General features: G+C 72.1%; 89 protein-coding genes and 2 pseudogenes (1 of these 91 running past the window's edge). 41 read left to right on the plus strand and 50 right to left on the minus strand.

Going from position 1 to position 104819, the window contains the following annotated elements; all coding sequences use genetic code 11:
* Window positions 1–146: the beginning of an acyl-CoA dehydrogenase family protein gene (locus ACFYX4_RS27380; protein ID WP_389338777.1), read on the minus strand. The gene continues 1489 nt to the left of window position 1, outside the view; only the first 146 of its 1635 coding nucleotides appear in the window; the start codon lies at window positions 144–146; its stop codon lies beyond the left edge, outside the window.
* A 129-nt stretch (window positions 147–275) separates the two neighbouring features.
* Here ACFYX4_RS27380 and ACFYX4_RS27385 point away from each other — a divergent pair, with 129 nt between their 5' ends.
* Window positions 276–1457 carry a YihY/virulence factor BrkB family protein gene (locus tag ACFYX4_RS27385; RefSeq protein WP_389338780.1) on the plus strand — a complete coding sequence of 394 codons (1182 nt, stop codon included), beginning with the start codon at window positions 276–278 and terminating at the stop codon, window positions 1455–1457.
* Between the two features lie 87 nt (window positions 1458–1544).
* On the opposite strand, the gene ACFYX4_RS27390 is transcribed toward ACFYX4_RS27385, so the two are convergent.
* A complete protein-coding gene (locus ACFYX4_RS27390) occupies window positions 1545–2408 on the minus strand; it encodes an NAD(P)H-binding protein (RefSeq protein WP_389338783.1) in 864 nt (287 codons plus the stop codon).
* A gap of 80 nt (window positions 2409–2488) precedes the next feature.
* Here ACFYX4_RS27390 and ACFYX4_RS27395 point away from each other — a divergent pair, with 80 nt between their 5' ends.
* Together ACFYX4_RS27395 and ACFYX4_RS27400 are read left to right on the plus strand one after the other, a co-directional pair.
* Window positions 2489–3424: an AraC family transcriptional regulator gene (locus tag ACFYX4_RS27395; protein WP_389338787.1), complete on the plus strand. Its 936-nt coding sequence runs from the start codon at window positions 2489–2491 to the stop codon at window positions 3422–3424.
* 23 nt (window positions 3425–3447) lie between these two features.
* Window positions 3448–4122: a helix-turn-helix domain-containing protein gene (locus ACFYX4_RS27400; RefSeq protein WP_389338790.1), complete on the plus strand. Its 675-nt coding sequence runs from the start codon at window positions 3448–3450 to the stop codon at window positions 4120–4122.
* Here the strand turns inward: ACFYX4_RS27400 and ACFYX4_RS27405 are convergent.
* Window positions 4108–4557 (minus strand): VOC family protein, encoded by a 450-nt coding sequence (locus tag ACFYX4_RS27405; protein ID WP_389338793.1) that lies wholly within the window; start codon window positions 4555–4557, stop codon window positions 4108–4110. The genes ACFYX4_RS27400 and ACFYX4_RS27405 overlap by 15 nt on opposite strands.
* Window positions 4558–4635: 78 nt before the next feature.
* Between ACFYX4_RS27405 and ACFYX4_RS27410 the strand changes: the two genes are divergently transcribed.
* Window positions 4636–5325 carry a hypothetical protein gene (locus ACFYX4_RS27410; protein WP_389338796.1) on the plus strand — a complete coding sequence of 230 codons (690 nt, stop codon included), beginning with the start codon at window positions 4636–4638 and terminating at the stop codon, window positions 5323–5325.
* 199 nt (window positions 5326–5524) lie between these two features.
* A complete protein-coding gene (locus ACFYX4_RS27415; protein ID WP_389338798.1) occupies window positions 5525–6424 on the plus strand; it encodes an oxaloacetate decarboxylase in 900 nt (299 codons plus the stop codon).
* 30 nt (window positions 6425–6454) lie between these two features.
* On the opposite strand, the gene ACFYX4_RS27420 is transcribed toward ACFYX4_RS27415, so the two are convergent.
* Window positions 6455–7498 carry a LacI family DNA-binding transcriptional regulator gene (locus ACFYX4_RS27420; protein WP_389338801.1) on the minus strand — a complete coding sequence of 348 codons (1044 nt, stop codon included), beginning with the start codon at window positions 7496–7498 and terminating at the stop codon, window positions 6455–6457.
* Between the two features lie 750 nt (window positions 7499–8248).
* On the opposite strand from ACFYX4_RS27420, the gene ACFYX4_RS27425 reads away from it, so the two are divergent.
* Entirely contained in the window at window positions 8249–8704 is a 456-nt protein-coding gene (locus ACFYX4_RS27425; protein WP_389338804.1) for a peptidoglycan-binding protein, read from the plus strand.
* Window positions 8705–8805: 101 nt separating this feature from the next.
* Here ACFYX4_RS27425 and ACFYX4_RS27430 read toward each other — a convergent pair whose 3' ends face one another.
* On the minus strand, window positions 8806–11394 hold the full coding sequence (locus ACFYX4_RS27430; RefSeq protein WP_389338807.1) for a hypothetical protein: 2589 nt from the start codon (window positions 11392–11394) through the stop codon (window positions 8806–8808).
* 178 nt (window positions 11395–11572) lie between these two features.
* Here ACFYX4_RS27430 and ACFYX4_RS27435 point away from each other — a divergent pair, with 178 nt between their 5' ends.
* The 3 genes from ACFYX4_RS27435 (at window position 11573) to ACFYX4_RS27445 (ending at window position 17498) form a co-directional block, all read left to right on the plus strand.
* Complete coding sequence (locus ACFYX4_RS27435; RefSeq protein ID WP_389338810.1) at window positions 11573–16000, plus strand: CHAT domain-containing protein; 4428 nt, start codon at window positions 11573–11575, stop codon at window positions 15998–16000.
* Between the two features lie 120 nt (window positions 16001–16120).
* The gene (locus ACFYX4_RS27440) at window positions 16121–16516 is read left to right on the plus strand and encodes a hypothetical protein (protein ID WP_389338813.1); all 396 of its coding nucleotides are present in this window, start codon (window positions 16121–16123) and stop codon (window positions 16514–16516) included.
* A gap of 7 nt (window positions 16517–16523) precedes the next feature.
* Window positions 16524–17498: a hypothetical protein gene (locus ACFYX4_RS27445; RefSeq protein WP_389338816.1), complete on the plus strand. Its 975-nt coding sequence runs from the start codon at window positions 16524–16526 to the stop codon at window positions 17496–17498.
* 36 nt (window positions 17499–17534) lie between these two features.
* On the opposite strand, the gene ACFYX4_RS27450 is transcribed toward ACFYX4_RS27445, so the two are convergent.
* On the minus strand, window positions 17535–18566 hold the full coding sequence (locus tag ACFYX4_RS27450; RefSeq protein WP_389338819.1) for a hydroxyacid dehydrogenase: 1032 nt from the start codon (window positions 18564–18566) through the stop codon (window positions 17535–17537).
* Between the two features lie 346 nt (window positions 18567–18912).
* On the opposite strand from ACFYX4_RS27450, the gene ACFYX4_RS27455 reads away from it, so the two are divergent.
* Complete coding sequence (locus ACFYX4_RS27455; protein WP_389338822.1) at window positions 18913–20733, plus strand: carboxylesterase/lipase family protein; 1821 nt, start codon at window positions 18913–18915, stop codon at window positions 20731–20733.
* Between the two features lie 176 nt (window positions 20734–20909).
* On the opposite strand, the gene mmuM is transcribed toward ACFYX4_RS27455, so the two are convergent.
* Window positions 20910–21848, minus strand: coding sequence for a homocysteine S-methyltransferase (gene mmuM / locus ACFYX4_RS27460; RefSeq protein ID WP_389338825.1), 939 nt, complete (start codon window positions 21846–21848; stop codon window positions 20910–20912).
* Window positions 21849–22235: 387 nt separating this feature from the next.
* Complete coding sequence (locus ACFYX4_RS27465) at window positions 22236–24341, minus strand: autotransporter (RefSeq protein ID WP_389338828.1); 2106 nt, start codon at window positions 24339–24341, stop codon at window positions 22236–22238.
* 209 nt (window positions 24342–24550) lie between these two features.
* Here ACFYX4_RS27465 and ACFYX4_RS27470 point away from each other — a divergent pair, with 209 nt between their 5' ends.
* Both ACFYX4_RS27470 and ACFYX4_RS27475 read left to right on the plus strand, forming a co-directional pair.
* Window positions 24551–25678, plus strand: a complete 1128-nt coding sequence (locus tag ACFYX4_RS27470; RefSeq protein ID WP_389338831.1) for a family 43 glycosylhydrolase — start codon at window positions 24551–24553, stop codon at window positions 25676–25678.
* Between the two features lies 1 nt (window position 25679).
* On the plus strand, window positions 25680–27092 hold the full coding sequence (locus ACFYX4_RS27475) for an RICIN domain-containing protein (RefSeq protein WP_389338834.1): 1413 nt from the start codon (window positions 25680–25682) through the stop codon (window positions 27090–27092).
* 15 nt (window positions 27093–27107) lie between these two features.
* Here the strand turns inward: ACFYX4_RS27475 and ACFYX4_RS27480 are convergent, their stop codons facing one another.
* Window positions 27108–28796: a rhamnogalacturonan lyase B N-terminal domain-containing protein gene (locus ACFYX4_RS27480; RefSeq protein WP_389338837.1), complete on the minus strand. Its 1689-nt coding sequence runs from the start codon at window positions 28794–28796 to the stop codon at window positions 27108–27110.
* Between the two features lie 192 nt (window positions 28797–28988).
* On the opposite strand from ACFYX4_RS27480, the gene ACFYX4_RS27485 reads away from it, so the two are divergent.
* The 3 genes from ACFYX4_RS27485 to ACFYX4_RS27495 all read left to right on the plus strand — a co-directional run bounded on the left by ACFYX4_RS27485 (window position 28989) and on the right by ACFYX4_RS27495 (window position 32406).
* Entirely contained in the window at window positions 28989–30047 is a 1059-nt protein-coding gene (locus tag ACFYX4_RS27485) for a rhamnogalacturonan acetylesterase (RefSeq protein WP_389338840.1), read from the plus strand.
* Window positions 30048–30239: 192 nt separating this feature from the next.
* Complete coding sequence (locus ACFYX4_RS27490) at window positions 30240–31976, plus strand: DUF2264 domain-containing protein (RefSeq protein ID WP_389338843.1); 1737 nt, start codon at window positions 30240–30242, stop codon at window positions 31974–31976.
* 58 nt (window positions 31977–32034) lie between these two features.
* Window positions 32035–32406, plus strand: a complete 372-nt coding sequence (locus tag ACFYX4_RS27495) for a VOC family protein (protein WP_389338846.1) — start codon at window positions 32035–32037, stop codon at window positions 32404–32406.
* A gap of 14 nt (window positions 32407–32420) precedes the next feature.
* Here the strand turns inward: ACFYX4_RS27495 and ACFYX4_RS27500 are convergent, their stop codons facing one another.
* Window positions 32421–32993, minus strand: a complete 573-nt coding sequence (locus tag ACFYX4_RS27500; RefSeq protein WP_389338849.1) for a TetR-like C-terminal domain-containing protein — start codon at window positions 32991–32993, stop codon at window positions 32421–32423.
* A gap of 169 nt (window positions 32994–33162) precedes the next feature.
* Here ACFYX4_RS27500 and ACFYX4_RS27505 point away from each other — a divergent pair, with 169 nt between their 5' ends.
* The gene (locus ACFYX4_RS27505) at window positions 33163–34131 is read left to right on the plus strand and encodes a hypothetical protein (RefSeq protein WP_389338852.1); all 969 of its coding nucleotides are present in this window, start codon (window positions 33163–33165) and stop codon (window positions 34129–34131) included.
* A 549-nt stretch (window positions 34132–34680) separates the two neighbouring features.
* Here the strand turns inward: ACFYX4_RS27505 and ACFYX4_RS27510 are convergent.
* Window positions 34681–36045 (minus strand): jacalin-like lectin, encoded by a 1365-nt coding sequence (locus ACFYX4_RS27510; protein WP_389338855.1) that lies wholly within the window; start codon window positions 36043–36045, stop codon window positions 34681–34683.
* Between the two features lie 285 nt (window positions 36046–36330).
* On the opposite strand from ACFYX4_RS27510, the gene ACFYX4_RS27515 reads away from it, so the two are divergent.
* On the plus strand, window positions 36331–37494 hold the full coding sequence (locus tag ACFYX4_RS27515; protein ID WP_389338858.1) for a hypothetical protein: 1164 nt from the start codon (window positions 36331–36333) through the stop codon (window positions 37492–37494).
* Window positions 37495–37836: 342 nt separating this feature from the next.
* Here ACFYX4_RS27515 and ACFYX4_RS27520 read toward each other — a convergent pair whose 3' ends face one another.
* The 9 genes from ACFYX4_RS27520 to ACFYX4_RS27560 form a co-directional block, all read right to left on the minus strand.
* On the minus strand, window positions 37837–38637 hold the full coding sequence (locus ACFYX4_RS27520; RefSeq protein WP_389338861.1) for an ABC transporter permease: 801 nt from the start codon (window positions 38635–38637) through the stop codon (window positions 37837–37839).
* 4 nt (window positions 38638–38641) lie between these two features.
* Window positions 38642–39445, minus strand: coding sequence for an ABC transporter permease (locus ACFYX4_RS27525; protein WP_389338864.1), 804 nt, complete (start codon window positions 39443–39445; stop codon window positions 38642–38644).
* Window positions 39445–40440: an ATP-binding cassette domain-containing protein gene (locus ACFYX4_RS27530; RefSeq protein WP_389338867.1), complete on the minus strand. Its 996-nt coding sequence runs from the start codon at window positions 40438–40440 to the stop codon at window positions 39445–39447. The genes ACFYX4_RS27525 and ACFYX4_RS27530 overlap by 1 nt, the downstream gene beginning before the upstream one ends.
* Window positions 40441–40559: 119 nt before the next feature.
* Window positions 40560–43424, minus strand: a complete 2865-nt coding sequence (locus tag ACFYX4_RS27535; RefSeq protein WP_389338870.1) for a glycoside hydrolase family 2 TIM barrel-domain containing protein — start codon at window positions 43422–43424, stop codon at window positions 40560–40562.
* Window positions 43425–43448: 24 nt separating this feature from the next.
* Complete coding sequence (locus ACFYX4_RS27540; RefSeq protein ID WP_389339011.1) at window positions 43449–44324, minus strand: carbohydrate ABC transporter permease; 876 nt, start codon at window positions 44322–44324, stop codon at window positions 43449–43451.
* Between the two features lie 17 nt (window positions 44325–44341).
* Window positions 44342–45307 (minus strand): carbohydrate ABC transporter permease, encoded by a 966-nt coding sequence (locus ACFYX4_RS27545; RefSeq protein WP_389338873.1) that lies wholly within the window; start codon window positions 45305–45307, stop codon window positions 44342–44344.
* A 20-nt stretch (window positions 45308–45327) separates the two neighbouring features.
* A complete protein-coding gene (locus ACFYX4_RS27550) occupies window positions 45328–46590 on the minus strand; it encodes an ABC transporter substrate-binding protein (protein WP_389338876.1) in 1263 nt (420 codons plus the stop codon).
* 170 nt (window positions 46591–46760) lie between these two features.
* Window positions 46761–47993: an ROK family protein gene (locus ACFYX4_RS27555; RefSeq protein WP_389338879.1), complete on the minus strand. Its 1233-nt coding sequence runs from the start codon at window positions 47991–47993 to the stop codon at window positions 46761–46763.
* A 230-nt stretch (window positions 47994–48223) separates the two neighbouring features.
* Complete coding sequence (locus tag ACFYX4_RS27560) at window positions 48224–49468, minus strand: FAD-binding protein (protein ID WP_389338882.1); 1245 nt, start codon at window positions 49466–49468, stop codon at window positions 48224–48226.
* A gap of 133 nt (window positions 49469–49601) precedes the next feature.
* On the opposite strand from ACFYX4_RS27560, the gene ACFYX4_RS27565 reads away from it, so the two are divergent.
* Window positions 49602–50945 (plus strand): radical SAM protein, encoded by a 1344-nt coding sequence (locus ACFYX4_RS27565; protein WP_389338885.1) that lies wholly within the window; start codon window positions 49602–49604, stop codon window positions 50943–50945.
* A 213-nt stretch (window positions 50946–51158) separates the two neighbouring features.
* The gene (locus tag ACFYX4_RS27570) at window positions 51159–52658 is read left to right on the plus strand and encodes a cellulose binding domain-containing protein (RefSeq protein ID WP_389338888.1); all 1500 of its coding nucleotides are present in this window, start codon (window positions 51159–51161) and stop codon (window positions 52656–52658) included.
* Between the two features lie 20 nt (window positions 52659–52678).
* Here ACFYX4_RS27570 and ACFYX4_RS27575 read toward each other — a convergent pair whose 3' ends face one another.
* The 6 genes from ACFYX4_RS27575 to ACFYX4_RS27600 all read right to left on the minus strand — a co-directional run bounded on the left by ACFYX4_RS27575 (window position 52679) and on the right by ACFYX4_RS27600 (window position 58421).
* Window positions 52679–54346, minus strand: coding sequence for an alkaline phosphatase D family protein (locus ACFYX4_RS27575; protein ID WP_389338891.1), 1668 nt, complete (start codon window positions 54344–54346; stop codon window positions 52679–52681).
* A gap of 244 nt (window positions 54347–54590) precedes the next feature.
* Window positions 54591–55520 carry an anti-sigma factor RsbA family regulatory protein gene (locus ACFYX4_RS27580; RefSeq protein ID WP_389338894.1) on the minus strand — a complete coding sequence of 310 codons (930 nt, stop codon included), beginning with the start codon at window positions 55518–55520 and terminating at the stop codon, window positions 54591–54593.
* Window positions 55517–55852, minus strand: a complete 336-nt coding sequence (locus ACFYX4_RS27585) for an STAS domain-containing protein (RefSeq protein WP_389339013.1) — start codon at window positions 55850–55852, stop codon at window positions 55517–55519. Before ACFYX4_RS27585 ends, ACFYX4_RS27580 begins: the two co-directional genes overlap by 4 nt.
* Window positions 55853–56006: 154 nt before the next feature.
* On the minus strand, window positions 56007–56372 hold the full coding sequence (locus tag ACFYX4_RS27590) for an STAS domain-containing protein (protein WP_389338897.1): 366 nt from the start codon (window positions 56370–56372) through the stop codon (window positions 56007–56009).
* 172 nt (window positions 56373–56544) lie between these two features.
* Window positions 56545–56967: a hypothetical protein gene (locus tag ACFYX4_RS27595; RefSeq protein ID WP_389339015.1), complete on the minus strand. Its 423-nt coding sequence runs from the start codon at window positions 56965–56967 to the stop codon at window positions 56545–56547.
* A 293-nt stretch (window positions 56968–57260) separates the two neighbouring features.
* The gene (locus tag ACFYX4_RS27600; RefSeq protein ID WP_389338900.1) at window positions 57261–58421 is read right to left on the minus strand and encodes an NAD-dependent formate dehydrogenase; all 1161 of its coding nucleotides are present in this window, start codon (window positions 58419–58421) and stop codon (window positions 57261–57263) included.
* A 177-nt stretch (window positions 58422–58598) separates the two neighbouring features.
* Here ACFYX4_RS27600 and ACFYX4_RS27605 point away from each other — a divergent pair, with 177 nt between their 5' ends.
* From ACFYX4_RS27605 to ACFYX4_RS27630, 6 genes are all read left to right on the plus strand, one after another.
* Complete coding sequence (locus ACFYX4_RS27605; protein WP_389338903.1) at window positions 58599–58877, plus strand: FmdB family zinc ribbon protein; 279 nt, start codon at window positions 58599–58601, stop codon at window positions 58875–58877.
* A 44-nt stretch (window positions 58878–58921) separates the two neighbouring features.
* A complete protein-coding gene (locus ACFYX4_RS27610) occupies window positions 58922–59569 on the plus strand; it encodes an AmiS/UreI family transporter (RefSeq protein WP_389338906.1) in 648 nt (215 codons plus the stop codon).
* Between the two features lie 24 nt (window positions 59570–59593).
* Window positions 59594–60844 (plus strand): formamidase, encoded by a 1251-nt coding sequence (gene fmdA, locus ACFYX4_RS27615; protein ID WP_389338909.1) that lies wholly within the window; start codon window positions 59594–59596, stop codon window positions 60842–60844.
* Window positions 60845–61139: 295 nt separating this feature from the next.
* Window positions 61140–62258, plus strand: a complete 1119-nt coding sequence (rsgA, locus tag ACFYX4_RS27620; RefSeq protein ID WP_389338912.1) for a ribosome small subunit-dependent GTPase A — start codon at window positions 61140–61142, stop codon at window positions 62256–62258.
* 76 nt (window positions 62259–62334) lie between these two features.
* Window positions 62335–63828 carry a bifunctional transcriptional activator/DNA repair enzyme AdaA gene (locus tag ACFYX4_RS27625; protein WP_389338915.1) on the plus strand — a complete coding sequence of 498 codons (1494 nt, stop codon included), beginning with the start codon at window positions 62335–62337 and terminating at the stop codon, window positions 63826–63828.
* Window positions 63815–64336: a methylated-DNA--[protein]-cysteine S-methyltransferase gene (locus ACFYX4_RS27630; RefSeq protein ID WP_389338918.1), complete on the plus strand. Its 522-nt coding sequence runs from the start codon at window positions 63815–63817 to the stop codon at window positions 64334–64336. The genes ACFYX4_RS27625 and ACFYX4_RS27630 overlap by 14 nt, the downstream gene beginning before the upstream one ends.
* Here the strand turns inward: ACFYX4_RS27630 and ACFYX4_RS27635 are convergent.
* The gene (locus ACFYX4_RS27635) at window positions 64299–64781 is read right to left on the minus strand and encodes a DUF456 domain-containing protein (protein ID WP_389338921.1); all 483 of its coding nucleotides are present in this window, start codon (window positions 64779–64781) and stop codon (window positions 64299–64301) included. The genes ACFYX4_RS27630 and ACFYX4_RS27635 overlap by 38 nt on opposite strands.
* 154 nt (window positions 64782–64935) lie before the next feature.
* Here ACFYX4_RS27635 and ACFYX4_RS27640 point away from each other — a divergent pair, with 154 nt between their 5' ends.
* Together ACFYX4_RS27640 and ACFYX4_RS27645 are read left to right on the plus strand one after the other, a co-directional pair.
* Window positions 64936–66567, plus strand: coding sequence for a protein phosphatase 2C domain-containing protein (locus tag ACFYX4_RS27640; protein WP_389338924.1), 1632 nt, complete (start codon window positions 64936–64938; stop codon window positions 66565–66567).
* Between the two features lie 87 nt (window positions 66568–66654).
* Complete coding sequence (locus ACFYX4_RS27645) at window positions 66655–68397, plus strand: pyruvate dehydrogenase (RefSeq protein WP_389338927.1); 1743 nt, start codon at window positions 66655–66657, stop codon at window positions 68395–68397.
* Between the two features lie 10 nt (window positions 68398–68407).
* Here the strand turns inward: ACFYX4_RS27645 and ACFYX4_RS27650 are convergent, their stop codons facing one another.
* The gene (locus ACFYX4_RS27650) at window positions 68408–69769 is read right to left on the minus strand and encodes a helix-turn-helix domain-containing protein (RefSeq protein ID WP_389338930.1); all 1362 of its coding nucleotides are present in this window, start codon (window positions 69767–69769) and stop codon (window positions 68408–68410) included.
* A gap of 215 nt (window positions 69770–69984) precedes the next feature.
* Between ACFYX4_RS27650 and ACFYX4_RS27655 the strand changes: the two genes are divergently transcribed.
* Window positions 69985–70614 (plus strand): hypothetical protein, encoded by a 630-nt coding sequence (locus tag ACFYX4_RS27655; RefSeq protein WP_389338933.1) that lies wholly within the window; start codon window positions 69985–69987, stop codon window positions 70612–70614.
* 151 nt (window positions 70615–70765) lie between these two features.
* Here ACFYX4_RS27655 and ACFYX4_RS27660 read toward each other — a convergent pair whose 3' ends face one another.
* Window positions 70766–70921 (minus strand): hypothetical protein, encoded by a 156-nt coding sequence (locus ACFYX4_RS27660; RefSeq protein ID WP_389338936.1) that lies wholly within the window; start codon window positions 70919–70921, stop codon window positions 70766–70768.
* Between the two features lie 692 nt (window positions 70922–71613).
* On the opposite strand from ACFYX4_RS27660, the gene ACFYX4_RS27665 reads away from it, so the two are divergent.
* A complete protein-coding gene (locus tag ACFYX4_RS27665) occupies window positions 71614–72105 on the plus strand; it encodes an ATP-binding protein (RefSeq protein WP_389338939.1) in 492 nt (163 codons plus the stop codon).
* Between the two features lie 124 nt (window positions 72106–72229).
* Here the strand turns inward: ACFYX4_RS27665 and ACFYX4_RS27670 are convergent, their stop codons facing one another.
* Window positions 72230–73279, minus strand: coding sequence for a DUF2637 domain-containing protein (locus ACFYX4_RS27670; RefSeq protein ID WP_389338941.1), 1050 nt, complete (start codon window positions 73277–73279; stop codon window positions 72230–72232).
* Window positions 73280–73578: 299 nt separating this feature from the next.
* The gene (locus tag ACFYX4_RS27675; protein ID WP_389338943.1) at window positions 73579–74436 is read right to left on the minus strand and encodes a (2Fe-2S)-binding protein; all 858 of its coding nucleotides are present in this window, start codon (window positions 74434–74436) and stop codon (window positions 73579–73581) included.
* Window positions 74437–74693: 257 nt separating this feature from the next.
* Here ACFYX4_RS27675 and ACFYX4_RS27680 point away from each other — a divergent pair, with 257 nt between their 5' ends.
* Window positions 74694–75434, plus strand: a complete 741-nt coding sequence (locus tag ACFYX4_RS27680; protein WP_389339017.1) for a GntR family transcriptional regulator — start codon at window positions 74694–74696, stop codon at window positions 75432–75434.
* Window positions 75435–75791: 357 nt separating this feature from the next.
* Here ACFYX4_RS27680 and ACFYX4_RS27685 read toward each other — a convergent pair whose 3' ends face one another.
* From ACFYX4_RS27685 to ACFYX4_RS27695, 3 genes and pseudogenes are all read right to left on the minus strand, one after another.
* Window positions 75792–76565 (minus strand): hypothetical protein, encoded by a 774-nt coding sequence (locus ACFYX4_RS27685; RefSeq protein ID WP_389338945.1) that lies wholly within the window; start codon window positions 76563–76565, stop codon window positions 75792–75794.
* Between the two features lie 149 nt (window positions 76566–76714).
* On the minus strand, window positions 76715–78337 hold the full coding sequence (locus ACFYX4_RS27690; protein ID WP_389339019.1) for a PucR family transcriptional regulator: 1623 nt from the start codon (window positions 78335–78337) through the stop codon (window positions 76715–76717).
* A gap of 387 nt (window positions 78338–78724) precedes the next feature.
* Window positions 78725–79075, minus strand: a pseudogene (locus ACFYX4_RS27695) (PucR family transcriptional regulator ligand-binding domain-containing protein); the annotation flags it as partial.
* Window positions 79076–79407: 332 nt separating this feature from the next.
* Here ACFYX4_RS27695 and ACFYX4_RS27700 point away from each other — a divergent pair.
* The 4 genes from ACFYX4_RS27700 (at window position 79408) to ACFYX4_RS27715 (ending at window position 84560) form a co-directional block, all read left to right on the plus strand.
* Entirely contained in the window at window positions 79408–80307 is a 900-nt protein-coding gene (locus tag ACFYX4_RS27700) for an FAD binding domain-containing protein (RefSeq protein WP_389338947.1), read from the plus strand.
* The gene (locus ACFYX4_RS27705; RefSeq protein WP_389338949.1) at window positions 80307–80855 is read left to right on the plus strand and encodes a (2Fe-2S)-binding protein; all 549 of its coding nucleotides are present in this window, start codon (window positions 80307–80309) and stop codon (window positions 80853–80855) included. The genes ACFYX4_RS27700 and ACFYX4_RS27705 overlap by 1 nt, the downstream gene beginning before the upstream one ends.
* 2 nt (window positions 80856–80857) lie before the next feature.
* Complete coding sequence (locus tag ACFYX4_RS27710) at window positions 80858–83242, plus strand: xanthine dehydrogenase family protein molybdopterin-binding subunit (RefSeq protein ID WP_389338951.1); 2385 nt, start codon at window positions 80858–80860, stop codon at window positions 83240–83242.
* Window positions 83243–83348: 106 nt separating this feature from the next.
* Complete coding sequence (locus ACFYX4_RS27715) at window positions 83349–84560, plus strand: XdhC family protein (RefSeq protein WP_389338953.1); 1212 nt, start codon at window positions 83349–83351, stop codon at window positions 84558–84560.
* On the opposite strand, the gene ACFYX4_RS27720 is transcribed toward ACFYX4_RS27715, so the two are convergent.
* From ACFYX4_RS27720 to ACFYX4_RS27730, 3 genes are all read right to left on the minus strand, one after another.
* Window positions 84512–85828 (minus strand): lanthionine synthetase LanC family protein, encoded by a 1317-nt coding sequence (locus tag ACFYX4_RS27720; RefSeq protein WP_389338955.1) that lies wholly within the window; start codon window positions 85826–85828, stop codon window positions 84512–84514. The genes ACFYX4_RS27715 and ACFYX4_RS27720 overlap by 49 nt on opposite strands.
* Window positions 85829–85873: 45 nt before the next feature.
* Window positions 85874–86320, minus strand: a complete 447-nt coding sequence (locus ACFYX4_RS27725) for an SRPBCC family protein (protein ID WP_389338957.1) — start codon at window positions 86318–86320, stop codon at window positions 85874–85876.
* Window positions 86321–86456: 136 nt separating this feature from the next.
* A complete protein-coding gene (locus ACFYX4_RS27730) occupies window positions 86457–87245 on the minus strand; it encodes a polysaccharide deacetylase family protein (protein ID WP_389338959.1) in 789 nt (262 codons plus the stop codon).
* Between the two features lie 89 nt (window positions 87246–87334).
* Here ACFYX4_RS27730 and ACFYX4_RS27735 point away from each other — a divergent pair, with 89 nt between their 5' ends.
* On the plus strand, window positions 87335–88333 hold the full coding sequence (locus ACFYX4_RS27735; RefSeq protein ID WP_389338961.1) for a glycosyltransferase family 2 protein: 999 nt from the start codon (window positions 87335–87337) through the stop codon (window positions 88331–88333).
* 386 nt (window positions 88334–88719) lie between these two features.
* Here ACFYX4_RS27735 and ACFYX4_RS27740 read toward each other — a convergent pair whose 3' ends face one another.
* The 3 genes from ACFYX4_RS27740 to ACFYX4_RS27750 all read right to left on the minus strand — a co-directional run bounded on the left by ACFYX4_RS27740 (window position 88720) and on the right by ACFYX4_RS27750 (window position 92109).
* Window positions 88720–90204, minus strand: a complete 1485-nt coding sequence (locus ACFYX4_RS27740) for an MFS transporter (RefSeq protein ID WP_389338963.1) — start codon at window positions 90202–90204, stop codon at window positions 88720–88722.
* A 104-nt stretch (window positions 90205–90308) separates the two neighbouring features.
* Window positions 90309–90794 (minus strand): MarR family winged helix-turn-helix transcriptional regulator, encoded by a 486-nt coding sequence (locus ACFYX4_RS27745; RefSeq protein WP_389338965.1) that lies wholly within the window; start codon window positions 90792–90794, stop codon window positions 90309–90311.
* 685 nt (window positions 90795–91479) lie between these two features.
* Window positions 91480–92109 carry a hypothetical protein gene (locus tag ACFYX4_RS27750; RefSeq protein WP_389338967.1) on the minus strand — a complete coding sequence of 210 codons (630 nt, stop codon included), beginning with the start codon at window positions 92107–92109 and terminating at the stop codon, window positions 91480–91482.
* 287 nt (window positions 92110–92396) lie between these two features.
* Between ACFYX4_RS27750 and ACFYX4_RS27755 the strand changes: the two genes are divergently transcribed.
* On the plus strand, window positions 92397–92522 hold the full coding sequence (locus tag ACFYX4_RS27755; protein ID WP_389338969.1) for a hypothetical protein: 126 nt from the start codon (window positions 92397–92399) through the stop codon (window positions 92520–92522).
* A gap of 49 nt (window positions 92523–92571) precedes the next feature.
* Window positions 92572–92826 (plus strand): annotated as a pseudogene (locus ACFYX4_RS27760) (transposase); the annotation flags it as partial.
* Here the strand turns inward: ACFYX4_RS27760 and ACFYX4_RS27765 are convergent.
* Complete coding sequence (locus ACFYX4_RS27765) at window positions 92821–93177, minus strand: hypothetical protein (protein ID WP_389338971.1); 357 nt, start codon at window positions 93175–93177, stop codon at window positions 92821–92823. The pseudogene ACFYX4_RS27760 and the gene ACFYX4_RS27765 overlap by 6 nt on opposite strands.
* A gap of 174 nt (window positions 93178–93351) precedes the next feature.
* Here ACFYX4_RS27765 and ACFYX4_RS27770 point away from each other — a divergent pair, with 174 nt between their 5' ends.
* Entirely contained in the window at window positions 93352–93930 is a 579-nt protein-coding gene (locus ACFYX4_RS27770) for an HAD-IIIA family hydrolase (RefSeq protein WP_389338973.1), read from the plus strand.
* Window positions 93931–93987: 57 nt separating this feature from the next.
* Here the strand turns inward: ACFYX4_RS27770 and ACFYX4_RS27775 are convergent, their stop codons facing one another.
* Complete coding sequence (locus tag ACFYX4_RS27775; protein ID WP_389338975.1) at window positions 93988–94290, minus strand: DUF3040 domain-containing protein; 303 nt, start codon at window positions 94288–94290, stop codon at window positions 93988–93990.
* A 167-nt stretch (window positions 94291–94457) separates the two neighbouring features.
* Here ACFYX4_RS27775 and ACFYX4_RS27780 point away from each other — a divergent pair, with 167 nt between their 5' ends.
* Together ACFYX4_RS27780 and ACFYX4_RS27785 are read left to right on the plus strand one after the other, a co-directional pair.
* Window positions 94458–95624, plus strand: a complete 1167-nt coding sequence (locus ACFYX4_RS27780; RefSeq protein WP_389338977.1) for a nitrous oxide reductase family maturation protein NosD — start codon at window positions 94458–94460, stop codon at window positions 95622–95624.
* 116 nt (window positions 95625–95740) lie between these two features.
* The gene (locus ACFYX4_RS27785; RefSeq protein WP_389338979.1) at window positions 95741–96769 is read left to right on the plus strand and encodes a methyltransferase; all 1029 of its coding nucleotides are present in this window, start codon (window positions 95741–95743) and stop codon (window positions 96767–96769) included.
* Window positions 96770–96879: 110 nt separating this feature from the next.
* Here ACFYX4_RS27785 and ACFYX4_RS27790 read toward each other — a convergent pair whose 3' ends face one another.
* The 8 genes from ACFYX4_RS27790 to ACFYX4_RS27825 all read right to left on the minus strand — a co-directional run bounded on the left by ACFYX4_RS27790 (window position 96880) and on the right by ACFYX4_RS27825 (window position 104079).
* On the minus strand, window positions 96880–97212 hold the full coding sequence (locus tag ACFYX4_RS27790) for a TcmI family type II polyketide cyclase (RefSeq protein ID WP_389338981.1): 333 nt from the start codon (window positions 97210–97212) through the stop codon (window positions 96880–96882).
* Between the two features lie 20 nt (window positions 97213–97232).
* Window positions 97233–97712, minus strand: a complete 480-nt coding sequence (locus ACFYX4_RS27795) for an SRPBCC family protein (protein WP_389338983.1) — start codon at window positions 97710–97712, stop codon at window positions 97233–97235.
* Between the two features lies 1 nt (window position 97713).
* Complete coding sequence (locus tag ACFYX4_RS27800) at window positions 97714–97971, minus strand: acyl carrier protein (RefSeq protein WP_389338985.1); 258 nt, start codon at window positions 97969–97971, stop codon at window positions 97714–97716.
* Window positions 97968–99254: a beta-ketoacyl synthase N-terminal-like domain-containing protein gene (locus ACFYX4_RS27805; protein WP_389338987.1), complete on the minus strand. Its 1287-nt coding sequence runs from the start codon at window positions 99252–99254 to the stop codon at window positions 97968–97970. Before ACFYX4_RS27805 ends, ACFYX4_RS27800 begins: the two co-directional genes overlap by 4 nt.
* Entirely contained in the window at window positions 99251–100519 is a 1269-nt protein-coding gene (locus ACFYX4_RS27810) for a beta-ketoacyl-[acyl-carrier-protein] synthase family protein (protein WP_389338989.1), read from the minus strand. The genes ACFYX4_RS27805 and ACFYX4_RS27810 overlap by 4 nt, the downstream gene beginning before the upstream one ends.
* Window positions 100516–100971, minus strand: a complete 456-nt coding sequence (locus ACFYX4_RS27815; protein WP_389338991.1) for a cupin domain-containing protein — start codon at window positions 100969–100971, stop codon at window positions 100516–100518. Before ACFYX4_RS27815 ends, ACFYX4_RS27810 begins: the two co-directional genes overlap by 4 nt.
* Before the next feature lie 91 nt (window positions 100972–101062).
* Window positions 101063–102220 (minus strand): SchA/CurD-like domain-containing protein, encoded by a 1158-nt coding sequence (locus ACFYX4_RS27820; RefSeq protein WP_389338993.1) that lies wholly within the window; start codon window positions 102218–102220, stop codon window positions 101063–101065.
* 200 nt (window positions 102221–102420) lie between these two features.
* The gene (locus tag ACFYX4_RS27825; protein WP_389338995.1) at window positions 102421–104079 is read right to left on the minus strand and encodes an FAD-dependent oxidoreductase; all 1659 of its coding nucleotides are present in this window, start codon (window positions 104077–104079) and stop codon (window positions 102421–102423) included.
* Window positions 104080–104433: 354 nt separating this feature from the next.
* On the opposite strand from ACFYX4_RS27825, the gene ACFYX4_RS27830 reads away from it, so the two are divergent.
* A complete protein-coding gene (locus ACFYX4_RS27830) occupies window positions 104434–104652 on the plus strand; it encodes a hypothetical protein (RefSeq protein ID WP_389338997.1) in 219 nt (72 codons plus the stop codon).
* Window positions 104653–104819 lie beyond the last annotated feature (167 nt).

A 104819-nucleotide genomic window follows, 5' to 3' on the forward strand; every position in this document is an offset into this window, starting at 1 on the left:
GCCGACAGCTCGCCGCGCGCCTCGTCGAGCAGCTCCGGATCGAGGTGGCGCTCCACGGCCGCCGCCAGTGCCTGATCGGCGCCGTAGACGTCGTACCCCAGCAGGGGCGGGGGCTGGTTGGTCACGGTGTGCGTGCTGCCTGCCATACCGCGAACGTACCCCCGGGTACGCAGGTCATGACCACCGGACACGCTCGGCCTCACGGGGCCCGCCGCGGGCGCGACCGGGGCCCACCGGAGGTGAGTACCGTCTCGTACGGCGGATACCTTTATGGCGTGCAGCCAGCCAGTCAGCCACCCGAGCACTCCGAGCACCCCGAGGCCCTCGCCGGGCGTCTCCACCGAGCGCGTGCCCTCTACCGCAACGTCTCCAAGCGCAGGACCGCCTGGCTGCTCCTGAAGGACACCGTCAACTCCTGCATCGAGTACCGCATCCTCGGTCTCGCCGCGGAAGCCGCCTTCTTCACCCTGCTGTCCGTGCCGCCGCTGCTGCTCAGCCTCATCGGCCTCCTCGGCTACGTCGACGACTGGACCGGCACCGACACCATCAGCAGCCTGGAGGCCAACCTCCTCGACGCCTCGCGCACGGTCCTGTCGGACAAGGGCGTCGCCGAGATCGCCCAGCCCATCCTCGACGACGTGATGAAGGGCGGCCGTCCCGACGTCATCTCGATAGGCTTCCTGTTCGCCGTGTGGTCCGGCTCGCGCGCGGTGAACGTCTTCATCGACACGATCACCGTCATGTACGGCCTCGACGGCGTGCGCGGCATCGTCAAGACCCGGCTGGTGGCGTTCCTGCTGTTCATCGCCGCCCTGCTGATCGGCTCCGTCGCGCTGCCGCTGATGGTGGCCGGGCCCGACGCCGTCGTGCGGATCGTGCCCTGGTCGACGACGGTGGTCCAGGTCCTCTACTGGCCTGTCGTGATCGTCCTGTCGATCGCCTTCCTCACCACGCTCTACCACGTGTCCGTGCCCGTGCGCTCGCCGTGGATCGAGGACGTGCCCGGCGCGCTGGTGGCCCTCGCGATGTGGGTCTTCGGCAGCTTCCTGCTCCGCATCTACCTCCAGAACACCATCGAGGGCGCCACCATCTACGGCTCCCTCGCCGCCGCCGTGGCCGTGCTGCTGTGGATCGGTGTCTCCGCGTTCGCGGTCCTCGTCGGGGCCGCCGTCAACGCCGCGATCGACCGCGTCTGGCCGGCCGCCGCCACCGCCGCCGCCCGCGCGGCCAACGAGCGCCTCCGCGAGGAGGAGGCCGCCGAGTACGTCGCCCGCCTGGCCGCGGCCCGCCAGCACGAGGACGACCCCGACGACCCGGACATCCCCTCCGAGTTCCCCGAACGCTGGTCCCGCTTCCTCCCCCCGGAAGACGTGACAGGCCGCCTCCGCACCCACGCGAAGACCTCCCCCAAACCCCCGTCCCTGAACGGCGAGGAACCCCCACCCCCAGAGAAGTAACCCCAGCGACGCACCCCGGCTGAGGCCCACCCCCAAGGGGCGCGGGGAACTGCGCGCCCAGCCCCCCACAACCCGCACATGTAGAACTCAGCTCCAAGCCCCCACCCCAGCCGCCCCCTTGACGAACTCCGAGAAGTCCCGCGGCTCACGCCCAAGCACCTCCCGCACCCCGTCGGAGACCCTCGCGTTGTGGCCGTCGAGCAGCTCCTCGAACAGCTCCACCAAAAAGTCCGCCTCCTCCGCCGGCACCCCGAACCCCACCAGCCGCTCCCGGTACTCCCGCACGGGCACGGCCCGGTACGTCAGCGGACGCCCGGCCGCCGCCCCGACCTCCGCCACCGCCTCGCCCCAGGTCAGCAGCCGTGGCCCGGTCACGTCGATGTCCTGCCCCACGTACCGCCCGCCCGACGTCAGCGCGGCCACCACCACGTCCGCGATGTCCCGCACGTCGACGAACGGCTCCCGCACCTCCTCCCCGGCGGGGAACACCAGCTCCCCGGCGAGCCGCAGCTCCTCCACCAGCGGCCCCTCGCTGAAGTTCTGCGCGAACCACGCCGCCTGCACGACGGTCCAGTCTGCCCCGGACGCCCGCAGCGCGTCCTCCGTCGGCCGCGCCCGCTCCTCCCCCCGCGCCGACAGCAGCACCAGCCGCCGTACGCCGAGCCCGACCGCCTCCCGCGCGAGCGCGCCGACCGCCTCGGCGGCCTCCGGGGCGCCGACGTCCGTCGGGTACGCCAGGTAGGCCGCGTCCGCGCCGCGCAGCGTGTCCGCCCACGTCGACGGGGACCCCCAGTCGAAGCCCGTCGCCCGCGAGGCGGCCCGCACCGTGAGCCCGGCGGCCTCCGCGGCCCGCGCCACCCGCCTGCCCGTACGACCGGTCGCACCGGTCACCACCACCGTCATGTCCCGCACCGAGTCCCGCACCGTGTCCTGCGCCGTGTTCCGTGTCATGGCTCAAGTCAACTGCCGCCCGCCGCCCGCGCCCATCGCTGAACGGCTCATTCCCATAAGCGCGCGTCTACGCTGACGCCATGGACGCTCTCGCAGGCCTGCTGGAGGGCCCACGCGCGCGTGGCGCCTTCATGATCCGTGCGTGTTTCGACCCGCCGTGGGCGGTGCGGGTGGAGGACCGGGCCCCGCTGACGGTGATGCTCATGGTCCGGGGCGACGGCTGGGTCATGCCCGACGAGGGCGAGCCGATCCGGCTGACCGCCGGCGACCTCGCCATCGCGCGCGGCCCCGGCGCGTACACCTGCGCCGACGACCCCGCCACCGCCCCGCAGGCCCTGGTCCTGCCGGGCGGCGAGTGTGCCTACCCCGACGGCCGGTCCCTCAACGGCTCCATGGACCTCGGCGTCCGCGCCTGGGGCGACCGTCTCGACGGATCCACGGTGGTGCTGATCGGCACGTACACCATGGAGGGCGAGATCAACGGCCGTCTGCTGGACGCGCTGCCGCCGCTGCTGTCCCTCACCGACGACGTGTGGCAGTGCCCGCTCACCCCGCTGCTCATGGAGGAGATCGCCCGCGACGAGCCGGGCCAGGAGGTCGTCCTCGACCGCATGCTGGACCTGCTGGTCATCGCCGCGCTGCGGGCGTGGTTCTCCCGCCCGGAGGCGGCGGCCCCCGCCTGGTACCGGGCGATGGCCGACCCGGTGGTGGGCCGCGTCCTGCGCCTCGCCCAGGACGACCCGGCCCACCCCTGGACGGTGGCGTCGCTCGCCGCGAAGGCCGGCGTCTCCCGGGCCGGCCTGGCCCGCCGCTTCACCGAGCTCGTCGGCGAACCCCCGATGACGTACCTCACCGGCTGGCGCCTCGCCCTCGCCGCCGACCTGCTGCGCGACACCGACGACACGATCGCCGCGATCGCCCGCCAGGTCGGCTACGGCAGCGCGTTCGCCCTGTCCAGCGCCTTCAAACGCGTCTACGGCCGCAGCCCTCAGGACCACCGGACACGGGCGGCGTAACACCCCCGGCGTAACCTGGCCACGTGTACCAGGAACGCCCCTCGCGGCTGGCCGGCGCGGTGGTGTGGACGAACGCCCCGGTGGGCGCCGACGCGCGGCCGGTGCTGCCGGACGGCTGTATGGACCTGCTGTGGAACGAGGGCAGGCTGCTGGTCGCCGGTCCCGACACCCGGGCCTACCTGCCCGACGGCCCGTCCGCGTCCTGGGCCGGTCTGCGCTTCTTCCCCGGTGCCGCGCCCGCCCTCCTCGGCGTGCCGGCCCACGAACTGCGCGACCGGCGCGTGGAGTTGGCCGAGCTGTGGCCGCGCGCCGAGGTACGACGGCTGCGCGCCCGCATCGAGGCGGCCCCGCACCCGGCGACGGCACTGGAGGACCTCGCGCTGGAACGGACCGCCCCGCCCGACCACGAACTGCGCCGCCTCGTCACCGCCCTCGCCGAGGGCCGCCCGGTGGCCGCCACCGCCGACGAACTCGGACTGACGGCACGCCAGTTGCACCGCCGCTCGCTGAACGCCTTCGGCTACGGCCCGAAGACCCTGGCCCGGATCCTGCGCCTCCAGCGCGCCCTCTCCTTGGCCCGACGGGGTGTGCCGTATGCGGACACGGCGACCCGCGCCGGCTACGCCGACCAGTCCCACTTCGCCCGCGACGTCAGGGAGTTGAGCGGGATGACGCTGACGGACCTACTGCTGCGCTAGCGGCGCGAACAGGTCGACGCCGTTGCCGTCAGGGTCGTGCACGACGGCGTACCGCTGCCCCCATACCGCGTCCCACGGCTTCAACTCGCCCTCGTACCCTGCGCCCACCAGCTCCTCGTACACCGCGTCGACCTCGCCCGGCCCGTCGCACCGCAGGGTGAGGGAGTGCCGACCGCCCCCGGCGGGGGCCTGCCACTCGGGGTGGAAGGACCGGACGACGTCCTCGGTGTCGAGCAACAGCCGCAGCCCGCCGGGAAGTTCGGCCTCGACATGCGGCTCACGCTCGGAGCCCTCGGGGAAGGCGAACCCGAGCCGGCGGTAGAAGGCGACGGAGGCGGCCATGTCGGAGACGACCAGGCCGATGGCATCAAATCGTGGAGTCATGCGCCCACCGTAGGCGGCGTCCGACGACCCGGTCTTGAAGGAAACGGACATCAGCGGCCGCCCGAGGGGTGCGCGCCCCACCACCGGAAAGCCGTCGTTCCTGGAACACCTGTGCGGCAGGATGACCGAATGAGCCGAACCGGACGCCTCGCCCTGCCCGCCGTGCTGCTGCTCCCGCTCCTCCTCACAGCCTGCGGCACCGAGGACGCGGGCACCGCGGGCGCTACGAGCACCGCAGGCGCCGCGGCCACCGCCGATCCCGCCGATCCCGCCGATCCCGCCGAACTCAACTCCCGGGCGCAGGCGTTGGGCATCGCCCCCGAGGCGGTGTACGCCGTCGAGGCCCCCGGCTACACCCTCGCCCAGCAGTCCGTCGGCGTGATCGGCGACGACGGCTTCTCCGCGACGTACGTCTCCCCGAAGGACGGCACCCAGCTCCAACTCATGGTCGACCGCGCCGCGATGACGGCGGACGACTGCGCGAACCAGGCACCCGCCGGGTCGCCGAGCGGACCGTCCGGCACCTCCGCTCCCTGCGTCCGCGACGGCGAGGCCTGGTACCGCAGCACCGGCGGGCGCACCGAATACACCGTGGCGAGGCAGGAGTTCGTCATCCGCGTCGGCGGCACGGGCGTCCCCCGGGACGTCCTCCGCGAGGCCGCCCACGGCGTCCACCGCCCCTCCGCCGACGAACTCGACGCCCTCCTCCCGCCCGCCCCCGAGGGATCCGGACCGGCGGCGACCACCCCGGTGGAGAGGGGAGACCTGCCGTCGGAGGGTGACGGAGCACCGCGCAACGACGTCGGCGTGGGCGGCTGAGACGCACAACGCGGGCGGCTGAGCCGCCGTACCGGCCGGGCGGCCCGGGGTGACGTTTCTGCGGTGAACCGGTTCCGCCATCGGGGTGAGCGAGCACCGCTCGACCACGGCGCGCCCCCGCGCCCCGGCGATCCTGCTGTCCCATCGGCAGGCCGGCAGGCACGGCAGGCATGGCAGGCACGGCAGGAGGAGCCGGACGTTGACTTACGGGACCAAGCTGCGCGAGCGGATCGCCGGACCGGGCACGACCCCGCTGATCGGCGTGTACGACATGTACTCGGCGTCGATCGCGGCGCAGCACTACGACGCGCTGTTCGTCTCCGGCTTCGGCTTCGCGGCCTCCCACTACGGGCTGCCCGACATCGGTTTCATCGCCTGGCCGGACATGATGGCGTTCGTCCAGCGGCTGCGGGGCGCGTTCCCCGGTCACCATCTGCTGGTCGACATCGACGACGGCTACGTCGATCCGGAGGTCGCCTGCCATGTGGTGGAGGGCCTGGAGCGCGCGGGGGCGTCCGGCGTGATCCTGGAGGACCAGAAGCGGCCGCGCCGCTGCGGGCACGCCGACGGCAAGCAGGTGCTGCCGCTGCCGGAGTACCTCGCGAAACTGGAGCTGGTCCTCGCCACTCGCCGTGACCTGGTCGTCGTCGCCCGCACGGACGCCACCGAGGAGGCCGACATCCTGCACCGCGCCGAGGCCCTCGCGGCCACGGACGCCGACGTCGTCCTGGTCGACGGGGTGCGCAGCGTGGAGTGGATCGGCCGCATCCGGGGCGTGGTCGGCGACAAGCCCCTCCTCTTCAACCAGATCGCCGGCGGCAAGTCCCCGCGCCTCTCCCTCGGCGAACTCACCGACCTCGGCGTCGACGTCGCGATCTACAGCACCCCCTGCCTGTTCGCCGCCCACGAGGCGATGCACTCCGCCCTCACCGAACTGAAGCGTGCCGACGGCCGCCTCCCCGAGGTGGACGACACCGTGGGCGTCGGCGTCCGCACGGCCACCCGGCTGCTGGAGGGCAACATCGCGCGGCTGCGCTCGACTTCGGCCCCGGCGCGGGAACGGGCGCGCGAGCGGGAGTGGACGCTGACCCAGCCGTGAACGCCCGATCCGGGCCCGGGGCAGGGGAGTTCAGTCCCGGGGAGCCCCGGTGCTCGCCCGTTCCACCAACCGCGTCGACAGCTCCGTCCGCGTCCCCTCCGGGCGGTCGCCGTCCATCATCCGCACCAGGAGCCGTAGCGCCGTCGCCGCCATCTCCGCGAGCGGCTGGCGGACGGTGGTCAGGGCCGGGGCGGTCCAGCGCGACTCGGGCAGGTCGTCGAAACCGACCACGCTGACGTCGTCCGGGACCTTCAACTCCCGTTCCGCCAGCGCCTCGTAGACGCCGAGGGCCTGACGGTCGGAGCAGGTGAAGACGGCCGTAGGCGGCGCGGGCAGATCGAGGAGGTCGCGCATGTGGCGGCGGGCGATGGACTCGTCGAAACCGCCGTGGCGGATGTACTCGGGGCGGTGGACCAGGCCCGCCGACGCCAGGGCCGAACGGTAGCCCGCGATCCGGGCGTTGCTGCACATCCGGCGGCGCGGCCCGGCGATCACCGCGATCCGCTCATGACCGAGGGCCAGCAGATGTTCGGTCGCCGTCACACCGCCCTGCCAGTTGGCCGCGCCCACCGACACCACCCCCGGCGGCGGCTCGACCACCGGATCGATCACGACGAACGGTATCCGGTGCTGCTCCAGCCAGGCGTACTGGGACTGCGTCAACTCGGCCAGATAGAAAAGGACTCCGGCCGAGCCCCGGACGGTGAGCTTGTCCAGCCAGCCGCGCTGCGGACGGCCCGCCCTGGTGCGGGCCGGCGCGGCCGAGACGACCACGTCCAGACCCGCTTCGTGCGCCGCCTCCTCCACCCCGTGCAGCACCGCGCCCGACGAGGAACTGTCCAGCGAGTGCACGACGAGGTCGACCAGCCGGGGCGGTTTCGTCGCGTCGAAGCGCGGTCTGCGCACATAGCCGAGCCGGTCCAGCGCCTCCATGACCCGGCGCCGGGTCTCGGGAGCCACGTCCTCACGGCCGTTGACCACCTTGGAGGCGGTCGGCACGGACACGCCCGCCTCGCGTGCCACGACCGCCAGGGTCGGTCCGGCCGTCACGCTCGCACTGCCCGTGCGGACCATCGGGAACCACCTCTCCGGCCCGCCCGAGGCCAGCGAAAGTTCGACCACCGCCCTTTCGGGAGCCGATCCTGACCCGACGGCTCGCAGAAAGCGCTTGCTATCCTAGGTGCGCCCCAGCGCGGCGGGAAGACGGCGGGAAGACACGGGCAGACGACGGGGAAACGGCGGGAAGACGCCGGTCGGTCCGTTGTGACGGGTCGAGGCCCCTATGTTCGCCGGTGCTCGCCGGTGCTCGTCTGTGTTCGCCCCGCACCCCCGCCGTGTTCCGCCTGTGTTCTCCCTGTGTCCCCCGATGGCGTGATTCGTGCGCTCGGAGAGCCTCGCGCGGCGGGTGCGTCGACCGAGGTGGATCTCCGGGACGGCGGAAACCCCAGGTGAAGGCCGTCGGCCTCCCGCTTCGACCGACCGGCGTCCCAATGGCCAGTTATGACGGCGCACTCGGCATGGCAGAGGGGGTAGCTTCAGCCGCGTACCGGTCCGACGCGGGCGGGGGACTCCGAGGCGCGGTCGCCGAGGGTCCGCCCACGCCCCCGACCACGGTCGTCTCCGCGCGCCGCGCACTGATCGCCGCGCGCCGGGCGGGAGGCGAGCGGTGCGTCGAGTGCTGTGCGTCAGATGCCGCGCATCGAGTTCTCCGCGCATCGAGTTCTCCGCGCCACGACGGCGACCGCGGGAACCCGCGTCGACGCGATCGAGGACCAGCGCGTCAGCAACGTCAAGCGCCACCCTACGAATCGAAGAGGGAAACGCATGCGAGTTCTGACCAGGACCATCGTCAGTCTCACCGCCGCAGCCGGCATCGCCGCCGGCAGCCTCACCGGGGCGAGCGCGAGCTTCGCGGCGTCCACGCCGGCCGCGCAGCCCGCGGTGACCTCCCAGGCCGCCGCTCCGCTCGCGGTGGTCAACCTCGGCCTGAACGCCACCCAGGCGGGGTACGTCCAGTGCTGGCTCAAGGCCAACTGGGGCTACACCGGCCTCATCGACGGCGAACTCGGCACCAACAGCTGGAAGGCGTTCCAGCGCAACCTCCGGGCGCACTGGGGCTACACCGGCGCCATCGACGGCATCGTCGGCGGCGGCACGGTGAGCGCACTCCAGCGCCTGCTGCGCAACTGGGGCTACACCGGCGCGATCGACGGCATCGCCGGCTCGGGCACCCAGGCCGCGTTCAAGAACTTCGCCAACGCGTGCGCCGGTTGGTGCTGAGCCCGGCCCCTACCCGACGGCGCGGACGTGCCTCCCGCGCCGTCGGTGCCGTCCGCGCCGGTGAGGACAGCGCACCATGCTGCTGCGCCGTGTTCCGGGCTCTAGGAGTCCGTGAAGAGCGATGAGATCGGCGCGGGTGGCACTCCGGGAAACTCTGCGATGAGAGTGTCGAACTCGCTCCAAAGGCGCGCCAGCACGGGTTTGTCGCCGGCGAGTCCGGTCACATCCAGCGAGGACCGCTCCAGGAGCCGTAGCCTTCCCGCAGCCGTCCGGTAACGCTCGACGAATGTGCCCTCTCCAGCCTCTGCGAGGTCGCGCAGGGCGGCTTCCCCGATCCGGGGTGAACAAGCGATGAACAGCGAGCGCGCCACGTCGAAGTCGGACGCGGCCGAACCGCACAGTTGCTGTGACAAGTGGTCCCGGACCTCCCCGGCCTTCTGCGCCTTGCGGTGCGACCGGTGCGCTGTCGCCTCGCCGGCCGGCAACCAGATACGTGCCAGACGTGCAGCGGTGTCCAGTGCGGCGCGTGCCGCCTCCGCGGTCTCCTCCTCGTCGCCGCGGGCGCATGCCCACATCGCCCAGTCGCACGCCGCGGCGAACCGGGACTGGAGATCACCTCTGTCGGGGTGCGCGCAGATGGTGCGGTAGAGGCCGCTGGTTCGTTCGGCCTCTCCGGCAAGAGTCAGCGCCATGGCCAGGGTCCGTAGTTGAGCGGGAATGGCGGGCCATCTCGACTCGGGCTGGGCCACCGCGAACTCGGCCAGTTCGACGGCGCGGGCGAGGTCACCGGCGTCGCCGAGGCGTCGGAAACGGCACATGAGCGCGTGGGCCAGCTCGTTCACCGTCGACTTGTGCAGCGGATTGTCCACCGGCAGGGCGGACAGGGCGTGTTCACCCGCGTCGATCGACGTGTCGTTGTCCGACGCCTCGCCCAGAAGGGCGTACCTCCTCGCGAGCAGGACCGAGCGCAACGCGGGGAAGTACGCGTACAGCGGGGAGTCCTTCGGAGTCATCGCTTCGGCTGCGTCGACGGCTGCGGTCGCCGTCATGAGATTGGCGGAGTCCGGTTCTTCCTCCGCGAACGCGGTCCGCGCCAGGGCGAGGTTGTGCAGTCGCTCCCACCGCACCGGAGAATCTCCGGGCGTTGCCTGGACGGACTCCTCGATGAGTGCGATGGAGCGGTGCAGGTCTTCCCGTTCTTCCAATCGCTCATAACGGCTGAGGTAGGCGACCCCGAGATTGTTGAGGGCGAAAGGCCGCTGCTCCCCGTCGGGCGGCCCCTCTCTGAGGACGCGCTCGTGCGAGCGAATGGCGCCGTCGAGGTCGCTGGTGCGTCCGATGACCTCGTAGCGCAGACGCAGGTAACTTCCGAGGTTGGTCAGCACGCTGCAGTGCTCCTCCGACGCCAGGGACGACGGCCTGACCGCTTCGAGGGCGCGAATGGCCCTGTCGAGGTCGCGGACGTTGGGAGTGTGCAGCGTCCTTGCGCGCAGCGCCGCGCCCAGCTTGTTCACCCGCAGCAGGCGCTCATGCGGGTCCACGTCCGGCACCCGGGTCGATTCCTCGTGCAGTTCGATGGCACGGTCCAGGTCGGTACGGTTGCCCCAGTGCTGGAATCTGTCGAAGTATGCGTCGGCGAGAGGCACGAGCAATGCCAGGCGCCTGTGCGAAGAAACGTCGTGGACGGTCCCGTTGATGATCTCGATCAGCCGGTCCAGCGACTGCGGCTGCTGGGTCAGCTGACGTAGCGCGTTCAACAGTGCGGCATGGTCTTTCAGATCTCTGATCGATGCGGTGGTCGCACGGGTGGGCCGCCGGATCACGTCTGTCACCGCGGAGGCTGCCTCTTCAAGGTGCTCGACGCGCCGTGTCACTCCGTATCGGCGGACGAGGGCGAGGAGATGCATGCGTCGGGCCTGACGACGTTCACTCAAGGGGCGTTCGAGGGTGTCCATGAGGGTCAACAGGTCCCGATGGGCCTCGACCAGGGCGGCCAGTTCGTCCTCCCCGCAGTCCGCCGCCGTGCATCGGCGTTCGGCCTGGTCCGCCTCGGACACGGCCCGCACGAGTTCGCCGGGCAGGCCGTTGGTGCTCGACACCTTCCAGCCGAGCAGTTCGCCGAAGGCGTCGTCCAGGCCTATGTCGCGGCAGCGGGAGAGCAGTTCATCAGCCGCGTTCACCGCCTTGAGCGTGTCGGGGCTGTCCTCGTGCCTTTTCCGGAGATGCGACAGGACGATCTCGGTATCGTTCTCCAGCAGTTCGGGGTGATGCCGGAGAAGGGCCCGGGCGTGATGCCAGCTCGGGGCGCTCATCAACTTGAAGAGAATAGCCGCCAGTCGGTCGTGCTGGGACGGTGTCATCAGCAGGGGGGCGCCGCAGCAACTGCTGTAGGCGGAGCCGCGGCCGCACCAGCACGGGTCATCGGGCCGGGGAGGCCACTTGACGGACGGGTCGCCGCTCTCGGTGACGTATCGGGAGAAGTGGTCTCTGTTCCAGGGGTCGTTGACGGCACCGGCCTCGCACCAGCGCAGGTAGGCATCGAGGCCGACTCGCATGACGGCGACGTTCTTGGCGAGCGCGGTCAGTTCTCTCAGGAATCCGTCATGGCGTCTGCAATAGTCGGTGAAATCCTGTCCCCGCCATTCGGCGGCGAACTGGGGCCACAGATCGCGGGCCCGTTCGAATTCCACTTCCGGCAGCCACCAGATCGTGAGCTGCGAAACTCGTGGCACAGTGGGATCTCTCGCCTCAGACACCCACAATCCCCCTCTGTCGGTGAAACAGACGCCGAGTCAGGATTCTTTCAGGCATGCTGAGGAGTGTCACCGTTTTCACGGTGTTCGCCCCCGGCCATCCCAGGAGCGGTAGATGGAACTGCCACCAGGCCAGCCCGCCCCGGGTGAGAGCAGCGTCCTGCGTGTGGAGATCGTCCCCTGGCCCGGCGGCAGCGAGGATCCGCACGACTTGCCGGAGATCGTGCCGGTGGGGGTCATGATCCTGTTCACTCCGCCCGGTGTCGCCGAGCAGCGCACCGCACACCTCACCACGCTGGCGGATCTGATGGAGTTGCTGCGAGAGGACTCCGGCGGTCCCGCTCGGGAGATGGCCCGGGAGGTGATCTGTGACGCGGTCGCCGACGCGGCGCTTGCCCGGCAGTCGTCCCGGACAAGGATCGCCGTGCGGCTGCTCGTCGCCGAAATCCTCGCAGTGGACGCCGCTGAACCGGAGCGGGCGCTCAGCGTCGCCCGTACGGCCCTGGAGGAGGCCCGCGCCACAGAGCCGCCGGGAAGCGCCGCGGGGGCCGAGGCGGCCTTGAGACTGGGGCGTCTGCTGATCCATCTCGGTGCGGACGACGAGCACCGCGACGCAGGTCTGCGCCTGCTGGAGGAGTCCGCCGGCGTGCCCGGTTCCCGGTTCCGGGGCGACGCGCTCGCAGCCATCTCGACAGGCCTGGTCCAGCGGTTCGTTCACAGCAAGGACCTCAGCCACCTTCAGCGCGCCATCACCGCCGCACGGTCCGCGGTCGACGAGGCATCGCCCAATTCTCCGGATGAGCGTGGGCGCGAAACCGATCTCGGTGCCATGCTGACGGCACGTTTCCAGGCATCGCAGGACGGAGACGACCTGCGAGAGGCCGTGAAGGTGCTCAGCGGGGCGGTCGACGCCAGTCCCGAAGACGATCCACAACTGGCGTCGCGGCGTCACCTCTTGCTGGAGACGCTGCGGATGAGCATCCACCGACGGCCGAGCCGCAGCGATCTGGATCTCCTGATCGCGACCCTGGGGGCCACGGCGCAGGGCGACGAAACCGGCCCGGAAATGCGCAGGGAGCTACTGCGTGAACTCGCTCACGTCCTTGACCTGCGCTGGCAGCACTACCAGCGACTGCCCGATCTCCGCCACAGCACGGACGTCCTCACCGAACTGCTCGACGAGACAGCGGATGACGACCCCATGCGCCCGGAGTTGCTGGCCGCACTCGCGATGGCCGTGTTCCGGCAGGCCGAGACAGGGGGAGACGCCTCCAGCATCGACCGGAGCCTGACACTGATCAACGAGGCCCTTGCCCTGCCGCCACCGGAGCCACAGCAGACGGTCGTCTACCAGAGGCATCTCGCGGTGATCCTGCGGGCGCGCGCGGCACGCGACCGCCGGCCGGAGGACCTGGAGCAGGCCATCACCTTGCTGGAGAACTGCGTGGCCACAGCCCACGCCGACGGCTTCGGAGGGGTGAGCCAACCGCTGGGGAGCCTGGGCTTGGCCCTGTTGGCGCGGTACGAGCTGGGGGGCGCGGCCACCAGCGATCCGAACCAGGCCGACGAACAAAGCCGGACAGGCGATCTGGACCGGGCCATCGAGGCTCTCGCCTCGGCGGCCGCCGCCCCCGACGACAACGCATACGGCCGCGTGACCGCCCTGAAGAACCTCCTCCACGCGGTCGGGATCCGCTACACCGCGTCCGGACGCCCCGACGACCTCGCCTGGCTGAGCGACCTCGGGCGGCAGTTGCGCAAGGCCACCGAAGACGACGCGTCCATCACGGGTGTCTCGACGACGCGGCATCTCGCCGTGACCCTGGAGGACCGACTGGACGCCATCGCTGATCCTTCGACGCTGGACGAGGCTGTCGCCGTGCTGGAAAGGGAGTTCAGCCAGGCCGAACCCGGTTCCGCCCACGCCTACGAGACCGGAGTGAACCTGGCTCTGAATCTGTGGAGGAGCTATGTGGCCAGGGGCGGCGCAGAGGCCCTGAGGAGGGCGATCGCCCTCCTGGAAGACGCCGTCGCCCATCTGCCGCCCGGCTCCCGGGATCGGGCGGAGGCGTTGGGGATGCTGGGCATGTGCCTTCGTGACCGCTACATCCACGACGGTGTCTCCGCGGATCTCGACCAGGCGGTCTCCTGTCACAACGAAGCCCTTCCCAGCTATGACCCGGGCGAGGAGAAATACGCCGAGATCGCGGGCAACCTCGCCCTGGCCCTGTGGGATCGCTACGGGCGCACGGGAAACCTGCACGACCTGGACCGGTCCATCGCCCTGCTCGACACGGTCCTCGACAGCCCTCCGCAGGCGACGGTGCGTCTGACGGGCGTCCTCAACACCCTCGGCATCGCGCTGCGCGACCGATACCACAGCACACGTGACCCAAGAGACCTGCACAGGGCTGTCGAGGTCCATGAGCGCGCCTCGGACCTGCCGGCCGCCGCTCGCCTCACCTCCGGCGGCGTCCTGAACAACTACGGCGCGGCGCTCATGGACCGCTACCGCACCACCCACGACCTCACAGACCTCTTGCGTGCCGTCGACGTCTTCGAGCAGTCCCTGGACGTCGCCCATCCGGAGAGTCCCAACCGGCCGCGATTCCTGGTCAATCTGGCCGGAGGGCTGCAAGCCCGCTACGACCGCCTGCGGGATGTGAAGGACCTGGACCGGGCGATCGAGCTGACCGGCAACGCGCTCGCCGAGGCGCCGCCGGGATGGGTGAACATGTCGACCTCCCTGATGTCCCTGGCAACCCTGCTGCACATGCGATATCGGCAGTTGGGGCGACGGCACGACCGGCGGGCGGCCTTGGAGGCGTATCGAAAGGGCTGCCGTTCGGGGCTCAACGCCCAGGCCGGCGCCACCCTGCGCTCGGCGCGTTCCTGGCTGGAGTGGGTCTTCCAGGAAGGAGCCTGGGACGACGCCGCGGAAGCAGCCGGTGTGGCCGGCGAGGCGATGATCAGACTCTTCGAATCCCAGTACGGCCGGACCCACAAAGAGCGCTGGCTCAGAACTGCCCGGGGTATACCCTCCCTGAGCGCGTATGTGCTGGCCGCCAAGGAGGAGCAGCAGAAGGCCGTCGTCGCCCTGGAGAGCGGCCGCGCGCTCCAGATGAGCGAGGTCCTGGAGCGCGACCGGGCACAACTCGACGACCTGATCGGCGAGGGCCATGTCCGACTGGTGGAGAGATACCGGCGTGCCAACGACGCCTGGGCGGATCAGCTCCGCAGCGGGGAGTCCCGCGACACCATCGACCCTGATACGGCGTCCTTCGCACCGGAGCACGCACTCGAGCAGTCCCGCCGCGAACTCGACGAAGCGATCACCATGATCCGCGCCGTCCGGCCGGGCTTTCTCCGGCCTTCGACCTTCGCCGACGTGGTCACCGCCGCTCGCACCGCACCGCTTGTCTACCTCGCGACGACGAATGCCGGCGGAGTGGCGCTGCTGGTGCGAGCCGACGGCACGACAGAGACCGTCTGGCTGCCGGACCTCACGGAAAGGGATGTCACCCGCAGGGTGAGCGACCTGCGCCGGGCCCACGACGGTTGCAGCCGTGATCCGGCGGTATGGCGGGGCACGCTGGACGCCGTCTGCTCATGGCTGTGGGATCACGTCATGGCCGCCGTGCTGGACCGGCTCGGTCCGGCAGCGCGCGCCATCCTCATTCCCGCCGGAACCTTGGGTCTGCTTCCCCTGCACGCCGCTTGGACGGCCGACGCCTCACGTCCGACGGGGCGCAGGTACGCCGTCGACGACTGCTCACTGGCGTACGCGCCCAACGCGCGCAGCGTCAAGGCGGCCCAGGACATCGCCGACCGGGCGGTGACCGAGTCGCTGCTCACCGTGGAGGACCCGCGGCCCAGCAAGCAAACTCCCTTGCCCTTCACTGTCCCGGAGGTCGCCGCTGCCCGCGCCTGTTTCCCCACGGCCAAGGGCTTCAGCCGGGAGGCCGCGACCGTCGCCGACGTCACAGCGGCCCTTCCCGCCTTCCGAGTTCACCACTTCGCCTGCCACGGCATCGCGAATCTGAGCGAGCCCCTGAAAAGCGCCCTGATTCTGGCCGACGACGAGCCACTGACCCTTGAGGCCCTCCTGCGTCTGCGCCTCCTCGGCGAGGATTCCGAGGGAGTGCGGCTGGTGGTGCTCTCCAGCTGTGAGAGCCTCATCCCCGGACTCGAGCTGCCCGATGAGGTGGTCAGTCTTCCGACGGGGCTGCTCCAGTCCGGGGCGGCCGGCGTCATGGCGACCCAGTGGGCCGTGACCGGGCTGGCGACCTCCCTTCTCATGGGGCGGTTCCACCGGGAGCGCAGGGTCGACCCCGCCGTCTCCCCCGCGACCGCCCTGCGCTCGGCGCAGCAGTGGCTGCGGGACACGACGAACGGCGAGAAGCTCGCCGATCTGCGGGCTGACGACGTCCTGCCGCGCGAGGCCGTTCGCCCATGGAGGAGGGAGCTGCTCCGAAAGCCGCCGCACGAGAGGTCGTTCGCGCACCTCAGCGAGTGGGCCGCTTTCTCCCATGTCGGTGTGTGACGGCACCGCGATCATGGTCACGACCGGCATCGGCTCCCACGCATCGTCCCGCGTCCTGGGACCGGAACAGTTTCTGCTCCGCCATCAATACCGGCCCGCCGGGGCGGGCAGACTGAGGTGGTGGACATCGAACTGTTCCTCATAGCCGCGCGGCGACTCCATGACGAAGTGGGTGCCACAGACGTGCGGGAGCCCCTGGCACGGCTGATCCGAGAGGTGGAGGAGGCCGGGTCGCCGGAGGACCGCGAGGATGCCGTCGACCGGATCTACGAGTTACTCGCTCTCGACGAGCCGACGCGGAAACGCTTCGACGAACTGCTCCCCAAGGTGAAGGAGGAGCGCCGTGCCGGTGGCTACGGCGACCTCGCCGGGGATCCGGAACCGGTCAACGACCGCTACGCCTGCCCCAACGGGGACTACGCCTGGCCGATCCTTGACGTCGCCGACCCCACGCCGCCCCTGTCGACGTGTCCGTATGACGGCGAGACGTTGACCTTCCGCGCGGCCGGGGAGTGAATCGGCGGTGCTGGAGGACTTCTGGAAGGGACTCGGGGGCAAGTTCGCGGAACGGTGGCTGACCGCTCTCTTCTCCCCGGCTTTCGCCTTCTGGGCGGGGGGATTCCTCGCCTGGCTGTACGGGCAGGGGTGGTCGACGGTCGAGCGGCTGGGCTGGCTCGGTGCACTGCGGCAGTGGACGGCCGACGCGCGCGGCCTGCCTTTCCTGGCCCAAGCGCTGCTGGTGGTCGGCCTGTTGATAGTGCTGACGCTGTCGGGTCTGCTCCTTCAGCACCTGTCCCGGCCGACGCTACGTCTGCTGGAAGGGTACTGGCCTCCTCGTGCGACCAGCGTGCGGGAGTGGTCCAGGCGGCGCCTCAGCGACCGAGCCGACGGGGCAGCCACCCGGCTGCGCGTCCTGCTCGCCGTCCCGCCCGACACACGAAGCGCCGTCGAAACCGCGGAACTCGGCCGTCTCCGCGGCAGCTACCAGCAGGTTCCCCCACGGCCCGCGCAACGGATGCCCACCCGCCTGGGCAACGTGCTTCGTGCCGCCGAGCTGCGCCCGGGCTCCCGGTACGGGCTGGACGCCGTGACGTGTTGGCCCAGATTGTGGCTGCTGCTGCCGAAGGACTCCCGCCAGGAGGTGGCGGCCGCCCGGACAGGACTGTACCTGTCGGTACAGAGCTGGTTGTGCGCGCTCGTCTTCACGGTGTTCGTGGTCTGGGCGTGGTGGGCACCGGTCGTCGGGCTCGCGGTGGCCTGGGTGACGTACTACACGCGCATGCTGGCGGCGGCCCGTACCTACGGGACCCTGATCGAGGCGTGCTTCGACGTCCACCGAGGGCTGCTGTACTCGGCGTTGAACTGGCCCCGCCCCGCCAACCCTCGCGCGGAGTACGCCGCGGGGCAGCGCATCAGCGCATATCTCAGCACCGGCTCGCGGCAGACGAGCCCGACCTTCATCGATCCGCCGCCCACCATGACCGTCCTGCCCTCGTGACCGCGACTTCGCGGGAGCTTCGGGACAACAAGGCCCTCACGCCACCCGGGTCAGGTCGGCGCGGTGGACCTGGTGGGTCAGGGGCCGGCCGGATGCCAGCCGTTCCAGTTCCTCGACGACGGTACGGCCGAGGCGCTCCAGTTCGTTGCCGAGGGAGCCGGCGATGTGCGGGGTGAGGAAGACGTTGGGGAGACGGTAGAGGGGGGAGTCGGCGGGCAGCGGCTCGGGTTCGGTGACGTCGAGGATCGCGTGCAGCCGGCCGGAGACCAACTCGTCGGTGAGAGCGGCGTGATCGACGAGCGCGCCCCGTGAGGTGTTGATCAGCACACCGCCGTCGCGCACCAGCGTGAGCCGCTCGCGGTCGAGCAGGTGACGGGTCTCGGGAATGTCCGGCGCGTGCAGGCTGACGATGTCGCTGTGCCGCAGCAGATCCTCCAAGGAGAGCGGCCTGGCGCCGAGTTCGGCTGCCTCGGCGGCGTCGACGTAGGGATCGTGCAGCAACACCTCGAAGTCGTAGGGCCGCAGGAGTTCGAGGAGACAACGGCCCACGCGGGAGGCTCCGATGACGCCGACGCGCCGCCCCACGTTGCCGGTTGCGGCGGTCTCGGCGTGGGTGGGGTGGGTGTGGGTGCGGCGGAAGCGCTCGCGGTGCGCGAAGGCGTCCTTGCCGGCCAGCAGGATCATCGCGAGGGTGTACTCCGCGACGGGAACGGCGTTGGCGGTCACCGCGCTGGAGACGGTCACGCCGTGGTCCCACAGGGCGTCGCCCACCAACGAGCGCACGGAGCCGGCGGCGTGCAGGACGGTGCGCAGCCGGGGCGCGGCGGCGAGCGCCTCCGAGCCGAGGTGAGGGCAGCCCCAGCCGGTGATCAGGACCTCCGCGTCGGCCAGCGCGGCGGCCGTGTCCGCCGCGGCGGGGCCGGTGAGGTCGCGGAAGTCCTGCACGACGAGCGCCGGATCGAGTGCGGCGGCCCGGCGCAGCCGCGCCTGGAGCGGCGCGGGGAACAGGAGGGGGAGGTGCACCGGATCCATGGCGAACACGGCCCTGGGCAGCTGGGCGCTGGGCATGAGTCTCCTGAGGTGCGTGCGTGGGAAACGTTTTCTGCAAGCGCGTTCTACGGTAGGACCGGCCTGGAGTGGGGTCAATCGCCTGGAGTGGGGTCAACCGGCCGGGGTCGACGTGGTCAGGTCGACGTGGTCAGCTCGACGTGGTCAGGTCGACGTCGTCACGGCGGGTCGTCGAAGCGGTTTCGGCACCCTGACGTCCCCCGAACAGCCCTGTCAGGGGCGCGTGCGCCGGAATACCGCGCGCCGCTGTGGTGCTCTGGTGTTACCGGTGCACGAGCGCGGCGGCGGCGCGGTGCCGCAGTGCCGCAGTGCCGCGGGACTTGGGGCCTGGAGGGCTGGTGGGCAGATGACGGCAGGCCGGACGAACGCCGTGGCCGAGGACCGGCCCGCCCCCGTGGTCGGCACCCCCTACGGAGCGGTCCGGGGCCGCCACGAGGACGGCATCGCGGTCTTCAGGGGCATCCCCTACGCGGCGCCCCCCTTCGGACCCCGACGGTTCCGGCCTCCCGAGCCGCCCGAACCCTGGGGCGGCGTGCGGGACGCGGGCGACTTCGGGCCGACGGCGCCGAAACCGCTGTACTCCGAGGCCTTCGCGCAGTACCTGTCCGACCCGGTGGTGCCCGGCGACGGCTGCCTCAACCTCAACGTCTGGACCCCCGGGCCCGACCCGGACAGCCGGCTGCCGGTCCTGGTGTGGCTGCACGGCGGCGGGCTGACCAGGGGCACCTCGGCGGTACCGGTCTACGACGGACGGAACTTCGCACGGGACGGCGTCGTGTTCGTCTCGGTCAACTACCGCCTGGGCGTGGAAGGTTACGGCCTGTTCCCCGACGTCCCGGCCAACCCCGGCCTGCGCGACCAGCTCGCCGCCCTGCGCTGGGTCCACGAGTCGATCGAGGCGTTCGGCGGCGATCCCGCGCGGATCACCCTGGCCGGTCAGTCGGCCGGGGCGATCAGCATCGGCGCGCTGATCGCCGCCCCGCAGGCGCGGGGGCTGTTCCGGCGGGCCGTCCTCCAGAGCGGGCCGCCGGAAGCGCTCCCGCGGGACAAGGTGCGGCGCATGGTCCGCCGGATGGCGAACCGGCTGCGCGTCCCCGCCACGGCCGAGGCCTTCGCCGCCGTCGACCGCGACGTCCTGCTGCGCACCCAGGCCGAGGTCGGCAGGCTGAGCAGCCCCGTCCTCGGCGGGCCCGCCTTCGGCGTCGTCGTCGACGGCGACCTCGTCCCGCGCGACCCGCTCCAGGCCCTCGTCGACGGCGACGCCGCCCCCGACGCCGACCTGCTCCTGGGCTGGACGAGCGACGAGTACCGGCTCTGGCTGGTCCCCGGCGGCCTGCTGGAGCGCATCGACCGGCTCGGCGCCGTCGGGCTGGCCGGGGCGATGGCACGCTGCCACTGCGGCCACGAGGTGCCGCGCGGCTACCGGGCGCTGCACCCCGAGGCCGGCACCGCCGAGATCGTCGGGCAGATGATCACCGACCATCTGCTGCGCCGGCCGCTCCAGCGCCTGGCCGAGGCCCGCCCCGGCTCGTCGTACGTGTACGAGTTCGCCTGGCCGTCGGGGCGGCCCGGGCTCGGCGCCTGCCACGCGCTGGAACTGGGCTTCGTCTTCGACACCGGGGACGTGCCCGACGCCGCGAAGCTCGCCGGCGAGCACGCCCCGCGCGAGCTGACCGACGTCATGCACGGGGCGTGGGTGCGGTTCGCGGCGACGGGCGACCCCGGCTGGGAGGCGTGGGGCCCGACGCACCCGGTGCGCGTGTTCGGCGACCCGGGCGCGGACGCCGCCGACGGCGTCGCGTACACCGCCCTCGGCCCGCGCGACCGGGAGCTGGCCCTGTGGGAGAGGGAGGGAACCGACGACACCGAGGGCACGGCGCTCGACGGGAACGCAGCGGTGGTCGGGGGAGCTGCGATTTTTGACGGGGGCGGCGGGGGCGGCGGAGACGGCGGTGGGGCTGGTGAGGCCGGAGGCGTCGAGGGGGTTCCGGCCTCCGGTGGAGCGTCTGCCTCCGGCGGGGCACCTTCCTCCGGCGGAGCGGCTGTCCCGGTCCGGGCCCCGGTCGATGCCCCGCCGGACGGGCTGACCGCACGGCTCCCGCGCACCGCCGAACTCCGCTCGGCGGTCCGCCGCCTGCGCCGCGCGGGCGGGCCGCGACGCCGCTGACGACTGCCGCGCCAAGTAGCCCCGGCATTCTGCGAGTTCGCACGTCGGCACCGGCGGCGGCCCCCATTTGTCTCGCCCGACCCCCACCCGCGACCGGCCCGTTGTCGGCGCCGGGTGCGCGTCGAGCCCCGCCTCGTGCAGGGAGGTGAGGGAGGTGAGGGCGATGAGAGCCCCGGCTAGGCCGACGCCAGCGTCCGCGCGATCGACGTGATCGCCTCCGGCCCGACCCGGCAGCAGCCGCCGATCAGCCGGGCGCCCGACTCCCGCCAGCCGCGCACCTGTTCGGGGGCGAAGCTGGAGCGGCCGTTCCAGGCGCGGGCCTCGGCGTCCCAGGCCTCGCCGCTGTTGGGATAGACGACGACCGGCTTGCCCGTCACCCGCGCCGCCGTCGCCACGGCGCCTTCGACGTCCTCGGGGGCGCAGCAGTTCACACCGACCGCGATCACCTCGTCGACGTCGGCGGCGAGCGCGAACGCCTCCTCCAACGGCTGCCCGGCCCGCGTGCGGTCGCCCGCGACGCTGTACGACAGCCAGGTCGGCACCCCCAGCCCGCGCACCGCCCGCAGCAGCGCCTCGGCCTCCTCGGCGTCGGGCACGGTCTCCAGCGCCAGTACGTCGGGCGCGGCGGCCGCCAGCACCTCGACGCGGGGCCGGTGGAAACGTTCCAGCTCCTCGACCGTGAGCCCGTAGCGGCCGCGGTACTCGGAGCCGTCCGCGAGCATCGCCCCGTACGGGCCGACCGACGCGGCCACCCACAGCGGGTGCGCGACACCCTTCTTCTGAGCCTGCCGGGCCGCGTCCCGGGCCAGCTCCACGCTCAGCGCGAGCAGCCGGGCCGCCTCCGCGCGGTCGATCCCGCGCTTCGCGAAGCCCTCGAAGGTGGCCTGGTAGCTGGAGGTGATCGCCACGTTCGCGCCCGCCTCGAAGTAGGCGAGGTGCGCCTCGGTGATCGCCTCGGGCCGCTCGGCGAGCAGCCGCGCCGACCACAGCTCGTCGCTCAGGTCGTGCCCGGCGGACTCCAGCTGGTTGGACATACCGCCGTCGAGGACGACGGCACCGGAGACGAGGGCCTCCGCGAGGGGCTGGGCGGACGGGGAAGGGGTGTCGCTGGTCATGCCCCGACGCTAGTCGACACCCACCGCCGACGTCCGGATACGTCCACTCCGTGAACGCCCCGTCCGCCATACGGAACGCCGACACTGCGGGCCAGTCCGGCGGACGCCACACCGCCGCACCGCCGTCCGATGCCACCGCTCCTGCCCGGTCCGCGCCGCCGGACTGCCCGGCCCCAGGCGGCTGCCCCGCCCCAGGCGCGCCGCCCCGCCTGTCCGAGGGGGCCACCCCGGACCACCGACGCTGCCGCCCCAGTCCGTCCCACGCCGCCGCCCCGCCCGCCCAGCGCGCCGCATCACCCAGCCGACCGCGCTCCATCCGTGCCCAGCCGGGGCCACCGCCTCACCCCGCCCCACCTCCACACCGCCCGCCCCACCCCCGCACCCTGCCTACCCCGCGTGCCGGCCCCCGCCCCCGCGCCGCCCGCTCCTCCTCCCTCTCAGTGTTGCCGGGAGTGCGAGGCCTCCCAGGAGGCCCGCGGCCAGTAGGTACGGCCACCAGCTCAGGCCGTCGTTGTCGGCGGCGGTCGTGGTGTGGGTTTCGGCGGGTGCCGTCGTGGCGGGGGCGGTGGGGGCGGTGGGCTTCGTCGAGGGGGTGGTGGCCGTGAGGACGACGTCGTTTCCGTCGCCGCCTCGGTAGCTGATCCGGTAGACGGTGTCGGCGAGTTTCACCTCGGCGCCCTCCCGCAGACCCTCGAAGGTGCCGTTCACCGTGGACTTTCCGGTGTGGTCGAGCACGGTGATCTTCCGGGCCGGGGTGAGGGCGGCGCCGCCCCGGGAGAGTTCGAGGGCGCCTGCCAGTCGGACCGTCCCGCTCACCTTCAACGGCGTTGCGGAGAGGACGAGTTGGCCCTGCGCTTCTTGCGTGTAGTCGCCGTTCACTGTGACTCCGCCTACGACCACCCCCTCGTTCCTCACACCGCCCCGGACGACCCCCTTACCGCTGAGCGTGCTCGTCACCCGGAGTGCGGAGCCCCCGGCGTCCAGGATCGCGTCCGCCGAACTCAGCTCGACGGCACGGCTGTTGGCGAGCGTCGCCCCGTCCCTCAGTGCCAGGGTTCCCTTCCGGACCGTCGTCGTTCCGGTGTACGTCACCGCCGAGCCGGTGAGCGTCGTCGTCGCGGTCCCCGACTGCACGAGCGAGCCGGTGCCGCCGAGCCGGGACAGGGAGATCGCCGTCCTGGTGTTGCGCACGACGAGCGTCCCGTCGTTCACGACGCGCCGCCGCTCCGTCCCGGTGAGCAGCGATCCGTCGCCGCCGGCCCGGCCGGAACCCAGGCGCAGCACCGCGTCCTTCTCCACGGTGGTGGAACCGTCGTAGTACTGTGCGGCGGCGAAGGTCACGTCGTTGCCCTCGGTCCCGGCGATGACGACGTCCCCGGCACCGGGCGCGGACAGCGTGTCGTGGTACCTGCCGCCGCCGATCGGTGCGCCGAGCGTCACCGGGCCGTTGTAGTCGAAGGTGAGCCGCGAACGCTGCCGGGCCGCCAGCAGGTTGATGTACACGGTCTCGGCGGTGCCCGGCATGAAGATCCTGGCGGTCGTGCCGTCGCCCCACCGCACGTCGGCGCCCTTGATGTTGGTGCCGCGCTTGTTGACGTTCTTGCGCGCGGGCGTCCAGTTCAGAGCCGGGTCGCTGAGCGAGGGGTCGGTGTCGCCGCCCCGGTCCGACCAGCTGTACTGCCCGGTCAGGACGACCTTTCCGCCGGGCCGGGACTGCACGTTGATGTCGCTGCCGTACTCGCGCTGGTAGAAGTCCATGCCCATGGTCACGGTCTGGCCGAGCGGGGTGTCCACCGTGAAGGTGCCCTGGTTGAGGATCTTGCGCACGTCGGGCAGCGACGTCGCGTACTCCGGGCGTCCGGCGTTGAGGCCCGTGCCGTTGTCGATCACGCCGGAGAAGGTGTGGGCACCCGACAAGTCCCAGGTGCCCCAGAGGAATCGAGGCTGGGTGATGAGTCCGGAGCCGCTGATGGTGCCGAGGTTGTAGGCGCTCCGGAGGGCGAGCCGCAGGGTGCCGTCCACACGGACGTTGTCCTGGTTGAGCCGGAACGCCGGTGTGCCGTAAGGGAAATGGCCGATGAGCCCGGTGGTCCCGCCGTCGCCGTACTGGAGGGTCGCGCCGCGCTCCACGATGACGGCGGGCGGGTCGGGGCGGGTCACCGTGACGTAGGGATGATTGCCGCCGAGCGTCCGCACGGTCTGCCGTCGGCGGGACTCCGGCAGCGTGAAGTCGCTGTCCTTGGTCAGGATCAGGGTCCCGCCGCCCCGTACGGTGAGGGTGCCCTCGCCGCTCAGGACGCCGTCGTACCGCGTCGTGCCGGGCGGCACGGTGACCGCCGTGTCGCCGCTGAGCGTCACGTCCCGGCCGGCGAGCACGTCCGCCGTGACGTCCCGGGGGCCGTCGGCCGCCGCCGGGGGAGCGACGGCGAGCAGGGCGGCGACCGCCGCGAGAGCGCCGGCGGCCGCTGTTGTCTTGTGGGTATGGCTGCGCACGTCGTCGGAGACGGACGGTGCGCTCCGCCGATAACAGAAATCCGCTCGCGAGACCGAGTCGCGCACGACCCGTTGACCGCGCCGTAACCCGCCCTTACCTTTTCGACGTTCGGATGACAGATCTTGTGCGAAATGCCGAACGTTTCTGTGTCTTTTTGTGTCCCCCCACTGGCCCTCCAACTGGCAGGGCCTACAGAGAGGCAGACCGCATGAGCCGCGAAGAAGCCTTCCCCGAACCCGCAGGACAGCCCGCCCGGCAGCCCGCGGGGACCGAACCGCCCAGCCGACGACTGCTGTTGAAGAGCACCCTGGCCGCGGGCGCCCTCACCGGACTCTCCGCCCCCATCGCCCACGCGGCGACCTCACCGGACTGCCCGCGCGCCGCCGACCCCTACGTCAACCCGCTCGTCCGCAACCGCGCCGACCCCCACATCCACCGGCACACCGACGGCTTCTACTACTTCACCGCCACCGCGCCCGAGTACGACCGGATCGTCCTGCGCAGGTCCCGCACCCTGCGGGGGATCGGATCGGCCGCCGAATCCGTCGTCTGGCGCAAGCACGCGAGCGGGGTCATGGGCGCGCACATCTGGGCGCCGGAGATCCACCACATCGACGGGAAGTGGTACATCTACTTCGCCTCCGCGCCCGCCGAGGACATCTGGGCGATCCGGATCTGGGTCCTGGAGAACAGCCACCCGAACCCGCTCAGGGGCGTCTGGGTCGAGCGCGGACAGCTGAAGACCGCCTGGGAGACCTTCTCCCTCGACGCCACCACCTTCACCCACCAGGGATCCCGCTACCTCTCCTGGGCGCAGCACGAGCCCGGCATGGGCAACAACACCGCGATCTGGCTGTCGAGGATGGCCGACCCGGTCACCCTGACGGGGCCTCAGGTTCGGCTCAGCACACCGGAGTACGACTGGGAGTGCGTCGGCTTCAAGGTCAACGAGGGGCCGTCGGTCATCCATCGCAACGGCCGGCTGTTCATGTCGTACTCGGCGAGCGCGACCGACTCCCACTACTGCATGGGCCTGTTGACGATCGACGAGAACGCGGACCTCATGAACCCGGCGAACTGGTCGAAGTCCCCGACGCCGGTCTTCACCAGCAACGACACCACCCGCCAGTACGGTCCCGGGCACAACAGCTTCACCGTCGCCGAGGACGGCCGCACCGACGTCCTCGTGTACCACGCCCGCCAGTACAAGGAGATCGTCGGCGACCCGCTGAACGATCCCAACCGGCACACCCGCGTCCAGCGCCTGGGCTGGAAGGCCGACGGCAGCCCCGACTTCGGCGTCCCCGTCGCCGACACCGTGAAGGAAGGTGCGTGAGATGAGACGCGTCCGCGCGGTTTTGCTCGCCCTCTGCCTGGCGATCGCCCTCGCCCTCGCCGCGGCCGGGCCGGCCCAGGCCGCGCCCCAGACGATCGCCAACGGCATCCAGTTCAAGGACACTTCGGGCAACCCCGTGCACGCCCACGGCGGCGGCGTCCTCAAGGTCGGGAACTACTACTACTGGTTCGGCGAGCACCGCAACGCCGACAACACCTTCCGGTACGTGGACGCCTACCGCTCCACCGACCTGAAGAACTGGGAGTTCCGCAACCACGTCCTGACCCAGGCGAGCGACCCCGAGCTGGCCACCGCCAACATCGAGCGGCCCAAGGTCGTGTACAACGCGGCCACCGGCAAGTTCGTCATGTGGATGCACAAGGAGAACGGCGCCGACTACAGCGAGGCCCGTGCCGCCGTCGCCGTCTCCGACACCGTCGACGGGAACTACGACTGGCAGGGCAGCTTCCGTCCGCTCGGCCAGCACATGTCCCGTGACATCACCGTCTTCGTCGACACCGACGGAGCCGGCTACATGATCTCCGCCGCCCGCGAGAACTACGACCTCCAGATCTACCGGCTCACCGCCGACTACACCGGCATCGCGAGCCTGGTCGCCGACCCCTGGCACGGCGGCCACCGCGAGGCGCCGGCGCTGTTCAAGCGGGGCGGCGTCTACTTCATGCTGACCTCGGGCGCGACCGGCTGGAACCCCAACCAGCAGCAGTACGCCACCGCCACCAGCATCGCCGGCCCGTGGACCGCCATGGCGAACGTCGGCGACTCGACGACGTACGGCTCGCAGACCGCGTACGTGCTGCCGGTGCAGGGCTCCTCCGGCACCTCGTACCTGTACCTGGGCGACCGCTGGGGCAACTCCTTCGGCGGGACCGTCAACGACTCCCGATACGTCTGGCTGCCGCTGGCCTTCCCGACCTCGAACACGATGTCCCTGTCCTGGTCGCCGGAGGTCACCGTCGACACGGCCTCGGGCTCCGTCACCGGCACGAGCGCCACGTACAACACGCTGATCGCCCGGCACAGCGGCAAGTGCGCGGACGTCACCAGCCAGTCCCTCTGGCAGGGCGCGCAGCTCAAGCAGTGGGACTGCAACGGCGGCGGCAACCAGAGGTACTGGTTCAAAGCCGTCGGCAGCGGCTACTACCAACTCGCCGTCAGGAACAGCTCGCTGTGCGTGCAGGAGAACGCGAGCACGGTCACCCAGGAGAACTGCGACTCCTCGGCCGCCGGCCAGCAGTGGTCGCTGACCACGACCGGCGGATACGTCAACGTCAAGTCCCGCGCCACGGGCGAGTGCCTCGACGTGAACGGCGCGTCCACCGCCAACTCCGCCGCCCTCATCACGTACACGTGCAACGGCGGTACGAACCAGCAGTGGACACGCGGCACCTGACGGTCACTCAGCGCGTCAGCCCAGCAGGTCGATCGCGTCGATCGCGGTCCCCGCGCTGAGGAAACCGGTCGTCCCCGACCCGCTCACCACGTCGATCTTCAGCACGTTGTACCGGCTGGTGTCCCTGAGCCAGGCGCTCGCCGGCACGCTGTAGGTGAACGTGTGGTTGTTGCCCCGGTAGGACCCGTTGGTCAGCGACCGCGTGTTCGGCTGGGTGGGCGGGGAGGGGACGGCCGACGTCCAGACGTCGTTGACGACGACCTGCGGACGGCCGTTGGCGTAGGCCGTCGTCACGCCGATGCGCAGGGTGTGCGCGGCGGCGGCCTGCGCGGCGGTGAGCCGGAAGTACACCAGCAGACCGCTGTTGACGTCCTTCCAGAGATAGCAGGGGAACCCGGAGGTCTCGCTGCCGCTGCCGACGACGACGTTGCCGGTCCAGGCGGCGGCCCGCACGTCCGACGGGTGCGCGTACGTCATCAGGTCGGCGTTCTTGAACCCGCTCGGCGTGCCCGTCCAGTCGTTGATCCGCCAGATCGCGCCCGCGTTGGACGGATCGTTGGACGACGGGATCGCGATCGTGTTGAGCGTGGTCGTCGCCCCCGCGGACACGGTCACCTGCGCGCTGTGGACGGCCAGTTCGCTCTTGTAGACCGTCAGCGTGTACGTCCCCGGCAGCACCCCGCCGATCGAGAAGTACCCGTCGGAGGCCCGCGCCGGACCCCAGTACTGCGCCGTCGAGTTGGCGAGCCCGACCGTGTACGGATGCGCCGTGCCGCGCCCGGTGATGCCGACGCCGGCCACCCGGCCCCGGCCGCCGGCGCCGACGTACCCGGGGATGCCGAGCGCGTCCGCCCACGAGGTGGTGAGCGTGCCGGGGAACAGCGCCGAGGAGGGGGCTCCGCCGTCCGTGAAGGCGATGACGTAGGGCCCCTGGAGGCCGAAGCGCTGCGCCTCCGTCTGGTTCTGGCCGTAGTAGAGGATCTCGTACAGGCCGCCGCCGTCCGCGCTCTGGTGGCGCAGGAGGGAGCGGTAGAAGGGGCCGCCGGAGGCCTTCTCGTGGTTGCTGCGCACGACCCACAGGCCGACGGAGCCGGTCGACCAGCCGACGTAGTCGTAGTCGATCACGCGCAGTCTCGAGTAGTGCTTGGAGCGGGTCTGGCCGTCGGACTTCGCGAAGACGTCCGAGGCCTCGATCGTGCTGCTCGTGTAAGTGTAGGAATCCGGCTCGTCGTTGAGGAACAGGCCCTTCTTCACCCGGACGATGTACCGGGTCGCGGAGACGGAGGCGTCGGCCTTGTCGGTCCACAGGTAGACGTTGTTCTCGCCGCTGCGGGCCGCGTAGTAGTGCCTCAGCGTGCCGTACGCGACGGAGATCAGGATCGTCGTCCCGGACTGCTTGACGGTGACGGTGGAGGCGCCGAGTCCGGACTCCACGTGCGAGTTCATGCCGCCGTAGCCCTGGTACTCGACGCCCCGATAGACCAGGGAGGTCAGGTCGCCGTTGGACTTGCTGACCTTGAAGACCAGTTGGGCGCCGGTGTCGACGACGTAGTGCGTGCCGTCGTCGGTGTAGCCGAAGGCCGCGGCGGCAGCGGGGACGGCGAGCGGGCCGGCGAGGGCGGCCGACGCGGCGGCGGTGACGCCGACGGTGCCGAGCACGAAGGCGCGGCGTCGGACCGGTCGTCGATCCTGGGATCCGGACATGGGGGTGCCTCCTTCGGGAGGTGTGGGGGTGCGGGTGTGGTGGGCAGAGTGACAGTTGAATCGATTTCGCGAAAGGGCTTTCGCCGACACGGAGTTGGCAATCGTGTGAAATGAGCCGGGGATCTAGAAAGCGCTTGCGGGAGGCGGTACGGTCCAGCCGCCAGGCCCTGTTGCCGTGACGGAGGAGCCGCAGTGAGACGTTTCACCCCAGCCGTGCTGGCGGCGCTGACCCTGACCACCGCGCTGACGGCCGTGCCCGCCGCAGAGGCGGCGCAGTCCGCCCCCGGCCGCCCCCCGGTCCTCGGCATCGCCGACTGCGCCGACGGCACCTGCCATTTCGACGTCCCGGCCGGCATGTACGACGTGACGGTCCTCCTCGGCGGCGACGCGGCGTCGAGCACCGCGATCAGCGGCGAGACCTGGCGCGCCCTGCTCCCGGAGACCGCCGTCCCGGCGGGCCGGCAGATCGCGCGCAGCTTCACGGTGAACGTCCGCACCCCCGAAGGAGAGCCGACCGGCCCCGCCGGAACCCCCGGCCTCGACCTCGTGCTCGGCGGCTCCGCCCCCGCCCTCGCCGGCATCAGGGTCACGCCCGCCCGGCACACCCGGCAGATCTTCCTGATCGGCGACTCCACCGTCTGCGACCAGCCCGGCGAACCGTACGCCGGCTGGGGCCAACAGCTCCCGCAGTACCTGCGCAAGGGCGTCTCGGTCGCCAACTACGCCGATTCCGGGGAGAGTACGGTCACCTACCTGGGGAACCCGCAGCTGTGGGCCACCGTGCAGCCGCAGATCCGCCGCGGTGACCTGGTACTGATCCAGCTCGCCCACAACGACAAGACCACCGACGAGGCGACGTACCGGGCGAACCTGGAGACGCTGGTGGCGGGCGTCCGGGCCGAGGGCGGCAAGCCGGTCCTCGTCACCCCGATCGTGCGCCGCTGGTTCAACGCCGACGGCACGCTGAACAACGGCACGGCCTTGCTGGTCAACGGCCTCGGCGTGGACCACCCGGCCGTGATCCGCGCGGTCGCCGCCGAGCGGGGCGTCCCGCTGATCGACCTCACGGCGAAGACCAAGGCGCTGGTGGAGTCGCTGGGCGTGGAGGGCTCCAAGGTGCTGTACCTGTACAACGAGAAGCGGGACAACACGCACACGTCCGTGCACGGCGCCACGGTCTACGCGGGCCTGGTCCGCGACGGACTCGCCGCCCTGCATCTGGTGCCGAAGGGCGCCGTGCGGGTGCAATGAGCCCCTGGGGGCGCCCCGACCGGAACCGGGGCGCCCTCAGGCCCTGCCTCCGCCGCCCCTGCCCATGCTCCTGCCCCTGCCAGTGCTCCGCCGTCGTCCCGTTCCTGTCGCGAACTGGGCGTCCACGCAACGCCGTTGTCCCGCCGCCGTCCCGCCGATGTCCCGCCGTGCTCCCCGAGGAAGCGACCGCCGATGCACCTCCCTCCGCCCGACCGCGCCCTCAGCCCCCGCACCGGCTACACCCGCGTCCACTGGGAGGCGGCGGCCGACGCCCTCCTCGCCGCGGTGGAGCCGTACGCCACCGAGGACCGCGCGCTCTACCACTTCCCCGGCGACCGGGAGAGCTGGTCGGGCCGTCTCTCCGACGGCCTGGAGGGGTACGCCCGCACCCTCCTCCTCGCCGCCTTCCGCCGCGACGAGACGGCCCTGGAGCGCTACGCCGACGGCCTCGCGGCCGGTGTGTCCGGCGTGTGGCCCCGCATCACGGACCGCAGCCAGCCGCTCGTCGAGGCGGCGTCGATCGCCCTCGCCCTGCGGCTCACCAGACAGTCCCTGTGGGACCGGCTGGACGACGGCGTACGGCAGCGGGCCGCGGCCTGGCTGGGCGAGGCGCTGACCGCCGAACCCTGGGCGTGCAACTGGGAGTTGTTCCCCGTCACCGTGGGCGGCTTCCTCCAGTCGGTCGGCCATGAGCCGGACGCCTCCCGCAGGGCGGTCGACCGGGGTCTCGAACGGATCGAGCAGTGGTACGTCGGCGACGGCTGGTACACCGACGGCGTCGGCCGCGGCTTCGACTACTACAACGGCTGGGCCATGCACCTCTATCCGGTGCTGCACGCCTGGCTCGCGGACGACACCCGGCTGCTCGACCTGTACGGGGGCCGCCTGTCGAGGCATCTCACCGACTACGCCCGCCTGTTCGGCGGCGACGGCGCCCCCCTGCACCAGGGCCGCTCGCTCACCTACCGCTTCGCGACCACGGCCCCCCTCTGGCTGGGCGCCCTGACCGGCCGCACCCCGCTGGCCCCCGGCGAGACCCGACGGCTGGCCTCGGGCGCGCTGAAGTACTTCCTGGACCGGGGCGCGGTCGATGCCCGCGGACTGCTCACCCTCGGCTGGCACGGCCCCGACTCCGCCGTACTGCAAGGCTATTCGGGACCGGCGTCCCCGTACTGGGCGAGCAAGGGCTTCATCGGCCTGCTCCTCCCCCCGGAGCACGAGGTGTGGACGGCGGTTGAGGAACCGGGGCCGACGGAGCGCGGGGACGCGGTCACCTCCGTCCACCCGCCCAACTGGCTGTTGCAGACGACCGGTTCGGACGGACTGGTGCGGCTGCACAACCACGGCAGTGAGGACGTGCGGTACGACCCGCACTACACGCGGTTCGCCTACTCGACCGTGACGCGCCCCCGGACCGGCACGCCCCCGGACAACTCCGTTCTCGTCGGCGGTGACGCACACCGCGAGGGCATCGTCCCGCTGGGCGTGGGGGAGGGGTGGGCGGCCTCCCGGCACGCGGTGGACTCCGGGGCCGAGGTCACCAGCCTGGTCGTGGCGGACGGCGCGGTGGAGGTGCGCGCCCATCTGGTGGCGGGCGCGGCCTCCGGCACGGAGGTGCGGATCACGGGGTGGGCGCCGGAGGGGGGACCGCGGGCCGAACTGCTTCCCGCGCACGGTCTGTCGGGCACGTCCTCGCTGTCCGGGACGACGGACGACGGTCCCGCGACCCTCTTCGTCGCCCTGGCCCGCCTCACCGCCGAGGCCGATCCCCCGCCCCTGACGGACCTGGTGTCCGTCTCCGTGTCGGCGGAGGGGCTGAACTCCCATGAACTGACCGTCCGTTGGTTGACGGGAACGGTGGCCCGGTTCCGGTTCACCGCTTCGGCGGAACGGTCCGCGACACCCTCCTGGTCGGTGGCGCCGCACTGAGCCTCGCCGCTCCGATACCTCGTTGCCCGGGGTGATCACGTGCACGAGAATCCCCGGCATGACATCGAGAATCCGGCATGTGACGATCGACAGTTCCGACGCCTACGCCCTCGCGAGTTTCTGGTCCGAGGTCTTCGGCGAGCCTCTCGCCGCGGACGACAATCCGGGGGACCCGGAGGCGTTGATCGAGGGGGCGGGGCTGCTCTTCGTCACCGTCCCGGAGAAGAAGACGGTCAAGAACCGCGTCCATCTCGACCTCCAGCCGCAGGACCGCACCCGCGACGAGGAGGTCGACCGACTGCTCGCCCTGGGCGCCACCCTGGTCGACGACCACCGCAAGCCCGACGGCACCGGCTGGGCGCTCCTCGCCGACCCGGAGGGCAACGAGTTCTGCGTGGAGCGCAGCGCGGCGGAGCGAGCGGCTAGCTGACGGACGGGGCGGCCTCAGCTCTCGCGCGGCCAGTGGGTCAGGGCGATGTGCAGCGCGTCGATCGCCTTGTCCCACGACCGCCGCACGTCCCGGGGCGCGCCGAAGCCGCCGCCCGCCTCCAGGGCGCAGTACCCGTGGAAGGTGCTGCGCAGCAGGCGCACGGCGTCGGTGAGGTCGGGCTCCTCCAGGCCGTAGGCGCGGAGCACCCCGTAGGTGATCTCGGCGGTGCGGCGGAAGGCGGGGGCGTCTGCGACGAGGTCCTGGTCGACGGGGATCTGGGTGGCCGCGTACCGCCCCGGATGCCGTAGCGCGTACTCCCGGTAGGCCTCCGCGAACGCGGCAAGCGCGTCCTTGCCGGCCCGCCCGGCGACGGCCGCGGCGATCCGGTCGATCATCTCGCCCCCGGCGAGCAGCGCGACCCGGGTCCGCAGGTCCTGGAGACTGCGGACGTGCGAGTACAGGCTCGCGTCCTTCACCCCGAAGCGGCGGGCCAGCGCGGAGACGGTGACCTGGTCGAAGCCGACTTCGTCGGCGAGGTCGGCGGCGGCCGCGACCAGACGGTCGGGCGTGAGGCCGGCTCGGGGCATGGTGGCCTCGCTTGTCCCGGGTCCTTGAGAGCTAGGGGTAACCCTGAGGAGTGTAGGCCCCTGGTGATCGCGCGACCGGGCATGTGATCATGTTGGCTTCCTGTGTGAGAACGATGTGAGCGTCTTGTGCGCAATAGGGAAGGCACGCGTGGCTGGCAGATCCCCTGAAATGCCCGACGGTTGGCGGACCGGACCCGCTTGGCGGGAGACGGACGGTCGGGCCGGCCGGCGCAGGCCCGCGTGGTCGGCGCTCGGGGTGGCCGCGGCGATCGGTGTGCTCGTCGTGGCGGTGAAGCCCTCGCTGCTGCCCGGTGACCCCCTCGGTTCGGCAGGGGCGGAGGCCGCCGCCGCGTCGCCGCTGCCCGCCGAGACCGCCGCGCCGACCGACGCGCCCGAGAAGACGGACGCGCAAACGCCCACCCTGGACCGGCCGTTCGCCGGCTCACCTGCCCTGCGCTGGGCCGACGGCGAAGCCGGCATCGTCCCGCCCGCCGCGAAGGCCGTCGGCTCGGTGTCCCAGGAGCGGGTCGGCAAGGCACTGGAGTTGACCAAGAAGCTGCTGGTCGGCGCGAACCTCGACCCGGCGACGCTGCGCGGTGACCGGCCCAAGGCCGCGCTGTCGCTCCTCGACCCCAAGCAGCCGGAGCTCCTCGACCACCTCGACGCAGGCCTGCGCTCCCCGGGCGAGAAGAACGACCCCGTGACGCTGTTCACCCGCTTCGACCCCGACGAGATCCGGGTGGTGGGCGACGTCGTCAAGACGCGCGGGCACATGACCGTCAAGAAGGGCAAGCACGCCGGCGTCGCCGTGCACGCCGACTACACCTTCGTCTACCCGGTCGCCCGCGCCGACGGCTCCCTGGAGGTCACCCGCACGATCGTGCGCCGCGTCCTCGACGTCGAACTCGCCGACCCCACGCAGTACCAGGTGACCGCCGGCCGGCTGCTGCTCCTCCAGTACGACCAGGAGATCGCCAACTCCACCTGCGAGGTCTACGACGGTTTCCTGCACCCGGAGTTCGCGACCGGCGAGCCCACGGGGCCGGCGCAGACGGGTCCCACCGTGGACCCGTACGACCGCAGCAAGGGCATCCGGGAGAACGCCTCCGCGAGCTGCGGGACGGTCTCCCGTGTCTGAACGCGCCTTTCCGCGGCCCTTGTCGCTCTGGGCCGCGGCGGCCCTGACCGTCCTGAGCGTGACCGGCTGCGCGGCCGGCGGCGAGGGGGAGGGTTCGCCGGCGGAGGGGAAGCGGCCGTCCGCGAGTCCGGCGTCCGCGTCTCCGTCCGTGTCCCCGTCCGTCTCCGCATCGTTTTCGGCGTCCCCGTCGCCGAGCGCGACCCCGACTCCCTCCGCGACGGCGACCCGCACGGCCGCGCCGACGCCGTCGAAGACCGCCAAGGCTCGGAAGCCGCGGGGATCGTCGTCAGGGGAGGGAGACGGCTCGGGCAAGTCGTCCGGCTCCCGTGGCGGCGGAACGGGGAGCCGGAGCAACGGCGGTGGCGGCAAGGGCGGGTCGGGCGGATCAGGCGGTTCGGATGGATCCGGTGGGTCCGGTGGGTCCGGTGGGTCCGGTGGGTCCGCGTCGATCCCGCAGAACCCCAACCGAGGCCCGAACCCTCCGCCCGCCCCTCCCCGCCCGTCCCCCGTGCCCGAGTGGACGCCGCATTCGCGGTAGCCGGCCCGGTCTCAGCCGATGGGCGCGTACACCACGCCCAGCTTGTCCACCTCGTCACCCGCGCGGCCGGTGAAGCCGACGATCTGCCAGCCGGCCGGCGCGGTGAAGGTCTTCGTGTCCGAGGTCGCGGTGCCGGCCGACAGCGTGCGGGCCTTGTCGGTCGTGAAGGAGGCCGAGAAGATCCGCGTACGACCGTTCCGCTGACCCTGCGTCAGCTCGACGGACGTGAGGTGCTCGCCCGCCGCGAGGGTGAGGGAGGTCGCCGTGCCGCCGGTGCCGCCGTGGGTCAGGGTGACGCCGCCGTCGTGGGTCAGCGAGACGCCGTCGAGACGGGAGCCGCCGCGCAGGGTCAGCGTGCGGGGGGCGGGGGCGGCCGGCAGGTCGTCCGCGTCGTTGAACGCGGTGCCGTGCGGGCCGCCGAAGAAGTCGCTCGCCTTGAGGGCCGAGTTGAGGGTGTAGGAGAAGTCGACGGTGTGCGGGAAGTGGTCCGACAGGTTGGCGCCGGCGGAGTCCAGGAACGACGCCCACTCGTTGTTGTAGCGCGTCGCCGAGAGCGAGAGCAGCTTGCTGCCCCGGTAGAAGACCTTGTCCACCACCTCGCAGCCGTTGGGTGGCGCGGTCGTGGGGCACACCAGTGCGTCCGCGCCCTGGGCCGGCGGCGCCCCGCCCTTCGCGTGCTGCACCCAGGCGTCCGTCAGACCGTTCTCGGCGACGAGGGTGCGGATGTTGTCGCCGGTGCGGGTGTAGCGCGTGTTGGTGTCACCCATCACGATCACCGCGTTGCCGGACGAGTTCGCCTGGATGAAGTCCGACAGCTGCTCGACGTTGGCGCGCCGGGCCGCCAGGGCGTCGTCGGTCGCGTCGGCGTTGGTGTGGACGTTGTACAGGTCCAGGTGGACGCCCTCGGCGAGCCGCACGCGGGCGAGCGTGAAGCCCTTGGGCGTCAGGCAGTTGGTGCCCGTGCAGGCCGTCCAGCGCACGCGCTCGAAGTCCTCGAAGGGATAGTCCGACAGCGTGTTGAGGCCGTCACCGAAGCCCGCGCCGCCGCTGGTCGCCGTGCGGTACGGGTGGTTGTCGCCCGCGTACAGCGCCGCGTGGTAGTTGAAGTCCTCCTGGACGTTGACGATGTCGTACGCCGCCAACCGCGGTGAGATCAGCGGGGTGTTGGTGGCGGGGTTGCCCGAACTGAGGCCCTCCGGGAGGCCGGCGACGTTGTACGTCAGGACGTTGAACGTGCCGGTGGCGGCGGAGGCGCTCACGGCGGCGGACGCGGCGGGTGCGGTGGAGGCGGAGGCGGGCGTCGCGCCGTTTCCGGTGGCGGTGAGGCCGGTGACGGCCACGGCGGCGGCCGCGAGGGCGCCGAGGAGTCTTCTCATGGTGGGGGAGTCTCCAGGGGGACGAGGGGCTGGGGGCCCGGAAGGTGAACCCCTCTCACGTTCGATGGCCAACAGTGTGATGGGTGAGAACGGTTGAGGAAACAGTGAGGGACGAGGTACATCCACTCGTCCGGCCGTAGCGCGCGCCGTGCCATCGGGGGAGTCGTGCGCCTCCTTTCGTATGGACTTCCGGGTACCGCACGGCGGCTGCGGGGCTGGGCGCGGCGCAGGTGCTAGGTCTGTCGCGTCCGTACGGGAAGACGCATGACGAGGAAGAGGAAGCGCATGAAGAGGTGTTTCGTGCTCGCCGGACCGGCCGCCCTGGTGGCGGGCCTCGGCGTGGCCGCGGCGGCCACGCCGGCCGTGGCGCAGAAGGTCGAGGTACGGGTCGCGTGCGGGGACGCCGGCGGTCTCATCGCCGCCGTGGAGGAGGCCAACGCGAACCCGCGGGGCGGTGTGATCACCCTGGGGAAGCGGTGCACCTACCGTTTCGAGGACGACCACGAGAACTCGGGGAACGCCCTGCCGGTCATCACCGGGAGCGTCACGATCGTCGGCCAGGACTCGGCCCTGGTCCGCTCCTCGCACCACGCGGCCTCGCGCTTCCGGCTGCTCTCGGTCGACGCCCGGGGCGGGCTCGCGCTGCGGGACGTGACGGTGGAGGGCGGGCTCATCGACGGTGACGGCGGCGGGATCAGGAACCAGGGCACGCTGCACCTGGAGCAGAGCACGGTCGCCGGGAACTACGCCACCGGCAGGGGCGGCGGCATTTCCAACGAGGGCGGGCGCGCCACCCTCGTCGACAGTCACGTCCTGACGAACGTGGTCAGCAAGCCCCCGCGGTTCACCGCAGACGGCGGCGGCCTCAACAACACCGCGACGGGCACCCTCACGCTCAGGAACTCCACGGTCGTCGGCAACGCCGCCGACGAGGACGGCGGGGGCATCCTCAACGAGGGCCGGCTGATCGTCGAGGGCAGCCGCATCGCGCACAACGAGGCCCGCGAGGACGACGGCGGCGGCGTCAACACGTACGGGCACGTCACGATCGAGGACAGCGAGATCGTCGAGAACTGGTCCGCGATGGAGGGCGGAGGCCTCGCCAACAGCGAGGACGGCACGGTGGAGATCCGCCGCACGTCCTTCGTCTCCAACCAGGCGGGCCGCGACGCCGGCGCCCTCAACAACGAGGGCACCACGCTGCTGACGGACAGCCGCATCCTGACGAATCGCGCCGGCCGCGACGGCGGCGGCCTCAACAACGAACAGGAACCGAACACGGACACGGCCCGCCTGACCCTGGACAACACGACGGTGACGAACAACGGCGCCACCGGCAAGGGCGGCGGCATCAACAACTTCCCCGCCGCCGAAGTAACCCTCAAATCCGGCGAAGTAACGGAGAACGAACCGAGCAACTGCGCGGGCGATGTCCCCGGGTGCGTCTAGGACCTGCCCGGCCCATCAGGCTCGCTCCTCTCGGGAATCCCGCCTGAACTGCGGGTTTAAGGCCTGCCGGAAAGGCGTCGCGGCCCGGTCCCGGGCACGCCACTCTGGCATGCACACACCGCGCGAGGGTCATCGTGGCGCGGTGCGCGGGCGACACCGTGGTCTGGACGCCCAGCGACGTCCATCCGGGACGGGACGGCGACGGCGGGGGAGCCGGCAGCGGGGAGCCGGCGTCGTACCGCCCCGTCCCGGGTGGACCGTGCGGCACCCGGGACGCGGCGGGACGCCACGGGATGCCACGGGATGCCACGGGCCGCGCAGCTCACCCCCGCCTCACCCGCCTCAGCCGTTCACCCCCGAGTAGTGCCGCAGGCTCCACCGCCACAGCAGCCGCGCGCCCAGGTACGCCAGTACCCCCAGCAGTGGGGACGCCGCCGCCAGCCAGTGCGGTACGCCGGTGTCGTGGCCGTGGCCGGTCAGCACCGCGGCCGGGAAGTAGGCGACGAACGCGAGCGGGAGGCCGAAGGTCAGGAAGCCGCCGACGGCCCTCGGGAGCACGTTGAGCGGGTAGCTGCCGAAGGTGCCGAGGAGTTCCTCCAGCCAGCGGCCCCAGTAGTCGGCGGCCGGGAAGCGGAGGGAGGCGCAGGCCACCACCGTGAACAGGGCGGCCTCCAGCAGCATCCCGCCGAGCACGGCGGCGATCAGGTACGAGATCCGGCCCGCCGTCCAGTCCAGGTCGCTGCGGCTGAGCGCGCCCGCCATCAGACCGGCCGCCACCGTCAGGTCGCCGATCGCGTTGGTCGGGAAGTACGCGAGCTGGATCTGCCGGTGCACGGGCATCGGGCGCACCAGGCAGGTGTCGATGATCCCCTCCTGGATGTGCCGGCCCAGTCCGTGCATCCGGCCGAGGAACAGCACGAACAGCCCGTGCGCGAGCATGCGCGTCGCCGGGATCAGCAGGACGTCCGAGCTGTCCCAGCCGCCCATCCCGGTGAACCTCGACAGCAGCACCGTCGCGAACACGATCACCGAGACCTGCCAGACCGCGCCGATCGCGATCATCATCAGGAACTCGGAGCGATACTCCAACTGGGCACGGAAGTTGAGACGCGTGACCCGCCACATGATCCGGACGCCGTTCATGGGCTCAGCCTCCCTGGGAGATCACGCGACGGGCGGCCCGGTGCCACAGGAACCGGGTGAACAGGCCGAGCAGCACGACCCAGGCCGCCTGGATCGCCAACTGGAGCGGTGCTTCCGAGAGTTGGATGCGGCCCACGTACAGCGACAGCGGCACGCTCAGCGTGGCCTGGAACGGCAGGAACGTGCTCAGCGTGATGAACCAGTCCGGGAAGAACCACAGCGGCGCGTACACCCCGGACAGCAGGTTCTGCGCGAAGATCAGGATCATCATCGCCGCGCTGTTGCGCAACGTCCAGAAGCACAGCTGGTCCAGAGCGAGCATCACGTAGTACAGCACCCACTGCCCGAGCAGCAGGCTCAGCGCGAACACCCCCGCGACCGCGGCCGACTCCGGCGGGCGCACCACGCCGGCCGCGAGACAGACCACGTATCCGCCGAGCGCCCAGGCGAACCCGTACACCTGCTCGCCCAGCGCGCGCAGGGCGTAGTAGCGCTGCGGGGGCAGCGGACGCAGGTACCAGTAGACGATGGTGCCGAAGTGCATGTGCTGGATCACCGTGTCCCGGCCCGCGAACTGGTCCAACTCCCGCAGCCGGGAGGCCAGTACGGCGAGGACGGCATAGGTGACCGCCTGGTCGCGGTCGAGGCCGGCGGTGGTGCCGGTCTGCGCGTACAGGCCGCGCCACAGGGACGCCACCAGCACCACCTGCACGGTCAGCCGCAGCAGCGCGGCCGTCATCCGGGGCGGTGTGTACAGCTCGCCGAGCGGGGTGACGCGCGCCGCGCGCCAGGCGTTCAGGACGGCCATCACGCGTCCCCGGCCTGCACGTACGCCGCCCGCATGACGTCCTCCAGGTCGGCCTCGTCGAGCGCGATGTCCGTCACCTCGTACCGTTCGATGACCGCTTTCAGGGCCTGGTGGACGGTGGGGGCGTCGGCGCCCTCGGGGCCGAAGACCACGCGCGCGCCCTCCCGCCGCAGCACCGCGACGCCCGGCAGCGGCACGACGTCGGTGTGCGGGTCGGCGAGGGTGGCCCGCACCTGCCAGGTGGAGCCGAACTCGCGGCGGATCTCGTCCAGGGAGCCGTCCAGGACGAGCCGGCCGTGGTTGATCAGCACCACCCGCTCGGCGAGCCGCTCGACCTCCGTCATGTCGTGCGTGGTCAGCAGGACCGTCCGGCCGCGTTCCTCGACCTGGTGCCGCAGGAACTCGCGGACCTGCTCCTTGACCACGACGTCCATGCCGATGGTCGGCTCGTCGAGGAAGACCACGGGCGGGTCGTGCAGCAGCGAGGCGGCGAGGTCGCAGCGGACCCGCTGCCCGAGGGACAGATGGCGCACCCGGGTGTCCCAGAACGACGACAGGTCGAGCAGCTTGTCGAACTCCCGCAGCCGCACGGCGTGTTCGGCCTTGGGCACCTCGTAGATGTCCCGCAGGATCGCGAACGACTCGCGCACCGGGAGGTCCCACCACAGCTGGGTGCGCTGCCCGAACACCGCGCCGATGTTACGGGCGTTGCGCTCCCGCTCCAGATAGGGCACGACGCCGGCGACGCGTGCCTCGCCGGAGGTGGGGGTGAGGATGCCGGTGAGCATCTTGATGGTGGTGGACTTGCCGGCGCCGTTCGGGCCGAGCAGCGCGAGGAGTTCGCCCGCGCCCACGTCGAAGGTGATGTCGCAGACGGCGTGCTTGGCGACCCGCTGCGGATCGACCAGGGAACGCAGCGCGCCGGTGAAGCCGGGACGACGGACGGTGGTGTGGAAGGTGCGGGACAGGCCTCGCACCTCGATGGTGCCGCTCACTCGGTCAACCTCCAGTGAAGCGCGGCCGGCCGGCTGGGGAGCCGGCCGGCCGCGGGAGACGTCATCACCGTGTCGGAATGTCGATCAGTCGGTCAATCGATTGATCGGTTGCGGGCCGATCACTCGGCCTGTGAGAACACGAACGAGAACTCGGCGGACCCGGCGTTCAGGAAGTACTGCGGCAGCGGGCCGGGCCCGCAGGACTGCGAGCCGATGCCGTGCTGGCCGTGGTCGAGGTTGACCCACACCGTGCCGCCCGGCACCAGGTCGGTGCGGTGCCGCGCGGCGTCCAGCTGCTCGGTGGTCCAGCGCCTGGCGGTGAACCAGAACTCCGGGTCGCCCTCGATCCGCAGCCCGCCGATCTCCGCCCAGCGGACGTCGGCACGCGCGCCGTTCTCCTGGGGCCGTACGTACGGCGTCTGAAGGCCGTCCACGGTCGACTGCCAGCGGCCGAGCATCGACGCCGCCCGGGTGTCGGGATACGCCTCGCCGGGGCCGCCGCCGAACCAGGTCACGCGGTCCGCTTCGGAGAGGCCGAAGCGGACGCCGAGCCGGGGCAGCGGCACCGTCCAGTCGCCCTCGGGGGTCACCGAGACGGTCAGCCCCAGACGGTTCCCGTCGGACGTCCACCGGTACACGGTCGCCAGGCCCACCTCCCAGGCGGCCGGCGCGACCCGGGTGCGTACCGTCAGCGCGTCCTCGCCGAGCTCGACGGCGTCGACGCGGTGCCGCATCCGGTGCAGGCCCAGCTTGCGCCACAGCGCGCCGTGCCGGATGTCCGACTGCCAGGCCGCGCCCTCGTCGTTGTCGGTGGGCGCCCGCCACACGTCCAGGCGCAGGCCCTCGACGGACACCCCGCCGATCGTCCTGAGCGCACCGGTACGGGCGTCGAAGGCGGCCGGGCCGAGGGTGATCAGCCGCTCGCCGACGACAGGGCCGTCGGTGGGGGCGACCCGGGGGGCCGGACGGGTGGCCACCGGGAGCTGCCCCCAGGCCACCTGGTGGTCCTTCGGCCCCCACGGGGTGTCGGCCGCCAGCAGCGCCCGCACGGTCCACTGCGTCTCGGCGCCTCGCGCGTCCGCGGGCGGCTCCGGCAGCTTGACGTCGGCCGACTCACCGGGGGCGAGCGAGGGCACGTTCAGGACACCCGACTCGACCGTCTCGCCGTCCACTTGGTAGGACCACTCGAAGGCCAGCGCCGACAGGTCCGCGAAGTCCTGCTTGTTGGTCACCCGCACGGTGCCGTCCGTGCCATCGCCGTCGATCGCGACCGGCTCGATCACCTTCTTGAACTCGACCAGCCCGGGGGAGGGGGTCCGGTCCGGGAAGAGCAGGCCGTCGCAGACGAAGTTACCGTCGTGCAGCTCCTCGCCGAAGTCGCCGCCGTACGCGTAGCCGTAGCGGTCGTCCTTGACGCCGTGGTCGATCCACTCCCAGATGAAGCCGCCCTGGAGCCGCTCGTGCGACTCGAACAGCCGCTGGTAGTCGGCGAGTCCGCCCGGACCGTTGCCCATGGCGTGGCCGTACTCGCAGAGGATGAAGGGGAGTTCGCGCCGCTTGTGGGTGCCGCCGTCGAGGTCGCGGCCGATGCGCTCGACCTCCTCGTGGGAGGCGTACATGCGCGAATAGACGTCCGTGTCACGGCAGTCGATGTCGCCCTCGTAGTGCACGAGGCGGGAGGCGTCGCGGCCGTGGATCCACTCGGCCATCGCGGTCAGGCCGCGTCCGGTGCCGGCCTCGTTGCCGAGGGACCAGATCACCACCGAGGGATGGTTCTTGTCCCGCTCGACCATGCGGGCGGCGCGGTCCAGCAGGGCCGGGGTCCAGCGGTCGTCGTCGACGGGGTTGTCCCGCCACTCCTGCTCGACGAAGCCGTGGGTCTCCAGGTCGCACTCGTCGATCACCCACAGCCCGTACTCGTCGCACAGGTCGAGGAAGGCCGGGTGCGGCGGATAGTGGGAGGTGCGGACGGCGTTGACGTTGTGCCGCTTCATCAGCAGCACGTCCTCGCGCATCGTCTCCAGGTCGAGCGCGCGGCCCTTCTCCGGGTGCCACTCGTGCCGGTTGACGCCCTTGAAGAGGACCGCCCGGCCGTTGACCTTGATCAGGCCGTCCTCCAGGACGACCGTGCGGAAACCGATGCGCAGCGGGACGCGCTCCCCGTCCGTGACCAGCTCGCCGTCGTACAGCCGGGGCGTCTCGGCCGTCCACGGCCGCACCGCCGCCGTCGCGGTCTCGCCGGTCGCGACATCGATGTCCAGGGCGGGCACGATCACCCGTCCGTCGACGTCGGAGTCGACGCGCAGGGCCCCCTCGCCCGTGACATGGTCGTAGGAGGCGTGCACGAAGAAGTCGAGCGCGCCGCCCGTCGGCCGGTGCAGCAGCGTCACGTCACGGAAGATGCCGGGCAGCCACCACTGGTCCTGGTCCTCCAGGTAGGAGCCCGCCGACCACTGGTGGACGCGGACCGCCAGCACGTTGCCGGCGGCCTTCAGCAGATGGCCCACCGCGAACTCGTGCGGCAGCCGCGAGCCCTTGAACTCGCCGATCTCCGTGCCGTTCAGCCAGACGCGGGCGCAGGACTCCACGCCGTCGAACCGCAGGACGGCGCCGCCCTCCGCCAGGGCGGGCCAGTCCTCGGGCAGGTCGAAGACGCGCAGATGGTCGCCGGTCGGGTTCTCGGTCGGGACGTGCGGCGGGTCGACCGGGAAGGGGTAGAGATGGTTGGTGTAGATGGGGGAGCCCTGGCCCTGGAGGACCCAGTGCCCGGGGACCGTGACCTCGGCCCAGTCCCCGGCGTCGTACCCCTCAGCGGCGAACGAGTCGTCCTCGGCGTCGGCGGTCTCCGACAGACGGAAACGCCAACTGCCGTTCAGTGAAAGGGATGTCGCGTCGGACTCGTACCGGGCGCGGGGCGCGAGGGCCCCGCTGCCCGGTGAGACGTCCTCGACGTAGTCGACGGCGGTGGCAGTGCGAAAAGACATCGGTCTCCCGGAGTTGAGAAGGCGTCAGCCCTTGATGCCCGTCTGGGCGATCCCCTGCACCAGCCAGCGCTGGAGGAAGAGGAACACGAACAGCAGGGGCAGGATGGAAATCGCGGTGGCCATGAAGATCAGGTGGTAGTTGACGGTCTGGTTGGTGGCGTACGACGACAGCGCGACCTGGACCGTCCATGCGCTGGGGTCCTGGCCGATGACCATGGGCCACAGGAAGGCGTTCCAGCCCGCGATGAAGGTGATCGTCGCCATCGCCGCGAAGAAGTTCAGCGAGTTGGGCACGACGACACGCCAGTACGCACCCCAGTAGCCGAGCCCGTCCACCCGCGCCGCCTCCTCCAGCTCCTTCGGGAAGCCCAGGAAGTACTGCCGGAACAGGAAGCAGGTGAAGCCGCTGAACAGGCCCGGGATGATGAGTCCGCGGTAGGTGTCCACCCAGCCGAGCGACGAGACGAGCACGAAGCTCGGCACGAAGGTGACGGCGGTGGGGACCATGAGGGTGGCCAGGACGGCGTAGAAGACCTTGTTGGCGTGCCTGTACGGGATGCGGGCGATGCCGTAGCCGGCCAGCGAGCAGACCAGGAGGATCCCCGCGGTGTGCAGGACGGCGACGACCAGGGAGTTCCACATCGACCGGGCGAAGTCGACCGTGGTGTCGTCGAACGGCTCGGTGATGTTGCCCCACTGGATCTCCGTGGGGAACCACTTCCACTCCTCGCCCGTGATCTCCGGGTCCGTCATGAAGGCGTTGCGGACGATCAGATAGAACGGGATCAGGAAGAGGAGGGCGGCGACGCCGGTCGCGATGTACAGACCGGTGCTGCTCATGACGCCGCCGCGGCGCCTGGCCCGCACCGGCTTGCGGACGTCGGGTGCCGTGGTGGTCACGTCGGGTGCTGTGGTGGTCACTGGGACTCCTCCCCCCTTCCGAAGCCCATGAGCTTGCCCTGGAACAGGGTCACGAGGCAGATGAGCGCGGTCAGGAGAAGCGCGCCCGCGCTGCCCGCGCCGTAGTTCTGGTTCTCTCCCAGGGCCATCTTGTACAGCTCGACCAGCGGCGGCATGCCCCAGGTGGCCTTGCCGAGCAGGATGAAGAACTCGTCGAAGGCCTGGTAGGCGGCGATGAGCAGCAGCAGGATCACCGCGGTGGACGTCGCGCGCAACTGGGGCAGCGTGATGTGGCGGAAGGTCTGCCAGCCCGGCTTGGCGCCGTCGAGGGCCGCCGCCTCGTACAGCTCGCGCGGGATGTTCTGGAGCGCGGCCAGGAAGAGGATCATGTAGAAGCCGGCTTGCAGCCACAGCCGGACGGTCACGATGACCAGCCAGTACCAGGGCGGATCGGGGTTGTCGAGCCAGGCGATGTTCTCGATCCCGAACCAGCCGAGGAACGTGTTGGCCATGCCGAAGCGGACGCCGTTGAAGATGGACATCTTCCAGATCAGCGCGGCGGCCGCGTAGCTGACGGCGGTCGGCAGGAAGAACACCGACCGGAAGAACGCCCGCATGAAACGCAGCCGGTTCACCAGCAGCGCCAGGCCGAGCGACAGCGCCCAGGTGGTGGGCACGATGAAGGCGGCGAAGACGGTGAACGTGACCAGGGAGTTCCTGAAGTCGGTGTCCGACAGGATCTGCCGGTAGTTCTCGAAGCCGACGAACTCGCTCGGCGTGACGGTGAACCGTGCCTCGAAGAAGCTGAGATACAGGCTCCAGCCGATGGGCACGAAGACGAAGATCACCAGGCCGATGAGGAACGGCCCGGTGAAGAGCCAGAAGTTGAAGGTGGTGTTCGCCCTCAGGCCCCGCCTCGGCCGGTCCTTGGAGACCTTGGCCGGGGCGGGCCGGGCGACCCCGCTCTTGATGGTGGTCGACATGTCGCGATCCGTCCGGCGGTCTATCCGAAGAGCTTCTTGAGCTCGGCGTCGACCTTCTTCTCGGCGGCGGCGAGCTGGGCCTTGGGGTCACCGTCCTTGCGGACGCTGTTCGCCACCACGTCGTTGATCGCGGCGATCATCGCCTGGGTCCAGCCGATGTTGTCGAAGTGCCCGAACTCGTTGAACAGCTTGACGCCCTCGGCCGGCAGACCGGTCTTGAGCTTGGTCGCGGACTGGGCGATGGAGGTGCGCGGCGGGATGTGGAAGCCGTAGGAGGTGGCGAAGTCCTCCTGATACTGCTTCTGTTCGATCCACAGCCACTTGACGTACTCCTTGGCCGCCTCGACGTTCTTGCCCTTGGCGTTGACGAACATCGACCAGCCGCCGTTGTAGACCGACTGCTTGCCGGCGGACCCGACCTTGGGGAACGGGAAGACGCCGATGTCGTCGCCGAGCGCCTTCTGCATGGCCGGCATGGCCCACATGCCGCACCACTGGATCGCCGTCAGGCCCTGGACGAAGGCCGACGGGTCCCACCAGTCGGTGGGGGCGCCGAGCAGCAGGTTGCCGCTGGTGAACAGCGAGCGCAGCTGCTTCAGGCCGTCGGCGACGGCGTCGGTGTTGAAGGCGGGCTTGTTGTCCGCGGTGAGGGTGTCGGCTCCGGCCGACCAGATCAGCGGACTCTGCACCGGGGTGATGTCGTTGCCGAGGTAGGCGCCCTTGACCTTGCTGGTCTTCAGCTTGGCGGCGGCCTCGATCAGCTCCTCCAGAGTCGTCGGCACCTGGACGTTCGCCTTCTCGAACAGCGAGGGCCGGTAGAAGAAGAACTGCGGGTCGTCGATCATCCGGACGCCGTATATCTTCCCGTCGACCGTGTGCGAGGTGATGTCGGCCTGGTTGAAGTCGGACTTGACCGGCTCGATGATGTCGGTCAGGTCCGCCACCTGCCCGCTCTTGACGAGCTGGATCTGCGGGTGGAACTCGAAGACGTCCGGCGCGTTCTCGGTGAGCAGCGCGGGGAACAGCTTCTGGTCGAAGTTGTTGCCGGTGATCCACTGCGTCGTCACGTTGGCCTTGTCGTACGCCTTGGCGTACTTCTTGACGGCCTGCTCGACGCCGGCCTCGCCGTACGCGTGGAAGTACTGCACCAGGTTGGTGCCCGAACCCCCGCTGCTGCGACCGGTGTTGCCGCCGCAGGCGGCCAGGCTGCCGGCGGCTGCCATGCCCGCCGCGGCGCGGAAGATCGAACGGCGGGACCAGTTGCTGTTGCTCATTGCCGACATGCTGACGTCCTTGTCTCGAGTACGGCTGCGGCTCACACGGCTTCAGCGCCAGATGGCTCGAATGGCGTTGCGGTGCGGGACGTTAACCTTCGGCTAAGGCTTCGGCAAGGGGTTGGACGAAGTCTGCACGAAGCGTTGTGCGACGTTCGGGATACCGGACGCGGGGGGTGCTAACTCACGGCGGAATCAGGTCTGGTGGGGTGCCGTCTGCGCTGGCCGACGGCCTGGAGAGCCCCTTCGAGGGCGAAGGTGGCCGCGCCGAGGCAGACCGGGTCGGTGGGGATCGGGGAGAGGACGATCTCGGTCGAGGCCAGCGGCCGGCGCAGCGCGTGCCGGGAGACGGCCTCACGGACCTCGTGCAGGAGCGGTTCGCCGAGGCGCACCGCGACCCAGCTGCTCAGCACGACGACTTCGGGGTTGAGCAGGTTGACCAGGTCGGCGATGCCCGCCGCCAGGTAACGGGCGGTGTCGCGGACCACCTTGACGGCCACCGGGTCGTGCGCGGCGACCGCGCGGGCCAGGGCGGCGATGGTCGCCGTCTGGTCCTCGGGGTGCAACAGGGCGCTGTCGGGGCTGAGTTCACGCAGGTTCTGCATGATGCCGGGCGCGCCGACGTACGTCTCCACGCAGCCGTGGTTGCCGCAGTGGCACAGCCGTCCGTCGAGCACGAGCGTGGTGTGCCCCCACTCGCCGGCGCTGTTGCTGACCCCGCGGTGCAGTCCGCCGCCCAGGACGAGCCCGGCGCCGACCCCGGTGCCCAGGTTGACGACGACGGCGTCCCCGTGCCCGCGCGCCGCCCCGAACCACAGTTCCGCCACCGCGCAGGCGCGCAGCGGATTGTCCAGGTAGAGCGGGTAGGCGATGTGCTCGGAGAGCAGGTCGAGCAGCGGCACGTCGTGCCAGTCCCAGTTGGGGGCGTACTCGGAGATGCCGGTGGCCCGGTCGACCTGTCCCGGCACGCTCACGCCGACGCCGAGGACGCGGGCCGCCTCGACCCCGGCCTGGGCGACCACCGAGCCGGCCGCCGCGGCGACATGGCCGACGACCTGCTCCGGCCGGCTCTCGCCGGGGCGCATGTCCTCCTCGGCGCGGGCCAGCACGTTCAGCGCCAGGTCGAACAGCTCGACATGGACGTACGTCTCCGCGATGTCCACGCCGATCAACGCGCCCCCCGACGCGTTGACGGCGACGAGGCCCCGGGGGCGACCGCCCGCGGAGTCCTCGAACCCGACCTCCGTGATCATGCGCAGGTCGAGCAGTTCGCCGACGAGGGTGGCGACGGTGGCGAGGCTCAGGCCGGTGGCGGCGGCCAGCTCCTGCCGGGAGGTGGGGGAACGGGCGATGATCTGGCGCAGTACCTCGTAGCGGTTCGCGGTACGGATGTCACGTGACGTGCGCTTCACCGGCTGGGGCCCTCCATCCCTTCCGTGCGGGACTCGAGTGCGGGACGTGAGCACGGGACTTCCGTGCGGGACGTGAGCACGGGACTTCCGTGCGGGACGTGAGCACGGGACCTCCGTGCGGGACCGGCGTCGCGACGGCACCGGCGCGGCGTCAGGCTATGGCGTGGCGGAGAGTTCGACAAGGGGTTAGGAAAGGGGGTGTACAAAGTCCGCCGAGGGTGTGGCCGGTGTCAGCCGGTGAGGACGTCCCGGACGAAGGCGTTGGTGAACGTGCCGGCCGGGTCCAGCTCCCGCACGAGCCGCGCGAAGTCGCCGAGCCGCGGGTACCCGCCGCCCACCTCGGCGGGCGGCGTCGCGAAGACCTTCCCCCAGTGCGGTCGCGGCGAGAACGGCTCCAGTGCCGCCTCCAGCGCGCGGACCGCGGGCAGCACGGCCTCGGCGTCGTCGGTCCAGGTGAAGTGCACGGCGACCGAGTCGCGGCCGTACGCCGGGCTCAGCCACTGCTCGTCGGCGGCGACGGTGCGCACCTCGCAGGTCTGGAGCACGGGGGCGACCGTCCCGCGGATCGCGTCGACGGCGCGCAGGACGCCGAGCGCGTCCTCGCGGGGCAGCAGGTACTCGCTCTGCAACTCGTTGCCGCTGCTCGGCGTGAACTCCGCCCGGAAGTGCGGCAGTCGCTCGTGCCAGGGGCCCGGCGCCCCGAACTGCTCGGTGCAGTTGACCGCCGGCATCCCCGGCACCGGGTGCAGCGCCCGCGTCGCCGGCGCGGCCCAGGGGAACGCCACCATCGGCTGGTCCGTGCGCCGTTTCAGCCATACCTGCCGGAAGCCGGGCGAGCGCCAGTCGGTGAACAGGCTCACGCTGTAGGCGGCCCCCGCGACCGCCTCGAAGTCCAGCCCCTCCAGCGGCAGTTCGGTGAACAGATGTTGCTCGACCTCGAAGGCCGGCTCCAGGTCGAGGGTGAGCGCGGTGACGACGCCGAGCGCGCCCAGCGAGGTGACGGCCCCGCCGAACCGCTCCTCCCCGCGCCCGACGACGACGAGCGACCCGTCCGCGGTGACGATCTCCACCTCGCGCACGGCGGCGGCGAGCGATCCGTTGCGCACCCCCGACCCGTGCGTGCCGGTGGCGACCGAACCGGCCACGGAGATGTGCGGCAGCGAGGCCATGTTGGGCAGCGCGAGCCCGTGCGCGTGCACCCGCCGCGCCAACTCGGCGTAGCGCACCCCGCCCCCGACCCGCACCGTCCGGGCGCTCGTGTCCACGTCGATCTCGACAGGCAGCTCGCCCAGCGACAGCAACACCCCGTCCGCGCCCGGCTCGGCGATCCGGTTGAAGGAGTGCCCGCTGCCCAGCACCCGCACCCGCGAGCTCCCGGCGACCAACGACCGCACGGCCCCCACGGAACGGGGCCGGCGCACCTCCCCGGCGACGAAGGCGATGTTGCCCGCCCAGTTGGTCACGGTCTCGGTCATGCGGTCGCCTTTCCGAGGGGGTTTCCCTGGTGAAACCTACCCTGCCGGCTGACACGAGGCCCCCCCGCCCCCACCCCCGCGCCGCCGGGGGCATACCGTGAGGAGTCGTACGCCTGAGCCGGGAGGAGAGACGATGGGCAGCCGTACCGCGCTGGTCGAGGATCTGATGGAGCGGTTTCCGCATGTTCCGCGGGAGGCCGTCTTCAAGGAGGACCTGCTGCGCGGGGGAGTGGCCTTCGACCCCTCCGCGCTCAGCGACAACGAGTCGGGCGAGGTGAAGCCGAAGTCGTACTTCATCTTCTCCTTCGACCACGGCACCCTGCCCGAGCTGGGCGAGGCCGCGCTCAGGCGTCCGCCGGAGGAGATCATCCTCACCGGCGGCCCCTACGACCTGCGGCGCACGGTGGTCTCCGTGCGGGTGAACCCGTCGTCGCCCTACCGGGTCGCCGCCGACGAGGAGGGGCTGCTCGGCCTGTACCTCGACGGCAGCCGCATCGCCGACGTCGGGGTGCCGCCGATGCCGGAGTACTACCGGCACACCCTGTCCAACGGGAAGTCCGTGATGGAGGTGGCCCCGACGATCCAGTGGGGCTACCTCATCTACCTGACCGTCTTCCGGGTCTGCCAGTACTTCGGCGCGAAGGAGGAGTGCCAGTACTGCGACATCAACCACAACTGGCGCCAGCACAAGGCGGCCGGCCGGCCGTACACGGGCGTCAAGGACGTGGACGAGGTCCTGGAGGCGCTGGAGATCATCGACCGGTACGACACCGCCAAGGCGTCCACCGCCTACACCCTCACCGGCGGCGCCATCACCAAGACGGTCGGCGGCCGGGACGAAGCCGACTTCTACGGCCGGTACGCCAAGGCGATCGAGGAGCACTTCCCGGGCCGCTGGATCGGCAAGGTCGTCGCCCAGGCGCTGCCCCGCGACGACGTGCAGCGCTTCAAGGACTACGGGGTGCAGATCTACCACCCCAACTACGAGGTGTGGGACCGCCGGCTGTTCGAGCTGTACTGCCCGGGCAAGGAGCGCTACGTCGGCCGCGACGAGTGGCACAAGCGGATCCTCGACTCGGCGGAGGTCTTCGGCGCGCGCAACGTCATCCCCAACTTCGTGGCGGGCGTGGAGATGGCCGAGCCGTTCGGCTTCACCACCGTCGACGAGGCGATCGCGTCGACCACCGAGGGCCTGCGCTTCTTCATGTCGCAAGGGATCACGCCCCGCTTCACCACCTGGTGCCCCGAGCCGACCACCCCGCTCGGCAAGGCCAACCCGCAGGGCGCGCCGCTGGAGTACCACATCCGGCTGCTGGAGGCCTACCGGGCCACGATGGACGAGTTCGGGCTCTCCTCGCCCCCCGGCTACGGCCCGCCCGGACCCGGCCGCGCGGTGTTCTCCGTCAGCTCCTTCATGGACAGCCTGCCCGAGCACGGCGCCCCGGTCGCCGAGGAGCCGGGGAAAGCCGTTCGGTGAATTCGGCACGGCTTTGAGTCGCAGGGCGGCCCGCGTCCGTACAAGGGGGTACGGGAAACCGGAACCGCGGGCATGCCCGCCCTGTGCTGACATCTGAACAGGGCGCTTGTCAGTTGTGCAGGTGACGTGAAAAGCTCTGCCCCTGCCGCGAGGTTCCCCCCAACTCCATTGCCGTCATGGTGAGTTGACCTCGCTTGTGGATGCAGGAGACTCATGCCCGACCTGCCGACCCCGAGGGACGCCGCCGAGGCCGCGCTCTTCTCGGAGTGCTGGGACGCCGTCCTGTCCTACGCCGACCTGTGCACGTCCGGGTCGACCGCGGCCAACCAACTGGCCCGCGAGGCGTTCGCGCTCGGCATACGCGAGGCCCGCGCCGCCGAGGACGACCCCCGGCACTCCGCCGGCCGCCGCTCCTCCCGGCTGCCCCGGATCCCGCTGCTGCTGACCGCCGTACGCACGACGGCCGCCGCCTGGGAAGCCGAGGGACAGGGCCATAAACTCGACCCCGACCTGCGCCTGTGGCTGAACTCCGACAAGGCCGCCCGCTACGTCGGACCGCCTCTGCTGCGCCCCGTCGCCCTGCGCGGGCTGCGCGACATGCAGGAGGCCGACGCGGCCCTGCTGTGGCTGGCGGAGGTCGAGGCGCTGCCGCTGCGCGCCGTGGCCCGTCGTCAGGGCCTGGACCCGATGGCCGCGATGGAGGAGCTCAACCAGGTCCGCGGCCTGTTCCGGGACCGCTGCCACCGCAACCACCTCGACGTGCCGATGGACGCGGAGTGCCGCAGCTACGTCCGGCTCCTGGACGCCGTCACCCGCTCGCCCGCCGCCGACACCCCCGACGACCTCTCCCGGCACCTCGCCACCTGCGTGGAGTGCGCGGAGGCCGCCGCCTGTCTGCGACTGCACGGCGGCGGCCTGCCCGCCGCCCTCGCCGGCGGGGTCATCGGCTGGGGCGGCCTCGCCTACCTGGAGCGCCGCCGCCGCGCCGCCGAGGTGCGGATGGGCGCAGGCCGCCCGCCCGCCGTCGACGCGGACGGCGAGCCGTTGGACGCCGCCGCGGGCCGGGCGCGCGCACTGCGCAACGGGCTCCTCGTGGCCGCCGTCCTCGTCTCGGGGCTGGCGCTCGCCGTGTCGCTGATGCCGTTCGGCGGCAGCGACGACTCCGCGCACGGCCCGGCCGACGGCACCCCGGTGGCCGGCCCCGGCATCCCCGCCCTGCCGACCGACCTGCCCGCCTCCTCGTCGAACCCGCCCACGGCCGGCTCCTCCGCGTCCGGCTCCGGCTCGCCGAAGCCCTCCGGCAGCGGCTCGCCCAGCGCGACGGAGAAGCCCGACCCCGAACCCCAGGGCACCAGCTCCGCCACCGCGGGCCCCGGCGCCGGCGAGAGCCCCGGGGCGGCGGCCTGCGAGGTCCGCTACGAGCTGGTCAATCAGTGGCCCGACGGTTTCCAGGCCACCGTCACCGTCACCACCGTCGACGCCGTCGACTCCTGGAGCGTCGGCTGGACCTTCCCCGACGGCCAGAAGGTCGACCAGATGTGGGACGCGAGCTTCTCGCAGAACGGCTCCCGCCTCACCGTGGCCTCCGCCGACTACAACAAGAAGGTCGCGGCCGGCGGCAGCCTCACGTTCGGCTTCCTGGGCTCCTGGCAGGCCAAGAACGCGCCCCCGCGCGACTTCACCCTGAACGGCGGGAGCTGCACCGCCTCCTGACCCCCCCGGCGCTCGTGCCCTCACACGGGCACGAGCCCCGGACTGCCCGCCTCCGTCACGAAGGACGCCGCCGTCGAGAGCGGCGCGCCGGGCGTCGTCACCGCCGGGACGGTCTTGAAGTCGGCGCGCGCCGCCTCCCGGCCCAGCTCCACCCGGACATAGCCGCGCCGCCCGTCGTAGAACCGGAGATGAGGGTTGGCCGTCAGATACGTCTGCCAGTTCGCGGGCCTCTGCGCGCCGTCCCGGCCGCTCGCGATCGACGTGGCGACGATCTCGGCGCCCAGGTTCCTCGACCCCGGATCGTCGAAGTCGTCCTTGATGTCGAAGGCGTAGCCGACGTGCACGTCACCCGTGAGGACGATCAGGTTCTCCACACCGGCCGCCTGCGCCCCGTCCAGGACCCGCCGCCGGGAGGCCCGGTAGCCGTCCCAGGCGTCCATCGACATCAGCGCCTGCGCGTTCAGGTCCAGCTTGCGCTGGGAGAAGCACACCTGCTGCGGCATCACGTTCCACAGGGCGTCCGAGGCCCGCCAGCCGTCCAGCAGCCACCGCTCCTGCGCCGCGCCGGTCATGGTGCGCGCCGGATCGTCCGACTCGGGGCCGGGAACCTGCTTGCCGTCGCCGTAGGCCTGGTCCGAGCGGTACTGCCGGGTGTCGAGCACGTCGAACTGGGCGAGCGCGCCCCAGTGCAGCCGCCGGTACATCCGCATGTCGGGCCCGCTGGGCAACTGGGCGGCGCGCAGCGGCTGGTGCTCCCAGTACGCGCGGTAGGCGGCGGCACGGCGCAGCAGGAAGTCCTCCGGCGGGCTGCCGTTCTCGTCGATCGCGCCCGCGTAGTTGTTCTCGGTCTCGTGGTCGTCCCAGGCGACCACGAAGGGGTGGGCCGCGTGGGCGGCCCGCAGATCGGGGTCGCTCTTGTAGAGGGCGTACCGCAGCCGGTACTCGGCCAGGGTGATCGTCTCCCGGTTGAACACCTCGGGCAGCACCCGGTCCGTGTACCGGCGGGCCCCGCCGACGGAGTCCACCGCGTACTCGTACAGGTAGTCCCCGAGATGGAAGACCAGGTCCACGTCGTCCTCGGCGACATGGCGGTGCGCCGTGTAGTAGCCGTCGTGGTACGCCTGGCAGGACACCGCGGCCAGGGCCAGCCCGGTCACGGCGGAACCCGGTGCGGGCGCGGTGCGGGTGCGGCCCGTCTCACTGATCCAGGAGCCCGTCCTGAACCGGTAGTAGTACGTGCGGCCGGGCTGGAGCCCGGCGATGTCGACGTGCAGGGTGTGGTTGTACTCGGGCCACGCCGTGGCGGCGCCGGTGCGCACGACCGAGGCGAACCGCTCGTCCTCGGCCACCTCCCACTCGACGGCCACGGACTGCCCGGCCAGACCCCCGCCCGGCTCGTACGGGACGGGCGCCAGACGCGTCCACAGGACGACGGAGTCGGGGAGCGGGTCGCCGGAGGCGACGCCGAGGGTGAAGGGGTCCTCGGTGATGCGCGCCGCGTCGAGTTCCCGGGCCGCCGCCACGCCGGTGGCGGGCACCTGCGTGGCGAACGCCAGCGCCGTCGCGGCGGCGCCCAGGGTGAGGAAGCGACGGCGGCTGGCGAAGTGTCGTGCGGCGGCGCGCAGTTCGGGGTCGTGTGCGGCGAAGGGCGGTGCGGGCAGCGGTCGGTGACGGCCTGTCTGACGCAAGGGGCTCGGGCTCCCGGTGGGCTCAGGGGCGTCTGCGGCCGCCAGGGGCCGGAGCCTGCGGACGGCAGGCAGGACGATGCTAAGCACATGAAGTGGGTAATTCCCGGTAGGCGTGACGTACCGTCAGAAGCACACGGTCACAAGCCGCTTGCGGTGCGCGCCGCGCACGGCGCACCGCTTCGGGCGGGCGGGCGGACGCGCGCCCGCCCGCCGGGACTTCGCAGACCGGGACGGAACCGGGACCTCAGAGATCCAGATAGAAGCGGACGGCCATGCCCTCGTCCGAGGTGTGCACGCGCACCAGGTCCGCCACATAGTGCACCAGCATCAGGCCTCTGCCGCCGATCTGCCCGCGCTTCGGGGGCCTGCGGCCGGCCAGCGGGTCGATCAGCCTGCCCCGGTCGCGGACCTCGCAGACGACCTGACCCGCCTCCGCCCAGATCCGCAGGATGCCCGTCCCGCCGCCGTGCACGACGCTGTTCGTCGTCAGCTCCGCGACCGCCAGCTCCGCGTCCTGGAGCCGCTGCCCGGCCAGGCCCAGCCGGGCGGCCTCCTCGACGGCGAAGTGGCGGACGTCCGGGAGTTCCTGCGCGCCGTAGGAGAAGGACGCGGCGTCCGCGGCCGGGACCAGCGCCTCGTTGTAGCGGTCGACGACGGCCCGCCAGTCGTAGGCCCCGCTGACGTCCTCCCGGCCTCCGGCGATCACCGTCGGATGGGTGATACGCGCGTCGGCCAGCACGTTCGCGTCCAGCCGGACCTCGTCGTACGGGCAGAGGATCGTCACGGGACGGCCCAAGAAGGCCGCGTTGATCAACGCCTCGTGCTGGGCGCACGCCGGGTACTCCACCGCGCTGCGCCCGGCCCAGATCGGCTCGCCGATGATCCGCACCCGCTCCTGCGGATGGGCGTCGGCGAAGCCCTTGAGCACGCGCGGGATGATGCGTCCGGGATTGCGGCCGGCCTCGGTCATGTCCAGGAACAGCACGTCCCGGGCGTCCGCGCCCAGTCCGCCCCGGATCAGCCCCAGGTTGGGCCCCGGCACCGCCACGGCGACGGGCTCGCCGGCGCTCAGGCCCTCCCGTACGAAGGACACCGTCCGCTCCGCGTACTCCTGTTCGGTGCGGTAGAACAGCGCGGGGTGCGCGAACATCTCGTCCACGGCCACCGAGGTCATCGCGGTGCCACCTCGATCCCGCGCAGATTCGGCCAGAACATGTCCAGCACCCGCGGCAGCTGCGGAGGCGGACGCTCGATCACGACCCGCCCGCCCGGCAGACTCATCGCGGTACGAGCGAGCGCGGACACCCCGGCCACGTCGACGAAGCCCACCCCCGACAGCTCCACGTAGGACACGTCCGTGTGCCGCCGGGCCAGCTCGGCCAGGGCGCCCTCCCAGGACGGACGGGTGGCGACGCCGATCTCGCCGCTGACGCATATCCCGGGACGACCGGACAACGGGCTCACCTCCAGCACGGCCCCGCCGTGCACCGGTGCGGGTACCCCCATGTCGTGTGCGGCATCCACACTCGCTCTCCTCAGCAGTCCGCCATGACCACCCGATCGGGTGGTCATGGCACGGACGAGTGATGGCCTTCCGGCCAGGCAGCCTACCGCGCCCGGTCGTCCGTTCGACGGTTTCCCTCGCCGGGGACCCGCCCTCTCAGCCGGCCAAGGCCTCCTCGACGGAGGGGTAGCAGGCGATGACGCCGTCCAGGCCGACGAGCTGGAGCACCCGCAGCACCGGCCCCTGGCGCACCGCCAGCCGCAGCCAGCCGTCGCCGGCCTCGGCCGTCTGATGGGCGGTGACCAGGACGTTGACCCCGGTGGAGTCCATGAAGGTCACCTCGCTCAGATCCACGACGATCCGCCCGCCGTTCCCGCCGTCGACGGCCTCCAGGGCCTGCCGGAAAGGGCCGCCGGTGTCGTGGTCGATCTCACCGCGCGGGCTGACGACGTCGACGCCGTCCACGGTGCTACGGGCCACGGACAGCCGCTGCGGAGCGTCCGGTCCCTGGGTGTCTGCCACGCGTTCCCCCCAAGGCGTCGATCGGGGCCGCCCACGGCCCACAGGTGTGCTGCCGAGAGATCTTACGGCGGGAACGCCGCCCGGGGTGTCGAGCGGCCACTGAATCGATGGCGCCCGATCACCCTCCGCCCCGGGCTGACGTCCGCTCAGCGGCCGGCCGGGAGCAGACGCGTCAGAGCGGCCCGCCGATCTCGCAGGCCTGGCACGGCGGCCGTCCGCAGGTGCACTGCGTGATGGCGTCGAGGACCTCGCGGTCGTGGTAGAGGCACTCGTCCTTGCACGTGTGGCGCGGGATGAAGCCCGCCACGATCTCGCCGGGCCACGGCTCGTGGCCGTCCCGGCAGCGGACGAACCGATCGGGGTCGGTGGAGTGCAGATCGTGCATGCTCGACCGTGCCTCCTCCTCCAACTCGCGCACTCGCTCCACCAGAGCCCTGAGCTCGGCGGCGATGCCGGAGTACCGGTCGGCGCCGGTCCTCACGTGCGCGGCCCGCAGCGCCATCGCCGCGTTGCCCAGAAACCTGCCGGCATCCTGAAGGTCGGTCACGTGGTGCATCTGAATGCCGGTCACGCCCCGGACCCACACCGCATCCATGCTCACTGATCCACCTTTCCGGCGTACGCCTGGTCTTCTTGCGGGAGATTACGCGCGGCGCCGGTATATCCGCACAATGAGAAAACAATCTATTTGCGGACGCTAAAGGTTTCACCCGCGTCCGTCCAGTGAATTGTGCGTGAATCGGCTCACAGCCGGGGTGGTGGATCTTCTGTGGAATCTTCAGGTGATCGCCTGTCCGCCGGACGCCATATCCACCGGACGCCGTATCCGCCGGATGTCATGTCCGCCCGATGTCATGTTCGACTTGTCGTTTCCGCCCGTGTCGGTCATCAGGCGACCGTGTAGGAGCTCGCTCCTGTCCCGGCCAGCCCACCGCCTTCGACGATCAGGTACTCCGGGCGGATGGGGCGCCCGTCGAGCCAGCACTCCAGGATCTCCCGCGTACCGGCCGCGTAGCGTGCCTGCGCGGAGAGGGTCGACCCGGACACGTGCGGCGTCATCGCCTCGTACGGCATGGTGCGCCAGGGATGGTCGGGCGGTGGCGGCTGCGGGTACCAGACGTCACCGGCGTAACCGGCCAGTCGGCCGCTGTCGAGGGCCCGCACCACGGCGTCCCGGTCGACGATGAGCGCCCGTGCGGTGTTGACGATGTACGAACCGCGCCTCATGGCCCCGATCAGCTCGTCGTCGAAGAGGTTCCTCGTCTGTGGATGCAGCGGAGTGTGGATCGACAGCACATCGACGGAGGACGCCAGCGAACGGGCGTCGGGATGCCAGGTCAGCTCCAGATCCTCCTCGACCTCCCCAGGCAGCCGGTGCACGTCGCAGTAGTGCAGCGTGACGTCGAAGGGCTTGAGACGGCGCAGCACCGCCTGGCCGATACGGCCGGAGCCGAGGACGCCGACGTCCATGCCTTCGAGGTCGTAGGCGCGCGAGACGCTGTCGGCGATGTTCCAGCCCTTCTTGGCGGTCACCCACTCGTGAGCCTGCATGTAGTTGTGCACCAGGGTGAGGATCTGCATCACCGCGTGCTCCGACACGCCGATGCTGTTGCTGAAGGTCACCTCGGCCACGGTCATGCCATGGGAGATGGCGCTCGGCAGGTCGACGTGGTCCGAACCGATCCCGGCGGTGATCGCGAGTCTGAGCCGGCCGGCCGCGGCGATGCGCTCGGAGGTCAGATAGGCGGGCCAGAACGGCTGCGAGATGACCACGTCGGTGTCGGGAAGCTCGCGGTCCAGGGCGGAATCCGCCCCTTCCTTGTCGCTGGTGACGACGAACGTGTGGCCCCGGTCCTCCAGGAACCGGCGCAGTCCCAGCTCTCCGGAGACGCAGCCGAGGAGGTGCCCCGGGGTGAAATCGATGGCCTGCGGGGTCGGCGCGGTCTGACCGCCCGGATAGCCGGTGATGGTGGGAATCTCGTCGCGGGCGTAGTCGGGAGGATAACCGCCCACGGGATCCGGATAGAGCACCGCAAGAATTTTCGCCATGGCCGTCCTCCACCTTGAATCCTAGTCGTGCGGGTGTCGGCGCTGCAATCCGTCCGTACTTGACACGGGGATTCACCGGACGTCTCCTTGAAGGTAGGAAATGCGCTGTGGTGTGCGCTGTTCGCCGGCGCACCGCACGCGGGTCTGCCGGCTTCCACCGTCATGCGGAGGCTGCTGATGGCAACCTATGAATATCTATGCGGCCGATGTGGGCCCTTCGACGTGAAATTGGCGATCGGGACCGCGCCCACTGCTTACGGCTGCCCTGTGTGCGCGGGCGCCGCGAGGCGCGTGTACTCCTCACCCGGCCTCACGCTGACCTCGCACGCGGTCGCCGCCCTCCATGACCAGGAGGAGCAGGCACGTGAGGCCCCGGCAGTCGTCTCCGAAGTGCCGTCACGCACAAGGGCGCCACGGCGCCCGCACCCCGCGCTCTCGCGGTTGCCACGTCCCTGAGGGCGACCACGGGGCGTCCACGCGGACAGAGGAGGTGCGTCCCCGTGGGAAACGTGGGACTGCTGTTCGTCGGCGCAGTGCTCTTCATCAACGGAATGCTGTTGCTCGGGAAGGTCGACGCCAAGGCGGCAGCGGTGTTCAACCTTTTCGTGGGCGCACTCCAGGTGCTGACGCCGACTTATCTCATCTTCGCCGCCGCCGGCGATTCCAGAGAGATCCTGGCGGTATCTGGCATCTATCTGTTCGGCTTCACCTACCTCTATGTAGGAATCGGCCTCCTCGCCGGTCTCGACACCACCGGCGTCGGCTATTACTCGCTGTTCGTCGCGGTTGCGGCCCTGGGGTACTCGTTCGTCAATTTCCGGCTCTTCAAGGACTACCCGTTCGGGGTCATCTGGCTCTACTGGGCACTCCTGTGGTTCCTGTTCTTCCTGTTGCTCGGTCTCAAGATGGACAGCCTCAGAATCTATACAGGCTGGGTCACAGCGATCCAGGGCTGGGTCACCGGCGCGATTCCCGCGGCACTGCTGCTCTCCGGCTACTGGGTGAGCCCCACCGAAACCGCCATCGCACTGGCGGTGTTCGGCGTGGTGGTGTTCGGCGCGCTGTGGCCGCTCACCCGGAATTCGCGGCAACCCGCCCCCGCCGCTTCAGCCGCCCAGGCGGCCGGAAGCGTGAGCGCGCACTCGTGACGGGACAAGAAACCAGGAGCTGTCATGCCAGAAATCATCTTCAAGGTGGACCACGGTAAGTCGATGCGTGAGCAGGACGTGCCCGGACACAACAGGTGGCACCCGGACGTCCCCACCGTCGCGATGGTGAAGCCGGGAGCGGAGTTCCGCATGGAATGCCGTGACTGGACCGACTGCCAGATCGGCGACAACGACACCGCCGACGACGTGCGCGACATCGATCTGACCATTCCTCACATGCTGAGCGGTCCGATAGGCGTGGAGGGCGCCGAACCCGGCGATCTGCTCGTCGTCGACATACTCGACCTCGGCCCCGTGCCGCAGCAGACCGGGGACGCGGCGGGCCAGGGCTGGGGCTACACCGGTATCTTCGCCAAGGCCAACGGCGGCGGTTTCCTCACCGACTACTTCCCGGACGCCTACAAGGCGATATGGGACTTCCACGGACAGCGGGCGGCCTCCCGCCACCTTCCCGGGATCAGCTTCACCGGCATCACCCACCCCGGGCTGTTCGGAACCGCCCCCTCCGCCGAGATGCTCGCCCGCTGGAACGCCCGAGAGCAGGCGCTGATCGACACCGACCCGAACCGGGTCCCGCCACTGGCGGTACCGCCGGACAGCACCAACGCACTCGCGGGCACGGCCACCGGAGACCTCGCCACGCGCATCGCCGCGGAAGGCGCGCGCACGGTGCCCGCGCGCGAGAACGGAGGCAACCACGACATCAAGAACTTCACGCGTGGTTCGCGGGTCTTCTACCCCGTACACGTCAAGGACGCCAAGCTCTCCGGAGGGGACCTGCACTTCAGCCAGGGCGACGGAGAGATCACCTTCTGCGGCGCCATCGAGATGGGGGGCTTCATCGACTTCCACGTCGACCTGATCAAGGGCGGCATGGAGACGTACGGCGTCTCCACCAACCCCGTGTTCATACCGGGCAACGTGGAGCCGAGGTACACGGAGTTCCTCACCTTCATCGGGATCTCCGTCGACCACGACACGGACACGAACTACTACCTCGACGCGACACTGGCCTACCGCCGGGCCTGCCTCAACGCCGTCGAGTACTTCAAGAAGTTCGGCTACAGCGGAGAGCAGGCCTACCTGCTGCTCGGCTCCTCCCCCATAGAGGGACGTATCAGCGGCATCGTCGACATCCCCAACGCCTGCTGCTCGCTGTACGTACCCACCGCCATGTTCGACTTCGAGGTCCGCCCCAGCGCCGCCGGACCGGTGAAGGCCGACCGAGGGCGGTGCGCGGTGGCCACCGCCTGACCGGACCCGGCCGCGGGCGCCGTACGGAGGGACCCCGACGGTTAATCGCTGGCGACGTGCCCAGGGACGGGGCTACGGTTTCCTCGTTCCCGGGCACGGTCGTGTTCCGTCGCCGGGGAACGGTGTCGGTTCGTCGAGCGAGCAGGAGGTGAGGACATTGATGACTGTCACGGTGACGGGCGCTGCCCGCATTCAGGAGTTCATCATCGTTTCCACCCCTGTGGTCTCCGGCTGACACCCACAGATCTTCCGCGCGCCGAGCGCGCCGCCGGGGCCACCCTGTGAAGGGTTCCCCTTGTTCAACGCTTCGCTCAACACGTCTTCTGCTGCTGATGCTCAGCATGCTCTCGCCCCCTACGGGTGGGACGACGGCTGGGCCGTCGAATTCGCCCCGTACGCCGAGCAGGGTCTGCTGCCCGGCCGGGTCGTCCGGGTCGACCGCGGGCAGTGCGACGTCGTCACCGGCGACGGCGTGATCCGCGCGGACACCGCCTTCGTCACCCCGCACGACCCCCTGCGGGTCGTCTGCACCGGCGACTGGGTCGCCGTCGACCCCGGCGGCAGCCCCCGCTACGCACGCGCGTACCTGCCGCGCCGTACCGCCTTCGTACGGTCCACCTCCTCCAAGCGGTCGGAGGGGCAGATCCTCGCGGCCAACGTCGACCACGCGGTCGTCGCCCTGTCGCTGGCGGTCGAACTGGACCTCGGGCGGGTCGAACGGTTCCTGGCGCTGGCCTGGGAGTCCGGCGCCCAGCCCGTCGTCGTGCTCTCCAAGGCCGATCTGGTGCCCGACGCGGACGTGCTGGCGCACCTCGTCGAGGACGTCGTGCGCACCGCGCCCGGCGTGCCCGTGCTGACCGTCAGCGCGCGGAAGGGGGAGGGCGTGGAGGAGCTCGCCGCGCTCCTCGGCCGGGGCACCACCGCGCTGCTCGGCGCCTCCGGCGCGGGCAAGTCCACCCTCGCCAACGCGCTGGCCGGCGAGGACGTCATGGACGTGCGGGCCACGCGCGACATGGACGGCAAGGGCCGGCACACCACGACCACCCGCAATCTGCTGCCGCTGCCCGACGGCGGCGTGCTGATCGACACCCCGGGGCTGCGCGGCGTCGGGCTGTGGGACGCCGGGCACGGGGTCGGCCGGGTCTTCTCCGAGATCGAGGAGCTCGCCCCGCGCTGCCGGTTCCAGGACTGCGCCCACGAGGCCGAGCCCGGGTGCGCGGTGCTGGCCGCCGTCGACAGCGGCGAACTGGCGGTCCGGCGGCTGGACAGCTACCGCAAGCTGGTCCGGGAGAACCGGTGGATCGTCGCCAAGTCCGACGCCCGGTTCCGGGCCGGGCTCCGCAAGGACTACCAGCGCAAGCAGGCGACGGGCCGGGCGGCGGCGCGGGCGAAGCGGGGGGAGTGGGAGGGGTGAGCAGGGGTGAGCAGGGGTGAGCGTCATGTCCGATTCCCGCTAGCGGTCCGCGCGTCACGGGCGAAGACTGTGACCCGTGACGTACGAGGACACCCGCGATACCCGCGACACTCGCGAGGCGGAGACGCGCGACCCGGACACCCCTGATTCGGACACCCGGGACTCGGGCACCCGGGACTCGGACACCCGGTACGAGGCCGTCCGCAGTCGGGACGCCCGTTTCGACGGCGCGTTCTTCTTCGCCGTCGAGACGACCGGCATCTACTGCCGGCCCAGCTGCCCCGCCGTCACGCCGAAGCGGCGCAACGTGCGGTTCTTCGCGACGGCCGCCGCCGCGCAGGGCTCGGGCTTCCGGGCCTGCCGGCGGTGCCGGCCGGACGCCGGTCCCGGCTCGCCCGACTGGAACGTCCGCGCCGACGTCGTGGGCCGCGCCATGCGGCTGATCGGCGACGGGGTCGTCGACCGGGAGGGCGTCGCCGGGCTCGCCGCCCGCCTCGGCTACAGCGCCCGGCAGGTGCAGCGGCAGCTCACCGCCGAACTCGGGGCGGGCCCCGTCGCGCTCGCGCGGGCGCAACGGGCGCACACCGCGCGCGTGCTGCTCCAGACGACCGGCCTGCCGGTCACCGAGGTCGCCTTCGCGGCCGGGTTCGCGAGCGTGCGGCAGTTCAACGACACCGTCCGCGCCGTGTACGCGGCGACGCCGACCGGGCTGCGGAGCGCCGCGCCCCGCACGGGCCGTACGGCCGCCCCGGGCGCGGGCATCCCGCTGCGGCTCGCCCACCGGGGCCCCTACCACGCGCGTGCCGTGTTCGACCTGCTCGCCCGGGAGGCCGTCGCCGGGACCGAGGAGGTGAGCGGCCCGGCGGGCGCACGGACGTACCGCCGGACGCTCCGCCTCCCGTACGGCACCGGCATCGCCGCCGTCGAGGAGCGGACCGGGTCCGCGCCCGGCGACGCCGTCCACCCCGGCGGCTGGCTCGACGCGCGGCTGCGTCTGACCGACCCGCGCGACCTGACCACCGCCGTGCAGCGGCTGCGGCGGCTGTTCGACCTCGACGCCGACCCGTACGCCGTCGACGAGCGGCTCGGCGCGGACCCCCGGCTCGCCCCGTTCGTCGCCGCCCGCCCCGGACTGCGCGCGCCGGGGGCGGCCGACCCGGAGGAGTACGCGCTGCGGGCGCTGCTGGGCCGGGCGGCGACGGAACGCCTGGTCCGCGCGCACGGCAAGACCCTGGACGCGCCCAGCGGCCCCCTCACCCACCTCTTCCCCGAACCGGCGGCCCTGGCGGACGCCCCCGGCCTCGCGGGAACGCCCGCGGGGACCCTCGCCGCCGCGCTCGCCGACGACGCCGTACGGCTGGACGCGGGCGTCGACCGCGACGACGCCCAGGAGGCGCTGCTCGCCCTGCCCGGCCTCGACGGCGCGGCCGTCGCGCGGATCCGGGCCCGCGCCCTCGGCGACCCCGACGTCGCGCCGCCCGGCGTCGCCGTCCCCGACACCTGGCGTCCCTGGCGGACGTACGCCCTGCACCACCTGCGAATCGCGGAGGACCACCGTGTACTGGACTAGCGTCGACAGCCCACTCGGGCCCCTGCTGCTCACCGCCGGGCCGGACGGGGTGCTGACCTCGGTGTCCGTGCCGGGGCAGAAGGGCGGGCGGAGCGTCCTCGACGGGTGGCGGCGCGACGACGGCCCGTTCCGCGCGGCCGAGGAGCAGCTCGCCGCCTACTTCGCCGGGGATCTGACGGAGTTCCGGCTGGAGACACGGGCCGAGGGCACCGCGTTCCGCGAGCGGGTGTGGGCCGCCCTCGACTCCGTGCCCTACGGCTCCACGACGACGTACGGCGAGATCGCCGCCCGCGTCGGGGCGCCCCGGGCCGCGGTCCGCGCCGTCGGCGGGGCCATCGGCGCCAATCCGCTGCTGGTCGTGCGCCCCTGCCACCGCGTCATCGGCGCGAACGGCTCCCTGACCGGTTACGCGGGCGGCCTGGAACGCAAGGTGCGGCTGCTGACGCTGGAGGGGTCGCTGACGCCGTGGCCTAGCCCCACACCACCGCCCCCATCCACGCGCCCATGATCAGCAGGCAGGTGAACAGTTCGGTGAGGATGCTGGTGCCGCCCGCGCGCATCACCGTGCGCAGGGACGCCCGCGCCGCGTCGGAGCGGCCGAGACGGAGGCGTTCGGCGAGGTAGACGCCGCCGACGAAGCCCAGGATCGCGCCGAGGACGGGCACGAGGAAGAAACCGAGGAACGCGCCGGAGCCCGCGTACAGCGCCATGTGGCGGGTGGCGTCGCTCACGCGCAGCCGGCGCGGGGGCAGGGCCCAGCGCACCACCTGGGACAGGAACAGCACGATCGTCGAGCCCACCAGCACCGCCCAGGCGACCGGCTCCGGGTCCTTCAGCGCCCACCACAGGACCGCGGCCCACACCAGCCACGAACCCGGCACACCCGGCAGCAGCACTCCGCACAGGCCGAGCAGGATGACCAGCCCGACCAGCAGGAGTTCCCACGCCTCCATCTGCCCAGCGTGCCGGACTCCGGTGCAGCCCGCAGGCCAGGGCGGGGCCGCGTCCGTGCGTGTGCGGCACGAGGGCAAGGGCGTGGGGCCCGGCCGTGACGGATTTTCCTGATGCCCCGTTTTCATCCGGCCCGTGCGGTGGACAATCAGGGGCATGAGCCAGCAAGGGGGAAGGCCCACCGGTCACGAGGACGACTGGTGGGGGGAGTTGTACGACGACACCACCGACGACACCGGCCCCGCGCCCGCCGCCGACTCACTGGAGGACCGCTTCGCCTCGGCGGCGGAGACGGTGCGCTCCGAGGGCGCGGGGGAGGGGGAGGCCGACGCCTCTCCCGCGCCCGCCGCCTCGTCGCCGTCCGGGCCGCTGCCGCCGGGCTTCGACGAGCGGCGAGCCCAGGGCGGCGCGCCCGCCGGCCGCACGCCATCGCAACGCCCGCGCGCCACCGCACCACCGCCCCCGGAACACCAGGACCCACGCACCCCACCCCCACCCGACGGCCCCGCCCCACCCGCCCCCGCCACGGCCCCGCCCGCTCCCGCCACGGCCCCGCCCGCTCCCGCCACGGCCCCGCCCGCCTCCGCCACGGCCCCGCCCGCTCCCGCCACGGCCCCACCCGCCTCCGCACCGCCCCCGCGCATCCCACCGGTCCCGACCGGCCCGCCTGCCGCCGCCATCCCCGCACCCGCACCCGCCCCTGCCCCTGCCCCTGCCCCCGTCCCACCCCACACCGCACCCCCGCTCGTCCCGCCCCCGCCGTCGGAGCCGCCCGGGGCCGTCGGAGCTCCGCCGCTCACCCCCCGGCCCGCCCCCACCCCCTACGTCGGCTCCCGGGCGCCCACCTACGACGCCGAGCCGACCGCGTTGCCCGTCGCCGAGGCGGATGCGCTCGAGGGGCTGGTGCCGGACACGGTGCTGGACGGGGCCCGGTACGGGGCCTGCACGCTGCGGGCCGCGTCCGTGCGGGGGGACTCCGCGCGGTACCGGGGTGAGCCGCGCCGCGACGCGCTGCTCACCGCCCGGTTCGGCAGCGGCGAGCACGCCCTCGTCCTCGTCGCGATGGCGACCGGCGCGCGGGCGACGGCGGGGGCGCACCTGGCCGCCGCCGAGGTGTGCCGCTGGATCGGGCGCGCCGTGGGACGCAGTCACGTAAGACTCACGGAGGACATCAGGGCCGCTCGCCGCGGCGACCTCAAGTCGGGCCTGCACCGTCTCACCGACCGCAGCCTCGGCCGGCTCCGCGCCAGCGCCGCCGAACAGGGCCTACGACCTGAGGAGTACGCGGCCGGCCTGCGCTGCCTCCTCCTGCCCGCCGACCCCGAGTGCCGTACCCGGGTCTTCTTCGGGGTCGGCCCCGGAGGACTGTTCCGGCTGCGGGACGGAAGGTGGCAGGACATCGAGCCGCAGCCCGGCGAGCTGACCGGCGAGGCCGTCGTCGGCTTCGGGTCCCCGCCGGCCGAGACGCCCGAGGGCGACCGCCTGACCATGGACCTGGGGATCACGGGCCCGCAGGACCCACGGGACCCGTACGACCCCGAGGCGGAGCCGGCGGCGTACGAGCCCTTCCGGTTCCGAGCCTCCGTAGCCCGCCCGGGTGACACCCTGCTGATGTGCACCGCCGGTCTGGCCGAACCCCTCCGCGGCGAACCCGGACTCCCCGCCCACCTCACCGAACGCTGGTCCGAGCCCGCCCCGCCCGGCCTCGCCGCCTTCCTCGCCGACACCCAGATCCGGGTCAAGGGGTACGCGGACGACCGTACGGCCGCCGCCGTTTGGGAGGCATGACGGCGCTCGCTGTGACTTCATGGAACCCGCGGGGATCCGAGACCGATGTACACCGATGCACGGGGACCGAAGGGGCATGAGAGCGTCATGGCCAAACAGAACGTTGCCGAGCAGTTCGTCGACATCCTCGTCCGCGCCGGAGTCAGACGCCTCTACGGCGTCGTCGGCGACAGCCTGAACCCCGTGGTGGACGCGGTCCGCCGCAACGCCGCCATCGACTGGGTGCACGTGCGGCACGAGGAGACCGCCGCCTTCGCCGCGGGCGCCGAAGCCCAGATCACCGGAAAACTCGCGGCCTGCGCCGGCTCCTGCGGTCCCGGGAACCTGCACCTCATCAACGGCCTCTACGACGCCCACCGCTCCATGGCGCCCGTCCTCGCCCTCGCCTCCCAGATCCCCTCCAGCGAGATCGGCCTGGGCTACTTCCAGGAGACCCACCCCGACCGCCTCTTCCAGGAGTGCAGCCACTACAGCGAGCTGATCTCCAGCCCCAAGCAGATGCCGAGGCTCCTCCAGACGGCCATCCAGAACGCCGTCGGACGCAGCGGCGTCAGCGTCGTCTCGCTGCCCGGCGACATCGCCGCCGAACCCGCCCCCGACAAGCCCCTGGAGACCGCCCTCGTCACCACCCGGCCCACCGTCCGCCCCGGCGACGCCGAGATCGACCAGCTGGTCCGCATGATCGACGCCGCCGACAAGGTCACCTTGTTCTGCGGCAGCGGCACCGCCGGCGCGCACGCCGAGGTCATGGAGTTCGCCGCGAAAGTCAAGTCCCCGGTGGGACACGCCCTGCGCGGCAAGGAGTGGATCCAGTACGACAACCCGTACGACGTGGGTATGAGCGGTCTCCTCGGCTACGGCGCCGCCTACGAGGCCACTCACGAGTGCGATCTGCTGATCCTCCTCGGCACCGACTTCCCGTACAACGCCTTCCTCCCCGACGACGTGCAGATCGCGCAGGTCGACGTACGCCCCGAACGCCTCGGCCGCCGCTCGAAGCTGGACCTCGCCGTCTGGGGCGACACCCGGGAGACGCTGCGCTGTCTCATCCCGCGCGTGCAGGAGAAGACGAACCGGCGCTTCCTCGACAAGATGCTGAAGAAGCACGCCGACGCGCTCGAAGGCGTCGTGAAGGCGTACACCCGCAAGGTGGAGAAGCACGTCCCGATCCACCCCGAGTACGTGGCGTCCGTCCTGGACGAAATGGCCGACGAGGACGCCGTGTTCACCGTCGACACCGGGATGTGCAACGTCTGGGCCGCCCGCTACATCACGCCCAACGGCCGCCGCCGGGTCATCGGTTCGTTCTCCCACGGCTCCATGGCGAACGCGCTGCCCATGGCGATCGGCGCTCAATTCACCGACCGGGAACGGCAGGTCGTGTCGATGTCGGGCGACGGCGGGTTCTCCATGCTCATGGGCGACTTCCTCACCCTCGTCCAGTACGACCTGCCGGTGAAGGTCGTCCTCTTCAACAACTCCTCGCTCGGCATGGTGGAGTTGGAGATGCTGGTCGCCGGACTGCCCTCGCACGGCACCGCCAACAAGAACCCCGACTTCGCCGCCGTCGCCCGCGCCTGCGGCGCCTACGGGGTGCGCGTGGAGAAGCCGAAGGACCTCGCCGGGGCCCTGAAGTCGGCGTTCAAGCACAAGGGACCGGCCCTCGTCGACGTCGTCACCGACCCCAACGCGCTGTCCATCCCGCCGAAGATCAGCGCCGAGATGGTGACCGGGTTCGCGCTGTCCGCGTCGAAGATCGTGCTGGACGGCGGCGTCGGCCGCATGCTTCAGATGGCCCGCTCCAACCTGCGCAACATGCCTCGTCCGTAAGGGACTTGGTCTAGCTGTAGGGGCTCCAGTGGCGGGCGGAGGTGTCGTACGTGTAGCGCGGCAGGCCCGTGATGCTCCTGGTGCGGAACGGGCGGCCGTGGTCGTCGACGCGGACCGTGCCGGTGCGGCCCTGGGACGACCAGTCGAGTTCCAGGTACCAGGAGCAGTCGCAGGCCGCCGTCCGCGCGGTGACCAGCAGGACCTCCGGGTCGTCGGCGGACACCCGGTAGGGCATGCGGACCGCCGGGATCGGCGTGCCCGCGTCGTTGCCGGGGACCGCGCGGGCGATCGGACGGTCCTTGTCGAGGTCGACGGCGAAGGAGCGGGGGGTGAGCGAGCTGCCGCAGCCCTGGTCCATGGAGTAGGCGTTGCCGGGCGCGGGGTCGGCGCGGCCGACCACCCGGACGCGCAGCGCCGTCAGGACGACGGCCGTGGAGCCGCGACCCTGCACCGCGATCTCCACGTTGGTCTCCCGCCCGTGCACCGCGCCCTGCGCCGCCGCCCACACGCCCGCGTCCTGCGCGGCCGGGGGCGGCGGAACCCGCGCGGGCGGCTCGGACACGACGTAGTCGTGACCGCAACCGAGCGCCCAGACCTGGGAGTCGACGGTCCAGGTGAGGGGGACGGGGGCGGTGGGGGCGGTGGGGCCGGCGGTGGTCGTGCTGGGACCCGCGCCCGCGCCGGTGCTCGGGCCGGTGCCTGTGCCGCCGCCCGTGGCCGCGGATTTGCCCTCGATGGTGGGGGCGGCCGAGGTGGCGCCCGGTGAGGGGGAGACGGACGGCGCGGGGGCGGGGCGCGCGCCCGCCGGGGCAGTCGTCCGGTTGGGCGGTGCGGCGGCTGAGGGGCGGCGCGCGGCGTCGGAGGACGGGGGATCGCCGGCGGGGAGCGCGGAGAGCGCGCCGACGGTGGCGAGGACCGCGCAGGCGACGGAGGCGAGAAGGGCGGGGCGACGACGGCGGTACCAGGGGCGGCCGGGGGACGACGGGAGGGGAGCGGATTCGCCGCCGACGGCGACGGGTGCGCCGAGGGTGTCCGGGGCTTCCCGTAATACCCGTAGTACCGGTGTGCCCTCGCCGTCCGACTCCGCTGCCTCCCCGGAGGGGGCGGCGCGCGGCCGTTGCCGTGCCTCCACCGCCAGGAGCCAGCGCCGGTGCAGTTCCAGGCGTTCCTGCGGCGACGCCCCGCAGAACTCGGCCAGCCGTTCGACGGGCGCGAAGTCCTGCGGTACGGCGTCCCCGGCGCAGTAGCGGTGCAGCGTGGAGGTGTTCATGCCGAGGCGGCGCGCCAGGGAGCCGTAGCTCCGCTGTGTGCGCGCCTTCAGCTCCGTCAGCAGTGCCGCGAAACCCTCGACGTCGTCCTGTGCTGCCGACACCCTGCCCCCGTCCGTCCGAACCGCATCCCAGGCACTCATATACCTGCACGTCAGACGGCCTGGGATGGTTCCATGCCCGCCGAACGGACCTCGGAGCTTGCCGTCGGCCCCGCCGGCCGCCGATGCTCGTGTCGTCGCCGCCGGACAGGGCCGAACGACCATCCGCCGCCCGGCGACGCCTTCCACACCCATGCATCGACTCACGGGGGACACCCATGCCCGAGCCCACCCGAGCGGGAACGCTCACCGCTCTCACCGCACTCGCCGCCGCCGGTCTCGCTCTCGGCACCGTGCTCGCCGTCCCGGCGGCCGCGGCCCCGAAAGCGCCCGGCTTCCTCTCGGCGGCGGAGCTGCCGCCGCACCCCTCGTCGTCCTGGACGGCCGGCAAGGTCACCCGTGGGGTGCCGGAGGACGTGGAGTTCGACAGCTGCCTGGGCAAGGCGCTGCCGGGCCACGCCGCCTCCTGGCACCGTGACTTCCGGACCGACCTGGACACGGGCGCCCGGCAGATCACCGTCGTCCTGAAGGACACCGCCGCCGCCAAGGGGCTGGCCTCGCGGGTCGGCAAGGACATCCGGTCCTGCGCCAAGTCGATCGAGCAGGCCGACCCGGAGACCGACGCCACTCTCAAGGACTACGGGACGCTGCCCGTCGAGGAGGGCGCGCACATCTACGGCCTGCACACCGAGACCTCCTGGGGCGCGAACGACATCCGCCTCCTCTCCGTGGGCCGTGACGGCAGGACCGTGACGGTCGTGAGCTGGGGGCAGCTGGGCGACTTCGGCGACGCGCCGGTGAAGGCCTTCAAGAAGACGACCGCCAAGGCCGTCCACAAGCTCCACTGACCCGACGACCACCACCGGAAAGACGGGGCCGCCGCCCCTCCCGCCACGGGGGTCGGGAGGGCGGCGGCCCCGCGTCGTTCGCCTGCGCGCGGCGCGGACCGCCGTTCCCGGGACGGGCGACCGCCGTTCCCGGGGTGGGCGACCGCCGGATTCAGGCCAACTTCGTGAGCCGCGGGGCGGGAGGCCGGTGCGCGGTGCCGCCGGGCGCGCTCGGGCGGGGGGCGGCGGGCGTCTCGGGCAGCGGCACGCGCGCGCCCCGGGCGAGGACCGCCGGTGTCGAGCCGACGTCCAGCGGGAAGCGCCCCACCCCTGCTTCCGCGTACGGCCGGATCGGCAGACGGGCATCCGCAGTCGAGCGGATCCCACGCGGTCGGCGCGGTGACCGTGGGGGAGAGCGGTTGCACCGGCTCACCTCCCCCCTCGGGAGCGGCGACCGGCGGCAACCGATCGCGCGGGTGTGCGCCCCCGGCGGGGTGACCGCGCCGTTTCCGGTGGGGCCCGCCTGCGGCGGCCCGAGTCCGACCCGGCACAGGTCCGGCGGCGGACAGTCTGCGTATCGCCGTATCGCCGTATCCGCTTCCGCAACCGTTTGCCGTCCGTGTCGGCCTGGGCTTTCCGTGTGCGACGCCGGTCGGGGGCCGTGTCCCCGGGCGGCGGCTCACCCGGCACGTGCTGCTCGCACGGGACCGGCGGCACCCGCGCCCCGTCCCGCCCCCGACGCGCGACCCGCCTCGACAGGCGCTCCGGGCACGCCGTCACCGGGGCCCGTCCGCCGCGCCCGGCGACCCGTCCGGCGGTCCCTCCGAGGCCCGGACGACGGTGACAGAGCGCCCGAACAGCCCCGCGGGCCCCGGTGACAGGTCCGGAAGGCCGTTCAACTCTGGCCGAACACATGGTCGTTGATGATTCGACATGACTGGCGCGGTGTCGATCGGGCAAGCATCCCCGTGAACGTGTTCGAGCAGGAGGGAAACCGACATCGGCACGCGGGCGGGGGTCATGAAAAGGCAGGCACGAGGCAGCGGTTCGACGATCGCGGACACCTCGGCGGCGACGCGGACGGGGGAGGACAAGGCGGACGGCGGCGACGGGCGGCCGCAGGCGTCCCAGTTACGGCGCAGGCTCGGACGGGCGGACTTACGGGCCGTGCCCGAGACGCGCCGGGCGCTGCGCGAGCTGTTGCGGCACTGGGGGAAGCCCGGACGGTCGGACATAGCGGAACTGCTCACCAGCGAGCTCGTCACCAACGCGCTCGTCCACACCGATCACGACGCGGTCCTGACGGCCACCGTCGGACCGGCCGGACTGCGGGTCGAGGTACGGGACTTCGTGGCCCGCCGCCCGCAGCCGCGCACCCTGGCCGCCGCGGCCGGCGACGGCACGCACGGGCGGGGCCTGATCCTGGTGCAGTCCCTCGCGGACGCCTGGGGAGTGCGCGCGCACGGCGTGGGGAAAGTGGTGTGGTTCGAACTGGCCGCCGTGGCCGCCTGATCCGACACCAGGGGCACACGACGGGCACACCGCCGGCGACGGACGACGGAAGGGGGCGCGACCACAGTGGTCGCGCCCCCTTCCGGTACCGCGTGGCGTCAGCCGCATCCCGTGCCGCGTGACGTCAGCCGAACTGCTGCTCCATCTCCTTGAGCTTGCGCTCCAGGGAGTCCAGGCGCGGCAGCGCCATGGTGTCGTCCTCGGCGGTGAGGTCGACGGTGATCGGGTCAGAGCTCTGGCGGACGGGCTGAAGGGAGGGCCGCGTACGCACGGGCAGCTGCTCCGGCGCGTTCGCTATGGCAGGCTCCGCGGAAACCCGCTCGGCGGTGGCCCGTTCCAGGGTCGCCTGGGTCTCCACCTGACGCCCGCCTCGGCCCGGGAAGCCGCGGTGCCCCCGGCTGATCGCCTTCAACTGGGCGCGCTCCACGCGCTGCTGCTCACGGCGGCGCATTCGGGCCGCTTCCTTCTGGCGCTTGTCCTCACGGACCTCGTCGACCGCCTCGTCCAGGGTGCGCACGCCCTCCAGCAGCATCAGCGACCACGCCCTGTAGGTCTCACGGGGAGCCCGCAGCCAGCGCACGACGCGGATCTGCGGCAGCGGACGCGGCACCAGGCCCTGCTCGCGCAGCGCGGCGCGGCGGGTCTGCTTCAGCGCCCGGTCGAAGAGGACCGCCGCCGACAGGGACATGCCGGCGAAGAAGTGCGGTGCGCCGTCGTGGCCCAGACCCCGGGGCGCGTGCACCCAGTTGAACCAGGCAGCCGCGCCCGCGAACGTCCACACGAGTATCCGGGAGCCGAGCGCCGCGTCACCGTGGCTGGCCTCGCGCACCGCGAGCACGGAGCAGAACATCGCCGCCCCGTCCAGGCCGAACGGCACCAGGTACTCCCAGCCGCCGGACAGGTTGAGGTTCTGCCGGCCGAAGCCGACCAGTCCGTGGAAGGAGAGCGCGGCGGCCACCGCCGCACAGCAGAACAGCAGCACATAGGAGGCGGTGCCGTATATGGCCTCCTTGCGCCTGCGGCGCTCCTCGCTGCGTTCCCATGAATCGTCCGCGCTCGCGTTCTCCCCGGAGGAGCGCTTGCCGCGCGCGAGCACCGCCACCGCCGCCAGCATGCCCAGGAGCAAGACGGCGCCCGGAAGCAGCCAGTTCAGCGATATGTCGGTCAGTCTCATCTGGGGTCCCTTGCATTGGGATAGGGCGTGACGCCCGCCATAGTGGCCCACTCCCGTCCGCCCTCAGGGGGTTTCGGGGCAAGAGGCCGCCAAGGAGGTGCAAGGGATTGCCCAAGGCGACATTCTGCTCGAACTGCCGCATGAGGGGCGGGAGTTGAGTTCGAATAAGACTACCCGTACGGGTGGTTCCACGGAAAGTTCCCGTGCCCGGTGAGGAAGTTGTGAATTGCCTCGGGGGCGGGAGCCGTGTGCCGGACGAGCCTACGGCACGCGGGTCCGCAGACCGACCTGAGGGTGTATCAACTCGCGGCGGCGGCAGTCAGTTTGGAGACGCGGTCCGCGTCGCAGGTGCGGGGGCAGGTGGCGCAGGTGTCCTCGGGTCGCACGGTGTAGAACATGCAGCAGCTCGCCCGGTCCCGGGTGGGCAGCGACTCGCCCGCGGGGCCGACCAGTTCGCGGAACGCCGCCGAGCCGACGTACGGCCGGGTGGTGCCCGGCAGCAGCAGCTCCAGCTCGTGCCGCGCGCGCTCCTTCTCGCCCTCGCCGAGCAGTTCGGCGACCCACCACAGCCCCTCGACGATCTCGTCCGTCACCATGCCCCACAGGGCCCGGCCGCGGCGGCGCGCCCGTGGGCCGAAGCCGGCGAGGATCGGCTCGTGGTGCTCGGCCACCGCGGCCCGCACCTCGGCGCGCAGCACCTCCTCGTCCGCGACCACCCGGGCGCCGGGCAGCGCCGCCGCCGGGTCGCCGGGCAGACAGGCGAACGAGGCGGGCGCGCGGACGGCCATCCGCATGCCGGCGCCGGTGCGGTCGTAGGAGACGTGCGTCACGGGGAAGCGGGGGACCCGGCGGTGCAGGAACCACGGGACCGTGATCAGCAGACAGGCGGGCCAGGAGTAGCGGTGCAGTCCGAAGCTCGCGACGACGTCCGGGCGCGCCCTGTGGCCGTAGTCACGTACGACCTGCTCGTCGTCCCAGGCGAGGAAGGCCTCCAGGGCCGCTCCGCCCTCCGCGAGTTCGGCCGCCGCGACCCAGCCGCCGCCTCGCGGGGCCGGGTCGCCGTCATGCAGTTCCGTGACGACGAGGCCGGGAAACGCCTCGGTGAGGCGGGCGTACGCGTCCGCCACGGCGGACATGGCCGACGGGCGTACGGGCATACCGGGACCACCGAATACTGAGGGGCTGAGAGGTAAGCCTTACCTTACCGATTATGTTCGGGATTTGAACTGGCGACCAGTAGGCCTATGGTTCTTGACGGACGAGTAACAACCAGCCGTAATGACCCCAAGTACCGACACGTCCGGAGGAGGACACCGTGGAGCGGAGCACCCAGGGCTTTGCCGGGACGGGCGTCCCCCGGGTGCCGGCGCAGTCGCGGACGGAACGGGTGCCGGGCGGGGCGGTCAGGTCGGGCCTGGGCGGCGGGGGCGGTGGCGCGTCCGGTGCCGGTGTCGGTGCTGGTGCCGGTGTCGGTGCCGTGCGGGGGGAGCACACGCACGGCGAGGCGCCGTTGCCGCGTCCTCGTGCCGTCGTGCAGCGGGCCTCCGTGCGCGGGCAGATCCTCGACGCCCTGCGCACCGCGCTCGTCGGCGGGGAGCTCACGCCGGGCGAGGTGTACTCGGCGCCGGCCCTCGGTGAGCGCTTCGGCGTCTCCGCGACGCCGGTCCGCGAGGCGATGCAGCAGCTCGCGCTGGAGGGCGCGGTGGAGGTCGTGCCCAACCGGGGGTTCCGGGTGATCGTCCGGGGGGCGCGGGAACTGGCCGAACTGGCCGAGGTGCGCGCGCTGATCGAGGTGCCGGTCATGCTGCGGCTCGCCCGTACGGTCCCCGCCGAGCGCTGGGCGGAACTGCGCCCGCTCGCCGAGGCGACCGCCCGCGCGGCGACCTCCGGCTGCCGTGCGACGTACGCGGAGTCCGACCGCGTCTTCCATCGCGCGGTGCTGGGGCTGTGCGGCAACGAGCAGTTGGTCGGCATCGCGGAGGAACTGCACCGGCGGTCGCAGTGGCCGCTGGTCGGCGGCGGCCCGGCGGCCCGTGGACGGGCGGACCTGGTGGCGGACGCGGCGGAGCACATGGCGTTGCTGGAGGCGTTGGGGGCGGGGGACTTGGACGTCGTCCAGCGGCTGGTCCGCGAACACTTCGCCGGCGCGGCCTGACCCACCCCCGTCTCCGACGCCCGAACACGGACCTCGCCCCCCACCGGTCCCTGGGGGCTCCGCCCCCAGACCCCCGATCGGCCTGAACGGCCTCGTCCTCAAACGCCGGACGGGCTGGGGGTGCCGGGCGTGGTCTGGAGGGTGCGGGCCCGGTCCCTCCGGCCCTGGGAGCTCCGCCCCCAGACCCCCGATCGGCCTGAACGGCCTCGTCCTCAAGCGCCGGACTGGCTGGGGGGTGCCGGGCGTGGTCTGGAGGGTGCGGGCCCGGTCCCTCCGGCCCTGGGAGCTTCGCCCACAGGCCCCCGGTCGGCCTGAACGGCCTCGTCCTCAAGCGCCGGACGGGTTGGAAGGGGGGAGCTACGCCGTTGCCGCCGGGGGGCTCAGGTGGCGGGTCAGCCAGGTTGGTACGCCTCCCAGGAGGCGGTGCAGGCGGCGGGCCTCCTCGCGGAGGCGGGTTGCCTCGGGTTCCGTTTCCGCGTCCGCCAGTGACGCCAGCGCCGGTGCCGTGCCCACCAGGTAGCCCAGCTCCTCCCTGATCCGCAGCGACTCGGCGAAGCCCTGGCGGGCCTCCGCCACCTCCCCCTCGCGCAGGGCCAGGCCCGCGAGATGACGCCACGTGAACGACAGCAGCAGCGTGTCCGAGTGCTCCGCCGCCGCCGTGTGCGCCCGGCGGTACGCGGCGCGCGCCGCCTGCGGGGCACGGGTCAGGTTCTCCGCGAGCAGCCCCCGCCGGAAGTCCAGCAGGGCCCGCGCGGGCGCGTCCGGCGGGATCAGCGCGGCGGCCCGGCCCAGCGCGGCGCGCGCCTCGTCGACCCGGTCGCGCACCCGGTGCACGGTCGCCGCGTACGCCAGGTGCCCCCGTTCACAAGCCGCCGCGCCCCGCTCCTCGTCGCTGTGCGCCAGCGCCTCCGCCGTGCGCAGCGCGTCCTCCGCCTCCTGCCAGCCCTGCTCGGCGTACAGACACCGCTCGACCAGCAGCGCGGCCCGCTGCATGGAGCCCGCCGCGGTGCCGGCCGGGAGGAGGGCCGCGGCGTCGCCCCAGCAGGCGCGCGAGCGCAGCCGCCATACTGCGGTCTGGAGGGGATCGTCGCCAGCGGTCGTTCCGTAACCAGACATGGCGGTATGCGCCACGTTGTCCTCCCCGAGCACGCCATCGAGCTATGAGTGGTGGCGGCATCTCAGCACGGATCGCCGGGCCGGGCCAAGGGGGCGGGTGAAGGATTTCACAAAGTCGTGGGATCACCGGACCGTAGAGGTTTCGGCCCGCGCACGCCGATCCGTCAGCTCATGCGCAGCGCGAGGAAGAAGTCGAGCTTGTCCTCCAGGCGCGACAGATCACGCCCCGTCAACTGCTCGATCCGGCCGACGCGGTAGCGCAGCGTGTTGACGTGCAGGTGCAGCCGGGACGCGCACCGGGTCCACGAGCCGTCGCAGTCCAGGAACGCCTCCAGCGTCGGGATCAGCTCGGCGCGGTGCCGGCGGTCGTACTCGCGCAGGGGGTCCAGCAGGCGGGCGGTGAAGGCGCGGCGGACGTCGTCCGGGACGAACGGCAGCAGCAGGACGTGCGAGGCCAGCTCCTGGTGTCCGGCCGCGCACACCCGGCCGGGGCGGGCCGCCGCCACCCGGCGGGCGTGCCGCGCCTCCTCCAGCGCGCCCCGCAGGCCCTCCGCCGAGTGCACCGCCGCGCTGACGCCCAGCGTGATCCGGCCGTCGTCGCCCAGCCCCGCCGACAGCGGCTCCCGTACGGAAGCGAGGAGGGCGTCGGCGATCACGCCGGTCTCCGTGCCGTCGTGCTCGGCGGAGACCGCGGGCAGCGGGACGAGGGCGACGGCCTCGCCGCCGATGTGGGCCACGGCGATGCGGTCGGACGGCTCCGGGCCGGTGGCGTGCGGGTCGACGAGGATCTCCTCCAGGAGAGCCTGGGCGACCGGCCCACCCGCGATCTCACCGCCTCCCGAGCCGGAGAAACCCGCCGAGCCGGAGAAGCTCCCCGAGCCGGAGATCCCGCCAGTGCCCGGGCCTCCGGTGACGGACGCGCTCACGCCGCCCGAGCCGCTGCCGCCGGCGGCCGGGAAACGCCCGCCCGCCGGTGCGCCGCGCCCCGAGCCCGCCGAGCCGCCCGGGACACCGCCGCTCCCGGCACCCGCGCCGCTTCCCGAACCGCCGCGCCCGGACGCCGTCGAGCCGCCCGCGTGGCTCCCGCCGCCCGCGCCGCTCCCCGAGCCCATGCCTCCCGAGGCACCCCCGCTGTCCGCCGCGCCGCCACCGCTCACGCCGCTCCCGGCCCCAACTCCCGCACCAGCAACACCACTTCCGGCACCCATGCCGACACCTGCCCCCAAGCCGCCACCCCCGACGCCACCCCACTCCACGCGCGCCACCACCACCTGCCAGTGCGGGGCCGCGCCCAGGCCCGGGAGGAGGACCGGGGCCGCCACCCGCAGGCGGGCCGCGATCTCGGCGGGCGCGGCGCCCGTCTGTACCAGTTCGAGGACCTCCTGCGCGAGCCGCCGCCGCACCGTGCGCGCCGCGTCCCGACGGTCGCGTTCGACCGCGATCAGCTGGGTGACGCCCTGGAGCAGGTCGAGCCGCTCCTCCGCCCAGTCCCCGGCGTCCGCCTCGACGGCCAGCAGCCAGTCCGACAGCACCGTCTCCCGCACATCCCGTACGTCCCGCAGATCCCGTACGTCCCTCGCGGCCTGCCCGCCGTGCGCGCCCTGCGAGGAGCGGCCGGCGCTGCGGATCGGGAAGAGCGAGTACGTCGTCTGGCCGACGATCACGCGGTGCGGGCCGCGGCGGCCGGTGCGGACGGCCGACAGGTGCTCGCCGGCGAGCCGCGCGAACACGTCCGCCGCGGGATCGCCCCCCGCCACTCCCGGCCCCGCCACTCCCGGCCCCGCCACCCCCGGCCCCGCTGCTCCCGGCCCCGCTGCTCCCGGCCCGGCCAGTCCCGGTCCCGCTGCTCCCGACCCCGCCGCATTCGGCCCAGCCGCCCCCGGCCCAGCCGTCCCCGCCGCCCCCGGCCCCGTCCCCTTCCGTTCCAGCCCCGTCCGCTCCGCCCCCGTCCGATCCGCCCCAACCCGCTCCGCCCCCTTCGGCTCCGCCGCCTTGGGCCCCGCGATGAGGCGGCCCGTGGGGGAGAGGACCCAGGCGCGCAGGTCGAGGTCGGTGCCGAGCAGGTCCAGGACCACGTCCGGGCCGCCGCCCGCCGGACCGGAGGTCATCATCCGGCGGTGCCGGTCGACGACGGCCGCGAGGTCCCCGGCCCGCTCCCCGGACACCTGCCGCACGACATGCTCGGTGATCGTCGCGAACGCCACCGACTCGTGCACCGCGAACAGCGGCAGCCGGTGCCGCGCGCAGGCCACCACCAGGTCCTCGGGGACGTCGCCCAGCTCCGCCTCGCCCGCCGCCAGCGCGGCCACGCCGGCCTGCACGAGGATCCGTACGAACGGATCGGAGTCCGCGGCGTCCCGGTGCCAGGCCAGGCCCGAGAGGACCAGTTCGCCGCCGGAGAGATAGCGGCTGGGGTCCCGCAGGTCGGTGGTCATCACCCCGCGCACGGTGCGGTCCAGCTCGTCCTCGCCGCCGAGCAGCCTGAGGCCCAGCGCGTCGGTGTCCAGCAGTGCGCGCAGCCGCATTCTCGTCGCCGCCGTTCCTTGTCTAGAAAACTACGATGGATCTTGCCCGATCCGGCAGGGCCACGGACGGCGGCCCGTGTCCCAGGTCACACGGGATGCGTCGCGCGTTTCCATCGGAATACCAGGAGGTTGCCGATGGCCTCCGTTCATACGAATCTACAAGATGGCCGCGCTGGCCAGCCAACTCCTTCATGGTTTCGGTGACTGACCCGCTCGGCGTACGAAGCTGTGTACTGAGCCCATTCCACGAGAACAGCACATGAACGAGCCGGGCCCGCCGCACACGGATTGGCTTGATCCGACCGCCCCCGAGACGTGGAAGAGAGCCGGTCATGGACTTCCTTCGCCCCGCCAGCTGGGAGGAGGCGCTCGCCGCGAAGGCCGAGCACCCCGCCGCCGTGCCGATCGCCGGGGGCACCGATGTGATGGTCGAGATCAACTTCGACCACCGGCGTCCCACGCACCTCCTCGACCTCGGCCGCGTCGCGGACCTCCACGAGTGGGAGGTCGGCGAGGACAGCGTGCGGCTCGGCGCCTCCGTCCCGTACACGCGGATCATGGAGAACCTGCGCGCCGAGCTCCCCGGTCTCGCCCTCGCCTCCCACACGGTCGCCTCCCCGCAGATCCGCAACCGCGGCGGGGTCGGCGGCAACCTCGGCACCGCCTCCCCGGCCGGCGACGCCCACCCCGCCCTCCTCGCGGCCGGCGCCGAGGTGGAGGTCGAGTCGGTGCGCGGCTCCCGCCTGATCCCCATCGACGCGTTCTACACCGGCGTGAAGCGCAACGCGCTCGCCGCCGACGAGCTGATCCGCGCCGTCCACGTCCGCAAGGCCGACGGGCCGCAGCAGTACTCCAAGGTCGGCACCCGCAACGCGATGGTCATCGCGGTCTGCGCCTTCGGCCTCGCCCTGCACCCCGAGACCCGCACCGTGCGCACCGGCATCGGCTCGGCCGCCCCCACCCCGGTCCGGGCGAAGGCCGCCGAGGAGTTCCTGAACGCGGCCCTCGACGAGGGCGGCTTCTGGGACAACGGGAAGATCGTCACCCCGTCGGTCGCCAAGCGGTTCGCGGATCTGTGCGCCGCCGCCTGCAACCCGATCGACGACGTCCGCGGCACCGCGAACTACCGCCGCCACGCGGTCGGCGTCATGGCCCGCCGCACCCTCACCTGGACCTGGGAGTCCTACCGCGGCGGTCGCCGCGCCGACCATCGGAAAGGGGGCGCTGCCTGATGCGCGTCAACTTCACCGTCAACGGCCGCCCGCAGGAGGCCGACGACGTCTGGGAGGGCGAGTCCCTGCTGTACGTGCTGCGCGAGCGGCTCGGGCTGCCCGGCTCCAAGAACGCCTGCGAGCAGGGCGAGTGCGGGTCCTGCACGGTCCGCCTCGACGGCGTCCCGGTCTGCGCGTGCCTCGTCGCCGCCGGTCAGGCGGAGGGCCGTGAGGTCGTCACCGTCGAAGGGCTCGCCGAGTACGCCCGGCAGCGCTCCTGCGGCGGCGCGGCGGCCTCCGCGGCGGAGGTGCCCAGCGACTCGCAGACCGGGGAAGGCGCCGAACTGTCGCCCGTGCAGCAGGCGTTCATCGAGGCCGGCGCCGTCCAGTGCGGCTTCTGCACGCCCGGCCTGCTGATCGCCGCCGACGAGATGCTGGAACGCACCCCGAACCCGTCCGACGCGGACATCCGCGAGGCGCTCTCGGGCAACCTGTGCCGCTGCACCGGCTACGAGAAGATCATGGACGCGGTCCGGCTCGCGGCCGCCCGGCAGGGAGAGGCGGTCTGACGATGCCGACCAACGGCGCTCCCACCAAGATCACCCAGGGTTCGCGGACCAGGGGCGGCATCGGCGAGTCCACCCTCCGCCCGGACGGCACCCTCAAGGTCACCGGCGAGTTCGCGTACTCCTCCGACCTGTGGCACGAGGACATGCTGTGGGGCCAGATCCTGCGCTCCACGGTCGCCCACGCCGAGATCGTCTCCATCGACACCGCCGAGGCTCTCGCCCTCCCGGGCGTGTACGCCGTCCTGACCTACGGCGACCTGCCGACCGAGGTGAGGCACTACGGCCTGGAGATCCAGGACACCCCGGTCCTCGCCCACGGCAAGGTCCGCCACCACGGCGAACCGGTCGCCATCGTCGCCGCAGACCACCCCGAGACCGCCCGCCGCGCCGCCGCGAAGATCAGGGTCGAGTACCGCGAGCTGCCCGTCGTCACCGACGAGGCCTCCGCGACCGCACCCGACGCGATCCTCGTCCACGAGAACCGTTCCGACCACCACATCGGCCATGTCGCGCACCCCAACATCGTCCACCGCCAGCCGATCGTGCGCGGGGACGCGGCGGCCGCCGCGCGCCGGGCCGACGTGATCGTCCGGGGCGAGTACACCTTCGGCATGCAGGACCAGGCCTTCCTCGGCCCCGAGTCCGGCCTCGCCGTCCCCGAGGAGGACGGCGGCGTCCACCTCTACATCGCCACCCAGTGGCTCCACTCCGACCTGCGCCAGATGGCGCCCGTTCTCGGCCTGCCCGAGGACAAGGTGCGGATGACGCTGGCCGGCGTGGGCGGCGCGTTCGGCGGACGCGAGGACCTGTCCATGCAGATCCACGCCTGTCTGCTCGCCCTGCGCACCGGGAAACCCGTCAAGATCGTCTACAACCGCTTCGAGTCGTTCTTCGGCCACGTCCACCGCCACCCGGCCAAGCTGACCTACGAGCACGGCGCCACCCGCGACGGCAAGCTCACCCACGTCAAGTGCCGCATCGTCCTCGACGGCGGCGCGTACGCCTCCGCCAGCCCGGCCGTCGTCGGCAACGCGGCCTCGCTCGGCATCGGCCCGTACGTCGTCGACGACGTCGACATCGAGGCCGTCGCCCTCTACACCAACAACCCGCCCTGCGGCGCGATGCGCGGCTTCGGCGCGGTCCAGGCCTGCTTCGCCTACGAGGCGCAGATGGACAAGGTGGCGAAGGAACTCGGCCTGGATCCGGTGGAGTTCAGGCAGCTCAACGCCATGGAACAGGGCACGATCATGCCGACCGGCCAGCCGGTGGACTCGCCCGCCCCCGTCGCCGAACTCCTGCGCCGCGTCAAGGCGATGCCGATGCCGCCGGAGCGCCAGTGGGAGAGCAGCGAGGGCGCCGACGTGCGGCAGCTGCCCGGCGGCCTGTCCAACACCACGCACGGCGAGGGCGTCGTCCGCGGGGTCGGTTACGCGGTGGGCATCAAGAACGTCGGCTTCTCCGAGGGCTTCGACGACTACTCGACGGCCCGGGTCCGCCTGGAGGTCGTCGGCGGCGAGCCCGTCGCCACCGTGCACACGGCGATGGCCGAGGTCGGCCAGGGCGGGGTCACCGTCCACGCCCAGATCGCCCGCACCGAGCTGGGCGTCGCGCAGGTGACGATCCACCCGGCGAACACCCGCGTGGGCAGCGCCGGTTCGACCTCCGCCTCGCGGCAGACGTACGTCACCGGCGGCGCCGTGAAGAACGCCTGCGAGCTGGTGCGCGAGCGGGCGCTGGAGCTCGGCCGCCGCCGGTTCGGCTCCTACCACCCGGCCTGGGCCACCGCCGAACTCCTCCTGGAGGGCGGCAAGGTGGTCACCGACGGCGGCGAGGTCCTCGCCGACCTGGCCGACGTGCTCGGCGAGGAGGCCGTCGAGGTCGAGGAGGAGTGGCGGCACCGGCCGACCGAGCCGTTCGACCTGCACACCGGGCAGGGCAACGGCCACGTCCAGTACTCCTTCGCCGCGCACCGGGCCGTCGTCGAGGTCGACACCGAACTGGGCATGGTGAAGGTCGTCGAGCTGGCCTGCGCCCAGGACGTCGGCAAGGCGCTCAACCCGCTGTCCGTGCTGGGCCAGATCCAGGGCGGCACCACCCAGGGCCTCGGCATCGCGGTGATGGAGGAGATCGTCGTCGACCCGAAGACCGCGAAGGTGCGCAACCCCTCCTTCACGGACTACCTGATCCCCACCATCCTCGACACCCCGACCATCCCGGTCGACGTCCTCGAACTCGCCGACACCGCCGCCCCGTACGGCCTCCGCGGCATCGGCGAGGCCCCCACCCTGTCGTCGACCCCGGCGGTCCTCGCGGCCATCCGCGACGCGACCGGCCTGGAACTCGACAGGACCCCGGTACGCCCGGAACACCTGACGGGCACCGCGTAGCGGCGGTCACCCGCACTCGCCCTCGCTCCGGACGAGAGCCCGCCGAACGTGCACCGGCCGCCCGTCGGGGAACTCGTCACACGAGCGCAAGCAAGGAGACCGAGACATGCTGGACATCGCCGAGGAGCTCGACCGGTGGGTCGGGCAGGGCCGTGACTTCGCCGTCGCCACCGTGGTCGCCGTGGGCGGCAGCGCGCCCCGCCGGCCCGGCGCCGCGCTCGCGGTGGACGCCGACGGCACGGCGGTCGGCTCGGTCTCCGGCGGCTGCGTGGAGGGCGCCGTCTACGACCTGTGCCGGCAGGCGCTCCAGGACGGCGAGCCGGTCCTCGAACGCTTCGGCTACAGCGACGACGACGCCTTCGCCGTCGGTCTGACCTGCGGCGGAGTCATCGACGTCCTGGTCACCCCGGTGCGGGCCGCCGACCCGGCCCGCCCGGTGCTGGCCGCCGCGCTCGCCGCAGCCGCGGGCGGCGGGGCGGCGGCGCTGGCCCGGATCGTCTCGGGCCCGGCGGACCTCGTCGGCCGCGCCCTGCTCGTCCGCCCCGACGGTTCCCACGACGGCGGCGGGTACGGCGACGGCGGGTACGAGGGCGGCGGGTACGAGGGCGGCGGGTACGAGGGCGGCTTCGGCGCCCATCCCGAGCTGGACCGCACGGTCGCCGCCGAGGCCGCCGCCTTCCTGGACGCCGGCCGCACCGGCACCCTGGAGATCGGTGCCCAGGGCTCCCGCTGCGGTGCCCCGCTCACCGTCCTCGTGGAGTCCTCGGTGCCGCCGCCCCGCATGATCGTCTTCGGCGCGATCGACTTCGCGTCGGCGCTGGTGCGGGCCGGCAAGTTCCTCGGCTACCGCGTCACCGTGTGCGACGCCCGTCCGGTGTTCGCCACGAGAGCGCGCTTCCCGGAGGCCGACGAGATCGCCGTGGAGTGGCCGCACCGCTACCTGGAGCGCACCGAGGTCGACGGCAGGACCGTGCTGTGCGTCCTCACCCACGACGCCAAGTTCGACGTCCCGCTGCTCCGGCTGGCGCTGCGGCTGCCCGTCGCCTACGTCGGCGCGATGGGCTCCCGCCGCACCCACCTCGACCGCAACGCCCGCCTGCGCGAAGTCGGCGTCACCGAAATGGAGTTGGCGCGTCTGCGGTCGCCCATCGGCCTCGATCTGGGCGCCCGGACCCCGGAGGAGACGGCCCTCTCCATCGCCGCGGAGATCATCGCCGCCCGCCGAGGCGGCACCGGCGTCCCCCTGACCGGCGCCCACACCCCGATCCATCACGACGTGCCGTCGACCCCCACGGGGAGGATCGGCTCGGTCGCCTGACCCACGAGCGACCGCGCCACCGGCTGGTCCGGCCAGACGAACGCGTAGCCGGGGTCGCCCTTCCCGCTCACCCGCACGAAACGCAGCAGCTCGCGCACGATGCCCGCGGCGCCCGCGCTCCATCCGGTGCGCGGCTCCAGGACGCTCGGCGTGGCCCGGTGCTCGACGTTCGACCAGCGCGCCCCGTCCGCGTCGCGGGTGGCGCGGGCGACGAGGTCGGCCACCAGGACGTGCGCGAAGTCCGGGGAGTCGCCCTGCTCGGCCATCCGGTCGCAGGCCAGCGCCAGGACGCCCGCCGTTCCGCAGCAGCGGGCGTTGTTGTCCCAGAAGCCGGGCCGCAGCCGCTGCGGCAGACCGGAGTGCGTCACCGTGTGCCAGCAGCGGTCGGCGAGGTCCTGCCAGCCGGGCTCGGCCAGCACGTCCCGCAGCAGCCGGAAGACCTGGGCGTCGCCCGCCGGGCCGTGGCACCAGCCGTAGCTGTGCCGCTCGATCAGGTCGGGCAGGAACTGCGGATCGGAGTGGGGGACCAGGAAGCCGTCCGGGCCCGCCTCGTCGCGGGCGATCACGTTCGCGGCCCCGGCGCGCGCCAGCGCCACGAAATCCGCGCGGCCGGTGGCGTCGCCGACGGCGGCCAGTGCGTACACGATGCCGAGCGCGCCGTGCGAGATGTGGTGCAGCCGGGCCTCCACGCCCGGACGGTGCGCCCAGGTGACGCCGGTCGCCGTCTCCTCCGCCGTCCGCGCGTACGGCTCCAGCGCGAGCACGGCGAGTTCGGCGTCGCCCGCCGCGAGGGCGCCCAGGCCGATGCCCGCGTTGCCGCCCATCAGCTCGAACAGCTCGCCCCAGCGGGTCCCGTCGAAGCGGGAGCGGACCCGCGCCAGCGCCCGATCGGCTGCCGTGCCCGCCGCACCGTCGCCCAGCTCGCGGTGCACGGCCCGCAGTACGAGTGCCATTCCGGTGCGGCCGAAGTACAGCGAGTCGTCCTCGGCCTCCTCGGCGGCGACGGCGAGACCGCGCGCCGCGCGCACGGCCGCGTCGCCGTAGACGTCGTCCCCGAAGTGCCGCCACGCCTCCAGCAGCGCGGGCACGACCCCGGCGGTCCCGTCGTAGAACTGCGCCTCAAGCTTCGTGTCGGAGGCCCGAACGGGCCAGCCGAGCCCACCGCCCTCGGTCTCCCGGGCAACCCCGAGCAGCCAGCGCAGCCCGTCCGCCGCCAACGCCTCGACCTCGCTCGGAGCAGGCGTTCCGTCCCCGTTCACCGCCGTCATACGGCCACCCTGTCACGCGCCGACGCCCGCTGCACAGGGGGCTGTTCACCGGCGGCGCAGGAGACGGTTGGCCGCTCTGCCGAAGAGGGTGTGGGCCGCGGTGCGGAGCAGGGGGTCGAAGAGGGCGGGGAGGAAACGCACGCGGAGTTCCTCGCGCCAGACGACCCGGGCTCGGCCGCCAGGGCCGGGGCGGACCTCGATCTCCGCCCAGCCGAGGACGATCCGGCCCCGTTTCTCCAGTCGGCACAGGCCCGGGCTCTCCTCGTCCGCGTCCGGGGGGCACCACACGGTGACCTCCATGCGGTCGTCGACGGTGAACGGCCCCACCCCCGACCGCGCCACGAACACCGTGCCCTCGCGGGTCGGCCCGGGGGTGACCACGGTGACGCGGGTCAACGGCACCACGTCACCGTGCCGGGGCCACTCGGTGAGTCGGCGCCAGGCCTCGTCGAGACTGAGGGGCGCCGTGCGTTCCAATCGGAAGGTGACCACACAGCGATCGTAGGGAGTGCGGGCCGGGCGACGGGACGTTCCCCGGGGGGTCACACGCTTGGCCCAGTCCCGGCCCCGGGGCGAATCGCCCATGAAACGATTCTCCGTACATCTGACCACCGGTGACTGCGGGCGGCTATCGGTAGACCTTGCCCGGTTCCGCCTTTCCGGGCGCGAGCAGCTGCGGCACCGTCACGAAGACGTACCCCCGTTCCTTCAGCGCGTCGATGATCCCCGGCACCGCGGGCACGGTCCCCGCGTAGATGTCGTGCAGCAGGATGATGCCGTCCCGCTCGGCCTGGTCGAGGACGCGGCTCTCAATCAGCTCGGGGTCCTCCGTCGTGTAGTCCTTCGCCGTCACCGTCCACAGCACCTCCGCGAGGCCCAGCTCGCGGCAGATCTCGTGCACGGTCTCGTCGGTACGGCCCTGCGGCGGGCGCATCAGCGTGGGCCGGCGGCCGGTGATCCGCTCTATCGCCTCGTTGGGGCGCTCCAACTCCTCGCGTATCTCCTTCGGTTCGAGCTCGGTGAGGATCCGGTGGTCCCAGGTGTGGCTGGCGACCTCGTGCCCCTCCTCGGCCATGCGCCGCACGAGCTGCGGGAACTTCTCGATGTGCCGCGCGCCCAGCAGGAAGAAGGTCGCCGGGACCTGTCTCTCCTTCAGGATGTCCAGCAGCCGCGGGGAGTTCTCGCTCGGACCCGCGTCGAAGGTGAGCGCTATGCACTTCACCTCACGGCAGTCGACGGCGCCTAGCCGCGCCGCCTGGGCCGTGGCCTTCGCGTCCGCGCGGACGGCGCTGGGCGCGGTGGTGTCGAGGCCGGCGCAGCCGGTCAGGGTGAGGGAGAGGCAGGCGGTGACGGCGCCGATTCCGGCCGCCCGGAACGCGGTCGCCGTTTTCCGCATCTTCTTGATCAGAGGAGGCATGTCCGGACTATACACAGCGCGTATAGCCGCTGACCTGCTCCGATGTGTGCTGCGTGTTTGAGGCGTCCGTCAGCTGGCACCCGGGGTGCGTGACCTTCCACACCGTCGTGATCCCCACCCTCGTGCGGGGCTCGCTGGCCGACTGCCTGGCCGCGCTCGCCGCCGCCAAGGGCCCGAAGCCGGCCGGCATCGTCCTCGTCGACGACCGGCCCGACCCCGACCCGGTCCCGCTGGAGCACCCGTTGAGCGTCCTCGGCGACCTGCGCGAGCGCACCACCGTGCTGCACGGCGGCGGACGCGGACCCGCCGCCGCCCGCAACACCGGGCTGCGCGCGGTCGGTTCGCCCTGGGTCGCCTTCCTCGACGAGGACGTCCAGGTGGGCCCCCACTGGGGCGAGCAGCTCGCCGAGGACCTCGCCGACGCCACCGCCGACACCGTGGGCGTCCAGGGCGTGCTGGCCGTGCCCCTGCCGGGCCGGCGCCGCCCCACCGACTGGGAGCGCACCGCCGCGGGCCTGGCGCGGGCCCGCTGGATCACCGCCGACATGGCCTACCGCACCGAGGCGCTCCGGCGGGCCGGCGGCTTCGACGAGCGTCTGCGCGACCCCGCCCGCGAGGACACCGACCTCGCCCTGCGGCTCCTCGACGCCGGCTGGCGCATCCGGCAGGGGCGGCGCACCGCCCGCCATCCGGTCCCGCCCGCCGACCGCTGGGGCGCGCTGCGCGCCCAGCGCGGTCACGCCGACGACGCGCTGATGCGGCGGCTGCACGGGGCCGACTGGCGGCACCGCTCGTTCGCGCCGCGCGAGCGGGTCCGCGCCCACGCCGTGACCACCGTGGCGGGCCTCGCCGCCGGCACGCTCGCCGCGACCGGCCACCGCCGTGCCGCCACCGCCGCCGCGCTCGGCTGGGCGCTCGGCACCGGCGAGTTCGCCTGGGCCCGCATCGCCCCCGGCCCACGCACCCGGCAGGAGGTCACCGGCCTCCTCGCCACCAGCGTGCTCATCCCCCCGGCCGCCACCTGGCACCGCTTCAGAGGAACGTGGCGCCACCGCCATCCGGAACCTTGGCGGGAGACGGGGCTGTGAGGTGTCCGGCGGGGGGTGACTCCGTGGGGCGTCGGGCGGGGGTGAGTCCTGGGGCTGCCTGGCAGGGGGCGGCGCTGTGGCCCGTCCGGCGGGAGGTGACTCCGTGAGCCGCCCGGCAGGAGGAAGCGCCATGGTCCGCTTGACGGGAGGTGACTTGGTGCGATCAGAGATGCCCTGGCTCAACGGAGGCAGTACGCCAGGACTGCGCTCTCAATTTCTCTGGGCAGCGGCTGCATCAGATCGTGCGCCAGGGCGGCACCAGTTCGGTGCGCTACCGGCGGGCGATGATGCCGCTGGCCTCGACCGGCGGGAACCGGGTGCCGGTGGTGGTTTCGGTGGCGGTGTTCTCGCTCATGAAGATCAGCCTCTCAGCGGTCGGGGGCGGGTCAGACGGCTGCGGTGCGAGCGGGAGCCTGCGTGTCAGTGGTCGGCTCCAGGGCGGTCTGCCGCTCGGGGCGGCGCAGCGTCGTGAAGGCGACGGCGAAGGCGACGACGAGGAGCCCCGCGCCCACCGCGAAGGCGAGCCGGTAGCCACCCGTGAGTGCCTCGGCCGCCGTCCGGCCCTCCGCCGCGAGGCTCTCTGTGCGGGAGGCGGCCAGGGTGGACAGGACCGCGACGCCCAGCGCCATGCCGATCTGCTGGGTGGTGTTGAACAGACCGGACACGAGACCGGCGTCCTCCTCGTTCGCGCCGGACATGCCGAGTGCGGTCAGCGCGGGCAGCGCGAGGCCGAAGCCCGCGGCGAGCAGCATGACCGGGAGGAGGTCGACCGCGTAACTGGCCCGCACGGGCACGCGGGCGAGGAGGGCGAGGGTGCCGATGAGGAGCAAGATGCCCGCCAGCAGGACGTTCCGCTCACCGAAGCGGCCGTTGAGGCGGGCGGAGACTCCCAGGGAGACGGCACCGATGACGACGGCCGCCGGGAGCATCGCGAAGCCGGTCTCGGCGGCGCCGTATCCGAGCACCTTCTGGAGGTACAGGGCGACGAGGACCTGGAAGGAGAAGAGTGCGGCGAGCATCAGGATCTGGACCAGGTTGGCGGCGGTGACGCTGCGTGAGCGGAAGATCCGCAGCGGCATCAGGGGGTTCGTCGCGGTGGCCTGACGGACCAGGAACGCGGTGAGCAGTACGGCGGCGAGGGCGCCGAAGCCGAGGGTGGGGCCCGAGGTCCAGCCGTACGCCTCGACCTTGACGACGGTGTAGATGGCGAGCATCAGACCGGCGGTGACCAGCACCGCGCCCCATACGTCCGCGCCCGCCTTGAGGCCCAAACCGATGTCACCGGGCAGGACGCGGACGGCGATCGCGAGGACGGCGATGCCGATCGGCAGGTTGATGAAGAAGATCCAGTGCCAGTTGAGCGCGTCGGTGAGTACGCCGCCGAGGACCTGGCCGATGGACGCGCCCGCCGCGCCGGTGAAACTGAAGACGGCGAAGGCCCTGGCGCGCTCCCTGGGCTCGGTGAACAGCGTCACGAGGATGCCCAGGCTGACGGCGGAGGCCATCGCGCTGCCGATGCCCTGGAGGAAACGGGCGGCGATCAACACGCCGGGGGAGGTGGCCACGCCGGCCAGCAGCGAGGCGGCGGTGAAGACGGCGGTGCCGGCCAGGAACATGCGCCTGCGACCGATCAGGTCGCCGATGCGGCCGACCAGCAGGAGCAGGCTGCCGAACGCGATGAGGTAGGCGTTGACGACCCAGCTGAGGCCGGCGGGGGTGAACCCCAGGTCGTTCTGGATGGCAGGCATCGCCACGGTCACGATGGAACCGTCAAGGATGATCATGAGCATCCCGGTGGCGACGACTCCGAGGGCGAGCCGGTGTGAGCGCGGAGCGGCTGGCGACGGTGCGGGGTCGGTTGCGGCAGACATGCGGTCTCTCCTGTTCAGTTGAGGCGACAGGAGCGACCATAGCAGATGGTTTTGTTGCAGACTATTTCCTTCGGTCTCACTTTTGCCGCCCCCCGCTCCCCTGCCTATCCGGACTGGCGCGCCCGGCGGGCGGTGCGCGGGGTCTCGGCGGGGGCGGCCAGGCCGTCGCCGGCCAGGCGGTTCAGGATCCGCAGGAGGGCCCCCCTGTCCTCGTCGGAAAGTGCGGCCAGGGCGTCGCGATGCACGGCGTCGACGATCTTCTGGCTCTGCCCGGCGACGCGGGCGCCATCGTCGGTGACGGCGATGATCCGGGCCCGCCGGTCCGTACTGGAGGGGCGGCGCTCGGCCAGGCCCGCCTTCTCCAGGGCGTCCACGGTCACCACCATCGTGGTCTTGTCCATGTCGCCGATCTCGGCGAGCTGGATCTGGGTGCGCTCCTCCTCCAGGGCGTGGACGAGCACACAGTGCATACGGGCGGTCAGGCCGATCTCGGCGAGAGCGGCGGACATCTTGCTCCGCAGGACGTGACTGGTGTGGTCGAGGAGGAACGACAGGTCCGGTTCGCTGCGCGCGGGCGTCATGGCGGTCATGTCTGCCAGCGTAGGGCAAATCGATCCGAGGCGGATTATCCAGAAGAGACTTTAACGGAGCCCGGGTAGACCAAATCGCCCAGGCCGGCGCTACCGATGTCGAGGTCGCCCATTACCGTGCACGGTGTACGGCCGGTCCGCATTGACGACCGGCCGGCCTTCATGCCCCACCGGGTCTGCCGCCGCCCGCTGATGGCTTTGCCTCAGGCGGTCAAGTACGCATCCAACGGCGATTCCAGCATCGTGCAGCACACTGTCGACCGGATCTCCGGTATCAGCCTCGCAATCGGAACCGACTCCGAGAGCGACGCCACGGGTCTCCCAACTCGGGCTGCTCGACGAAGCCGCCGAGATCATGGAACGGGTCGCCAACCATATCGAGACCAGCGGGTGCAGCATCTGACCGTGCGGAGAGGACCACAGCCAGGACACAGCGGACGCGAGGGTCCCAGGCGTCCTCGGCGGCGACGCCCAGTGCTGTGACCGCATAGGTCGCCGGGCACGCGTACGCGGTCTGTGACTCCTCGTTCCCGTTCGCCCCGCTCGTCGCGCGCTCGCTGGTGCGGCGGCTCACCACCGGCACGGACCTGTCTGCGAGCAGGCTCGCGGCGCTCGGCCGGCTGCCGGCCAGCGGTCCCGGCCTCGTTCCCGCTTCCGCACGTTCCCGTAGCTGATCGGTCGGTCATCAGGCCGGTACCAGCCGGTGGGGCCGTTCCTGCCCGCGGTCGTATCTCCTGGCGGAGAGCCTTCCCGTGCCCGTGCCTGTGTCGGTCCCCCGGTCGGCGTTCCTCGTGCTCGTCGGATCGGGCTGGATCAGAGCGAAGGCCCGGACCAGGGGCGGCATCCCGTACTCCCCGGGTAACTGAGAAGGCTCCAGGAGGCCGGTCTCCATCAGATCGTCCAGCAGTTCGTCGAACAGCTCCGCTGCCGGCGCCTCGGGCCGGTCCAGGCCGTCCGCCACCTCGTGTACAAGGGTGTGCGCGGACACTCTGGCGGCCGAGGTCGCGCACTGCCGCAGTACCTGCCGGGTCCCCGGGGCCAGTCCCCGGTAGGCCTCCTCGATGCGCTGGTGCAGGCTGTCGTCCCCGGCCCGGAGCCGCCTCAGGAACCGGGCGGGCTCCGTGCCGCCGGCCTCGCCGTCGCCGATCAGCTCGTTCACGGCCTCGTCGAGCAACCATCCGGGACGGGCCGCGATGCGTCGGCCGGCCAGGTTGAGCGCGAACGGCAGGCCTCCGCAGGCCTCCGCCAGGCGCGGCCCGGCGCCCGGTGCGGCTCCGAGCCGGTCGGCGTCGATCAGCTCGGACAGCAGCTCCACCCATTCGTCCCGATCGAGCGTCGGGAGCCGCAGACCGCGGGTCCCGTCCAGACCGAGCAGTCGGGAACGTTTTTCTTCCTGGCGCTTGGGAGATCTGCAGTCCGGCCGTTGACGCCACCGTGGGGTCGGCGAGATCGATGCAGGGCTTGAGTTCCCGCTTGGGGCCCGCCGGACGCTGGTGCGCTCCCGCAGGAGTCATAACGTCCGTACAACCAGGCCTCTGTTTCGCGCATCTGAATCAGTGACCGCTTGAAGCGGCACCGGATTCCGGCGATCAGGAGGAGAAGGTGCGTAAAGCCTTACTCGGTTTGTTCGTGGCCCTGGCGGCGGTGTTCGCGGTGGTACCGCTCGCCAGCGCCGACCAGACCCAGACCGTCGCCTGCTGCGGCCGACCGCCCGGCCCGATGATGTAAAGGGCGTTCGTTGCTGCATGAGGGTCCGTCAGTTCGTCGGCGGGCCCTCGCCCTCGACCATGGCGCCCGCCTCGGCATCGACGTCGAGATCGCCCGGCGCGACCCTGGACAGAAGGGATTCAAGGTCATCCCGCGGCGCTGGGGCGTCGAGCGGACATTCGGCTGGCTCATGAACCACCGCCGCCTCGCCCGCGACTACGAAACCCGCCCGCATCGCTCCGAGGCCATGATCCGTCTCGCGATGATCGACCTGATGAGCCGCAGGCTCACCCGAGAATCGACTCCGAACTGGAAGGACTCATAGCCGTCGGGCCACGCTGACCCGCGCGTCCTCACCCCGCATCGCCTGCGGCCAGCGGGCATCGATGACAACCGCCGCTTCCCGGCAGGCGCCGCAGGCGTTCTCCCGTTCCGGCAGCCACCAGTGGTCGGACGGTGACATGCCGACTTCCTGGATCCCGCACAGCGTCTTGTCGAACATGCCGAAGGCGTGGGAGACGCCAGCGGCGAGGCCATCCGCGACGGCTTTCTCCCAGCGCATCTCCACGGGCAGATACGGCGGTCGCGAGACCTCGAACCACTCGCCGCCCACATGAGTGGCGGCATGACACCACAAGCAGGACCAGATCTCTTCTTCCCGGGCCGTCTGCGCCACCGGCCACCGCCACATCGCCTGACCACACACATCGCACTCCACCGACAGATCCTCACACGTCAGCACGGTCCGTGGCGGGAGGCAGTGCAGCTCCGTGAGCCGCCCGGCCGCAGGCGACCCCCTGAACGTCCCGCAGGAAGCAGCCCGTTGAGCCGCCCAGCAGGAGGCATCCCCGTGAACCCTGTCCGTCTCGTTCTCGTCGAGCAGGACGGCGTCCTCGTCGAGGACGTCCCCGGTCGTGTCCGCCCCGTCCCCGGTGCGCGTGAGGCGCTTGCCCTGTTGCGGTCCCGGCGGGTTCGCGTCGGTGTGCTGGGCCGTCGGCCGGGCGTCGCGCGCGGGGAGCTGTCCCGGGCCGACGTCAGGCGCGTGGACGGGCGGATCGACGAACTCCTCGGCCCCTTCGACGTCCGGGCGGTCTGCCCGCACGCCCCCGAGGACGACTGTCACTGCCGCGCGCCCCGGCCCGGACTGCTGCTCTGGGCGGCGGGCAGGGTGTGCACCCCGCCTGAGCGAATCGCCGTCGTCGCCGCCACGGCGGACACCGTCGAGGCCGCGCGCCGGGCGGGCGCCCACGGCGTCCTCGTCCCCGCGCCGGACGCCCGGCCCGAGGAGACCGCCGGCGCGGAGCACCTGGCCCCCGACCTGCTCACGGCCGTGCGCGGGCTGGTGCTGTCGGGGCCGCCGCAGCAGCACGTCCTCGCGGACGAGCGGGCGATCACGGCGGCCTACCGCCCGGCGGAGGGGGCCGGTTGACGACACCGGAGCGGGCCGGGAACGGCCGCGCCCGCACCGCCCCGAGCCGCCGCGCCCTCAGCTCTCCGCGCGCCGGTACACCAGCCGGAACAGCGCGTACAGCGTCAGCGGCCAGAGTGCGGCGAACGCCCAGATCACGGGCGGCGCCGCGGTGGTGATGCCGGTGACCATCAGGCCGATGGAGACCGAGAGCAGCAGCGCGACGGCCAGGGGATGAGGAGTATAGGAGGTCAGACGGGAGAGCCCGGGACGCCAGCGCAGGGTGCTCAGCCGTTTGTCGAGGCGGCGGTCGCGGCGCAGCGCGCGCTCCATCTCCGCCAGGATGCGTCGTTCGTCATCGGAAAGCCGGCCAGTCGCCACTGTTCCTCCATCACCCGGGCCGACACGGAACCTCTTCCAGGTGCCCGGCCTTATCCGGAACTAACGAGTGGCGCGGGTCACTGGGTGTCGTGGGCGGCCTCGTGTGACACGCCATCGGATGGCCCATCCAAGGCCGCCCCGAGCAGCGCAGGCATATCGTCCCAAATATGACGAAATGCCATATCCTCTATCTGGCGTGCACCGCGGCGCTCGTCGGCACCGGACTCGGCGCCGCCTCGCCCGCCGCGGGCCACTCGACCCATGTGGTCCGTCCGGGGGAGTCGATCCAGAAGGCGGTGGACGCCGCCGAGCCCGGCGACACCGTCTTCCTGGCCCGCGGCACCTACCGCGAGAGCGTCAGGATCACCACGCCGGGCCTCACCCTGCGCGGTGTCGGACGCGGCACGGTGATCCAGCCGGCCGCGGCCCCCGCCCCGGCCCCCGCCACCGTCCCGGCCCCCGCCGCGTCCCCGGCCCCGGCCACCGTCCCGGCTCCCGCCCCCGCCCCCGCCGCGGCCAAGCCCGCCGCGCCGAAGGCCCCCGACGACTGCGCCGCCTCCGGCAACGGCGTCTGCGTGCAGGGAACCCTGGACAAGCGGCTCAAGGACGTCACCGTCGCCAACCTCAAGGTGACCGGCTTCGCCAAGAGCGGCGTCTCCGCCCTGGCCACCGACGGACTGACCGTGCGCAACGTGACCGCCGAGAAGAACGGCGTCTGGGGCATCGCCGAGGAGGGCTCCGTCCGCAGCGTCTACCGGCGCAACACCGCCCGGGAGAACGGCGACGCGGGCCTGTTCCTCGCCAACACCGTCACCGCCGAGAAGGGCGCCCCCGACACCGGGGGGACCCGGGTCGAGCGCAACCGGCTGGAGGGCAACCGGATCGGCGTCACCGTCCGCCGCCTGCGCAACCTCACCGTCGTACGCAACTACGTCGTCGACAACTGCGCGGGCGTCTTCGTCGTCGGCGACGAGAACAAACCGAAGACCGGCTCGCTGAGCGTGCGCGAGAACCGCCTCGCCCACAACAACAAGTCCTGCCCGAAGACCGCGCGACTGGACGCCCTCCAGGGCTCCGGGATCGTCCTGACCGGCGCCGAGGACACCCAGGTGACGCGCAACGTGATCACCGACCACGCCGGCAACTCCCCGCTGTCCGGCGGCATCGTCGTGTGGAAGAGCTTCGTGGGCGCCACCAGCGACCGCAACCGGATCGCCGACAACACGCTGAGCGGCAACTCCCCGGCCGACCTGGTCAACACGGACACCGACGGCGTCGGCAACACCTTCGAGAACAACTCCTGCCGCTCCTCCCGTCCCACCGGCCTGTGCTGACCACCCGGCCGTAGCGACCGGACCCGACGCCACACCCGACAGGCCACATCCGACAGCCAGACCCAGCAAGCCAGCCAGAGCAACAGACAGAGCAACAGACAGAAGAAAGGCGGCACATGACGACCGCAGAGACTGCTCCACCGCCGTCCATGCGGCTGAGGGAGCTGGTGTTCGGGGCGGCGTGCGCCGCCGCCCTCCGCACGGCCGCCCGGCTCGGCGTCGCCGACGCCCTCGGCGACGGGCCCGTGTCCGTGCAGGACCTCGCCACCGCCGTGAAGACCGAACCCCAGCCGCTGCGACGGCTGTTGCGCGCCCTGTCCTGCTACGGCGTCTTCGCCGAACAGCCGGACGGGACCTTCGCGCACACCGAGATGTCCCGGCTGCTGCGCGAGGACGACCCGCACAGCCTGCGCTACATCACCCTGTGGTGCACCGAGCCGTGGACCTGGGACGCCTGGCCCCGGCTCGACGAGGCGGTGCGCACCGGCCGCAATGTCGTGGAGGACCTCTACGGCAAGGAGTTCTTCCAGTACCTCAACGAGGACGCCCCCGAGTCGGCCCTCGTCTTCAACCGCGCCATGACCACCTCCAGCGCCCAGTCCGCCCAGGACGTCGCCGACTTCCTGGATCTGTCGGGGAGTTCCTCCGTCGCCGACATCGGCGGCGGCCAAGGGCACGTGGTGGCAAGCCTGTTGGAGAAGTACCCCGCCCTGCACGGCACCCTGCTCGACCTGCCGCGCGTGGTGGAGAACGCCGACCCGCGGCTGCGCCCCGGCGGCGCGCTCGCCGACCGGGTGCGCGTCGTCCCCGGCGACTGCCGCGCGGCCGTCCCCGTCGAGGCGGACGTCTACATCATCAAGAACATCCTGGAGTGGGACGACGAGAGCACCGCCCGCACCCTGCGCAACGTGCGCGAGGCGGGCGGCCCCGGCACCCGGGTCGTCGTCATCGAGAACCTCGTCGACGACACCCCCTCCATGCGGTTCAGCACCGCCATGGACCTGTTGCTGCTCCTCAACGTCGGCGGCGCCAAGCACACCACCGACAGCATGGTCCGCCGGCTGACCGCGGGCGGCCTGGTCGTCGACGACATCCGCCCGGTCAACCCCTACCTGCACGCCTTCGACTGCACCGTCCCCGCCTGACCTCCCCGCCGGACATCTCCGCCTGAGATCCCGGGCGGAACCCCCGTACACACCGGTCGCCGGGCCCACGGAACTCGTGGGCCCGGCGACCGGTGTGCGCGCCGCGCCGATCAGGCGCGGGCGTCCCGCTCCCAGCGGTAGAAGCAGCGGGCCATCGCGTCCTTCGGCGAACGCCAGGTCTGCGGGTCGTACGCGCTGACGTACGCCGACAGCCGCTCGCTGATGCCGCGGAACTCGGGGTGCCCGGCGACCTTGGCGATCGCCGGCCCGGGGTCCTGCTCGGACTCGATGAAGTGCAGGTACACGTCGCCGAACTCGAAGAGGCTGCGCCGGGAGACCCCCACGAGATGCGGCAGCTCCCCCCGGTCCGACTCCTCGAACAGCTTGGCGATGTCGGGGGCCGACCCGGGAGCCATCCGGGCGACGATCAGGGCCTGGTGCATGGGACCTTCCTCCTTCCCGCTCAGTCCGACAGGCGCGGCACGGAACCGCGCTCCGCGGCGGCCTTCTCGATCCGGTCCCGGATCAGGGCCAGCTGGACCTTGGAGTTGCGGTTGATGTTGTCCGTCATCCAGTCGTCGTCGACCGGCGCCTCGGGCTTCATCGCGAAGTCCTGCGTCCAGATCATCCGCACGCCCTCGGCGACCTCCTCGTACCGCCACAGGATGTTCATGTGGGCGAAGGGGCCCGTCTCGACCCGGCGGGCCTTCACGCTGAGCGTGTCGCGGTCCGCCTCCCGCTCCGAGACCCAGCTCCACACGGTGCCGTTCTCGTCGGGGTGCATGGTCAGCCGGAACGTCGTCTTCTTCCCCTCCGTGGAAAGGATCTCGGCGGTGGCGTACTCGCTGAACAGCCGGGGCCAGTTCGCCACGTCGTTGGTCATGTCCCAGACGAGGTCCAGGGGAGCCGCGATCGTGATCTCGTTCTGCGTGTGTCCGGGCATGTCACGCTCCAGCCAGCAGGGCGCCGTTGACGAGGTCGAGGAACTGCTGCGGCGTCTTGCAGCGTTCCGCGTCCGGCGGCATCGGCGTGCCGTACCGGTTCTCCAGCTCGCCGACGATGCCGAGCAGGCCGAGCGAGTCGACGCCGATGCTGTCGAAGCCGATGTCGGGCTGCTGGGCGAGCTCCGTGGCCGGGACGGTGACCCCGGCGCACTTCTTCATCAGCTCGGCCAGCTCTTCCACGGTGATGCGGTCGCTCATGCGGTTCCTCTCCTTTGCTTCCCGGCGCCCCGCTGCGAGGCGTCGGCGGCGCCGTGCCGCAGCACCAGCGCCGAGTTCGATCCCATGAGGCCCCGGCTGAGGACCAGCGCCGTACGCAGTTCGGCGGCGCGGGCCTTGCCGGACACGAGGTCGAGGTCGTGACAGACGTCGAAGACGTTCGGGGTGGGCGGGACCAGCCCGTGTTCCAGCGCGAGCACCGCCGCCGCCGCGTCCAGCACGGGCGCCGCGCAGTAGCCCCGGCCGATGCCGGTCTTCGGCGCGGTGACCGGCACCCGCCGGCCGTGCGCGCCGAGCGCGTCGGTGATCGCCAGCGCCTCGGCGCGGTCCGCCTCCGGCACGCCCAGGGCGTCCGCGAAGACCACGTCGACCTCCTCCGGGGCGCAGCCGGCCTCGTCCAGGGCGCCCCGGATGGCCTGCGCGAGGCCCTCGCGGGACTCCGTCCAGCGGGACGGACCGGTGAAGGTCGCCGTGTGCCCGGCGAGGACGGCCCGCACGCGCGCGCCCCGCTCCCGGGCCCAGTCCTCCTCCTCGACGACGAACATGGCGCCGCCCTCGGCGGGCACGAACCCGCAGGCGGCCTCCGTGAACGGGCGGTAGGCGCGGGCCGGGTCGTCGGCGGTGCTCAGCTCCTCGTAGCCGAGCTGGCACACCACCGAGTAGGGGGCGAGCGGCGCCTCGGTCGCACCGGCCACGATCACGTCGGTGCCGCGCCGCACCGCCCGCGCCGCGTGCGCCAGGGCGTCCAGGCCGCCCGCCTCGTCGGCGGCGACCACCGAGCAGGGGCCCTTGAAGCCGCGACGGATGGAGATCTGACCGGTGCTGGCGGCGTAGAACCAGGCGATGGACTGGTACGGGCCGACGAACCGGCTGCCCTTGCCCCACAGTTGCTGGAGCTCCCGCTGGCCGAACTCGCCGCCGCCGGAGCCGGCCGCGGTGACCACGCCCACCGAGAACGGCTCCGCGTCGGTGTCGGCCTGGCCGAGCCGGGCGTCGTCCAGCGCCAGGTCCGCCGCGGCCAGCGCGAAGTGCGTGAACCGGTCGGTCTGGACGAGGAAACGTTCCTCCACCGCTGTCGACGGCTCGAACGCGCGGATCTCGCCGGCCACCCGCAGCGGCAGATGCTCACAGCCCTCGCGGGTGACCCGGTCGAGGACGCTGATGCCCGCCTGGGTGGACTTCCAGAAGGACTCGGTGCTGATTCCGTTGGGCGCGACCACACCGATTCCGGTGACGGCGGCGCGCCGCGGACGGGGTTCGCTCATCGTGTCCTCTCCCTCGGCCGGGTCAGGATCACCGCGGACTGGAACCCGCCGAACCCGCTGCCCACGGAGAGCACGCTGTTCAGTCTCCGCTCGCGCGCGACCTTCGGGACGTAGTCCAGGTCGCACTCGGGGTCCGGCGTCTCGTAGTTGGCGGTGGGCGGCACCACCTGGTGGGCCAGGGCCAGCACACAGGCGACGACCTCGATCGCCCCGATCGCGCCGAGCGAGTGCCCCACCATCGACTTGATGGAGCTCATCGGCGTGTCGTAGGCGTGCGGGCCCAGGGACCGCTTCACCGCCGCGGTCTCGTGCCGGTCGTTCTGCTTGGTGCCCGACCCGTGCGCGTTGACGTAGTCGATCGCCGTCGGGTCGAGCCGGGCGTGTTCGAGGGCGTCCTCGATGGCCCGCGCCATCTCCACGCCCTCACTGGTCAGTCCGGTCATGTGGTAGGCGTTGCCGTACGTGGCGTAGCCGCCCAGCTCGCAGTACACGTGCGCGCCGCGGGCCCTGGCGTGCTCCAGCTCCTCCAGGACCAGGACCGCGCCGCCCTCGCCCATCACGAACCCGTCCCGGTCCGCGTCGAAGGGACGCGAGGCGTGCGCGGGGTCGTCGTTGTGGGGCGAGGTGGCCTTGATCGCGTCGAAGCAGGCCATCGTGATCGGGGAGATCGGGGAGTCCGAGGCGCCCGCGATGCACACGTCGGCACGGCCCTCCTCGATCGTGTGGAAGGCGTACCCGACGGCGTCGAGCCCGGAGGTGCAGCCCGTGGAGACCGTCTGCACCGGACCGCGGGCCCCGAACCGCTCCGCCACCGTGGAGGCGAGCGTGCTGGGCGCGAACGCCCGGTGCAGATGCGGCTCCGCCTCCCGGTGGTCCACGTCCCAGCGCTGCCCGCCATGGCTGACCAGCACATAGTCGTGCTCCAGGCGGGTGGTGCCGCCGACCGCGGTCCCCAGCGACACCCCGACCCGCCAGGGGTTCTCCCGGCCGAGGTCGAGACCCGCGTCGTGGATCGCCTCCCCGCCGGCGGCCAGGGCGAACTGGATGTACCGGTCGCACCGGGCGACCTGATCCGCGTCCAGCCCGTGGGCCGCCGGGTCGAAGTCGCACTCGGCGGCGATCCGCGACCGCAGGTTGCTCGGGTCGAAGAAGGTGATGCCCCGCGTCGCGGTACGGCCGTTGGAGAGCAGGTCCCAGAAATTCGGTATGCCGATGCCGCCCGGAGCGACCACGCCTATCCCGGTGACCGCCACGCGCCGGGTCATGACCGCGCCCCGCGCCCCGCGGCCGGCCCGCCCGCGGAGGCGCTCTGAACGGCGACCGGAACGGCGTCGGTCTCCTCGGTGTCGACGTGGCCCAGCGGCGGCGTCGGGGCCAGCGGACCGAGGTGGAACACGATGCGCGCCTCAACCTTGCCGACGTTGCGGAACCGGTGCCGCATGCCGATGGGGATCATGAGCCCCTGCTCGGGCCGCAACGACAGGGGGTCGCCGTCCAGGTCGACCTCCAGCTGTCCGCAGACGACGTACACGAACTCCTCGGAGTACGGGTGGTAGTGCTCGGCGATGCGGTCGCCGGGCTGCACGATGGCCACGCCCATGAAGCCGCTGGTCGCGCCGACCGTGGCGGGCGTGAGCATGGCGCGCAGGTCGCCGCCGCGCCGGGTGTTCGGCTCGACCTCGCTGAGGTCCACGATTCTGGGACGGGAAGTGATCACGACGTTGCTCCGTTCGTGTGCTGTGTCGACTTGGGCGCGATGGCGCTTGGGGCCTGTTGTCCGGAAGGCTCCAACCCCGGGTGCCGACGGGTCAGGCGTCGGGGGAGCGGCGGTCGGTGACGAGTTCCATGCGGGCGAGGGTGAGGAGCCGTTCCGCGGCGCCGGCCCGCAGCGTGGCGGCGTCCGCACCGAGGGCGGCGGCGTCCAGCAGCGCCGTCAGCTCGGCGGTCCGGGCGGGGTCGGTCAGCCCGAGCACCGTGCCCGGGTCGGCGTCGAGGCCCTCCTGCACGTCGACCAGGCGCACCACGACGTCGTCGCGCTGGAAGATCGTGCTGCGCAGCACCGGGCCGCGCGGGTCGTGCGCCGCCGCCTCGTCCTGCTCGGCGAGCAGCTCGGCCAGCCGCATCCCGGCGCCCTCGCGGGCCGGGTAGTACAGCGCGTGCCGCACCGCGCCCGCCGGCTCCTGGTCCGTCGTCACATGGTGGACGGCGGGCAGCGCGGCGCGGGTGAAGAAGACGCGGGCCGACTCGGGGTCGTCGAGGTCCCGGTCCTGCTCCAGATAGGGGTTGATGGCCTCCTCGACGGCCCGCACCTCGGGCTGCCGGGCCACGTGGCGCAGCGCCGCGAGCAGGTCGCCCCGCACCTCGATGGCCCGCACCACCCGGTTGCCGTGCATGAACAGGGAGGTGCGCACCAGCCGCGTCGTGTCGTCGACCCGCGGGTTGGGCGGCGCGTAGTCGGCCAGCAGCTTGGCGACGGCCTCCTCGTTGCCCGGCTTGACGGTGAAGGTCAGCGCGTGCCGGATCACACCGTCGCCGATGCGGGGCTCGGCCTGGAGCCGGCGTCGGCCGGTCTCGGCGCCCGCCGCCGGACCGCCGGTCTCGCGCACCACGTGGAAGCGGAGCGAGCGGGTGTCGCTCACGCAGTTGTGCAGCGGCCTCACCATCTCCACGTGCTCCTCGCTGTTCACCCAGGTGAGGAACGGCGGGGCGCTCTCCCACTCGCTGGTGATCAGCCACTGCGAGGGGTTCTCGATCGACTGGCACAGCTGGTCGCTGACATGCCCGGGAACGGACGCGACCTGGTTGCAGAGCTGCTCGTACGCCTCCAGGAACTGCTGCTGGGCGCCGTCGTAGACGTCCACCAGCAGGACGACCCGGAGCCGGGAGCCGTCGAACACGGACTGGGAGACATGTTGTGACACCTGTCGTGTCAGCGGTGGCGAGGCAGGCGCGGACGTGGTGGTCATCCTGAGCACATCTCCTTCAGGGGAGGGGAGGCGTACCTCGGTTGCGGTGCAGCGAGGTGAGCGTGCCTCGATCTTGAGCCGGTCCCCATCGGCGCGCGACTCGTGTGGAGCGCGCGGGTGACCGGTGCGCGCACGCACGCGGCCGGGCCGCCACCCCGAGGGAGGGTGACGGCCCGGCCGAACGCAGGCCTGACGAGTCGTCAGGCCAAGGACATGACCTTGGTGAGCGCCTGCCGCAGCACCTTCTCCGCGTCCGGCGCCGGACCGGTCTCCCGCCAGGCGACGAACCCGTCGGGCCGCACCAGCACGGCCCCGCCGGGCTTCGTGCCGTGGTGCGTGCGCCAGTCGGCGCCGTCCTCGGGCGCCAGCTCGGCGTCCGGCCCCGCGCCCACCCGGTAGGAGACGAGCGGGATCTCCAGCTGGTCGGCGAGCCGGGCCGCCGCCTCGTGCCACTCGTTCAGGTCACCCGCGTCGCTGAGCAGCACCAGGGACCGCTCGTAGAGGTCGAGGGTGGAGACCCGGCGGCCCTGGTGACGTACCCACAGGTGGGGCGCACGGGTGCCGGGCGCGCCGGCGAGGGCGAGCTCGTCGGGGACGACCGGGGCCTCCGGATCGGTGCCGACGACGGCCCCCATCGGATAGCGGTAGCCCAGCGCCACGTTGAGGATGCCGCGCTGCGGCGCACCGCCGGCGCCCGGCGGAGGGGCGAAACCCGGGTGGCTGTGCTCGACCGAACGGGCGGCCGCGCGGGCGCTGGTCGCCTCCGCCACCGGACGGCGTTCCAGGTCGTAGGTGTCCAGCAGCCCGTCGCCCGCCCAGCCGCCGAGCACCGCGGCCAGCTTCCAGGCGAGGTTGTGCGCGTCCTGGATGCCGGTGTTGGAGCCGAAGGCCCCGGTCGGGGACATCTCGTGCGCCGAGTCGCCGGCCAGGAAGACCCGCCCCGACCGGTAGCTGCGGGCGACGCGCTGCGCCGCGTGCCAGGGCGCCCGGCCGGTGATCTCCACGTCGAGGTCAGGGTCGCCGACCGCGCGGCGGATGTGCGCGGCGCAGCGCTCGTCGGTGAAGTCCTCCAGGGTCTCCCCGGTCTCGGGGTGCCAGGGGGCGTGGAACACCCACTTCTCGCGGTTGTCCACGGGCAGCAGGGCGCCGTCGGCGTCCGGCGAGGTCAGATAGCACACGATGAAACGCCGGTCGCCGACGACGTCGGCGAGGCGGCGGGAGCGGAAGGTCATGCTGATGTTGTGGAAGAGGTCGCCGGGGCCGCTCTGACCGATGCCGAGCCGCTCCCGGACGGGGCTGCGGGGACCGTCGGCGGCGACCAGGTACTGCGCGCGCACGGTGGTGTGCTCGCCGGTGCGCCGGCTCTTCACCACCGCGGTCACGCCGTCGGCGTCGGTCTCGAAGGACATCAGCTCGGTGTGGTAGCGCAGATCGCCGCCCAGGTCCCGGGCGTGCTCCAGCAGCACCGGCTCCAGGTCGTTCTGGCTGCACAGGCACCACGAGGTGGGGCTGAAGCGGGCCAGCCCGCCGCCCGGGTCCATGTTCTTGAACAGCCACTCGCCGGCGTCGCCCACCAGGGTGGGCGTCTGGAAGATGCCGTGGTTGTGGGCCAGGGTCGCCGCGGCCGTGTGGATGCCGGGCTCGACGCCGGCCACCCGGAACAGCTCCATCGTGCGGACGTTGTTGCCGCGGCCGCGGGGGTGGATGGAGGTGCCGGCATGACGCTCCACCAGGGTGTGCCGCACCCCCAGCCGGCCCAGGAACAGTGAGGTCGACAGCCCGACCAGGGAGCCGCCGACGATGAGGACCGGCACCTCCTGGGCGGTGGTGGTATCGGGGTGCTCGGCTGTTTCGTTCATCACTCGCCTCCAGCGCGTCGTGTCCGCCGAGTCGGCCGGGGTGCGGCCGGGACCTCCATGCATGCCCCGCCCGGTGGACGACGGCCCAGGCTTCACCCGCTTAACCCGGCCGGTTCACCGGGCCGGCGGGTTTCGTGCGCCCGCACCTGGCCGAAGGGAGCAAGTCGTGTTGCGGCAGGTGGTTTTGGAAGGCGGGTGCGGCTCTGGGAGCGGAGAAGCGGGGTGACAGCGCGTTCCCCCGGACGGCCCACACTCCGGGACCGTCCGGGGGAGCGCACCGCGAGTCCGTCCGCCGCCCCGGATCTGGCGGTCGCAGGAAGCGGCGGACGGACGGGACCCCTCAGGAGGAGCACCGTGAACCACGATGACATGCCCCGGGTGCAGTTCACCCTGCCGCGCGCGGCGCGCACGGTGTCGGTGACCGGCACCGGCGGCCTCGTCCTCGCCATCGCCGAGGGCTGGTTCGTGGACAACACGGCCGGTCTGTGCGCCGTCGTCGTCCTCGCCGTCGCGAGCATGGCGTACGACCTGGCGGACCGGTCGCTGCGCTGCCGCTGCCGCCGCACCGGCTGACGCCGTGTCGCGGCCCGGCCGGGCTCTAGTAGGGCTTGGTCATCTTCACTCGTGAGTGGCGTGTCTGCTTTGTCGTCGGTGTCGTTGAGTTGGTGTGACACCTGAGGAGATGGCCTCGGTCCGGGAGGACTTGGAGGCGTTCGCGGCGGAGTTGTTCGACGGGTTCT

The sequence above is a fragment of the Streptomyces sp. NPDC002328 genome (genome assembly GCF_042890065.1).
In the GTDB taxonomy this organism is placed as follows: Bacteria; Actinomycetota; Actinomycetes; order Streptomycetales; family Streptomycetaceae; genus Streptomyces.

Bases quoted from the DNA above. Each gene is read 5' to 3' on its own strand.
- ACFYX4_RS27390 (WP_389338783.1), bottom strand. From the start codon at position 2,408: ATGACACGGAACACGGCGCAGGACACGGTGCGGGACTCGGTGCGGGAC.
- ACFYX4_RS27395 (WP_389338787.1), top strand. From the start codon at position 2,489: ATGGACGCTCTCGCAGGCCTGCTGGAGGGCCCACGCGCGCGTGGCGCC.
- ACFYX4_RS27405 (WP_389338793.1), bottom strand. From the start codon at position 4,557: ATGTCCGTTTCCTTCAAGACCGGGTCGTCGGACGCCGCCTACGGTGGG.
- ACFYX4_RS27410 (WP_389338796.1), top strand. From the start codon at position 4,636: ATGAGCCGAACCGGACGCCTCGCCCTGCCCGCCGTGCTGCTGCTCCCG.
- ACFYX4_RS27420 (WP_389338801.1), bottom strand. From the start codon at position 7,498: ATGGTCCGCACGGGCAGTGCGAGCGTGACGGCCGGACCGACCCTGGCG.
- ACFYX4_RS27425 (WP_389338804.1), top strand. From the start codon at position 8,249: ATGCGAGTTCTGACCAGGACCATCGTCAGTCTCACCGCCGCAGCCGGC.
- ACFYX4_RS27435 (WP_389338810.1), top strand. From the start codon at position 11,573: ATGGAACTGCCACCAGGCCAGCCCGCCCCGGGTGAGAGCAGCGTCCTG.
- ACFYX4_RS27450 (WP_389338819.1), bottom strand. From the start codon at position 18,566: ATGCCCAGCGCCCAGCTGCCCAGGGCCGTGTTCGCCATGGATCCGGTG.
- ACFYX4_RS27455 (WP_389338822.1), top strand. From the start codon at position 18,913: ATGACGGCAGGCCGGACGAACGCCGTGGCCGAGGACCGGCCCGCCCCC.
- mmuM (WP_389338825.1), bottom strand. From the start codon at position 21,848: ATGACCAGCGACACCCCTTCCCCGTCCGCCCAGCCCCTCGCGGAGGCC.
- ACFYX4_RS27470 (WP_389338831.1), top strand. From the start codon at position 24,551: ATGAGCCGCGAAGAAGCCTTCCCCGAACCCGCAGGACAGCCCGCCCGG.
- ACFYX4_RS27475 (WP_389338834.1), top strand. From the start codon at position 25,680: ATGAGACGCGTCCGCGCGGTTTTGCTCGCCCTCTGCCTGGCGATCGCC.
- ACFYX4_RS27480 (WP_389338837.1), bottom strand. From the start codon at position 28,796: ATGTCCGGATCCCAGGATCGACGACCGGTCCGACGCCGCGCCTTCGTG.
- ACFYX4_RS27490 (WP_389338843.1), top strand. From the start codon at position 30,240: ATGCACCTCCCTCCGCCCGACCGCGCCCTCAGCCCCCGCACCGGCTAC.
- ACFYX4_RS27495 (WP_389338846.1), top strand. From the start codon at position 32,035: ATGACATCGAGAATCCGGCATGTGACGATCGACAGTTCCGACGCCTAC.
- ACFYX4_RS27500 (WP_389338849.1), bottom strand. From the start codon at position 32,993: ATGCCCCGAGCCGGCCTCACGCCCGACCGTCTGGTCGCGGCCGCCGCC.
- ACFYX4_RS27505 (WP_389338852.1), top strand. From the start codon at position 33,163: ATGCCCGACGGTTGGCGGACCGGACCCGCTTGGCGGGAGACGGACGGT.
- ACFYX4_RS27510 (WP_389338855.1), bottom strand. From the start codon at position 36,045: ATGAGAAGACTCCTCGGCGCCCTCGCGGCCGCCGCCGTGGCCGTCACC.
- ACFYX4_RS27515 (WP_389338858.1), top strand. From the start codon at position 36,331: ATGAAGAGGTGTTTCGTGCTCGCCGGACCGGCCGCCCTGGTGGCGGGC.
- ACFYX4_RS27520 (WP_389338861.1), bottom strand. From the start codon at position 38,637: ATGAACGGCGTCCGGATCATGTGGCGGGTCACGCGTCTCAACTTCCGT.
- ACFYX4_RS27525 (WP_389338864.1), bottom strand. From the start codon at position 39,445: ATGGCCGTCCTGAACGCCTGGCGCGCGGCGCGCGTCACCCCGCTCGGC.
- ACFYX4_RS27535 (WP_389338870.1), bottom strand. From the start codon at position 43,424: ATGTCTTTTCGCACTGCCACCGCCGTCGACTACGTCGAGGACGTCTCA.
- ACFYX4_RS27545 (WP_389338873.1), bottom strand. From the start codon at position 45,307: ATGTCGACCACCATCAAGAGCGGGGTCGCCCGGCCCGCCCCGGCCAAG.
- ACFYX4_RS27550 (WP_389338876.1), bottom strand. From the start codon at position 46,590: ATGTCGGCAATGAGCAACAGCAACTGGTCCCGCCGTTCGATCTTCCGC.
- ACFYX4_RS27560 (WP_389338882.1), bottom strand. From the start codon at position 49,468: ATGACCGAGACCGTGACCAACTGGGCGGGCAACATCGCCTTCGTCGCC.
- ACFYX4_RS27565 (WP_389338885.1), top strand. From the start codon at position 49,602: ATGGGCAGCCGTACCGCGCTGGTCGAGGATCTGATGGAGCGGTTTCCG.
- ACFYX4_RS27570 (WP_389338888.1), top strand. From the start codon at position 51,159: ATGCCCGACCTGCCGACCCCGAGGGACGCCGCCGAGGCCGCGCTCTTC.
- ACFYX4_RS27580 (WP_389338894.1), bottom strand. From the start codon at position 55,520: ATGACCTCGGTGGCCGTGGACGAGATGTTCGCGCACCCCGCGCTGTTC.
- ACFYX4_RS27585 (WP_389339013.1), bottom strand. From the start codon at position 55,852: ATGGGGGTACCCGCACCGGTGCACGGCGGGGCCGTGCTGGAGGTGAGC.
- ACFYX4_RS27595 (WP_389339015.1), bottom strand. From the start codon at position 56,967: ATGGATGCGGTGTGGGTCCGGGGCGTGACCGGCATTCAGATGCACCAC.
- ACFYX4_RS27600 (WP_389338900.1), bottom strand. From the start codon at position 58,421: ATGGCGAAAATTCTTGCGGTGCTCTATCCGGATCCCGTGGGCGGTTAT.
- ACFYX4_RS27605 (WP_389338903.1), top strand. From the start codon at position 58,599: ATGGCAACCTATGAATATCTATGCGGCCGATGTGGGCCCTTCGACGTG.
- fmdA (WP_389338909.1), top strand. From the start codon at position 59,594: ATGCCAGAAATCATCTTCAAGGTGGACCACGGTAAGTCGATGCGTGAG.
- ACFYX4_RS27635 (WP_389338921.1), bottom strand. From the start codon at position 64,781: ATGGAGGCGTGGGAACTCCTGCTGGTCGGGCTGGTCATCCTGCTCGGC.
- ACFYX4_RS27640 (WP_389338924.1), top strand. From the start codon at position 64,936: ATGAGCCAGCAAGGGGGAAGGCCCACCGGTCACGAGGACGACTGGTGG.
- ACFYX4_RS27645 (WP_389338927.1), top strand. From the start codon at position 66,655: ATGGCCAAACAGAACGTTGCCGAGCAGTTCGTCGACATCCTCGTCCGC.
- ACFYX4_RS27655 (WP_389338933.1), top strand. From the start codon at position 69,985: ATGCCCGAGCCCACCCGAGCGGGAACGCTCACCGCTCTCACCGCACTC.
- ACFYX4_RS27665 (WP_389338939.1), top strand. From the start codon at position 71,614: ATGAAAAGGCAGGCACGAGGCAGCGGTTCGACGATCGCGGACACCTCG.
- ACFYX4_RS27670 (WP_389338941.1), bottom strand. From the start codon at position 73,279: ATGAGACTGACCGACATATCGCTGAACTGGCTGCTTCCGGGCGCCGTC.
- ACFYX4_RS27675 (WP_389338943.1), bottom strand. From the start codon at position 74,436: ATGCCCGTACGCCCGTCGGCCATGTCCGCCGTGGCGGACGCGTACGCC.
- ACFYX4_RS27700 (WP_389338947.1), top strand. From the start codon at position 79,408: ATGGACTTCCTTCGCCCCGCCAGCTGGGAGGAGGCGCTCGCCGCGAAG.
- ACFYX4_RS27705 (WP_389338949.1), top strand. From the start codon at position 80,307: ATGCGCGTCAACTTCACCGTCAACGGCCGCCCGCAGGAGGCCGACGAC.
- ACFYX4_RS27710 (WP_389338951.1), top strand. From the start codon at position 80,858: ATGCCGACCAACGGCGCTCCCACCAAGATCACCCAGGGTTCGCGGACC.
- ACFYX4_RS27715 (WP_389338953.1), top strand. From the start codon at position 83,349: ATGCTGGACATCGCCGAGGAGCTCGACCGGTGGGTCGGGCAGGGCCGT.
- ACFYX4_RS27720 (WP_389338955.1), bottom strand. From the start codon at position 85,828: ATGACGGCGGTGAACGGGGACGGAACGCCTGCTCCGAGCGAGGTCGAG.
- ACFYX4_RS27730 (WP_389338959.1), bottom strand. From the start codon at position 87,245: ATGCCTCCTCTGATCAAGAAGATGCGGAAAACGGCGACCGCGTTCCGG.
- ACFYX4_RS27740 (WP_389338963.1), bottom strand. From the start codon at position 90,204: ATGTCTGCCGCAACCGACCCCGCACCGTCGCCAGCCGCTCCGCGCTCA.
- ACFYX4_RS27745 (WP_389338965.1), bottom strand. From the start codon at position 90,794: ATGACCGCCATGACGCCCGCGCGCAGCGAACCGGACCTGTCGTTCCTC.
- ACFYX4_RS27780 (WP_389338977.1), top strand. From the start codon at position 94,458: ATGACGAAATGCCATATCCTCTATCTGGCGTGCACCGCGGCGCTCGTC.
- ACFYX4_RS27785 (WP_389338979.1), top strand. From the start codon at position 95,741: ATGACGACCGCAGAGACTGCTCCACCGCCGTCCATGCGGCTGAGGGAG.
- ACFYX4_RS27790 (WP_389338981.1), bottom strand. From the start codon at position 97,212: ATGCACCAGGCCCTGATCGTCGCCCGGATGGCTCCCGGGTCGGCCCCC.
- ACFYX4_RS27795 (WP_389338983.1), bottom strand. From the start codon at position 97,712: ATGCCCGGACACACGCAGAACGAGATCACGATCGCGGCTCCCCTGGAC.
- ACFYX4_RS27800 (WP_389338985.1), bottom strand. From the start codon at position 97,971: ATGAGCGACCGCATCACCGTGGAAGAGCTGGCCGAGCTGATGAAGAAG.
- ACFYX4_RS27805 (WP_389338987.1), bottom strand. From the start codon at position 99,254: ATGAGCGAACCCCGTCCGCGGCGCGCCGCCGTCACCGGAATCGGTGTG.
- ACFYX4_RS27810 (WP_389338989.1), bottom strand. From the start codon at position 100,519: ATGACCCGGCGCGTGGCGGTCACCGGGATAGGCGTGGTCGCTCCGGGC.
- ACFYX4_RS27820 (WP_389338993.1), bottom strand. From the start codon at position 102,220: ATGACCACCACGTCCGCGCCTGCCTCGCCACCGCTGACACGACAGGTG.
- ACFYX4_RS27825 (WP_389338995.1), bottom strand. From the start codon at position 104,079: ATGAACGAAACAGCCGAGCACCCCGATACCACCACCGCCCAGGAGGTG.